We start from the raw sequence: 113,471 nt of genomic DNA, 5'->3' as shown, positions 1-113,471 counted from the left end.
CAGGCGCAGTGCCCCCATTGCGGCGCGCCGGTCGAGTTCGCCTCGGCCGCGTCGGCCAGCGCCGTCTGCAGCTATTGCCGCTCCACGCTGCTGCGTGAGGGCGACGCGCTGCGCCGGATCGGCACCAGCGCCGAGGTCTTCGAGGACTACTCGCCGCTGCAGCTCGGCAGCGCCGGGCGTTATGCCGGCGCGGGCTTCGTGGTCGTCGGCCGGCTGCAGATGTCCTATGCGGACGGCGGCTGGAACGAGTGGCACCTGCTCTTCGACGCCAGCGCCGACCAGCCGCCCCGCAGCGGCTGGCTGGCCGAGGACAACGGCAGCTTCGTCATCAGCTTCGAGGCGCCGCTGGCCGAGCGCGCGCCCGATCCCGCCACGCTGCGCCCGGGCGGACTGCAGATGCTGGCCGGCTCGGCCTGGCAGGTGGCCAGCATCGTCGACGCGACCGTGGCCGCGGCCCAGGGGGAACTGCCCCATCCGCCGCGGCTGGCCAGCAGCTATCCGGTGGTCGACCTGCGCAACACCGCCAACGAGGTCGCCTCGCTCGAGTACAGCGACCCCGCGCGGCCGACCTGGTCGGTCGGCCGCCCGGTCAAGCTCGCCGACCTGCAGCTGACCGGCCTGCGCGCCGAGAGCGGCGCGACGCTGCAGTCCAAGGCCCTGCCCTGCCCGAACTGCGGCGCCGCGCTCGAGCCGCGGCTCGACACCACGCAGTCCATCGTCTGCGGCCAGTGCAAGTCGGTCGTCGACATTTCCAAGGGCGCCGGCGCGGAGCTGGCCGCCTACCGGCAGAACACCGGCGGCGAGCCGCAGATCCCGCTGGGCACGACCGGCCAGCTCGCGATCTCCGGCGGCGCGCCGCAGCCGTGGCAGGTGGTCGGCTACCTGGAGCGCTGCGACCTGCCCGAGTCCGCCGAGGACGAACAGACCTTCTGGCGCGAGTACCTGCTGTTCAACCGCATGGAGGGCTTCGCCTTCCTCGTGGACACCGAGGACGGCTGGAGCCTGGTGCGCCCGATCACCGGCGCGCCGGCCAATGCAGGGGCGAAGTCGGTCAGCCACCAGGGCAAGGACTTCAGGCACAAGTGGACCTACACCGCCAAGGTCACCTACGTGCTGGGCGAGTTCTACTGGCGCGTCAAGCGCGAGGAACGCGCGCTGGTGCGCGACTACGAATGGCGCAACGGCACGCGGCTCGAGTTGCTGAGCAGCGAGCAGACCGGCAACGAGGTCACCTGGAGCCATGGCCGCGCGATCGACGCGGCCGAGGTGCGACGCTTCTTCTCGCTGCCCGAGGACCGCATGCCCGCGCTGCAGCGCGATGTGTCGTCCGGCCTGGACCAGGGCAAGCTGCTGCGCAACATCATCATCGCGATCTTCGTGATCGCGGTGCTGTTCGCGCTGCTGCGCGCCTGCAGCAGCGACGACTGCGACCGCTACAAGGACAGCTACGGCGAAAGCAGCGCCGAGTACCAGCAGTGCAAGCGCAGCAGCCGCGGCAGCGGCGTGGGCTACGTCGGCTCCAGCGGCGGCTCGTATGGCGGCTACAGCAGCGGCGGCGGCGGTCACAAGTAGTCGCCATCGTCCCGCCGCCCCGTCCGCATCCACGCCGACTTCCCCGCGACAATCGCCGGCCCGCGCCACCCCCAGACCTTCACCCCCACCGAACGACCGACCAGGAGAACGAGATGGAAGGATTCGAATGGCTCAAGCCCGCCATCGTGCTGGGCTCCATCCTGTATGCCGTCATCGGCGTGCTGGTGTTCTGGATCAGCTTCGTCATCATCGACAAGCTCACCCCCTACAAGCTGTGGGAGGAGATCGTCGAGCACAAGAACATGGCGCTCGCGGTCGTGGTCGCGGCGATGTGCATCTCCATCGGCCAGATCGTGGCCGCGGCGATCCACGGCTGAACGGGCCATGCCGATGCGTCGATCCGCGCGACTGTCCGCCCACCTGCCGGCTCGCCTGCCCGCTCGCCTCTGCGCCCTCGCCACCCTTTCCGTGTTGGCCCTGACGGCCACGGGCGGCGTCGCACTGGCCCAGACCCAGCCCTACAAGCCGCCGCCGCCCGCGCGGCCCACCGGCATCGCGCCCAAGGGCGACTTCACCAAGGGCCTCGAGGTAGCCCGGCCCGAGCTCGATCCCGGCCAGGCCGCCGGCAGCGAGGGCTCCGACGAGGCCTTCCGCGCCAAGGCCGAGGCCGACGCGATCCGCAAGGCCAACGTCGGCGGCGGCCACGTGCTCGTCAAGCGCGCCGGCTCGCGCCTGATGCTGCCGACCGGCTCCGGCCGGCCCGAGGTCTTCGACAGCGTCTGGCCCAATGCCTCGGGCAACAACGAGGGGGCCTACGAGGATTACCGCTTCGACGGCCTGTCCCCCGACCGCGAGTTCTTCGTCGTCCGCGCCACCTTCTACGAAGGCAGCAATGTCTACTGGGTCTCGCGCAAGGACGGCACGCGCTACACGATGCACGGCGAGGTGCGCCCGTCGCCGGACGGCCGCTTCCTGGTGATGGCCAACGCCTCGGTCGCGCACGACTTCAACGGCATCGTGGTCTGGGAGAACCTCGGCGGGCGGCTGGTCGAGCGTTTCCGCTTCTCGCCGCCGCTGGACGGGATCTCGTTCTACCGCTTCATGCGCTGGAAGGACGGGCGCACGGTGGAACTCGAGCACACCGCCCTGGGCGACGAGATCACCTGCCACGGCGGCACGCAGGAGGCGCTGGCCGTGCTGACCCGCGATGGCGAGCAGTGGGCCGTCAAGGACGTGACGGCGTCGCGCTGCAGGCGCTGACCCGGCAGCCGCATCCCGCCCGCCGAGACCGCTCCGACGGTCGACCTCACGCCACTCTTTCGCTCTCCGCCGTTTCGCTCCCGCGCTTCCGCTCTTGCCCTTCCGCCCGATGACCGCCCGCTCCTCCGCGCGTCCCGACGCCCTGCCCCTCTCCGTCGCGCCTGGCATCGCGCGTCCCATCGTTCTTCGCACGGCGTGGCGCACCGCCCTTCGCCTCGGCCTTCGCATCGCCCTTCGCAAAGTGCCGACCGATCGCCTCGGTCGCTTCCTGATGCTCGGCGTGACCGCCCTCACGCTGTGCGCCGTGATGGCGGGCGAAGCGGCCGCGATCGCACCGCCGCAACCCCCTCGCCCCGCCGTGCCCCAGGGCATCGCGCCGCGCGGTGCGCTCTTCACGGCGGAGACGGCGCCCGAGGCCGCCGCGGGCGCCGATGAGAACTCCGACGAGGCCTTCCGCGCCCGCGCCGAGGCCGAGGTGCTGCGCCGCATCGGCGCCGGGGTGCGGCGCGAGGACCAGCGCCTGTGGCTGCCCATCGCCAAGGGACGGCCGGTCGTCCTGGACAGCCGACGTGCCGATCCGTCCGACCCGGCCTCGCCCGAGGTCGACTTCCGCCTGGACGGCCTCTCGCCGGACCGCGAGTTCTATGTCGTGCGCGCAACGCTCGCCGCCGGCAGCGAACTGCTCTGGATCTCCCGCGCCGACGGCACCCGCTACGCGATGCACGGCAACGTCCATCCGTCGCCGGACGGGCGCCATCTGGTCGTCACCCATGCGTCGCCGGGCACGGAATTCAACGGCGTCGTCATCTGGCGCCGCGAGGAAGGTCGCCTGGTCGAGCGCTACCGCTTCCAGCCCACGCCGGACCAGACGGCCGTCAGCTTCCGCTTCCTGCGCTGGCGAGACGCGGACACCATCGAACTGGCGCAGTTCGCCGAGGTCGACCCCTCGACCTGCGGCCTGGGCACGCTGAGCGCCACCGCCCTGCTGTCCCGCAAGGGCGAGCGCTGGATCCTGCGCAGCGCCAGCGCCCCGCGCTGCGAGCCGTGACCCCGCGAGCGCGGCAGGCTTAACACGTTCTTCAACTCCCGTCGGACAGCCGAATTGCATCCGATGTGACGCTCGGTAATCGAACTTGTAACAGCGCCGAGGGCGGACCTAGGATTTCATCGATCCTTCAATTTCAGGTCCGCTCATGAACCCACAAGCCTCCCGCCAAGACGCCGCCCGCCCCTCGCTGGCCAAGCGCGCGATCGCCTCGACGCTGATCGTCTCCTGCTCCCTGATGGCGCTGCCGATGCACGCCAGCGCCCAGGTCGTGCCCACCGACGCCCTGGTGCAGCAGGACGCGCCCGCCGGCACCGCCGCCGACAGCCGCGTGCGCGTCAATGCCTTCTTCGCCCGCGAGGACGTGCGCCAGGCGATGGTCAAGGAAGGCGTGAACCCGGCCGACGCCCAGTCGCGCGTGGACGCGATGTCCGATGACGAGATCCGCGCGCTGGACGGTCGCATCGCGCAGGCCCCGGCCGGCGGCGACGTGCTGGGCGTGATCTTCGCGGTCTTCGTGATCCTGCTGGTGACCGACATCCTGGGCTTCACCAAGGTCTTCCCGTTCACCCGCTCGATCCGCTGAGGTCCGCATGCGCGTCGTCCGGTCGTCCCGGTCCCTGCTCCCGCTGGCCGCCCCGGCGCTGGCGCTGGCCCTGCTGCTGGGGGGCTGCGCGAGCACGCCGCCGCAGCTGAAGGCGCTGGAAGCGCAGTGGCCCGCGGACCTGCCGGCGCGCGTGGACCTGTCCGCGAAGACGCCCTTCATCGCGCAGGACGACTATGAATGCGGACCGGCCGCGCTCGCGATGCTGCTGCGCACCGCCGGCAAGACCGCGACCGTCGAGCAGCTCAAGCCGCAGGTCTTCCTGCCGGGCCGCAAGGGCTCGCTGCAGACCGAGATGCTGGTGGCCACGCGCCGCCAGGGCCTGCCCGCCTACGTGCTGCCGCCGCGGCTGGACGCGCTGCTGGCCGAACTCGCGGCCGGCCATCCGGTGATCGTGTTCCAGAACCTGTCGCTGGACCTCGCGCCGGTGTGGCATTACGCGGTGGCTGTCGGCTACGACCGCCAGCGCCGCACCGTCCTGCTGCACAGCGGCAAGACCGAGCGGCAGGAGGTCGAACTGCCGGTCTTCGAGCGCACCTGGGCGCGTGGCGACTACTGGGCGATGACGACGCTCCCGCCGGACTTGCTGCCGGCCTCGCTGGATGGCGCGCAGACGGGTGCGGCGCTGGCGGCGCTGGAGCGCCTGAATCCGGCCGCGGCGCGCAAGGGGTACTCGGCCGCGCTCGCGCGCTGGCCCGGCGAGCCGGTGCTGCTGCTGGGCGCCGGCAACACCGCCTACGCCGCCAAGGACCGCCGCACCGCGGCCCGCCATTACGCCCGGCTGACCGACGTGCGCCCCGACCTGCCCGAGGGTTGGAACAACCTGGCGCAGGTGCTGATGGAACAGGGGCAGCGCTACAAGGCCTCGCTGGCGATCGAGCGCGCGGTCGCGCTCGGCGGCCCGCGCCTGGACCAGTACAAGGCGCTGCAGAAGAAGATCACCGCCGGCATGTGAGCCGGGCCGGCCCCGCCTGGCGCCCGGTGCCGCAAGGCATCAAGGCCTCGGGGCCTTGCGGCTGCTTGGGTCCCTGGGGACCTCAGGGCCGGAAGTCGATCGTGCGCTGCGCCGCCTCGAGCGCGGCATCGGCCGCATAACTCCAGGTGTCGAAGCTGCGCTCCAGCTCATGCCAGTAGCCGTTGAGTTCCGGCTGCCCGCCCGCTGCCGGATGCGCGGCGATCACCAGGTAGCGCGCCCGGAATGGCGGCGCCTCGCCGACGACTTCACGGACGAACCAGCGCCCGTTGTGACTCTCGACGCCGCCGACGGCATCGGTATGGTCTGGCTTGGCTGACATGGACGCTCCTTTTCGCGTTGTGGCCGCAACCGCGGCCAGAGGATCGACGGGCCGCGCGTTCAGCGCCTGGGCAAGTTTCCCTCCAAGCGTCGTCCGGCGCCACGCGCGCCGACGATGTTTTACCCCCGCATTACAAGGTCACCCGCCAGGGCGATGTACGAAGCAACTTCCGCACCGCCGGTGTCGGGATTCATTACACCGCCTGACCCCTTCTCGGGGGACAGGCCTTGCAAGTGCTTGAGCCAGCGGGACATCCTGCCCCGTGGCTTGGATGTTGCTTCCCCGAGCCGCTTCCGGCCGCGCGCCGGATGTCGCCCGGCCTCCCGCCCAGGGCCTCCACAAGAAATACCGCCAGAGAGATCCCGATGAAGCGCTCGCCCCTCGTTCCCCGACTTCTTTCCTGCCTTCCCCGCCTCCGTGCCTCCCTCGCTGCCGCCGCGCTGTGCGCCCTCGGCGGGGCCGCGCAGGCCTCGGTGCTGATCCTGGGCGCGACGGGCCAGCCCGGCGGGCTGACCGACGTGCAGTCCAAGATCGCCGCCACCGGCGTGGTCAGCGGCACGGTGGACGTGTTCAACGCCAACACCGGCACGCCCACGCTCGCGCTGCTCAAGAGCTACGACGCGGTCCTGGTGTTCAACGACACCTTCAACAAGCCCTTCGCCAGCGCCACGCAGCTGGGCAACGTGCTGGCGGACTACGTGGATGCCGGCGGCGGTGTCGTCGAGGCCGGCCTGTCCCACGCGACCATCCCGTTCGGCGGGCTCACCGGCCGCTTCGTGACCGGTGGCTACGACGTCTTCAACGCCAACAACAACCAGAACTCGTGCGGCAGCCTGGGCCGGGTCGCGGATCCGCAGAGCCCGCTGATGCGCGACATCGACAGCTTCAGCGGCGGCCTGTCGGCGCTGTGCTACCGCGTCACGCCCAAGGCCGGCGCGAGCGTCGTCGCCTACTGGACCAACGACAAGCCGCTGCTGGGCTATCGCACCGACCACAAGGGCATCGTCGTCGGGCTGAACATGTTCCCGGTCTCGGGCGACGTGCAGGCAGGCCTGTGGGACAGCAGCACCGACGGCGCGCGGCTGATGGCCAACTCGCTGGCCTTCGCCGCGGGCGAGCTGCCGGAGCCGGGCTCGCTGGCGCTGCTGGGCATCGCCGCGGTGGCGGCGGGCGTGGCGGGCCGTCGCCGCGCGCGCCGGGCCTGAGGGATACTTCCGCGCATGTCCACGCCGCCGACCTTCAAGTTCCCCGTTCCGCCTCCCGATCTGGTGATCACCGACGAGGAGCGCGCCGCGCTCTACTTCATCCCGCAATCGCCGGGCGGCATGCCGGTCAGCGAGGAGATGCAGCAGCGGCTGCAGGACAAGGGCCTGGCCACGCCGATCCGCGAGGACGGCCGGCGCTGGCTGACGGAACTCGGCGACCGCGCGCGACTGGGCAAGATCTGACCCCGTGCCGGTGGACACCGGCAGGCCCGGTGCCCGCGCAGGCGCCTGGCGGCTCAGCGCCGGTCGTACTGGGTCTTGCCGAACAGCACCTCGCGGGCCTTGTCGTCGACCAGCGGCCGGCGCTTCTCGGCCAGCACCTCGACGGCGCGCATCACCGCCGGGCGGGCCGCGATCTCGTCGAACCAGCCCTTGAGATGCGGGAAGTCGGCCATCTCCACGCCCTGGTTCTTCGCGCCCCGCAGCCACGGGAAGATCGCCATGTCGGCGATGCCGTAGGCGGGGCCGGCGATGTAGCGGCTGCGCGCCAAGCGGCGGTCGATGACGCCGTACAGCCGCTTGGCCTCGTTGGTGTAGCGGTCGATGGCGTACTCGATCTTCTCGGGCGCGTACATCCGGAAGTGATGGGTCTGGCCCAGCATCGGCCCGACACCGCCCATCTGGAACATCAGCCACTGCAGCGCCTCGTAGCGTCCGCGGGTGTCGGGCGGCAGGAACTGCCCGGTCTTGCCGGCCAGGTACAGCAGGATCGCGCCGGACTCGAACAGCGACATCGGCTGGCCGTCCGGCCCGTCGGGATCGACGATCGCGGGGATCTTGTTGTTGGGGCTGATGGCCAGGAAGCTCGCGTCGAACTGCTCGCCCGCGCCGATGTCCACGGGAATCACCCGGTAAGGCAGCCGGCATTCCTCCAGCATGATGTGGACCTTGTGGCCATTGGGCGTGGGCCATGAATACACTTCGATCATCACGCGTTCTCCCTAGGGGCGCGGGGCCCCGGTCGCCGACACCTCAATGCACGGACACCAGGCCGCTCGCGCATCGTCCCGCCTCATGGTAATCAAACAAATCAAACAGTGGTTGACCGCCCGCGCCAACTCGGCCCGGTGGCGCCCCTTGAGCGAATGGGCCGCTGAACGCGGCGGCCAGTTGCGTCACGCCCGCGACGGCCGCGGCTTCGTGATCGACCTGCCGCGCACCCTGCCCGGCCTGACCCGCATCGAATGGGGGCCCTCGCAACGCAGCTACATCGAGGGCTTCGAGCTGCGCATGAGATGCGAGCTCAAGGTCAATCCCGACATGCAGATGATGCTCATCGAGCGCAAGCTGATGGAGCGCCTGGAGAGCAGCGTCTTCGAGGCCTACACCGACACGCTGCGCACCCGCGTGGACACCGACACGCCGGAGGAGATGCGCTGGCTGGTGATGTTCCCGAAGCAGTCGCAGATCGAGTCCAAGCTCGTGCGACAGCGCTTCGGCGCGGTCGGCATCAATCGCGAGCTGATCATGGCCTGGCTCGACAAGGACCTGTCCGAGCGCCTGGCCCAGGCGACGCAGGACGTGCTCATCGAGGGCCGGCCCTTCGTGCTGCTGAGCCTGCGCGGCAACGTCTATCTGCGCACCGCGATGCCCGAGCCGGCACTGGCCGAGGTCGAGGCCCTGACCCGCGTGCTGGACGCCGCGGCGGGCAGCGCGCTGGCGGTGCACCAGCGCATCGGGGACGGCGGCCCCTGGCCGACGACCACCTCGGTGGCCTGGCACAGCCGGCCGTCCGAAGGCGATTACGGCGCGCCGGTCTGAGCCGCCCTCGCGGCCTGGCCGACGACGGCGGCGCATGCCCCACGGCGGCCCGCGCCGCGCACTTCAGGCGAAGAGATCCGCCGCGCCCGCGACCGCCTCGGTGCAATCGATCAGCCGGCCCTGGCCGGTGATGAAGGCGCAGCGCACCGGCTCGCCGGGCTGCAGCGCCATCACCGCCTCGCGATAGCGCCACAGCTGCTGCAGGTAGTCCGGGTTGCGCTGCGGCGCCGGATTCAGCTTGTAGTCGAGCACCCACCAGGTCCGCGCGCCCGCGGCGTCCTGCCGGCAGACGAGCCGGTCCAGGCGCATGTCGTGCCCGTTCCAGCTCAGCGGCACCTCGTTGCCGTGCCAAGCCAGCGCGTCGCCATCGAAGAAGGCGGCGCAGTCGGCGCTGCCCAGGATCGCCTTCACGCTGCGCTGCAGGCGCTCGTCGCGACGCGCGTCGAGCCCGTACATCTGGGCCGCCGCCGCCATCAGGCGCTCGAGCGCGTGATCGCGCCCTCGCGGGCCGCTGTGCCACTCCAGCACGCGATGCAGCGCCTCGCCGAGCGCGGCGCTTTCGTCGACCTCGTCCGGGCTCTGGCCGACCTCGGCGCCCATCCCATCGACCGCCTCGGCGGGCAGCGGCGCGACGCGCGGCAGCAGCTTCAAGCGGGCCACGGCGGCAACGCCATCGGCATGCGAGGCGACAGCGGCATGCGCGGCATGCGCGGCACGAGCGGCACGAGCGGCATCCTCAGCGTTGGCGGCATCGACATCCACACTCGCGTCGAGCTCCGGCACCGCCAGCGGCGCCGCATGCGGCTGCACCCGCGCCCACCAACTCGCCGATGCGCTCTGGCGCTTGGCCGGCGTGCGGCTCAGCAGCAGCCGATGACGCGCCCGGGTCATGGCGACATAGAGCGCGTTCAGCTCCTCGCGCTGGCGCTGCTCCTTTTCGTCGTCGAGCAGCGCCTGCAGCGACGGCGGCGGTTTCGCCTCCGAGACGATGAAGGCGACGGTCCGCGGCACCGGCTCCTGCACCGGCCATGAGATCGCCAGCGCCATGCTCTCGGCGCGCGCCGGCCCGGCTTCCGCGTCCATCAGGACCACGACCTTGGCCTCCAGGCCCTTGGCGCCATGCACCGTCAGCAGCTGCACCGCGTCGGGCTCGGCGGGCGCGGCCAGCTTCAGCGCGCGGCTCTTCAGCGCGCGCACGAAGCCGTACAAGCCGGCATAGCGCCCGCCGTCGAGCTCCAGCGCCAGCGCCAGCAGCGCCTCCACCGCATGCAGCCGCGCACGGCGCTCGCTGGCCGGGACGGCCGCGGCCAGGCGAGCCATCAGGTCGCCCTCGTCGACGATCGCATCCAGCAGGTCGTGCGGGCTGCGCAGCGCGGCCACCGACGCCCAGCGCGACAGCAGGCCCTGCGCGCGTCGCAGCGGCTCGCTCAGCGACGCCGGCTCGGCCTGCAGCAGGACTTCCCACCAGGAGCGCGTGACCGGCCCGGTCGAGCTGACTGCGGATTCGACACTGTCCGCCGAACCGTTCGGCGGCGCATCGTCCGCCAGCGGCGCTTCATCGGACGCGGGCGTCGACCGGCGCGCTTGCGGCGGCTCCTGGCCGAGCCAATGCGCGGAGCGCGACGCGGCCGCGAGCCACAGCAGGTCGGCCTCGGTGGCGCCGAACAAGGGGCTGCGCAGCGCATGCGCCAGCGACAGCTGATGCCCGCTGGACGCCAGCGCATCCAGCAGCGCGAGCAGGTCCCGCACATCCGGCGCGTCGAGCAGCGCCATGTCCTCCGGCGCCGCATGCGCGATGCCCAGGCCCTTGAGCACCTGCGCCAGCACCCGCAGCCCTTCGCGCTTGCGCGCCAGCACGAACACGTCGCCCGGCTGCACCTGGCCGTCCCTCAGCAACGCCGCGATGCAGGCGGCGATGCGCTGGGCCTCCGCTTCACGGCGATGCAGTTCCGGCTCGCGCCGCGGCTCGGTCAGGCTCGGGCGCCAGGTGTCCGCGTCGCGCGTGGCCGCCGCGGATTCCGCGTCGTCCGCCTCGTCGCCCGCGATGAAGTGGACGCCATCCAGCGGATCGCCGCCGCCCACCTCGGTGGTGTGGGCCCGGAAGCCGGTGTACTGCTGCGCCAGGCTGGCCTGCTCGAACACCGCGTTCACCGCCGCCAGCACCGGCGCCGAGTTGCGCCGCGTGTGGTCGCAGGCCAGCAGCACGCCGTCCAGTCCTTCGCGGACGAAGTCCCGCGCCGCGGCGAAGACGCGCGGTTCGGCGCGTCGGAAGCGGTAGATGCTCTGCTTGGGATCGCCCACGATGAACACCGAGGGCGGACGTTGTCCGCTGGCGCCGCCACCGGCGCCGACATAACCCGACAGCCACGCGTACAGCGCGTGCCACTGCAGCGGGCTGGTGTCCTGGAATTCATCGATCAGCAGGTGTCGCACCTGGCTGTCCAGCCGCTCCTGCACCCAGCCTGACAGCTCGGCGTCGCCGAGCAGCGCCAGCGCGCCGCGCTCGAGGTCGTTCATGTCGACGAGGCCGCGCTCCCGCTTCAGGCGCTCGAAGGCCTCGAGCAGCGTCAGCGCGAGCCCGCACATCTGCTGGTGCCAGGCGCGCGCGTCGGCCTGGTCCAGCGCCAGCTGCAGCCGGGCGAGCCGGTCGCCGAGGTCGAGCAGCAGCGGCGAATCGCCCAACGCCTTGACCAGCGTGCCCTTCTGCGTGAACAGCTCGGCGCGCACCGCGGCGAGCGCGCGGGCTTCAGCCTGCGGCTCGTCCCGGGGCGTCGACAGCGCCATCTCCAGGGCCACTGCCGTGGCCTTCTGCGTCTTGTTGCGCCCCTGCCCCAGCTCGGCGGCGAGCGCCTGCAGCTCGCCGCGCATCGCGGTGAAGGCGTCGATCGGATCGGCGAACGCGGCCAGTTCGGGCACCACCTCGGTCGCCGTCGGCACGCTGTCCATCAGTCGACCGTGCGCCTGCGCCAGGCGCAGCTCGACGCGCTTGTCGAAGGCCGCCATCAGCCAGTCCTGCAGCTTGTTGCGGCCGTGGACCAGGCAGAGCTCGCGATAGACCGCCAGCAGCGATTCGTCCGCCAGCACGGCCGCGTGGAAGCGCTGCCAGAGCTCGGGCATCAGGTCGGTCTCGTCCTCCAGCAGCTGCAGCTCCGGCGACAGCCCCTGCGCGCGCAGCAGCTCCAGCGGCGCGGCGCGCAGCAGCTGGGAGAACCAGGCGTGGAAGGTGCGGATCTCCACCGGCCGCGCTTCCTGCAGCAGGCGCTGCTGCAGCGTCGCCAGCCGCGGAGCGAGCGCCTCGGCCTGGGCCTGCGGCAGGCCGCGCTGGCGCAGCGCGAGCACGCGGCCCGCGTCGTCGCAATGGGCGAATTCATGCAGCCACTCGTTCAGGCGGGCGCGCATCTCGCCGGCCGCCTTGCGGGTGAAGGTGATCGCGACGATGTCCTGCGGCCGGGCGCCGTCCAGCAGCGCGCGCAGGATGCGCGACACCAGCATCCAAGTCTTGCCCGCGCCGGCGCAGGCCTCGACGACGACGCTGCGTGCCGGATCGCAGGCCAGCGCGTAGAAGCGCTCGCGCGCGACCGGCGCGCCGTCGAGGGTGTAAGCGGCCGCGGTGCCGGCGAAGGCGCCGGTCGCGAGGTCGGTCGTCATGTCCGTCGAGCCGGTCACGGCGCGGCTCCTTCCCAATCGTCGCGACGGCACAGGCCACGCATCTCGCAGTAGGCGCAGGCGACGCCCTCGCCCAGCGCGGGCAGCGGATCGCCCGCGTGGATGGCCATCAGGTCGCCGCGCAGGCCGTCCAGCATGACGGCGGCGGTGGTGGCGACGTCCTCGTGCTCGATCGGGGTGATGCCCTTTGAATCGTCCAGGGCCAGGTATTGCGCGCGGAGCGGTGCGTTGGAGCCCGAATGCCCCATCAATACGGCATAAACGGCGAGCTGCGTATCCTCGAGCGGATTCGCGACCTTGTCCTTGAGGCCCTTGACGCTGCCGGTCTTGTAGTCGACGAGCAACTGCCCCTCGGGCGACCCGTCCACCCGGTCGATGCGGCCCAGCAGCGCCAGGTCCTCCAGCGCCGGCTCGATCCCGGCCCACGGACGCACGCGGCGATCGACCTCGCCGCGCTCGAAGCGCTGTCCCTCGGACTCCCGCTCGGCCAGCCAGTCCAGGTAGGCCGGCAGGAAGCGCGCGAAGCTCGCCGAATACGGCAGGAACTCCGCCGGCGCCAGCCCCAGCTCGCGCATCTGGTCCTGCGCCGCGCGCTGCAGCCGCGCGGCGTCGTCGAGCGCCGGGTCGAGTCCCTCTACCCGCTCGGTGTGGAACTGGTGCAGCACCGCATGCAGCCAGGTGCCGTAGTCGCGCTTGTCGGCCTGGACCTCGAGCTCGTTGGCCTCGCGCAGCCCCAGCAGCACGCGGGCGAAGAACTGGTACGGGCACTGGCGCAGCGCCTCCACCGCGCTGGCGCTCAGCGCCGCCGGCAGCCGCCCGCCGGCGCGCGCCGCGGCGCGGTCCGCCGGCGCGGCCTGCACGGCCACCTCGATGCGAGGATCGCGCCACGCCGGCAAGCTCGCTCCCACCGCCCGCAGCGCCAGTTCGAGCCGCTCCAGCAGCGGACTGGCCGCCAGCGGCTCGCTGCCCAGGTGACCGCGGCGCAGCAGCGTCACCGCCGGCGCCCGCAGCAGCTGCGCGAACTGCCAGGCGAGCGCCTGGCGCTTGTCCTCGGCCGTCGGCAGGCCCAGCTGGCGCGCCAGCCCGTCGCCGATCAAGGCCGGGCCGGGCGGCACCGGCCCGAGCGTCGCGGCGTCCGCGCCGGGCAGCACGATGGCGCCGAACGGGCGCAGCATCGTCCGCGCGAGCGGCGTGATCATGACCTGCAGCCCGCCCTCCAGCGGCGGCTTGTACTCGCCCGCCTCGAGCGTCTGCGACACCCAGTCGACGAACTCCGCCGCGCTCAGCTGCGCCTCCCGCAGCACCGCCTCGTGCCCGGATCCCGGCCAGGGCGTCTTGCTCAGCCAGAGCGCATCCAGCACCTGCGGCCCGCCGGCCGGCTGGCGCTTGAGCTGCTCGTCGGCGCCGAGCTGCTGCAGCGTCTGCGTCAGCGCGGCGATCCATTGCTCGAGCGCCTGCGCGCCGCGCAGCTGCAGCGGCGCCAGCGCCTCGCGCGCGGCCGTCCACAGGCGCGCGCTGCCGGCGGGCAGGCGCTCGGCGCGCACCGCCTGCGGCGAGGACCAGCCGCGCTTGCGGCAGTGACCCTCCAGCGCGCTCAGCGACGCGCTGCCGCCGTGTTCCCGCAGCGACGCCGCCAGCGGCGTCTTCAGCCAGGCCAGCCATTCGTCGACCGTCGCCTCGCGCCGCGCCGCGCGCAGCAGCGCCATCAGCTGCGCGGCCGGCGCGGTGGTGGCGAGCGTCCAGCCGGTCTCGTCCTTGATGCCCAGGCCCTGCCGCTCCAGCAGCGCGCGCACCCGGCGCAGTAGCACGCGGTCCTGCGCGATCAGCGCGACCGGCGCGCGCCCGGCCTGCAGGTGGTCCAGCACCGACGCGGCGCTGCACTGCGCGAGGTCCTCGAAGTCCTCGCAGACCGCCTGCTCCAGCCGCCCGACCGGCGCGCCGCCGTCGAAGGCCGTGTCCAGCGGCAGGTCGGCGTTCAGGCGCAGGCAGGGGATGCCGGCCGCCTCGGCGCTCGCCAGCAGCGCCTCGGCCAGCGCATCGGGCCCGCCGCATTGCAGGTGGAGCCAGGCGCTGGGGCGTAGGTGGAAGAGCGCATCGGTCGCCGGCGCGCGGCCGTCGGCGGCCGCCCATTCGAGCGCGACCGCCAGCAGCGCGCGCTCCAGGTGACCGACGCCGCCCTGCTGCGCCAGCGCCAGCCGGCCGTCGTCCCAGAAAGCCGCGCGCCGCGCCGGATCCCGCAGCGTCGCCTCGCGTGCCAGCGCATGCGCGGATTCGACCAGCCGCAGCACCGCCGCGTCGTGGGCCCGCGGGTCCTGCTCGCGCAGCGCCTCGGCCCAGCTCTGGCTTCGCAGCAGCGCGCGCGCGGCCAGGGCGTCGATGGCGGCGTCGCCGGTGATCTGGCGAGCCTGCGGGAGCGGGCTCGGGCCCAGCGCCGAAGCCAGGCTGCGGGTTGTCTCGATGCGCGGCTGCCAGCGCGAGAGTTTCATCCAGGCCAGCCGGGCGGGCTGCAGGTGCTGCGCGAAGGGCAGCAGCAGCACCGCGTCGCGGGCCGCCAGGCCGTTGGCCTCCAGCCACTGCGCGGCGCGGCGCGCGACGCCGTCCCAGATCGCGGCACTGGTGTGGGCGGGCAGCAACGGGAAGTCGACGGTCGCCGTCGCGCGCGGGAGCGACGGCGGCAGGTCCGGAGCGGACGTCGTCCGGGGCATCGGCGGGGGCATCGGCGGGGTCGACTGAGGCGTCAAGGCGGTGGCGGACTCTGGCGAAGGAGGGATTGAGGGGTGGGACGGCGGCATTCCGCGAATCGCGACGATAGCGAAATCCTCGGCACCCGCGCCTTGAGATCCGCCCTGCGCACCGTCATGTGGCTGGAGCGCCTACTCGGGCCGAGGTTTCCGGGCTTGTGTGAGAATCGTCGCTCGCCCTGCAACCCTGGGGCTCCCGAGGCGGCACATATTGTCGCCCGGCCGGCCGCCCATCCCGAGGCATCCGCCCGGCAGGGACATCACGCAAGGACCATCTCCATGAGCAGCGAACAGATCAAACACATCTCCGACGCCTCGTTCGACAGCGACGTCATCCAGTCCGACAAGCCCGTGCTGGTGGACTACTGGGCCGAGTGGTGCGGCCCCTGCAAGATGATCGCCCCCATCCTGGACGAAGTGGCCAAGGACTACGGCGACCGGCTGCAGATCGCCAAGCTCAACGTCGACGACAACCGCGAGGTGCCCGCCAAGTTCGGCATCCGCGGCATCCCGACGCTGATGCTGTTCAAGGGCGGCCAGCTCGCCGCCACCAAGGTCGGCGCCCTGTCCAAGGCCCAGTTGACGTCGTTCCTGGACGCCCACCTATAATCATCCGATCCGCCGGGGCCCATGCGGCTCCGGTGGACAACTTGCCAACACGCCCTCCCGGGCAGCGCGGCGTCCTCGGACGCCGTCGACGTTCCGGGTGAGCGCGTGGACTCGGCGCCCAAGTCTCCACGCATCCTCTCCGTCCGCAGCAACGCGGCAGCGCGTCCCTTGGGCTCGCCGTTGTTTGTGTCCCTGGCCTTGGCAGGCTCTGGACGACAGACCGGGTCAACCCCCCCATGCATCTTTCTGAACTGAAGGCGCTTCACGTCTCCGCCCTGATCAAAATGGGCGAAGAGCTGGAGATCGACAACGTCGCTCGCATGCGCAAGCAGGAGCTGATGTTCGCGATCATGAAAAAGCGCGCCAAGGCCGGCGAACAGGTCTTCGGCGACGGCGTGCTGGAAGTGCTGCCGGACGGCTTCGGCTTCCTGCGCTCGCCCGAGACCAGCTACATGGCGTCCACCGACGACATCTACCTGTCGCCGAGCCAGATCCGCCGCTTCAACCTGCACACCGGCGACATGATCGAAGGCGAGGTCCGCGTCCCCAAGGACGGCGAACGCTACTTCGCGCTGGTGAAGGTGGACCGCGTCAACGGCCTGACGCCGGAGGAGTCCAAGCACAAGATCATGTTCGAGAACTTGACGCCGCTCTTCCCGAAGGAGCAGTTCAAGCTCGAGCGCGACATCCGCGGCGAGGACAACATCACCAGCCGCATCATCGACCTGATCGCCCCGCTCGGTAAGGGCCAGCGCGCGCTGCTCGTCGCGCCGCCCAAGTCGGGCAAGACGATGATGATGCAGCACCTGGCGCACTCGATCGCGGCCAACTATCCCGACGCCCACCTGATGGTGCTGCTGGTGGACGAGCGCCCCGAGGAAGTGACCGAGATGCAGCGCACCGTGCGCGGCGAGGTCATCAGCTCCACCTTCGACGAACCGGCCGCCCGCCACGTGCAGGTCGCCGAGATGGTCATCGAGCGCGCCAAGCGCCTGGTCGAGCTGAGAAAGGACGTGATCATCCTGCTGGACTCGATCACCCGCCTGGCCCGCGCCTACAACAACGTGCTGCCCAGCTCCGGCAAGGTGCTGACCGGCGGCGTGGACGCCAACGCGCTGCAGCGCCCCAAGCGCTTCTTCGGCGCGGCGCGCAACATCGAGGAAGGCGGCTCGCTGACCATCATCGGCACCGCGCTGGTGGACACCGGCTCCAAGATGGACGAGGTGATCTACGAAGAGTTCAAGGGCACCGGCAACTGCGAGATCCACCTGGATCGCCGCATGGCCGAGAAGCGGGTCTACCCGTCGATCCTGCTGAACAAGTCGGGCACGCGCCGCGAGGAACTGCTGCTCAAGCCGGAGATCCTCCAGAAGGCCTGGATCCTGCGCAAGCTGCTCTACCCGATGGACGAGATCGAGGCGATGGAGTTCATCCTCGACAAGATGAAGTCCTCGAAGAACAACCACGACTTCTTCGACATGATGCGCAGAGGCGGCTGATACCGGCCCTGCCAAGGACTTCACGGAAGCCGCCCTCTGGGCGGCTTCCTTCATTTCAGCTATACTCCGCGTTTTTCCGCTGTCGACAAGTGCACTGCAAGGGGCGGTGTGGCTGGCGGCACTGCAGCGAGGTAAGCGAGATGGCCAAAGAAGGCATTCACCCCAACTACCGTGACGTGGTCTTCGTGGACCAGTCCAACGGCGCCCAGTTCATCATCCGCTCGACGGTGGTGACCAAGGAATCGATCAAGCTGGACGACGGCCGCGAACTGCCGCTGGTCAAGCTGGAAACCTCCAGCGAATCGCACCCGTTCTACACCGGCACGCAGAAGAGCGTCGACAGCCTGGGTGGCCGCGTCGAGAAGTTCCGCAACAAGTTTGCGAACCTGCGCAAGAAGGCCTGAGCGCCCTCCCCGACCGGATGCTCTCCGGTCCCCGCGAAGAAGGCAGCCACACCGGCTGCCTTTTTTCATGGCGCCGCGCGGCGTCACGCCTTCCGGCCCGCCGGCGCCGCGTCGCTCCCGCCCGGGACAGCGCGTCGCGGCCCTCGAGCCCTTTACCGTGCGCTGTCAGCAGAGTCGTCCCGAGGGCACCGAAGCTGCGGCATGATGCGCACCGGCATTCACAACGACAACGAGACAGACGCGCATGAATCTGCCCACCCCGGCCGTCGTGGCCGAGCGCAGCACGCACCCGATCCCTCGCTGGGCCCTGCTGCTGCTGTGCGCGGCCTACGTGCTGCCCGGCCTGTTTGGCCGTGACCCGTGGCGCAACGCCGATCTCACCGCCTACGGCTTCATCGCCAGCATCGCGCAGGGTCACGCGCCGTGGCTGCAGCCGGCGATCGCCGGCCTGCCCGCGGATGGCGGCCTGCTGCCCTACTGGGTCGGCGCGCTGGGCATCAAGCTGCTGCCTTTCCTGGAGCCCTCGGTGGCGGCACGCATCCCCTTCGGTCTGATGCTGGCGGCGGTGCTGGCGCTGGCCTGGTACAGCTGCCTGCACCTGGCCCGCACCGAGGCCGCCCAGCCGGTCGCCTTCGCCTTCGGCGGCGAGGCCCATGCGGTTGACTACGCCCGCGCCATGGCCGACGGCTGCCTGCTGGCGCTGATCGCCAGCGTCGGCCTGCTGCGCCTGGGCCACGAGATCACGCCCGAGATCCTCCAACTGCTGGGCATCACCCTCTTCGTCTACAGCCTCGCGGCGCTCCCCTTCCGCAGAGGGAAGGCGCGCGCCGCGATGTTCACCGCGCTGCCGGTGCTCGCGACCAGCGGCGCGCCGGCCGTCGCGCTGGCGCTGTCCATCGGCGCGCTGTGGCTGTGTTACCGCTCGACCTACGAGGACGCCCGCAAGTTCCTGCCGTGGATCCTCGGCGCGATGGCGTTGGCGGCGCTCGTGGCCTGGCCGATGCATGGCTGGGCCTGGCGCGTCAAGGCCAGCGAACGCAGCGTGCTGGACTGGCTGCGCCTGCTGGGCTGGTTCTGCTGGCCGGCCTGGCCGCTGGCGGCCTGGTCGCTGTGGCGCTGGCGCTCGCACCTGATGCGGCGCCACCTGTCCGTGCCGCTGTTGGCCTCGCTGGTACCGCTGCTGACCAGCCTGCTGATGGGCGCCGACGACCGCGCCATGCTGCTCGCGCTGCCGCCGCTGGCGGTGCTGGCGAGCTTCGCGCTGCCGACCTTCCAGCGCAGCGCGAGCGCGCTGCTCGACTGGTTCTCGGTGTTCTTCTTCACCGCCGGCGCGATCTTCCTGTGGCTGTACTACACCGCGCTGCAGGTTGGCTGGCCGGCCAAGTTCCTGGCCAACGTCCGCAAGCTGGCCCAGGGCTATGAGCCGGAATTCAGCCTGCTCACCTTCGTGCTGGCCCTGCTGGGCACCCTGGCCTGGTTGTGGCTGGTGCGCTGGCGCACCGCCCGCCACCGCCACGCGATCTGGAAGAGCCTGGCGCTGCCGGCCGGCGGCGTGGCGCTGGCCTGGTTGCTGGCGATGACCCTGGGCCTGCATCCGCTGAACTACGCGCGCAGCAACAAGCCGCTGGTCGACCGCATCGCGGCGCACGTGCCGAGAGATGTCGACTGCATCGCCGCGCCGAGCCTGCCGACGCATGCGCTGGCCGCGCTGGAGTTCCAGGGCCACTGGCGCGTCGATGCCACCCAGAACCTGGCCGCCACCGCCTGCTCGATCGCGATCTCGGTGCAGGCCGAAGGCACGCCGACGCCGCCGAGCGGCTGGAAGGTCCTGGGCGTCGTCCGCCGCCCGACGGACCGCTTCGCCACCTACCTGGTCATGCAGAAGGACCGCTGAGCCTTCCCGACGCCGCCGCGCCTCAGAGCCCTTCGCCGCCCGCCAGCGCCGCCGGGGCGGCCTCATCCCCCATCGCCGGCGAATCCGCCAACCGGACGCGCGTGGCCGGGAACTTGAGCCGGAAGCTGGAGCCCTTGCCCGGCTCGCTGTCGATGCGCAGTTCCCCGCCATGGCGCTGGACCACGTGCTTGACGATGGACAGTCCCAGCCCGGTGCCGCCGGTATCGCGCGAGCGGCTGCCGTCGACGCGATAGAAGCGCTCCGTGAGCCGCGGCAGGTGCTCGCGCGCGATGCCGGGGCCGTTGTCGATCACCGAGATCTCGCCGCCATGGTCCGGCGTCCAGCGCCATTGCAGCTCGATGCGCCCGCCTTCCGGCGTGTAGCGCACCGCGTTGCTGACCAGGTTGGCGATCGCGCTGAGGATTTCGGTCTCGACGCCCGCCAGCTCGACGCCAGTCTGGCGCTCGCAGACCAGTTCATGCCGCCCGCTGGACAGCGCCTGCGCGTCGGCGCCGACGCGCGCCAGCAGCGGATCCAGCGCGATCCAGTGATCGGCGGCCGGCCGCGGACTGCCCTCGAGCTGCGCCAGCGTCAGCAGGTCACCGACCAGGGTCTGCATCCGCGTCGTCTGCTGCTGCATCAGGTGCAGCACGCGCTTGCGCTCGGCTTCGGTCAGTTGCAGGCTGGCCATGGTCTCGATGAAGCCGGCCAGCACCGTCAGCGGCGTGCGGATCTCATGCGACACGTTGGCGACGAAATCACGCCGCATCGCCTCGTTGCGCTCGCGGTCCGTCACATCCAGCGACAGCACCAGCTTGCGCGACTCCCCGCCGACGCCGTAATCGCGCACCAGCACCTGCAGCGTGGATTTCGCGCGGGTGTTGGTCAGCGTCAGCGGCTGCTGGAAGTTGCCGTTCTGCAGGTAGGAGACGAAGGCGGGATACCGGACCAGGTTGGTGATCCGCTGCAGCTTGTCGCGCTGCGGGTCCAGCGAGAAATGGTCGCCGGCGACGACGTTGCACCATTGGATGTGGTCCTGGCCGTCGAGCAGGATCACGCCATTGGGGGAAGCCTCGATCGCCAGCAGGAACTGCTCGAGCTGCTGGCGCTCGCGGTCGTAGCGGCGCTCCCGGTCGCGCAGGCCGCGTTCGACGCGGTAAGCCATCTCGCCCCACAGGCCGCCAAGCCGGGGCGCATCGTCGTTCTGGTCGCCGCGCAGCCAGGTCACCAGCCGATGCGCCCGCGCCGCGTCCCAGACGGCCATCAGGATGACGGCCGCCGCCGCGGCCAGCGCCGCCGCCAGCTGCGGCATCCGCATCCATTCCCCCAACCAGTAGCCTAGCCCCCCCGCCACGCCGGTGCCCAGCACCAGCATCAGCACCCGCGACAACATCCATGCCATGGACGCGTCCTCAGGCCGACAGGGCGCTGCTCTGCTGGGTCAGTCGGTAGCCGGCGCCGCGCACCGTTTCGATCATGCGGGCGCAGCTGACCTTCTCCAGCGCCTCGCGCAGGCGCTTGACGTGGACGTCGACGGTGCGTTCCTCGATGAACACGTGGTCGCCCCAGACGCGGTCCAGCAACTGCGAGCGGCTATGCACGCGCTCCGGGTGCGTCATGAAGAAGTGCAGCAGGCGGAACTCGGTCGGGCCGAGCTTGACCTCCACGCCCTCGCGGCTGACGCGGCGCGTGCCCGGGTCCAGCACCAGGCCGCCGACCTCGACCGCCGTGTCCAGTGCCTCGGGCGCCTTGCGGCGCAGCACCGCGCGGATGCGGGCCAGCAGCTCGTTGGTGGAGAACGGCTTGGTCAGGTAGTCGTCGGCACCGGCATCCAGGCCGGAGACCTTGTCGACCTCCTCCGCGCGCGCCGTCAGCAGGATGATGGGCAGCTCGCGGGTGCGGGTCGCGCCACGCCATTGGCGCGCCAGCGCCAGGCCGGTCTGGCCCGGCAGCATCCAGTCGAGCACGACCAGATCCGGCAGCACGCGGTCCACTTCCAATTGCGCCTGCTCGGCATTGCCGGCCAGCGTGACCTCATAACCGGCGTGGCGCAGGTTGATGGAGATCAGTTCAGCGATGGCGGATTCGTCCTCGACGACCAGGATGCGACTCATGCGGGGTAACTCCTCTTATTCGGTCCCGCCGGTCCTGGCACCCCGATCGGGGCCGGGCCGCACGGGAGGATCGCGATCGGTGCTCAGCGCACCATGTGCTCGACGGCGTCGGGCGTGTTGTGGCGGACGTCGGTGCCCTTGACCACGTAGATGATGACCTCGGCCAGGTTCTTGGCATGGTCGCCCACGCGCTCGATCGCCTTGGCCACGAAGACCAGGTCGATCGACGACGAGATGGTGCGCGGGTCTTCCATCATGTAGGTGATGAGCTTGCGCATCAGGCCGTCGAACTCCTTGTCGATCTGGTCGTCGGCCTTGAGCACCTCCAGCGCGCGGTCCACGTCCAGCCGCGCGAACGCGTCCAGCGCCTTGCGCAGCTGCGCGGTGGCCAGCTCGGCCTCGTACGACAGGTCCGACATCGGCAGGCGCAGCCGGCTGGACACGCCGGTGTTGATCAGGCGCTGCACGGTGCGGGCGATGCGGGCGGCCTCGTCGCCGACGCGCTCGAGGTTGGCGATCGTCTTGGACACGGCGATCAGCAGGCGCAGGTCGCGCGCCGTCGGCTGGCGGCGGGCGATGATCGTCGACAGGTCGCGATCGATCTCGATCTCCATCGTGTTGACGATCTCTTCCTGCTTGAGGACGTGGCTGGCGATGTCGCCGCTGAAGGTGCCCAGCGCCTCGACGGCCTGCGCGACCTGCGATTCGACCAGGCCGCCCATCTCGAGCACGCGGGTGGAGATGCCGCTGAGTTCGGCGTCGAATTGGGTGGACAGATGCTTGTCAGTCATGGTCTTCGCTCCCCTCTGATTAACCGAAACGACCCGTGATGTAGTCCTCGGTGTCCTTGCGCTTGGGCTTCATGAAGAGCTCCGCGGTCGGTCCGAATTCGATCAGGTCGCCCAGGTACATGTAGGCGGTGTAGTCCGAGCAGCGGGCGGCCTGCTGCATGTTGTGGGTCACGATCGCGACGGTGTAGTCGTGCTTGAGCTCGTGGATCAGCTCCTCGATCTTGCCGGTGGAGATCGGGTCCAGCGCCGAGCAGGGTTCGTCCAGCAGCAGCACTTCCGGCTTGATGGCGATGCCGCGCGCGATGCACAGGCGCTGCTGCTGGCCGCCCGACAGGCCCGAGCCGCTCTGGTTCAGCTTGTCCTTGACCTCGTTCCACAGCGCGGCCTTCTTCAGCGCCCATTCGACGCGCTCGTCCATCTCGACGCGCGACAGCGTCTCGAACAGCCGCACGCCGAAGGCGATGTTGTCGTAGATCGACATCGGGAACGGCGTCGGCTTCTGGAACACCATGCCGACCTTGGCGCGGATCAGCGACACGTCTTCCTTGCTGGTGAGGATGTCCTCGCCGTCCAGCAGGATCTGGCCTTCGGCGCGCTGCTCCGGATAGAGCTCGAACATCCGGTTCAACGTGCGCAGCAGCGTGGACTTGCCGCAGCCCGACGGCCCGATGAAGGCGGTGACCTTGTTCTCGGGGATGTCCAGGTTGATGTTCTTCAGCGCGTGGAAGCTGCCGTAGTAGAAGTTCAGGTTTTTCACCGAGAGCTTCGCCTTCTCGGTCACCGGCATGTCGACTTTGACGTCCATGTTGTTTCTCGATTCGTGGGATTCGTTGATCGTGAGGCGCCGGAGCATGCGGCTCCGGCGGCAGTCAGCCGGTCAATGCTTTTCCTTGAACAGCACGCGGGCCGCGATGTTGAGCAGCAGCACGCCGATGGTGATGATGAAGACGCCGGCCCAGGCGAGCTTCTGCCAGTTCTCGTAGGGGCTCATCGCGAACTTGAAGATGGTCACGGGCAGGCTGGCCATCGGGCTGCCCAGCGAGCTGGTCCAGAACTGGTTGGACAGCGCGGTGAACAGCAGCGGCGCGGTCTCGCCCGAGATGCGGGCCAGCGCCAGCAGCACGCCGGTCACGACGCCGGCGCGCGCCGCTTTCAGCGTCACGGTCAGGATGACCTTCCACTTGGGCGTGCCCAGCGCGTAGGCGGCTTCGCGCAGCGCGTTGGGGATCAGGCTCAGCATGTTCTCGGTGGTGCGGATCACCACCGGGATGACGATCAGCGCCAGCGCCAGGATGCCGGCCAGCGCCGAGAACGACTTCATCCGCGTGACGACGACCGTGTAGATGAACAGGCCCACGACGATCGACGGCGCCGACAGCAGGATGTCGTTGATGAAGCGCACCGAGGCGCCGAGCCAGGTCTTCTGGCCGTACTCCGCGAGGTAGACACCCGCCAGCACGCCGATCGGCGTGCCGACGCAGGTCGCCAGGCCGACCATCAGCAGCGAGCCGTAGATCGCGTTGGCCAGGCCGCCCTCGTCCGCCATCGGCGGCGGCGTCATCTGCGTGAAGGTCGCGATCGTCAGGCCGCCGACGCCCTGGATCAAGGTCTCGAGCAGGATCCAGATCAGCCAGACCAGGCCGAATCCCATCGCGCCCATCGACAGCGTCAGCGCGATCTGGTTGACGCGCTTGCGCTTGTTGTACATCGCCAGGCGCTTGGCGTTGGTGGCGCTCATGAGCGGGCTCCCTCGTTCTTCTTGAGCTTGTTGAGCAGGACCTTGGAGAACGCCAGCACCACGAAGGTGATGAAGAACAGGACCAGGCCCAGGTAGATCAGCGAGGCCTGGTGCAGGCCCGCGCCGGCTTCGGCGAATTCGTTGGCCAGCGCCGAGGTGATGCTGTTGGCGGCCTCGAAGACCGACAGCGAGTTCAGCTGGTTCATGTTGCCGATCACGAAGGTGACCGCCATGGTCTCGCCCAGCGCGCGGCCCAGGCCCAGCATGATGCCGCCCACGACACCGGTCTTGGTGTACGGCAGCACGACCTTCCAGACCACTTCCCAGGTCGTGGAGCCCAGGCCGTAGGCCGACTCCTTGAGCATCGCGGGCGTGACCTCGAAGACGTCACGCATCACCGAGGCGATGAACGGGATGATCATGATGGCCAGGATGATGCCGGCCGAGAGGATGCCGATGCCCACCGGCGGGCCGGACACCAGCGCGCCCAGGTAGGGCACGCCGCCCAGCAGCGACTGCAGCGGCTGCTGCACGTAGGTCGCCAGGATCGGCCCGAACACCAGCAGGCCCCACATGCCGTAGACGATCGACGGCACCGCGGCCAGCAGCTCGATGGCGATGCCCAGTGGGCGGCGCAGCCAGCCCGGCGCGAGCTCGGTCAGGAACAGCGCGATGCCGAAGCTCACCGGCACCGCGATCAGCAGCGCGATCAGCGAGGTCATCAGCGTGCCGTAGATCATCACCAGGCCGCCGAACTTCTCCTGCACCGGGTCCCAGTCCGCGGTGATCAGGAAGTTCAGGCCGAACTGCTTGATCGCGGGCGCGGCCCCGATCAGCAGCGAGCCGATGATGCCGGCCAGCAAGGCCAGCGTGAGCCAGGCCGCGCCGTGCGTCAGCGCCGAGAACACGGTGTCGGCCCAGGGCGCGACGCGTCGGCGCTGCGGCGGACGGCCGTCGGGCTGGGCGCGCTCCTGGCCGCGATCTCGGTCGATGGAATTGGCTGGAAGTATTGCGGCCACGGGGCCTCCGCTGGGAGTGTCTGGAATTCTTGTGCGAAAGCCCGGTGGCCGCGACGCGGGTCACCGGGCTGTGTCGTCAGGCGAGGATCACTTGAAGCTGACAGCCTTGCCCGAACCGTCCTTCACGTGATCGGCCCACTGCTTGCGAACCAGGTCCTTGACGGCGGCCGGCAGCGGCACGTAGTCCAGCTCGTCGGCGGTCTTGTCGCCCTGGGTGTAGGCCCAGTCGAAGAACTTCAGCGCGGCGGCGGCCTGGGCCGGCTTGTCCTGGGCGGCGTGCATCAGGATGAAGGTCGCGCCGGTGATGGGCCAGCTGTCCTTGCCGGCCTGCTCGGTCAGCACCTGGTAGAACGATTCGTTCCACTTGGCACCGGCGGCAGCGGCCTTGAAGGCGTCGTCGCTGGGGCTGACGAAGTTGCCGGCGGCGTTCTTCATCAGCACGTAGGTCATCTTGTTCTGCTTGGCGTAGGCGTACTCGACGTAACCGATCGAGTTCGGCAGGCGGGTCACGAAGGCCGACACGCCTTCGTTGCCCTTGCCGCCAGCGCCGGTGGGCCAGTTCACGGCGGTGCCTTCACCGACCTTGGACTTCCACTCGGCATTGACCTTGGACAGGTAGTTCGTGAACAGGAAGCTGGTGCCCGAGCCGTCGGCGCGGCGAACCACGGCGATGGCGGCGTCCGGCAGCGCCACGCCCGGGTTCAGGGCGGCGATGGCGGGGTCGTTCCACTTGGCAACCTTGCCCAGGTAGATGTCGCCCAGGATCTGGCCGTTGAGCTTGAGCTGACCGGGGTTGATGCCCTTGACGTTGATGACCGGCACGACGCCGCCGATCACGGTCGGGAACTGGACCAGGCCGTCCTTGGCCAGCTGCTCGTCCTTCAGGGGGGCGTCCGACGCGCCGAAGTCGACGGTCTTGGCCTGGATCTGCTTGATGCCGGCGCCAGAACCCACCGACTGATAGTTGATGCGGACGCCAGTGGCCTTGTTGTAGGCGTCAGCCCACTTGGCGTAGACGGGGGCCGGGAAGGAGGCACCCGCGCCGGTCACCTCTTGAGCATGGGCCACGGAGAACATCGCGGCGCAAGCGGCGAACAGCAGGCCAGCACGCAGTTGATTCATGGTCATTCAGTCCTATCGCTTGGTTGGTTGGCGAACGGAGCGGATGCTATGACCTCAATGTGACACATCCGTGACGCCAACCCCGGGTCGGAAAAATCTCGTTACGGAGAGCGCCCCAGAGGAGAAATGGCGTCCGGGCGACCGGGTCGCGGCCATTGTCATATTCGATTCACCCCGCTGTCATCTTCATTCCGAGGCTCGACGGACCGCGCAGAAGACCCTTTCGACGGCGGTGTCGGCGCGTGCTGGGGCGATGAACCGGAAAAAAAGCCGCCGACGCTTTCGCGCCGGCGGCTCTCTTTTTCACGTTCCGTACTGCCCGGAGCGGCGGGTACCGCCCAGGCTTACGAGGCTCAACTGCGGATCGCGTCGGCCAGACGTTCCGCGCAACGCTGCGCCAGCCCGGCATCGCTCGCCTCGACCATGACGCGCAGCAGCGGCTCGGTGCCGGACTTGCGGATCAGCACCCGGCCACGATCGCCCAGTTCGGCCATGACTTCGGCCTCGGTGCGGGCGAGCGCCGGGTTGCTCTTCCAGTCCTGCTGGTCGGCCTGCAGGCGCACATTGATCAAGGTCTGCGGGAACAGGGAGACGCCGTCCAGCAGGTCGACGAGGCGACGGCCGCTGCGGCAGACGGCTTCCAGCACCAGCAGGCTGCTGACGATGCCGTCACCCGTGGTGTGACGGTCCAGCGCCAGCAGGTGACCGGAGCCCTCCCCGCCGAGCTGCCAGCCGCGGGCGGCCAGTTCCTCGAGCACGTACCGGTCGCCCACCTTGGCGCGCACGAACTCGACATCCCGCTGGCGCAGCGCCAGCTCGACCGCCATGTTGGTCATCAGCGTGCCGACAGCGCCCGGGACGCGCTCTCCGCGCGCCAGGCGATCCGCCACCATCACGTACAGCAGCTCGTCGCCGTTGTAGAGACGGCCGTCGCCGTCGACCATCTGCAGGCGGTCGGCATCGCCGTCCAGCGCGATGCCGTAGTCGGCCTGATGCTCCTTGACGGCGGCGACCAGGGCCTCGGGCGCCGTGGCGCCGACCTTGTCATTGATGTTGTAGCCGTCCGGCTTGTTGCCGATGGTGATCACTTCCGCGCCCAGCTCGTGGAACACGGACGGGGCCACCTGGTAGGCGGCGCCGTGCGCGGCGTCGACCACCAGCTTCATGCCACGCAGGCTGAGGTCGCCGCTGAAGCTGGCCTTGCAGAACTCGATGTAGCGGCCCTGTGCATCGTCCAGGCGCCGCGCCCGGCCGAGGCTGGCGGAATCCACCCAGACCGGCGGCTCGTCCAGCACGGCCTCGACATCGAGCTCCCAGGCATCGGGCAGCTTCTCACCCTTGGAGGAAAAGAACTTGATGCCGTTGTCCGCGAAGGGATTGTGGGAGGCCGAGATGACCACGCCCAGATGCTGCCGCAGCGCCCGGGTCAGGTAGGCGACGCCCGGGGTCGGCAGGGGACCGGTCAGGAGGACGTTGACGCCGGCGGAGGCAAAGCCCGCCTCGAGCGCCGACTCGAGCATGTAGCCGGAGATGCGGGTGTCCTTGCCGATCAGGACACTGGGCTTGGCATAGCTGCGCTTGAGCACCCGGCCCACCGCATGGCCCAGCCGCAGCATGAAGTCAGGCGTGATGGGGGTACGGCCAACGGTCCCGCGGATGCCGTCGGTCCCGAAATACTTGCGGCTCATTGAAGCAACCTCCTGAGACTTCCCAATCGTGAATCCGCGGATTGTCGCCGAAGCCGTATCGGGCCCTCCTCGCCCAGGATGGGGGCCCGCAATCGGGGGATGGGGGATGCGGGATGGGGAGGGTGGACCGGGAACGGCGCGGGCCGTTCATCCTTGTGGGGCGCCGAAAGCCTGCCAGACCTTGAGCGCGTCGACCGTGGCGCCGACATCGTGGACGCGCACGATCCGCGCGCCCAGGGCCACCGACGCCAGCGCCGCGCCAATGCTGGCCGGCAGGCGCTCGTCGACGGCCCGCCCCGTCACGGCCCCCAAGGTCGATTTGCGCGACCACCCCACCAGCAGCGGCCGCCCCAGCGACAGCAGCTCGCGCTGCCGGCACTGCAGGCTCAGGTTCTGGTCGACCGTCTTGGCGAATCCGTATCCCGGATCGAGCGTGATCCGCTCGGCCGCGACGCCCTGCGTGATCAGATGCCGCATCCGTTCATCCAGGAACGCCGACACCTCGGTCACGACATCCGCGTAGTCGGTCAGCTGCTGCATGCCGGCGGGCTCGCCCCGCATGTGCATCAGGCAGATGCCGGCGCTGCCATGTTCCGCGAGCAGCGCATCGGCGCCCTCATCCCGCAGCGCCTGCACGTCGTTGATGATGTCGACGCCAAGGTCCAGGGCCCGGCGCATCACCTCGGTCTTGCAGGTGTCGACGGAGACGGGGACGCCGAAATTCAGCGCCGCCCGCATGACCGGCTCCAGGCGACGCCATTCCTCGTCGGCGTCGAGCCGGGGAGCGCCGGGCCGCGTCGATTCGCCGCCCAGGTCCAGGATGTCGACGCCCTCGCCCAGCAGCCGCTCGCAGAAGTCGATCGCCTTGGCCGCCTCGGCATGCTGACCGCCGTCGGAGAACGAATCGGGCGTCACGTTCACGATGCCCATCACCAGCGGGCGCTCCGTCAGGTCGAGATCGAAGCGGGTGGTTTTCCAGATCGAGGCAGCAGTCATGGGCGGCAGGACATCGGGCGCGCGGCGGCACGCTAGATCGCGCTGGGAACTGCCACGCCAAGCGGACAGTATGACGGAAGCTGCGGAGGTGCGGCGCCAACGGCCCGCTAACGGCTCGCTAATGGTCCGTCGTGAACTTCGCCGGGCGGGAAGCAGAAAGGCCGGTCTCTCGACCGGCCTTTCAAAGGGGATCCCCTGGGGAGTTGACTGCCCGACGATCAGGCGGCGGCGGGAGCGCTGCCCGTGCTCACCGCGGGGGTGCCGCCGCTGTCCGACTTGTTGGCCGGCGGCGTCCAGTCCTTGGGCGGACGCGGGGGGCGGTTGTCCATGATGTCGTCGATCTGGTCGGCGTCGATGGTTTCCCATTCGAGCAGCGCCGTCGCCATCGCGTGCATCTTGTCCTTGTGCTCCTCGATCAGGTTGCGAGCGATGGTGTACTGCTCGTCGATGATCTTGCGGATCTCCTGATCGACCTTGCGCATGGTCTCTTCCGACATGTTGGTCGTCTTCGTCACCGAACGGCCGAGGAACACCTCGCCTTCGTTGTCCGCGTAGACCATCGGGCCCAGCTCATCGGTCATGCCGTAGCGGGTCACCATGTCGCGGGCGATCGCCGTGGCGCGCTCGAAGTCGTTGCTGGCGCCGGTCGTCATCTGGTTCATGAAGACCTCTTCCGCGATGCGGCCGCCGAACAGCACCGAGATGGTCGAGAGCATGCGCTCCTTGTCCATGCTGTAGCGGTCGCCTTCCGGCAGCTGCATCGTCACGCCCAGCGCGCGGCCGCGCGGGATCACCGTCACCTTGTGGACCGGATCGGTCTTGGGCAGCAGGCGCGCCACCAGCGCGTGGCCGGCTTCGTGATAGGCGGTGTTCTTGCGCTCTTCCTCGGGCATCACCATGGACTTCCGCTCGGGGCCCATCATGATCTTGTCCTTGGCCTTCTCGAAGTCCTGCATGTCGACCACCCGGCCATTGCGGCGGGCGGCGAACAGCGCGGCTTCGTTCACCAGGTTGGCCAGATCGGCGCCGGAGAAGCCCGGGGTGCCGCGCGCCAGGATGTCGGCGCGGACGTCCTGGCCGACCGGCACCTTGCGCATGTGCACGTTCAGGATCTGCTCGCGGCCGCGGACATCCGGCAGCGTGACGTACACCTGACGGTCGAAGCGGCCCGGACGCAGCAGCGCCGGGTCGAGGATGTCCGGACGGTTGGTCGCGGCCATCACGATGACGCCCAGGTTGGTGTCGAAGCCATCCATCTCGACCAGCATCTGGTTGAGGGTCTGCTCGCGCTCGTCGTTGCCGCCGCCCAGGCCGGCGCCGCGATGGCGACCGACCGCGTCGATTTCGTCGACGAAGATGATGCAGGGCGCGCTCTTCTTGGCCTGCTCGAACATGTCGCGCACACGGGCCGCGCCGACACCGACGAACATCTCGACGAAGTCCGAACCGGAGATCGTGAAGAACGGCACCTTGGCTTCACCGGCGATGGCCTTGGCCAGCAGCGTCTTGCCGGTGCCGGGAGGGCCGACCAGCAGGACGCCACGCGGGATGCGGCCGCCCAGCTTCTGGAATTTCTGCGGGTCCTTCAGGAAGTCGACGAGCTCCTTCACTTCCTCCTTGGCCTCGTCGCAACCGGCGACGTCGGCGAAGGTGGTCGTGTTGTTGGCTTCGTCGAGCATGCGTGCCTTCGATTTGCCGAAGCTGAACGCACCGCCCTTGCCGCCGCCCTGCATCTGGCGCATGAAGTACACCCAGACGGCGATCAGCAGCAGCATCGGACCCCAGCTGAGCAGGATGCTCATCAGGACCGAGGGCTCTTCGCGGGGCTTGGCGTCGAACTTGACGCCGTAGTTGATCAGGTCGCCGACCAGGCCGCGGTCCATGTAGGGCGCGGTGGTGCGAAGCTTGTTGCCGTCACCGGTCGTTGCCTGGATCTCGGTGCCGGCAGGGGTTTCCTGCAGCACCACCTGCTTGATGCGCTTGGCGCGGACTTCTTCAAGGAAGTCCGAGTAACCGATCTGAGTCCCCTGGGTTGCGCTGCGATCGAACTGCTTGAAGACGGTGAACAGCACCAAGGCGATCACCATCCACACAGCCACTTTCGAGAACCACTGATTGTTCACCGCGACTCCTTTGTCATTCCATCACCGCCGACCCATGGAAACAGCCTCGGGCAGCGGACTTTCACGGCATATGGGGCGGATTCTAGGCCAGTCAAGTCCCACGACTTGATTGGCATTCCCACACGCCACGATAGATATTGCCATGCATGCCTCAAGGCAAGCGCCCGAAGCGGCCCCGACTTTGACGCTTGATCGCGGCTTCAGCCGGGGCCGAACTGGCCCGCACGCCCGCTCACCCCTTCTTCAGGCCGATGCCGACCAGGAAGTTTTCCGCGGATTTGTCCCGGGAGGCCTTGGGCTTGGCGGTCTTCACGCGCTTGAACTGCGCCCGGAAGGCGTGCACCAGCTGGTCATAGCCGCTGCCGTGGAAGACCTTGGCAACCAGCGCGCCTTCCGGCTTGAGGTGCTGCTGGGCGAAATCCAGCGCCAGTTCGATCAGGTGTTCCATCCGCGCCGCGTCGGTGCTTTCGATGCCCGACAGGTTGGGCGCCATGTCGGAGACCACCAGGTCCACCTTCGCCCCGGCCAGCGTCGCCTCGAGTTGCGCCAGCACCTCCTGCTCGCGGAAGTCGCCCTGGAGGAACTCCACGCCTTCGATCGGTTCGAAGTCCAGCAGGTCGAGCGCGATGATGCGGCCGTTCAGCGCGCCCACCGCCGCGCCGCCGGCGCCCGCCTCCTTGGGCGCGAAGCGCCGGCGCAGGTACTGGCTCCACGCCCCGGGCGAGGCCCCCAAGTCGACGACCACCTGCCCGGGCCGGATCAACTGGAATTCCTCGTCGATTTCCTTGAGCTTGTAGGCGGCGCGCGACCGGTAGCCCTCTTTCTGGGCCTGTTTCACGTAGGGATCGTTGACATGGTTGTTCAACCACGCCTTGTTCACCTTCTTGCTTTTGGTATCGACTTTCATGGCACGGATCACGGCGGCTTCCGGCGGGATCGCCTGGACGCAGGCCGCACCATATCACCTCGGATACGTATGCCTGGACTGCACGGCGCCCATCAACGCCCGATCTGCCGCTCCAGCCAAGCCTCCAGTGCCCGCGTGACGAACGCGGGTTGTTCGAGATTCGAGATGTGACCCGCGTCGGGCACGATGACCTGCTCGCAGCCGATGAGTTCGGCCATCCGGGTGGTTTCGGCCGGCGGACGGGGGATGTCCAGCGCGCCGCACATCAGCAAGGTGCGGTCCGGATCGAGCGCCGCCAGGCGCGGCAGCGCCTCCGGACGGCCGAAGATCAGCCGGCCCAGCGGCACGATGGCGTTGCGCAGCTGCTCGGTGGAGAAACCCTCAAGCGCGCGCCGGAAGGCCGTCGGCAAGGGTCCGCCCAGGTCGGCGCCACTGCGGAAGAACAGCGGGACCACCGCATCGAGGATGGGCGGTGGGAACCGGCCCAGCGACTCGATCGTGTCCAGCATCTGGAAGTAGCGCGCGCGGGTCGCCTCCGGCTCGGCGCCGAGGTAGGTGTCCATCAGGACCAGCGCGCGGACCCGCTCCGGTTCGCGCAGGGCGAGCTCGGCGCCCCACATGCCGCCGACCGACAGGCCCACCACCGCGCATTCGCGGATGTCCAGCGCGTCCAGCAGCAGCCCGGCCTGCGCGGCGAGGTCGCCCAGCGTGCGCGTGCCCTCGGGCGGGGCATCGGATCGTCCATGCCCCCAGAGGTCCGGCGCGATGACGCGATAGGACCGCGAGAGCGCCTCGATCTGCGGCGCCCACATGGCGGAATCCCACAGGTAGCTGTGTCCGAGCAGAAGCGGGAATCCGGTGCCGCGGTCCTGGAAGTGCAGGGAACGGCCGGCGATGTCGATGACAGGCATGGGTGTACGAAGAAAGATCGGGAGAAGGTCGGCGGAGGTGCCAGGTCTTGCCCAGCACCACGCAAGGCCCGGGCGGAATTGTAGGAAGCGCACCGGAGGCCCCGGAGCGCAGCGTGCGAAGGGCGGTGCGCAGGAACGAAGCCTTTCGCCCTGCCCTGCTCCGTTTCGCACCGGGCGTCGCATCGGGACTCGCCGGTCCTAGATTCGGCGGACAACCACAACTGCGACAGGAGACTTCCGTGTGGAGACGCCCCCTCACCAATTCGCCACCGATCCGTGCCGCGCTGGGATCGGTCCGCGACAACGCCGGCAAGTCCGGCGCCGAGTCCACGTCCACATCCAACCTGCCCAGCGGGGCGCTCGCGGACCTGCCGCAGCGGGGTTCCCGCCCCATCTCGACGGTCATCGACCCCACGCGCACGCGCGAGGCTGACGGAGAGACCAAGATCCTCACGCCCGGCCACGTGCAATTCCAGCCATCGGCCGAGGACCTGCGGCTCAATCCGCGACTGGCGCCCGCGCTGGGGCATTCGCCGCAGTTCGTAGCGGGCCAGCGACCAGACTCCTTCCTCGTGCAGGGTGAATTGAGCGATGGCCGCAAGTTCAAGGTCATGGGCGTGCGCGCGGAGGCGAAGCTCGCCGGCGAGGACAAGCCGCTTCCCATCGGGCCGTCGACGCTGGTGATCGACCACGGCACGATGACGCCACAGCAGTCGAGTCTCTACGAGACCATGCAGGCGCGCACGGTCTTTCCGCGCTATGAGACCAGCGGCCTGGAGGGCAGCAACTGCGTGCATGCCCATGCCGAGAACGTGAGGCAGCTCCTCGACCACGATGTCGGCCCGCTGCCGGCGCACCTGATGCCGCAGGAAATGCAGCCGCTGCTGAAGGACGTCAAGACCGAGCCGGAGCGCTGAGCCGGTGTCGCCGGGGCGGAGGACCGCCCGCAAGCACCACCGCGAAGGACTCAGTCGCCCGGCCGTCGCAGTTCCCGCACGCCGCGTCCCAGCTTCCTGCGCAGCAGGGTGCGAAGGGTCACGCCGTCGGCGTAGCCCACTTCGGCGGCGATGGCCTCCAGATCCTGCCGGCTGGTGCGCAACAGGTGCACGGCGCGCTCCACGCGCAGGTCCTGGAAATACGACAGCGGGGATTTGCCCAGCACGGCTTCGATGCGCCGCTGCAGCGTGCGCTTGCTGGTGTGCATCGCCGCCGCCGCGGCGTCGAGCGAAAACCCTTCCCGCAACCGGCCGCGGGCCCAGCCCTCGAAGCGCTGCACCAGCGGGTCCGCTTGCGCCAGATGCACCGGGATCATGTAAGGCGCCTGCGACGGGCGGGTGTCCACGAGCAGGTAGCGCGCCGTCATGTCGGCCAGCGCGGGACTGCTCTGCCGGACCAGCCACAAGGCCAGCTCCAGATGCCCCATCGCCGCGCCCGCGGTCACCAGCCGGCCGGACGGCACCAGCATCCGCTGCTCGTCGAGCCGCACCCCGGGGTAGCGCTGACGGAACAGCGGGCCCAGCCACCAGGCGGTCGTGGCCTCATGCCCGTCGAGCAATCCGGACTCCGCGAGCAGGAACCCGCCGATGCAGGCAGCGCCGATGCGGGCGCCACCGGCATGCCAGCACCGCAGTTGCTCCGCCGCGTCCTGCGCTTCCCGCCGCTCCAGCGCCTCCTGCAGCGGCTCCGGCATCTTGGTCCCCAAGGCCGGCACCACGATCCAATCGGGCCGCCTGAGCGTCGACACCGCCTTCACCGGCACCCGCAGGCCCAGCGAGGTGCGCACCCTCTTGCGCACGCCGACGACGTGGACCTCGAAGCGCGGTGACGGCATCCGCTGCAGCTCGGCCAGTTCGTTGGCCGTGGCAAAGGTGTCCAGCACGGCGGCCAGGCCGGTATCGAAGACGCCGTCGACGGCAAGCACCGAGATCCTCATGGCGCGAATGATATCGATGTTGTCATTCGCGGCAATACGCCACCACGCGGTGAAAACCTACATTGGCCGCTGTCGGATGTCCGGCATCAACCGAAGAGGTGTCCCACCATGATTCAGTTTGCACTTTTCGCGCGTCTCGAAGCCAGGCCCGGCAAGGAGGCCGAAGTGGCCGAGTTCCTGCGCGCCGGCCTGGCGCTCGCCCTGGACGAGCCATCGACGCCGATCTGGTTCGCGCTGCGGCTGTCCCCCACGAGCTTCGGCATCTTCGACGCGTTCCACGACGAGGCGGGCCGGCAGAACCACCTGGCCGGCCCGATCGCGCAGGCACTGATGGCCCGGGCGGACGAGTTGTTCGCGGTGCCGCCGTCGATCGAATCGATCCAGGTGCTGGGCCTGAAGAACGCCCCGGTCCCGGCCTGATGGACAAGTCCTCCCTCCTCCCCATTCATCCCTGCCGACAAGGAAGTCCATGTCTCCGAATGTCTTGCCCCGCCGGTCGCTGCTCGCGACCTGCGCCGCCGCCCTGGCCTGCGTCGTGTCCCTGCCCGCCACCGCCCGGCCGGCGGCGGCCCCGCCAAGCGACGGATTCTCGCTCTCCAGCCCGGACATCGCGCCGGGCGGCGGGATCGACAACCGGTTCGTCCTGAGCGGCTTCGGCTGCTCGGGCGACAACGTCTCCCCGGCGCTGGAATGGAAGAACGCGCCGGCCGGCACCAAGTCCTTCGTGGTGCAGGTCTACGACCCGGATGCCCCGACGGGCAGCGGCTTCTGGCACTGGACCGTCTACAACATCCCGGCCTCGATCACCCAGTTGCCGCGCGGCGCGGGCAACGCCGCGACCCGCCTGCCAGCCGGCGCCCATGGCGGCGTCAACGACTTTCTCGACACGGGCGTCACCGGCGAGAACGGCAACTACGGCGGCCCCTGTCCGCCGGCGGGAGAGAAGGCGCACCGCTACGTGTTCACCGTCTACGCGTTGGCCGTCGCGGACATCGACGCGGCCGCCGGCGTCCCGAAGACCGGGACCGCGGCCCTGCACGGCTTCGTGCTGAACCGGGGGCTGGGCCGCAAGATGCTCGGGAAGGCCTCGTTCACCGCGCTGTACGGTCGCTGACGCGCCGGCACCGGCCATGCAGAGCTCGAGGACGACCGCCCACCGGCGGCTCGTCCTCGTGGCCATGGCGCCGGCTCAGTCGTTGCCGCCCGCCGGGCTGGAGGACGGCATCACCACCGTCGCGCCGCTGGCATTGGCCGGCGTGCCCATCATGACCTGGAGGCGGCCCGAGTCGGTGCTGACGTTCGGGCCGAGTCGCAGCGTGGAGTCGCGATCGTCCAGCCGCACCAGGTGCGAGCGCACGCCGCTGAACTGCGAGTCGTCGATCGACACGTTGGCCTTGATCGGCTGGCCGCCCAGCGTCACCAGCAGCTGGCCGACGTCCTCGGCGTAGACGCCGCTGAGCTTCACGTTGGCATCGCCGTTGACCTGGATCGCCTTGTCATGCGAGTGCCGGAACGAGGAATTCCTGATCTCGACCTCGGCGGGCCGGTCGTTGGGAATCGACGCCGGGGAGATCCCCGCCAGCTGGGCGTCGTGGGCGCGGTTGCCGGGCCCGTCGATGGTGATCATGTCGTCCGGGCCGCCGTGCACCGCGTGCACGTTGTCGATCTTGGCGTCGCCCAGCAGGTGCACGCCGTCACCCCCCTGGAACTGCACGTTCTTCAGCGTGGCGCCCGGGCCGAGGATGAAGACCGGCTGGTACGTCTCGGCCGAATTGCCGCTCAGCCCCGACCCGGCGGTGAACAACTGGTTCTTGCCGTCGAAGGTCTCGCCCGGGCCGACGACGATGGGCTTGTTCACCACGACCTCGCCGCGATGCGGCGGCAGCACCGAGGTCGCGGGGGTACTGCTGGACACCGGACCCGCGTCGTCGGGCTTGGCGAGAGCGCCGACCGAAGGTGCCGGCGCCGGTGCGGGCGCGAGCAGCGGATCGGGCGTCGCCGGAGCCGGGGCATGGCCGTGATGGTGGTGGTGATGGCCATGAGCTGGCGCTGGAGCGGGCGCGGCACTCGGGCTTGAGCTCGGGCTCGGGCTCGGAACAGGACTTGGACTCGGAGCAGGACTCGGGCTCGAACTCGGGCTCGAAGCAGGACTTGGCTCTGGGGAAGCGGGCGCCGGCGCAGGCGGGACATCACCGAAGGCGCCGAGGCCGGGACTGCCGCTCCCCGCGCCACCGAAGCCGCCGGCGGGCCCAAACGGATTGCCTCCGCCACCGCCTGGCCCGCCACCGGCGGCGAACGGGTTCGCGCCTCCGCCGCCGGGCGCTCCGCCGAGCCCCCCGCCTGCGCCGCCGCCTCCGCCGGGCATGCCCTGCTGCCCTTGCTGCCCCTGCTGCTGGGCCTGCAGCGACTGCAGGAGCTGCTGCACCAGCATCGCGATGATCTGCTGGACCAGCATCGTCATGAGCGGCGCGATGACGTTGGCCGGGGACGCGGGCTGCGGGTCCGCGTAGAGCTGCTGCTGGTACAGCTGCTGCATCGGCGACAGGCGCGGGCCGCTGCCGTTGAGGGAAGAGATCGGATCGATGGCGCTCATGGACGGTTCCTGTGCGAGGACATGGGGATTCACCCCTGACTCTCGGGACCGGACCCGGGCGACGGTCGACAGCCGCCGAACCGCCGTCCGGCGAAGCGAAGACATCGCCTTCCGCGGCGGCATGCGCCCGTCGCGCCGGCGCCCTTCGCGCCCGACGCCAGTCCTTCGCCCCGGCGCGGCTGGCCGTCATGACCGCTCGCCACGATCGGGACGAAGGAGCAGTCCATGTCCTTCACCACTCGAATCGCGCGCCAACTCGGCCTCTCTCGTGTCGCCATCGACACGCCGCTCTCCCAGGAACAGCGCACGCCGCTGCTGCCCAGCACAGCAATCCGCCCGCTGGATGCGCCGCCGGCCCGGCCGCAGCCGGAGTCCGCCACCGCGCCGCGCGCCGCCCTGCCGGCCCGGCCGGTCGAGGCCGGCGACGCCGCCGCGGCCGCCGTGTCGCCGCCCGAGACACCGTCCCGCACCGCACCCACTGGCGCGGTGCTGCTGGACACGATGCGCGTCGACCGGCCCGACCTCGCCCCGCTGATCGCGACGCTGTTCACCCGCGACGGCACGATGCCGGAAGACCTGGCGCGCCTGTCCGGCCAGTTGTCGCGCCTGGACCTGTCCGGCGTGCCGCCCACGCCCGACCTGCCGTCCGCGCCGGTGGTGCTGCTCGCGCAGTCGCTGGCCGCGGCCTGCGATGGCGACGCGCGGCTGGCGCTGGACGCCCTGGACTCGCTGGCCGCGCTCGACGCGGAGGCGGAACTGATCGCGGCCTGGCAGGCGGGTGCGAACCGGACGCCGGCGGGATCACCGCTGCTGTCGGCATCGGCGTCGCCATCGGCCGCGCTGCTTGGCAGTCCCGGTCGGCTCACCGACGTCGGCCGTCGCCGGCGCCAGGACGGGCTGCGCAACAACCGGCTGGGCTGGGGGCCGATGCTGATCGAGCACGCGGCGGCGGACGAGCTCGCCGCCCGGCAGGCCGCGTGGCGGACCTCCTCCGCGCTGGGCGGCACGCCGGCCGGCATGGACGTGCTGATGGCCGTCACCGCGCGACCGGTCGATCCCGCGCGGCGACGCGATTTCGCGCTGCTGCTGAAGGCGTCCGAAGGCGCGCCGCGCGGGCTCGATCACCACGGCGATCCAACGGCGCTGCTGCGTGATCCGGCCACGTTGCGGACGCTCACCGGCGAAGCGGTCTTCTGCGCCGCCGCGCGGATGGCGGGCGACGTGGCAGCCGCGGAGCCGCATCGATGGGCGCTCGCGGCGGTGCGCAACGACCTGCACGAGACCGGTCCCGGCACGCGGTTCGCGGCGCTGGACGCACGGCTGATGAAGATGGGCCGCTGGATCGACCGCGCCGCGCCGCGCAGCGCGCTGCGCCCGCGCAATCCGTTGATCGGCAAGTCGCCGTTCCGCGCGCTGCGGCACGGCGTGCAGGGCGTGGAACGCGGGCCGGCCGCGGCGCGCCATCGCCCGGCGCGCGAGCGGGCCCTGACCGAAGCCGCGAGCGCGCTGCGGGATGGGCTGCTCCGGGTGTCGGCGGGCCGGTCGAGCGGCCCGGCCGCGGTGCCGGCCCACCTGTTGCGCGCCGCGGTGCTGTCGCACTGCCTGGAGGAGGCCAGCCCGTCCTTCGAGCGCGTGGGCTTCGATGCCGACGCGCGCAAGGCGATCGGGGAGCGGCTGGCGCGGCTGATGCTGTCCGAGGCGGCCGCCGCGGATCCGCCGGTGCTGAGCGCCCTCGCCCGCCGCCTGGACGAATTGCCCGACCTCAAGGCGCTGGCCGGCTTGCGACTGGACGCCGCGGCGCTGGCCGACTGGGTGGCCGACGCGCGCTCACAGGGCGCCAGCGGAACGCCTCCGGCGCGTCCGACCGACCTGGCCAACACGGCCGACGCCGGCAACGCCGACGCGACCAGCGCCGCCAACGCAGCGCCGGCGAGCTCCGCGTCCCTGCTCCTCACCGCATCGGCCGCGCTCGCCCGCGCCGAGGACGAGGCCAGCGGCCGCGACACGCGCGTGAAGGCGGTCGACCGCGAGACGCTGCGGACCGCGCTCAAGGACATCGTCGCCAACATCGAGGGCTCCTCGCGGCTGCGCTTGACCGGCGGCGGCATCGCCGGCGTCGGGCTGCGACAGATCACGGCGTCGATCAGCGCGGTGGCGTCGGCGCTGTTCGTGCGCGGACGCGTCGATGCACGCGTCCAGGGCGCGCGGCACGCGGTCTTCGAGATCGCCATGCCGCCCTACGACATGGAGATCGTGCTGGGGACGCAGCGCCAGACCACCGGCCAGGTGGGGCTGGGCGTGAGCGTGGGGCCGGACCTGGGCGCGTTCAAGGTTGGCGGCAACGTCGACGCGCTGCTCTACGGCCAGGACCGGGCCGAGCTGCAGGGACTGTCGCTGCGCCTGCCGCGCGTCGGCCGGCCGGTCCCCGAGCTGCGCGAGGAGTTCTCGCGCCTGGTCGACCGGCTCATCGATCACGGCGCCGGCGGAGCCGCCCACCACCCCGGCGATCCGCCGCTGCTGCGCCAGCTGCTGCAGGAGTTCCCGGAGCTGACCGTCAACCAGATCGGCCAGGCGGGGGATGCGCGTCGGCGGCACGGCCTGGGGGCCGACGTCACCGCGTCGCTGGGCAAGTGGCGGCTCAAGGCGACGGCCAGCGCGGGCGGCTACGTCGAGACGCAACGCGACGTCACCCGCCGCTACGGCGACGCCAGCGGCGCGATGCGCGTCGAGCGCCGCATCGACGGTCACGCCAGCCGGGCCGGCGTGGCGCTGCGGGCCTCGCTGGGCGCGTCGCAGACGGTGGCCGGCTCGGTCGGCGATGCCGGCAAGGCCGACCTCACGATGGGAGCGCTGCAGGCGGGCCTCGGCGCGGAGCGCATCCTGGGCGGTGTCTTCGAGCGACGGGAGGCCGTCTACGAGGACGGTCGCTTGCATCCGCTGTCCTTCGTCGAGACCGAGTACCAGGACCTCGACGCCTTCGCCGAGCAGGTGAAGCCGCAACTCGGCGACTGGGTCGCGGCGGGCGCTGACCGCCAGCGGCTGGAACAGCTGGTGACCGACATCCAGCGCCATGCCAGCCCCAACCACAGCGCCGCGGCGCGGGTGGTGGTCGGCACGGAGATGCGATTGCGCGACGACGCCTACCGCTCCGCGATCGCGCTGTGCGAGCGCCAGCCCGGCGGCCTGCCGGCGGAAGTGGCCGCGCTGGAACGCGAGATCGAATCGCAGTGGCGGGATTCCGCGGCGATGCGGCCGTACTCGATGCGCTCCTACGAGCGCAACATGGCGCAGCGCACGCACGGGCTGGACCTCGTCGTCCAGCTTGGCAGCGTGACCGCGGCCGAGGCCTCGCACATCGACGCGCGAGTCGACGTGCCGGCGCGCTGAGACCGCGCGCCCTCCTTCGAGAGCCTTCGTGCGCGAAGCCCCGGCGCCGGGCCGGGGCGGTTCGATCAGCCGCTGTAGGGCTTGTATTCCCAGGCGCCGACGCCTTGCACGTCGGCCGTCGGGGGCGCGAGCACCTTGTGCGGTGTGTTCTCGATCACCACGTCCGAGGCGATGTTGATCTTCGCGTCCTTGGCATCGCTGCGCACCACGGCCTCGTCGCCGTTGCGGAAGACCGAGTTGCGGATGTCGATGCTGATCGGGAAGTCGTGGCCGCCGTTGGTTCGCACCGCCTTGCCGAAGCCGTCGGCAGTGAAGCCGTCGATCGACAGCGAGCCCGGCGCGTTGATCTGGAAGATCTTGTCGGTGGCCGCGTAGGCGCCGCCGCCGATCACCTTGACGTTGCCGGGGCCCTTCATCGTCATCGCGTCCTCGCCGACGTCCTTCCACCAGACGTCCTTGAGCGTCGCGTCGCCGCGGGTGTGGATGCCATCGCCGCCAGCGACCTGCACGTTCTCCAGCTTCGCGCCGGGCTCGAGGATGAAGACCGGCTTCTGGGTCTCGCTCTGGCCGCCGTCGCCCAGCGACGGGCCGGCCTGGTAGAGCTTGCCCTCGCCGTTGAAGGTCTGGCCGGCCTTGACGACGATGGGCTCGTTCACGATCACCTTGCCGGTCGCCGGCGGGATCTCGGTCGGCTTGCCCGCGCCCGAGGCCGGTGCGGTTCCGGAGGGCGAGGACGGCGAGGACGGGGACGGCGGCGCGGACGGCGCACTTGGTGCCGACGGCGCGGCCGGGCTGGCCGGCGTCGAGGGTGCGCTCGGCGAGGACGGCCGGGACGACGGCACCGGAGGGGTCGAAGGGGCTGGGGAAGTCGACGGCTTGCCCGGTGGCGATGACCAGGGCGAGAAGGGATCGGACTCCGGCGAGGAAGGCATCGATGGGATCGAAGGGATGGACGGGGCCGAGGGCATCGACGAGAACGGCGAGCCGCCGCCCGGTCCACCCGCGCCCGGGCCCATCGACGGTCCGCCCATGCCACCCATGCCGCCCATGCCACCGAATGGCGAGCCGCCACCGCCGCCGCCCGCTCCGCTACCGAAGCCGCCGCCTCCACCCCCGCCGCCACCGCCGAACTGGTTGGCCAGCTGATTGGCGGCGCTGGTGGGCTGCAGGCCGTTCTGCGCGAGCGACTGCAGCAGCGGCAGCAAGGCCTGCAGCAGCTGGAGGATGCTGTTGATCAGCGCGAGCTGGCCGGCCTGCGGGTTGTTGCCCGCGGTGCCCGGGCCCATCGGCCCGGCCGGGCTGGCGGTCGATCCGGGGCCGGCGGCGGTGTCGGGCCAGGGGCTGCCGCCGCCTTGCTGCGGCTGGGCGGCGGCCATGAGGCTGTAGACCAGCATGGCCATCAGCTGCTGGCCGGGCGACCCACCGCTGGCGGGCCCTTGGGGCTGCGCCATGGGCGCGTTGAGGAACTGGCTGTAGAGGTCGAGCGCCGACGGGCGCTGCACGGACGAGGGACGATCGATCGCATCGATGGACATGGCTGCTCCTGGGTAAGGCCGAGATGGCGCGGTGCGCCGCGTGTTATCGATTGGTGAGGGTAGGCATCGCCCTGCGCCCGGCGTGCCCCTGGGCGAAGCGACGTGCCCGGCCGCGAAGCGCCGCGCGGGGCGGACCTCGTTCCCTTCGCGCGTCGGCGCGCCGCTTCGCGATGCGTGCCATGACGGCTCTCGGTCCTTCCTAGATTGCGGTCATCCCAGACTTCAGCGCCGAACCGCCATGACTGCGACGACCGATGCCCTGCCCGCCTCCACCGCGTTCACCGTGGCCCTGGCGGCGATCACGGGCGAGCCGCCCATCGCGGCCGCGACGGCGATCGCGATCCGTCCGGCGCTGGACGGCGACCTCGCGGCCATCACCCGGATCTACAACGAGTCGCTGCCGCCCTTGCCCACGCCGCTGCCAGGCGTCGACGCGCGCGCCGGCGGCCGACCGGTGCTCGGCAGCTGCCTGGCGCAGTTGCCGGTCGACGGCCTCGCGAACTGGATGGCGTCGCATCGCGCCAATGGCCGGCCGCTGTGGGTCGCGCAGGCCGGCGTGGAGGTCGTGGGATGGCTGAGCCTGCTCGGCTTCGCCGACCGGCCCGCCTGCATGCCGGCGGCGGAGGTCGCGATCTACATCGCCAGCGGCTGGCGCGGCTGCGGCGTCGGACGGCGCCTGCTGTCCCACGCGCGGGTCGAGGCGCCGCTGTGGCACATCGACCGCCTGATGGCCTTCATCTGGCACGACAACGCGGCCAGCCTGACGCTGTTCCGCGCGCAGGGCTTCAGCGCCTGGGGGCGCCTGCCGGGCATCGTGTGGGCGGACGCGAAGAGCCGGGACATGGTGATCCTCGGCCAGGTGCTGCAGGCGGGCTGAGGCCGGGCCGGACCGGGCTCTCGCGCTCAGCGCATCCGCTCACGCCGCGGCCGGCGCCGCGAGCTCGCGAGCGTCGCTTGCGTCCGCGTTCATGTCCTGTTCATGCAGCTGCGCGTGCGCGCCGTGAAGATCGACCCGGCCGACAAGGACCGCACCGGGCTTGGCCTGTCGCTGAGCCAGAAGACGATTCCTGAAGTCGACATCAGCTACTTCCTCACGCGCAACAAGAAGCACAGCTTCGGCCTGGCCGCGCAGGCCGGCTTCGACTACATGCTGGACAAGCGCTGGTCGATCAACGTCGACGTGAAGAAGATCCAGATGTCGACGGACGTCCGCTCGGCCGGCGCGTCGGTGGGCAAGTTCAAGATCGATCCGCTGCTGGTGGGCGTGGGCGTGGGCTACCGGTTCTGATCGGCTCCGGTCTCACGGCGCCGCGGGGCCGGGCCTTGCCGGGCGGCCTCGCGGCGGCCCCTTGACCGGCACGCTGTCGCCGTACTCCGCCCACCAGGCCTGCAAGGCCGCCATTGTCGGACCCAGCCCGCGCGCCTTCGGCGTGATCTCGTATTCGACGCGGGGCGGCACCTCGGCATGAACCGTCCGGGAGACCAGCCCGTCCGCTTCAAGCTCTCGCAGTTGAGCGGTCAGCATGTGCTGCGTGATGCCGGGAATGGCCTTGCGGAGTTCGCCGAAACGATGCATGCGCTGGTTGAGCAGCCACATGATCTCCAGTTTCCATTTGCCCGAGAGCAGCGCGAATGCGCGCCGCATCTCCTCGTGCATGTTGACGCCGCTGCGGTCATTGGTCTGCATTTCCATACTGGCCCCGACGAATTCATCCTACTTGCGCGCTTGATGGCTGGCCGACATTCTCCCGGCTCCCGATTCACCCTGGAGAAGCTTTTGACCGCATCCACCGTCTACTGGATCAGCACGGCGCTGTTGTCCCTGCTCTACCTCAGCTCCGCGACGCTCTACCTGCTCAAGACCGCCTGGGTGAGGACCCAGCTGTCCGCGCTCGGTTATCCCGGCTACCTCGTGCCGCTGCTCATCGTGCTGAAGGTGCTGGCGGTCGTGGCCGTCCTGTCGCGCATCAACACGCCATTGAGCGACCTGGCCTATGCCGGCATGTTCTTTCATCTGCTGCTGGCGGCGATCGCGCATGCCGGTGCCGGCAAGCCGAAGGACGCACTGCCGGCCGCGATCGGCCTGATCCTGCTGGTCGCCTCATTCGCCACGCAGAACGTGGCTCGAGAGATTCCTTCTCCCCATGGCGACGTCCAGGCATGGACCCGGGCGGCCTCTCATTGATTCCGGCCCGCGCGCCTCGAATACGATGCGCCGTTCCTCCATCGGCAAAGACAAGCCCATGCGACGCGCCGGCATCACGATCATCTTCACCCTCGCCGCCAACACCCGTGCGGATGCCCTGGACCGCGAACGACGTCGCGGCGCGCAGACCCGGAACTCTCGCGCACAGGGCGGCCGGCCATGACCCCGATCCAGCAATGGCATGCCACCCGCAGCCTGCGCCTGATGCTGCAGACGCTGCGCGACATGATGGTCTCGATGGGGCCGCTGCTGCTGCTCGGCGGCGGGTTGCTGATCGCGGCCTACTGGTGGCTGGACCCGCAGCCGCCGCGCCAAGTGCGGCTGGCCACCGGCCCGGCCGGTAGCGCCTACGCCGGTTTCGGCGAGGGTTATGCGAAGGCGCTGGCGCGCGAGCGCATCCAGGTGGAGCTGATCGCCAGCGAAGGCGCGCAGGACGACCTGGCTCACCTGCGCGCGGGCACGGCCGACGTGGGCTTCGTCCGCGGCGGCATGGCCGATCCGGCGGCCGATACCGAGGCCGGCATCGTCTCGCTGGGCAGTCTGTTCTACGAGCCGATCTGGGTCTTCTATCGCCGTGATCTCGGCATCGCGCGCCGCCAGCCCGGCGGCGAATTGCAGCGCCTGACCCAGCTGCGCGGCCTGCGCGTCAATGTGGACCAGGACGGCAGCGGCGTGCCGCAGATCGTCGAGAAGCTGCTGGCGCTGAATCAGATGACACCGGCCGATCTGAGGCTGTCCAATCTCGCGCCCGACGCCGCCGGCGCGGCGCTGCGCGAGGGCCGGCTGGACGCTGCGGTGCTGATCTCGGCGCCGCAGGCGGGGCTCATCCGCGCGCTGCTGCGCGACCCGGCCATCGGGCTGATGGCCTTCGAGCAGAACGAAGCCTATTCGCGCCACCTGCCCTTCCTGTCCACCGTGACGCTGCCGCGCGGCGTCGTGGACCTGGCGGCCGATCTGCCGCCGCACGACGTGCCGCTGCTAGCCACCACCACCGCGCTGCTGGCGCGCGAGCAGACGCACCCGGCGCTGCGCCAGCTGTTCGCGCAGGCGGCGCTGGGGCAGCACAGCGGGGCGGGCTGGTTCAACGGCGCGCGCGACTTCCCCAACACCCGCACCAGCGAGCTGCCCGTCAGCGCCGAGGGCGACCGCGCGATCAACGGCACGCCGCCGGCGTGGGCGCGCTACCTGCCCTTCTGGGCCGGCAATCTGCTGGAACGCATGTGGCTGGTGGTCGGCGGCCTGCTGGTGCTGATGCTGCCGCTGTCGCGCGTGGTGCCGCCGCTGTACACCTTCCGCGTGCGCTCGCGGGTGTTCCGCTGGTATGCGCGACTGCGCGAGGTGGAGGCGAAGCTGGAAACCGGCACGGGCGAGCGGGAGGCTTTGCTCGATGAGTTGGATGAGCTGGACCGCGTCACGCACCGCATCGCGGTGCCGCTGTCGTATGCGGAAGAGCTTTACGCGCTGCGGAACAACATTTATGCGGTGAGAAAGCGCCTGCTGGCGCAGCGGTCACGGCCGGCAGAGGGGGCGAGTGACTGATTGAGGAGCGGCGCGGCGAGGGGCGGCTTGTCTATCCGTCATTCAGTCAGGTGCTGCGCATGCACCCTGGCATTGAAGTGGAGCGCGCGTCCAATACCGAGAAGGCTTTGAGAAAGGCTCCGTTGGAGTGGGTGGCAGGTTAGCAGCGTTCGCGGTCGGTCGCCGTTGGGCATCGCGTGACCGGACATCAGCGCATACCGGCCTTACGGGTGCCAGCCGGATCAGCCTCCGGCCAACTGGCCTGACGGCAAGAGCGGCCGTTCGATGCTGCTGGCTGCACTCATGCCGTCCGAGCGACCGCTCTTGACGCCTGCGACCGCCTCAGATTGACCCAGGGCCGACCTTCGAGGTGGAGAGTACGAAGGGAAAAAGCTGTCGCTTGCGCGCGCAATGCCTCAAAGCGAGCCGTTGCGCTTCGAATCTGAGCCGTATGCGTCCGGCAAACTCACCTTGAACCGGCGCGCTGAGGCGGTCAGGATGGTGTCCACCAACGCAATGAACTGACCCCGAGAAGTTGGACAGCCAGTGTCTTTGCTTGGGAGAAGTTCTGCAAACTGTGAGCGAATCACTGGTTGAATGGCGCTCCACATCTGCAGACGCGCGACACCGCCTCTGCGCCGACGCGGTGTCGCGCGATTGAGGCCAAACCATCCGTGGATGGCAGTCATTCTTGAATGTTGCCGACCGGCTTGGCGGTGCCGCCAAAGGCAGGCGTCCGCGAGAACACATCGGCAATGAAGTCCATGAACACCGTGGCTCGCGTCGGCAGCAGTCGATTTGCGACGTAGACGATCTGGACAGGGACGGCCGGCGCTGAGTAGCCGGTCAAGATGAACTTCAAGCGCCCGCTCCTCAGCCCTTCGTCAAAGAGCCACGCCGGACCATGGCCGACCCCCAGACCCGCAATGACCGCCGCGCTGACCGCTTCTGGCGAGTTCACCCGGAGCCTGCCGGAAACGGGGATATCGGCGTCCCGAAAGCGCCAGGTGGCCCCCGACGAGAGCAGCGTGTAGATGACGCAGTCGTGGTCCCGGAGGTCGTCGGGCGTTTGCGGCACGCCGCGCCGCGCCAGGTAGCTCTCACTCGCCACGAACACCCGCTCGTAAGACCCGATGCGTCGGGCCCGCAGGGCACTGTCCTCCAACTGGCCAATGCGAATGGCCAGTTCCGTCCCCTCGTCGACGAGGTTGACATAGCGGTCATTGATTTGCAGGTCCAGCGTCAGCTTCGGATAGCGCTCCAGAAAGGTCGGAACGTGCGGCAGCACGAAGGCATGGGCCAGCGCGGTGGGGCAGGCCACCCGCAACAGTCCTGACGGATCGACGTTGCTGCGGAATGACGATTCGGACTCGTCCACCGCATCAAGAATCCGCCGGACGTCCGCGTAGTAGCGCTCCCCCTCCGGCGTGAGGGAGAGCTTGCGCGTCGACCGGTGCAGCAGCCGGGTCTGCAGGTGGTCCTCCAGCGATGCGACGTAGCGGCTCACGTTCGGCTGCCCCAGGCCCAAGTCACGGGCTGCGGCCGTGAAGCTCCCCGTCTCCACGGCGCGCGCGAAGCAGGTCATCAGCAGAAATCGGTCCAAGCGCCCCTCCAATTCATGCTCTGAGTGCATGGACGGTATTCGATTTAGTCATCTTATCGAATTGGAGGCATGGATGCACATTCTCCCCATCGGCCACGGTGGGTGGCCGTCTACAGGAGAACCTCATGTCACGCTTGCAAGGCAAACGTACCCTCATCACCGGCGGCACCAGCGGCATCGGCCTGGAAACTGCCAAGCAGTTTCTGACCGAAGGCGCCCGCGTCATCGTCACCGGCGTCAACCCGGATTCCATCGCCAGGGCCCAGGCCGAACTCGGGCCTGAGGTGCTGGTGCTGCGCGCCGACTCGGCCAGCGTGGCTGCGCAGAAGGCCCTGGCACAGGCCGTCAAGGACCACTATGGCCAGCTGGACGTGGCCTTCCTCAATGCGGGCATCTCGGTCTGGCTGCCGATCGAGGACTGGACGGAAGAGATGTTCGACCGCTCGTTCGACGTCAACGTCAAGGGCCCGTACTTCCTGATCCAGTCGCTGCTGCCGGTGTTCGCCTCCTCGGCCTCGGTCGTCCTGAACACGTCTGTCAGCGCGCACGTCGGCTCGGACCGCTCTTCCGTTTACGCCGCCACCAAGGCAGCGGTGCTGAACATGTCGAAGACGCTGTCGACCGAGCTGCTCGGCCGCGGGGTTCGCATCAACGCGGTCAGCCCGGGGCCCATCGACACGCCGCTGTACGACAAGCTGGGCATCCCCGAGGCCTATCGCGAACAGGTGAACAAGGACATCGCGGCCACCATCCCGCTGGGCCGCTTCGGCACGGCTGAAGAAGTGGCCAAGGCCGTGCTGTACCTGGCCTCCGATGAATCCCGCTGGTCGATCGGCACGGAAATCGTGGTCGACGGCGGCCGCCTGCTCAATCGCTGAGCGCACCAGGTTCCGCGCGCCGAAGGCGCCTGGCGACTCGGGCGAGTCGAAGGCGCCTTCCTGAGCCCTGCCAACACAGATGCCCCTCATGATGCTCACCCTCATCAGCCACCCGCTCTGCCCGTTCGTGCAGCGCGCCGCAATCGTCCTTCTGGAGAAGGGCGTTGCCTTCGAACGCGTCAATGTCGACCTGTCGGCCAAGCCCGATTGGTTCCTCGCGCTGTCGCCCACCGGCAAGGTACCCGTGCTCAAGGTGCCCCAGGCCAATGCCGAAGACGCAGTGCTCTTCGAGAGCGTCGTGATCTGCGAGTACCTGGACGAGACACAGGGCGGCGCGCCGATGTACCCCCACGACGCGCTAACCCGCGCCCGGCACCGCGCCTGGATCGAGTTCGCCACACAGACCTTCGCCGAAGGCTGGCAGTTCCTCCATGCGCGTGACTCGCAGGCTGCCGACGCAAAGCGCGCCAGCTTCCGCGAGCGCCTGGCCAAGCTGGAGGCGGAACTCGCCGCAGGCCCGTACTTCGCCGGCGAGGCGTTCGGCATGGTCGATGCGGTCTACGCACCGCTCTTTCGCTACTTCGAGCTGATCGCCCCGTCGGCGGCGCAGCAAGTCTTCGATGGCCTGCCGCGCATCTCGGCCTGGCGAGAGGCGCTGGCCTCACGAGCCAGCGTGAGGCATGCCGTTGCCGAGGACTACGCCTCCCGCTTCCTGGCGCATCTCCGCCAGCAAAGCGCCCTGTTGGCGGCGGGTTGACCCCCATTTCATGCAACCCAATCGCACTCCAAGGAGTCAAAACCATGAGCAATCAATCGTCCAAGAGCGCGCTGATCCTGATCGAGTACGTCAACGATTGGTTGGCGCCGACCGGCGGCATCAACGGGCAGTTCCAAGACCGCGAGCAGTTCGACAAGGCCGTCGCCAACTCGAAGATCGCGCTCGCAGCGGCCCGCCAGAGAGGCATGGAGGTCATTCATGCGTCGCTCAAGTTCGAGCCGCACTTCAAGGTGCTGGGCGAAGGGAAATACGGTCTGCGCAAGATGATGCGCGACTACGGCTCGTTCCTCGGTGCGCAGGCCGACTTCTTTCCCGGCTTCGAGCCCCAGGACGGCGAGTACGTGATCCGCGAGCGAACGGGCGGCAGCAGCGTGTTTGCTTCGACCACACTGGACAGCTACCTTCGCAACAACCGCATCTTCGACATCTACCTCGCAGGCTTTGCGCTGAGGCAGTGCGTTGAATCTTCGATGCGAAACGCGCATGACCTGGGCTACCACACCAACGTCATCTACGACGCGTCGGCGGCATTTACTCGTGAGCAGCAGACGGCGTTCCTCTCCGAGATTGCGCCCTTCTACGCCAACGCGATCACCACTCAGGGCTTTGTCGCTCAGGCCTGAGCATGAAAGATGCTGGCTGGCGGAAGCTCTGTCCGGTATCCGGTAGTAGCGGTGAACCGGCCACGTGCCGGGAAGGCCATCGAATGACCGGTGATGGCCGATGCCGACGTTCCACGAGTTGGGCACGGCCGACTGACATCAGCCTTCTGCCGTAGCTCACGGTCGCGAGCTGAGCGGCAGCATCGGGTCGGCATGAGCCAGTCGCGTCGCACAGAAGCGGTCGTTCAAGTCGGCATGCGGCGGACGCCACAGTCGAGCGGCCGGTTCCGAGGATGAAGGCGCCCGTCGGGACAGTGGAGTCCTGTGACTGCTATGGGGAGCAGCTGCCCCTCAGGCCTTAGACCACGAACGACTCAGATCAGCCTGAAGCCGCAGTTCTCCACAGCCCAACAGACGGCCGGGCGACCTTACGTCGTGCCGCCGCCGTCAGATCGCGCGGCGGAACACTCGGTTGCCGTAACTCCGACCTTCGATCACGTGGACCGTCTCGCCGATGTCGGCGTAGCCGCGCGCGGCGTAGAAGTCGCGTGCGCGTTGATTGCCGTCCCACGCTGTCAACCACAGCGCGGGCAAACCCGTGGACCTGGCGACGTCCTCCGCCGCGGCCAGCAGACGCTGTCCCACCTTCACACGCTGGAAGGCCGGCTGCACGTACAGACGGACCAGCTCGGCGCCGGCGCTCGTGGTGCCGGGGCATGGCGTAGCGAAGGCATCGACCTCCGCGAATCCGATGAGCGCCGTATCGATCTCCGCAAGCACGAAATGACAGCCCGGGCGATTGATCCGCTCCTGAAAGGCTTCGGACGAGTATTCGCGGAAGACCTCACGGGCGAGATCGGGGCGAATGCCTTGCGTCGCGTACGTGTCGAGAAAGACCTGAATGGCCAGCGCTGCAATGGTCGTGGCGTCTTCCAGCGTCCCTGGCCGCAGGTGGGGCAGTTGGTGCATGCGCGGGAATATAAGGGCGCTCCGACCGACTTGCTGCGGTCACGGCAACGAGGGAAGTCTGCTCAAGGTTGGGGAGCGGACGTGCCAAATGTCTTGAAGCGCAGCTCGTGCTGAAATGCAAACCAGCCGACGCTTGAGAGTCAAGAATGTCGAGGTCGATCGCTTCGGCTGCGATCCGTCGTACCGTTTTTCTCCTTTGTATGCCTCGTTCCCTACAGGTCACCGACACCACCGTCGTTATCCGCCCCGCGACGACGACGATGTGGTTGTGGTTGTTCGTGTTCGCGACCGGCTTGAGCTGGATGTTCTGGAAGTTCACGTTCTACGACACCAGTCCGAAGGCGCTCTTGCTCCTGTTGTTTCCTTTGATGATGTTGTTCGCAGTGCTTGTGAACTTCGTCCAGGCGCGCGCATTCGTCACGACCATCGATCGGGCTCGCAATCTCGTATTGATCGAGCGTCTGCCACGATTCGGTCTCTCGGCGAAGCAGCAGAAATTTGTGCTGTCCGACTTCGCTGCCGTCGAGTCGCATTCGGTTGCGGTCGGTCGCTCGCTGGTGTGCCGGGTGTCCCTGGTCACGCCCGGATTGCGATCGCTGGCGCTGCTGAATGGCAGCGGCGGCTACGGCGCCAAGTCGTTCTGGCACGCGCCGATGCCCGCTGAAACGGAAGAAGCAGCATCTGTACGAGTCGCCGTGGCGAAGGTCTCGGGACTAGCGGACATGGGGTATCGAGGAACGATTGGGCTGAGCGTGGTGGCGTATGAGCCGATCGACGCGTAGGAATGCCGGGCAAAGATGCCCGCTGTCCTCTCTAGCCTGCTGCTGATCCGAAAACTGCTTCGATGCAGAACCACACACCCATTCGCTTAGAGTCCCCCCGGCCCGACACTTCAACAATCACCTCGCATGTCCGTCCCCGACGTCCCCAGCCCCATCGACCTGAGACAGATGGCCGACGCCCGCGAGTGGGCCGATGAAGCGATGGTGAAACGCCCGTGGCGGACGGAATTCTTCGCGGAGTTCGCCGCGCAGCTCGCCGCCGGCGCTGCGCTCCGGGTGCTGGAGCTCGGCTCCGGCCCGGGCTTCCTCGCCAAGTACCTGCTCGATGCGCTCCCGCACATCGCCTACACGGCGCTCGACTTCTCGCCGGCCATGCATGAACTTGCAGCGGAGCGGGTCGGCGCGGCGAGTGCCCGCATCCGCTTCATCGAGAAGAGCTTCCGCGACCCCGCATGGATGGAGGGCCTCGGGCCTTTTGACCACGTGGTCACGAACCAGGCAGTCCATGAGCTGCGCCACAAGCGCCACGCTCGCCCGCTTCACGAGCAGGTTCGAGGGCTGCTGGCACCGCAGGGGCGTTACCTCGTCTGCGATCACTTCGCCGGCCCCGGCGGGATGAAGAACGATCAGCTCTACATGACCGTCGAAGAGCAACGCGTCGCGCTTCAGGACGCCGGCTTCGCTCGAGTCGAACCCGTGCTGCTCAAGCGCGGGCTGATGCTCTACGCGGCGTCCTGAGACGGCAGACTCGCTACTCGGCCTCGCTGTCCGTTGTCGACGGACTACCCAATCCGACAAAGCCCCGCCTCATGCGCCGGCAAGGTCCGCGCGAACCGTCCTGAGGCCTCGCCCAACGGGCGTCGCGCCGGGGCGACTGATGATCGAGGACCGGCGCGGCGGGGTGCGGCTTGTCTTTCCGTCAGACCTTCGGTGCGGCGGTCGGTGCCGCCATGATCGGCAGAACGCGACGGACAACAGCCGTCCGCACACCCGCTGGGCGGTGCCGCCCGATCTACGACCGGTTCCGATCGGCGCGAAGCCGGCAAGGCGGCGGCGAAGGAGGCTGGCAGCCAGTTCGCCAAGGAGGTCGGCGGACAGATCATCAAGGACAGGCTGCCGTGACAGTCATGGCGGCGAGTCTGCGCAGACTCCTCGCGAAATATCGACGTGCGTGTCTTCTTTCTCATCCACCGTGCAAATGGCGGGCGGATGGCAATTCACAGACAGATACATGGATCTTCTCCGGATCGTCACGCTGCGGTGACGACCACCGGCGTGGACTCCTGTTTAATGGGTGCTCCGCATTGATCTGTCGACATGAAACACAAAAGAATCTTCGCAGTGCTTGCGCTGAGTACTGCCACGGTCGCCGCTTTTGGAGAAACCTACTATGTCGCGCCAGATGGAAGCGATACTGCGGCGGGATCTCGCGATGCGCCATGGGCTTCGATGGCGTACGCGCAGATCAGGGCGCAACCCGGGGACACCGTGTATTTTCGTGGCGGCACCTATGCCTATCACAAGGGCACCACTTCGTGCCAGGACGCCTACGACACTGTGAGCGGGATCGATCTCAAGAAGAGTGGCGCCCCGCAGCAGCCGATCCGCTACTGGGCTTATCCCGGCGAAACCCCGGTTTTCGATTTCGAAGGCATTCGGGACAACTGCCGGGTCAAGGGTTTCAACGTGACGGCCGATTGGGTTCATCTGAAAGGGATCGAAGTCACGCATGTCCGGCAGAACAACAACCTGAACCACGAGTCCTGGGGGATCTGGATCCACGGCAGCCACAACATCTTCGAGCGGCTCGACATCCATCACAACATGGGCCCGGGCCTCTTCATCAAGGATGGCGGCGACAACCTCGTCCTGAATACCGACTCGCATCACAACTACGACCCCCTCACCTCCAATGGGGCGGGTCAAAGCGCGGACGGCTTTGGCGCCCACATTTCCGCCAATCATCCCGGGAATATCTTTCGAGGCTGCCGCGCCTGGTTGAATTCGGATGATGGTTTCGACCTCATCAACGCCTACTCCTCGGTGACGATCGAGAACTCCTGGGCGTGGCTGCAGGGCTACGTGCCAGATACCATGAAGCCGGCCCGGTACGGCAATGGCAATGGTTTCAAGGCCGGCGGATATGGAGGCGTCTATGTACCCAACGCGGTGAAGCACACGGTCCGCTTCTCTGTCGCCTTCAACAATCGGGCTTCGGGCTTCTACGCCAACCACCATCCGGTGGCCAATGACTTCTTCAACAACACGAGTTACGGCAACTACGCCGACTTCAATATGCTGGGGATCGATGCGAGCGGCGCGGCGATCAATCTGGGGAACCTGCGCAACAACATCGCCTATACGGGGACCTTGGTGTCGAATGTGTCGGGCGCCAACGACGCCCACAACTCCTGGAATCTGCGCGAGATCATGTCGGATGCCCAGTTCGAAGATGTCTCCACCACGGGATGGGATGCGCCGCGACAAGCTGACGGCAGCCTGCCGCGGCTGAATCATCTGCATCTGACGTCGCACAGCACCTTGATCAACAAGGGCACGGACGTCGGCCTGCCCTACAAGGGGACCGCGCCCGACCTCGGCGCCTTCGAGCGCCATTGATGCCCAACAGCGACCTCCCGCAGGAGGTCCGGACTTGCGAGTCCACAGGTCACGCGCCGGCCGATCAGCTACTCGCGTTCAGCCCGCTTGCGTCGAGCCGCCGGCACGCGCGATGGCGGAGCGAGCGACGCCAGAATTTCCTTCCGGCAAGCGGTCAGGATCTCATCCGCCAACGGCGATTCGTCCGGACAGGCGCGTGACATGACGATCGCGCCCACGACGTGCGCCAGCAGATCAAGCCCTTTTGCGCGGGCCTGCTTGGCATCCGCTGATTCGAGCGTGGTGCCGTCGCGGTTCAGCGCCGCCAGGATGCCTTCAATGCCGTCAGCAAACGCGGCTCGCACCGCATCGGACTGACGCGCCGCATCGCCGCCGAGTGCGGCCATGGTGCACCCCTGCGCTCGATTGCCCCGATGCTCGCGCGATACGTAGGCCTTGACGAAGGCCGCCGCCGACATCCCTTCCGACAGCTCCACGGTCTGCGCGATGCCGCAGGCGGCCGACTCCGCCATCAATTCGGCCTTGGATTGGAACTGCTTGTAGAAGCCGCCATGCGTGAAGCCCGCCGCGGCCATCAAGTCGACAACGCCGACCCCGTCGTAACCCCGCTCCCGAAACAGCGTGGAGGCGGTGCGGACCACATGCTCCCGATTGGCTTGCGCTTGCGCTTTGGTGACCTTCATGGCTCGCTCGTGCGTGGATGCGTGAATGACCGCAACTATAAATAGATGCCGACCATAATCAAATCGTTGACTTTTTGGATGACGAACATCATCATTGAGGTCAGTCGTTTCACCCCCCCCACACCCCTCCCCCGGAGACACCATGTTCACCCGCTCGAGAATCAGGCTAGGCCTCCTTGCGCTTTCCGCTGTGCTGCTGACGGCCTGCGCCGCGGTCGACAGACCTTCCTCAGCCGCGAGCGGCGCCTCCACCGGCGCCATGTCTCAGAAGACAACTTGGCAGAACGTGCCGACGCAGGTCGTCTCCGCGGATGGCGTGGACTTCGCCTACCGCGAGCTCGGCCAGCAGAACGGCGGCACGCCGGTCGTCTTCCTTGCCCACCTGGCCGCCGTGCTCGACAACTGGGATCCCCGCGTGGTGGACGGCATCGCCGCGAAGCATCACGTGGTCGCGTTCGACAACCGCGGGGTGGGTGCCAGCACCGGCTCACCGGCCAACACCATCGAGCAGATGGCGGACGATGCGATCAGCTTCATCAAGGCCAAGGGCTTCAAGCAGGTCGACCTCTTCGGGTTCTCGATGGGCGGGATGATCGCCCAGGAGATCGCGCTGAAGGAGCCGCGGCTCGTCCGCAAGCTGATCCTGACGGGCACTGGTCCGGCGGGCGGTCCCGGCATCAGCGAGGTGGCCGGCGTAGCGAATTACGACCTCCTGCGGGCGACCCTCACGGGTCAGGATCCGAAGCAGTACCTCTTCTTCACCCGCACGCCGAAGGGCATCGAGGCGGGCAAGGCCTTCCTGGCGCGTCTGCAGGAGCGCACCGAGAACCGTGACAAGGGGATCGCCGCGGGTGCGTACGTCGCGCAATTGCAGGCCCTCAGCGCGTGGGGGAAGAAGCCTGCTGCGGACCTGTCGCTGGTCAGGCAACCGGCCCTTGTGGCCAACGGCGACGACGACCGGATGGTGCCGACGATCAACACGTACGACCTGGCCAAGCGTCTGCCCAACAGCGAACTGACCATCTACCCCGACGCCGGCCACGGCGGAATTTTTCAGTACCACGACGACTTCGTGGCCAAGGCCCTGGCGTTCCTCGCCAGATGAGCGCCTGATCGCTCGTTTCGCCACGCATAAGGAAAACCATGAAAGCTTTTGTCCTCGAGCGCTATGGAAAGCGCAGCGCGCTCGTACCGACCGAGATGCCGCAGCCCGCGCTGCGGGACGACGAGGTCTTGATCGAGGTCCATGCGGCCAGCGTGAACTTGCTGGACTCCAAGATCCGGGATGGCGAGTTCAAGTTGATCCTGCCCTATCGCCTGCCGCTGGTGCTCGGACATGACGTCGCGGGCGTGGTGATCAAGACGGGACCGCATGTCCGGCTCTTCAAGCCTGGCGACGAGGTCTACGCGCGCGTGGACGACTTCAGGATCGGCACCTTCGCGCAATTCGTGCCGGTGAAGGAGACGTCTCTCGCCCTCAAGCCCAGGGACCTCTCCATGGAAGAAGCAGCGTCGATTCCGCTGGTGGGATTGACGGCCTGGCAGGCGCTCGTCGAACGGGCTGGCTTGAAGCGCGGGCAGAAGGTCTTCATCCAGGCGGGATCAGGCGGCGTGGGCACCTTCGCGATCCAACTGGCCAAGCATCTCGGAGCGACGGTCGCGACCACGACCGGCACGAGCAACGTCGCCCTCGTGAAGGGGCTGGGCGCCGACGTGGTCATCGACTACAAGAAGCAGGACTTCGACGGCATCCTGCGTGACTACGACGTCGTGCTCAACAGCCAGGATGGCGACACGCTCAAGAAGTCCATTGGCGTGCTCAAGCGCGGCGGACAGGTGATCTCGATCTCCGGTCCACCCGATCCCGAGTTCGGCAAGACGATCGGGGCCCCCGGCTTCGTGCGGCTGATCATGCGTCTGCTGAGCTCGGGCATCCGCCGCAAGGCGACCGGCCAAGGCAAGCGGTTCTCCTTCCTCTTCATGAAGGCAGACGGCGGCCAGTTGCAGGAGATCACGCGGCTCATCGACGCCGGCGCGATCCGGCCGGTGATCGATCGGGTCTTCCCGTTCGAGTCGACCAACGAAGCGCTCGAGTACGTCAAGTCGGGCCGAGCCAAGGGCAAGGTCGTGATCAAGGTCAAGCAGACGCGTTGACGGTTCCAGGGGTTGTCGTGCGACACCCGTCGCACGCAACTCATTCACCCCAGACGGAAACGTCTGGGGTTCTTTTCACAACTGCGCGCCCGAATCGGCGGATGAGTTCGCCGTGTTCAGGGGCCCTACCCGATCCGATAAAGCCCCGCTCCATGCGCCGGCAAGGTCCGCGCGAACCGTCCTGACGCCTCGCCCAGCGGGCGTCGCGCCCACAGGTCACGCACTGGCTGCGCGCCTTCCAGCGCCAGCTCCCGCAACGCGATGCCGACCTCGCGCGCCTTGTCACCGGGATTGAAAAGCGCAAGGTACCGCCCCTTCCCATCCGCCGGCCGCGCTGACCAGATCCGCACGCCGTCCTCGACGAAATGCGGCCGGTTGTCCGAGCTCGCCTGGTCCACGGCCAGCACCTCCGGATTGGTGAGCAGCTGCAGCGTCGCCTCGTCCAGATGGCGCAGATCCCCGCCCATGATCAGCGGCGACCGCGTGATCGCCCACAGCGTCATCAGCGTGCGCTGCTCATCGGGGGTGAACTTCGTATCCCGCTCGCCCAGCGCCAGGCGCCCCAGCGGCAGCATGTCGGGATCCGGCCAGGCGCCCGGCCGGCGCCACGGGTTCCAGTTCTCGAGCCGTGTGAACTGGGCCTCCAGCATCTTCCAGTCGTCCCAGAAGTCGTCCGAGATGCGCCACATCTGCGCGTACTGGCGGACGTGCTCGCCGCGGATCACCGGCGTCTCGCCCGGCGACAGGCTCAGCACCATCGGCCGCTTCGCGCGCACGATCGCGCGATGCACCGCTTCGATCTCGGGCGCATGCGCGTCGTAGGGACGGCTCATGTCGTCCATCTTGATGAAGTCGACGCCCCACGAGGCATAGAGCGCGAAGACGCTGTCGTAATACGCCTGCGCGCCCGGCTTGCGCATGTCCACGCCGTACATGTCGGGATTCCACGAGCAGACGCTCGACGTGTCGGCGATGTCGGCGGCCCGGTACGACGTGCCCAGGATCGGCAGGTTGCGCTTGACCGCGAGCCGCGGAATCCCGCGCATCAGATGGATGCCGAACTTCAAGCCCATCGCGTGGACATCCGCCGCCAGCGGCCCGAAGCCGCGGCCGCCGGCGCTCGACGGAAAGCGGTTCACCGCCGGGATCAGCCGGCCGTTCCCATCCATCGCGGGCTCGGGATTCTCGCTGTACGTGTAGCTCGACGCCGTCGGCTCGTACCACTGGATGTCGATGGTGAAGATGTCGTAGCCGGCAGGCCGCAGCTTGTCCGCCATGATCCGCGCGGTCTCGCGCGCCTGCGCCTCGTTGATGGTGGTGGCGAAGCTGTTCCAGCTGTTCCAGCCCATCGGCGGCGTGGGCGCCAGCACGCGCTGCGCCGACCTTTGCGCGGTGGGCGACGCCTGCGCCTGCAGGGTCGAGGCCGCGGCACCGGCCATTCCCGCCATGCCGGTGCGGATCATTGCGCGACGACTGAGCATTCCTGTCTCCGTGATTCGTTCTTCTGACGCCGTCGCCGCGCCCTCACGCTTGAATCCGCGCCGGGCGGCCGCGACAGCGCGGCGGAAGGTATCACGGGCCATCGAAGCACCGACCTGCGGCTGCGATCACAAGTTGTCGCCGATCGATATCGAGATCGACATCCCGGGTCGCAACCGCCGGTGGCCCCCGGTTGAACCGCTGGTGGCAGGCGCTGCTGAGGCCCCCGGATCGCCGAAGTCATGGGCCAGACGCCCGTGCCTGGCCCACGATCGGCGACGCGGGTCGCTCAGCGCTGCGCCGCTGCCAGCTGATCCTGCGCCTGCGCGTTGACCACCTCCAGACGATTGGTCTTGATCTTCGCGTCGCCGGCGGGAATGTCCTTGGCCGACGAATCGAACCACGGCTTGATGGCCGTGTGGATGCCGATGGCGCCGCCGATGGCCATCGCCACGCGCTGATCGGCCTGCGCGAGCGGCCGCGCCACCGCGGCCGTCACCGTCGAGATCAGGCCGAGCGCCGTCGTCGCCTTGACCATCTCGCCCGCGCGATTCAGCACGCTCGCGCCGATGTTCGACAGCGTATGGCCCGCCACGCTCAACGTGCTGCGCGGTGGCGCGCCCTCGACGGTCGGTTGCGGGTCCATCAGCGGACCAGCCTTGAAGGCCGCGCCGATCGCGTTCAGCGGCGTCGTCACGACGCTCGCGACGGCCGACACGACCTGGCCGGCCTTCGCCGCGGTGGACAACGGCGGCGCCTGCGTCGTGGCCGGGCCGCCGGACTCGATGTCGCCTCCGGCCGTCGATGTCGACGGCGTGGACGTCGACGGCGCCGTCGCGTTCATGTGCTTCGCGAAGAACAGCGGCACCTCGTTGCCCTTCTTCATCAGGTCCTGCAGCGCCTGCGCGCCATCGGTGCGACCCGAGGCCACCAGCTCGCTCAGTTGCGCCGCGTCCGGCACCTTGACCGTCGCCACCGACTGCCGCACGCCCATCACCGCGCCGATGACGCCACCCGCGGTGGCGGACACGCCCAGGCCGAAGCCCACCTGCCCCGCCACGCCCAGCGGCGTGGTGCCGAGCGCTGCCGCCCGTGCGGCGGTGACCGCGTCGAACGCGACCTGCCCCAGCGTGACGTTGCTGTCGCTGCTGATGTTGGTGATCTCGGCCTGCTGGGCCTTCACCGACGCCCGCAGCTGATCCCCGGAGCCGGGCAGCAGCGTGTTCATGTCCTTCACGACCTGGTCGGGAACGACGGCCTTGTCGTCGATCGGCGCGAACTGCCGCGGCATCAGGTTGATCACCGGCGCGACCACGGTCTGGCCCAGCAGGTTGCCGGTGGCGCCGGCGGTGGAGCCCATGAACAGCTGCGTGACGGTCGACACGACCATGGACTTCAGCGACGGCGGACCCGACGGGGCGGCGCCGGGAGCCGCCGCGCTGTTGTCGAAGACGGCGCCGGATTGCGGACGCCCCTGCTCCGCCCGCGCCACGGCATCCCCCGCGGCCAGGCCGGCGTTGCGCCCGACGCCGAAGGCCATCGACGTGCCCGCGACCCCCACCCGCATGATCGAGGTGGCGAGCGGCTGCAGGCGGTCCATCCATTGCGCCGACCCCTGGCCGTACTTGATGGCCTCCTGATGCGCCTTGATCTGGTTGTCGCCAGCCTGCCCGCGGTCCTCGGGCGCCAGCTTGGCCGGATCCAGTTCGGCCCGCAGCGCGTTCTGCAGGGGCTGGCTGGAGACGGGCTTCTGGGAGAACTGCTTCACCGCCTTGACGCCGGTCTTGATCACGGCGCCCACCGTCGACAGCGTCGGCATGACGGCGTCCTTGATCTTCGACCCGGCGGTGTGGGTCACGCTCGTGTTGGCCGCGGCCTCCACGACCTGCGGCAGGCCGACCCGGCCCGCCAGCTGGCTGGCGGCGTCGCCCGCCGATTCCAGGCCGCTCCGGACACGCCGGCGCAGGCCCTGCGGCTGCTGCAGCTCCTCCTGGCGCGGCGGCTCCAGCGGCGTAGTGGGGTTCGAGCTGGTGCTGCCGGTGATCAGTGGCGCCGGACTCTGCGACGCACTCGGGATCTTGCTCATGCTCATGTCATTGCTCCTTCGGCGTGGCGGCGTCCTGCAGCAGCAGCGCCAGCTGGCGGGCGGTGAGCATGTCCTGCACCAGACTTTCCGAGGACGCGGTCTCCGCGTCGACGACGCGATGCAGGGCCAGCATGCCGTCGGGGTCGCTGCCGATGGTCATCCCGTGCACCGCGAGCAGCCCCGGCGCCTGGGCCAGCAGCGCGATCAACGCGGCCGGCGGCATCTCGCCCAAGCGCAGCCCCAGCGTGACGGACACCACCAGCTTGCTCTCCTGCGCCGACGCCAGCGCGACCGGCGACAGCAGCACCGCCTCGCCATCGAGCACCAGGCCGCCGTCGCGCGCCGCCTGCTCCGCCGCGTCGGCGTCCATGCCGAGCGCGCGGGCGGCGGCGCGGGTCAGTCCGTGCACGTGCGCCAGCAGCGGACCGACATGGGCCGGCAAGGCGGCGCTGAGGTCGGAGGTCGGGGTCGAGGTGTCGAGGGGCGAGGTCATGGGTTCATCTCCTGGTGGCTGAATGGCGCATCGCTGGCGCCGCGCGGCGTCGACCGAGGCGTCGGACGGACCCGGGAACCCGCAGGTCGCGGGAAGCCTGGACCGTGCGCCGGGCGGCTGGAATGCTCATCGACGAGGCTAGTGCCGGGATGGGACGCGATGCGGTCCAGGCACGAAGCGGCATGCCGATGCGCGAAGCGCCGCGGACCGCGATGGCACCGGGTCGCCACCCCTTCGGTCCGAAGGGGCCGGCTTCGCATCACCTGCGCGGGCGCGCGGGCGCCTCGCGATGCTTCGGTCACCACGCATAGATGGAGACAACGGCCATGCCGAACCGCCCCCTCACGTCACTGGTCTCGACGCTCGCGCGCGCCGGCACCTCCCTGCTGAATCCGGCCGGCGCGGCCGCGACGGCCGCCGCGAACGCGACGACCACGACCGCGCCGGTCGCGACGCCCGGCAGCCAGTCGTTCTCCGCGCTCGCCACCCGGCCGTCCACCGCGTCGGCGCAGCTCGCACCGCGGCGTGAACTGTCCACCTTGCCACCGGGCGCCGACGTCGCCGGCAGCACGGCGGCGCTGGACGCGCTCGCGCTCAAGGGCGTGATGCGCGATGGCGACGCGTGGCGCATCGCCTGGCGCGAGCTGCAGCAGCTGCCCGCCGGTGAATGGGCGCCGGCGCTGCAGCAGCTGGAGCGGCTCGAGCAGAAGACCGCCCTCGCCTTGCGCGGTTGGGAGGCGCAGGACCAGAAGTCACCGCTGTCGCCCGAACAGCGCGACCACATCGTGGCCTTGCAGGACCTGCTCTGGGGCGTCCGCGATGGGCAGGCGCTGCTCGCCGCCGCGAGCGCCGGGGGACCGATCACGCCGCTGCAGCTGGCGCGGCAATTCGGCCTGAGCCCGGATGCGGCCTCGTACAGCCCCGTGGCGGCAGGCGCCGCGCCGCTGGAACTGCCCGAGCGGATGGCGCTCAGCCTCTACAGCGTCAACAGCCAGGTGCAGATGCTGCGCGAGCCGGTGTTGAGCCGCGCCTTCCACGCGATCAACGCCGCTCTGCGTCATGACCAGCCCGAGATGCAATGGGCGCTGCAGGGCTTGACGCAGCCGCTGCTCAGCGGCCTGGCGCGTCTGCCCGCGGTGCAGGAGCCGGTGATGCGCGGCCTGTGGCTGCCCGGACCGGATGCGCTGGCCGCGGTGGCGGACCGCATGCAGCCGGGCGCCACGATCGACACGAAGGAGATCCTCACCGGCAGCCGCGAGGCGCCTTATCCGGGGCAGGTCGTGTTCACGATGACGCCGCTGGCGGAAGGCACGAAGGCGCGCGACACGTCGGCCTTCAGCTATGCCGAGGAACAGCGCGAGGCGGCGTTCGCGCCCGGCGCGCGCTTCGCGGTCGCGTCCGCGGAGGTGTTCGAGCCGGGGCGCAAGGGCGAGGCGAAGCTGGACCTGTCCGATGCGCTGACCGCGTCCTCCGGCCGGTCCTGGCAGGCGCTGCGGGACCAGCCGCTGCTGAAGGTGGCGCTGCAGGAGCTGCCGCCGGCCGATCGGTCGTGAAGGGGCGGGGCTTTCACTCGAGCGCGGGAGCCGCCCTCACCCCCCCTCTCCCGCAAGCGGGAGAGGGAGTCTCGTGGTCGCGGCCCGAGTTACTCCCTCTCCCGCGGCGCGGGAGAGGGTTGGGGTTGGGGTCTTCGCTGCATCAGCTCCTCGGCCTTGGGCTTCACCACCTCGTTGAACACCTGCTTGCCGGTTTCCTTGACCGCCGCCTTCGCGGCCGTCTTCCCGACCACGCTGGCACTCGCGGTCACCGCCTTGCCCGCCCCGGGCGCGGTCAGCACGCTCAGCGCATTGCTGCCGAAGCTCTTGCCCGCATTGGCCGCGGCCTTCTTCACATCGCCCCCGTCGATCGCCGTGCGACCGACATCCAAGCCACCGGCCACCGCGTTCGACACCATCGAGCCGACCGCCGCCACCTGGCTCACGAGCGGGATCTTCAGCGCCGCGATCGCCCCCAAGGTCGTCGAGCCGATCTTCTCGAAGATCGAAAAACCCTTCATCACCCCCGTCACGACGCGCCGCAACTTGCCGCCCTTCTCCGTGCGCGGATCGGGCTGGTTCCAGCGGCCATCCACCATCTCGCGCACCGCCGCGGGATCGCGCCAGGGAAAGGGCCGCACGGGAGGCTCGATGTCGACCTCGCCATCGGCCGGCCGCTCCGCGCGCCGTTCGACGGCGGGCGGCGCCACCGGCGGCGGCCCCTCGGTGCGATCGACGCGCTCCAGAAACCGGCGCAGGTCGTTGCGCCCGATCCGGCCATCGTCCGAGGAGCGCCAGGCGTTGCTCTTGTGCCCCCGCTCGGCGTTGTCGAGCAGCCCGAACAGCACCGGATCGCCCAGCAGCACCAGCGCCGCCTCGGTGTGCGCGCGCGGCCGCTGCGGGTCCTCGGCGATGCGGCGCAGCTTGTCGCGGTCGAACAGCCGGCCGTCGAAGAAGTCGTCCGCATGGCGCTCGATCGTGCGCACCGCGCGGCGCTCCTCGGGCCGCAGCCGGATGTGGCCGGCCAGCGCGTCGGCCAGCGCGGCGCGCGGGATCGCCTCGTCCTGCGGCCGCCCGGTGATGCATTCCCATTCCTCGGGATGGCTCGCCAGGTAACGCGCCGCGGCGATCACCTGCGGCGGCCGCCGGTCCATCGGCAGCGTGCCGTCGACCAGCTCCCGCAGCGTCTCCAGCGAGGTGGTCTTCGGCAGGTAATCGGAATACTTGTAGAGCTCGCGCGCCGCGTCGTGACGGGTCATCTCCCGCACCGTCCCGCCGCCATCGGACGGCAGGTAGTTGTGGCGGAAGCTCTCCGCGCGGCGGCGGTTGTAGCGGATCAGCTCGGTGGACTCCGCGACCGTGTGCAGGTCGGTCCGGCCGATGCGGCCATCGGTGCGCCCGTTGCTCGCGCTGTCCAGGCCGTCCTTCAGTTCCTCGTCCGACAGCACCGTGCGCAGCGCGCGGCCGAGCTCCGGCGCGGTGCGCGGATCGTCGGCGATGCGCTGCAGGTCCGGGACGGACTTGGGCTTCTCGAACAGTCGTTCGTTGCGTTGCAGCGTGGACACCGCCTGCAGGCGATTCATCGGCACCGGCACGGGATCGGAGAACTCCGGCGCCGGCGCCGGGCTCGGGCCGTCCGGCTCATCGCCGGACCGTCGCAGCGAGAGGGTCACCGCGGCGTCCAGCCGCTGCCGCCACTCCGGCGACAACCCCGGCCCATGCTCCGCCACCGGCTCCGGCACCGCGCCGAAGCTCGGCGGCAAGGGCATGGCGGGCAGTCCCTGGTTCGCGATCGACGGGGGCATGAAGGTCTCCAGAAGCTGACGTCATTGGGGCGGGCGGCCGGGCGCCCGATCGATGCATGGTCCCGGGCCGCGTCATCGCGCTTTCGCGATGGGCCGAAGCGCCGGGCGGGCAGACGAAGCGGCCCGCGCGGCGACCGGGCGTGTTTCGCATCGACGGTCGCGGCTTCGCGCGTTCCCCGCGCTGGTGCCCATTCGCACCGAACCTGGGCGTTTCAACAACAACACCAGGAAGGCCCCCATGTCCTCGGACACCTCGATCACCCGCAGCCCCGCGACCCTGTTGCCGCCCGGCGCCTCCACCAGCTCGCAGCCGTCGACGCCGGAGCCCGCGACCCTCTCCCAGCCCGCGGCGGAGTCCTCGACCTTCACCGGCCTGCGCCGTCGCCGACAGCCCCAGGGGGACATCGAGACCGGCGACCTGCGCGGCGGCGACGGGTCCATCGGCGTGTCCACCGCCGTGGCGCCGCAGCTGAGGTGGCGCCAGGTGCCCTATGGCTCGGAGAAGCACCACCCCCTCACGACCACGATCACGGTGCCCGGTTATCAGGTGAAGAACCACCTGTCAGCGGGCGGGCCGCCCGGCGAGATGCCGCTGGCGCCGAAGTTCCCGTCGCTGGAGGCGGACCGGTTCGATTTCTCCGTGCCCGCCGGACGCGACGCGCAGTTGAAGACCGCGGCGAGCCTGCTGGAGACGCCGGCGCTCGACCGGTGGCTGGGCGCGGGCGCCACCGCGGCGCCGGTCGTCGACGGTCCCTCTGGGTCGGCCGGGGCCGCGCTGCTGAAGATGGCGGGCGACGCGTCCCGGACCGCGGCCGGCGCGGCCGTCGCGGCGGTGCAGTCGGTGGGCCTCTGGGCTCGCGCCACGCCCACGCTGTCCGACATGGCGCCCGCCGAGGCCCGCGCCGCGGCCGCTTCGGGGGCACCGCGCCTCGACACCCGCGTGAATGAGCAGAAGGCCTTGATCGCCTTGGCTGGTGCCCAGTACGCGGCACGCGGCATCGAGGTCGAGGTCGACAAGTCCGTGCTCTGCCTGCAGGCCGCCGCCGAGGACAAGGGCCCCGCCTTGCGCGACTTCGTCGACGGCTTCAAGCCGCTGCTCCATGCGCTGCACGGGTTGCCCGGGGAGGCGTCCGGCCCGCAGCGCGATGCCGCCCGGCAGGCGGTGGACGCCCACAAGGCGATGCTGCCCGCCCTGGATCTGCCGGGGGACGTCGCGCCCTTGCTGGGCCGTGTGCTCGACAAGCTCGACCGCGCCTGGGCGGGAGAGGCCCAGGCGCGGCATCGCCACGCGACGGCCCTGAGCGAGCTCCATGCGCTGCAGGACCGGCAGACCGGCGTGGTGCTCGGGCGGGCCGCCGCCATCGATTCGTCGCTGGGCGAAACGCTGGGATCGGTGGCCGATCGGCTCCGCACACGGCCAACCAAGGAGGACCAGCTGCCGCGCGACACGGCGCTCGAGAACATCTTCAGCGCCAGCGTCGTCGCCTTCGGCCAGCGGGGCGAGACGGGCCAGCTCGCCCTGGACGGCCCGCAGGGACAACAGGCGGCTCAGGCGCTGCAGACGCTCGGAACGCTGGACGTCCGGCGACTCGCCGACGCGGCGGCATCGCCCGAATCGCGCTCGCCCGCGGAGTCCGCCGCCGTCGCGCTGGCACGGGAGGTCGCCGTGCTGCCGCGCGGCATCGAGATGCTGTCCGCGCTGATGGCGCCGCCGGAGCCTGGCGCGCCCAAGCTGGACAAGGAAGCGTCCGCCCGGCGCGACGCCGCCTTGCGCGTGCTGTTCTCGGCCGACGCCACGCTTGATGCGTCAGGCGCTCCGAACGCCACGCCTGGCATTCCCGCGCAGGCGCGCACCGCCGCCGCGGCCGTGCTGCAGACCTCGGACTTCAAGCTCGACGGACTGGATGCCGACCTCCGGCGCGCGTTCAACGCGGTGCGCAACGCCTTCTTCGACGAGGGCCCGGGCAGCTCGCTGCAGAAGGCCGACGACTACCTGAAGGGGCTGACGACCGACATGCTGTCCAGCGTGTCGCGCGAGAACGGCGTGATGGGCGCGCTCGCGCGGGCCCTGCCCATCGGCGGCGCCACGGCGCTGAACCCGTCGGCCGTGGGCTCGGCGACCCGCACGCTGGCGCAGGCCGGCCTGATCACCGGCACCCAGGAGGCGGTCGACGCCATGAGGACCGCCATCGACACGCTGCGCGGCAACGACACGGCGCTGCCGGCGGAACGCGCGCTCAAGACGCTGGCACGGGCGCTGGACGCCGCCGTGCCGGACGGGGCGCCGGAGCGGATCGTCAACGCGGAGATCGCCGAGGTCCGGGTCCCGGAGCGCTTCGGTCTGGATGAACGCACGCTGGCGCAGCATCCGGCGCTGTCCAGGATGTGGGAGAGCTATGCCGCTGGCCAGGTAACGCCCGCGGAAGCGACCCACCAGCTGGCGCGCATCGCCGCCGCCGATCTGACCGAGGCCAAGGAGCCCGTTGCGGCCAAGGCGGTGGGCGCGTTCCGCAAGACGCTGGACCGCGCCGTCGGCTCCGCGATCTGGAACCGCGGCCAGATCGACGACAAGCAGCAGCTGCTGGACGGCCTGATCTCGATCGGCCGGCTGATGTCGCTGCGCGACAAGTTCAAGTTCAGCGGCGGCAACAGCTACGGCTTCGACACCTCCAAGGTGCAGCTGGGCTTGAGCCAGGCCGGCATGCCCGATCCGATGTCCTTGACCCTGCGGCTGGCCGCGGCGGGCAAGTACCAGCACGACCTGGTGATGGAGATCGGCATGACGACGCAGGCCTACTACCTCACCGTCGGCACGCAGAGCACGGTGGGCGCCAAGCTCGGCGGCGGGGTCGGCATGTCGCTGAAGCAGGACTTCGACCTGGTGTCGGCCGGCATGCGCATGGCGGACCTGACCGCCACCGGCAGCTACGAGAACCAGTGGCAGAACGGCCTGCTGGCCCGCGTGCCGCGCGACAAGACGACCGAGGCGACGAACCAGCGCGAGTTCGAGGACATGCTGCGCAGCGCGGTGCTGTGGCAGGAGAAGGGCCATGCCGGTCCCGTCGACGCGATCCTGTCGACCGTCGACGCAGCCTCGCTCAACCTGCTCGGCCAGTACAACCGCGAATCCAAACGGGGCGAGCTCGCGGGCAACGTCCTCAGTCCGCAGCTGGCCATTTCCCGGCCCGTGCCGGGGCAGCCGCAGGAGGCGGCGGCGCCCACCGCGGGCACGGCGGCCGCGCCCGGGCCCGCCGCGGTGCCGGACGACACGGCGCAGGTCGCGCAGGCGCGCGGGGCCTGGCTGCAGGGTCGCAGCCAGGGCGAGGTGCGCCAGACCGTGGCCGAGGAGGCCTCGGGTCATTACCGCTACCAGGAGGTGAAGGCCGGCGTGCGGACCCTGCGGCAGACCGGTGCGGCGGCCAGCCTCAGCGTGCGGCTGAAGGATCTGGGCGATGGCAGGACCGTCAATGCGGGCGACGTGGCCGGCGCCAGCCGGAGCGCGGACCGGGTTGGTGGCGTCGAGGTGACCAAGCGGCTCGTCACGATGGACGGCGTGACGGCGCCGATGCGCAGCCGTCGCGTGAGCGAGTTCCTCGACCTGCCGCGCTTCGAGCAGGCCGCGGAGGGCGACCGGGCGCGCTGGATCAACCACGGCAACACGTACACGAAGTTCCCCAGCGACTTCAAGCCGGCGCCGGAGGACTTCCGCCTCCGGCAGCAGGCGTCGGAGGCCGACTTCAAGCAGTTCTTCCAGGATGCGGCGGTGCTGGACAACCAGTTCAAGCAGTACCTGGTGGTGGACTGCCTGCAGGTGCCGGCCGCGGCGACGGTCGACGGCTACGACGCGAGCATCGCGCTGGCCCGCAAGCTCGGCCAGCACGAGGAAGCGGCGGCGATGCACGCCGAGCGCGAGGCCTTCCTCGCGGACGAGTCGACCTGGCAGCCACGGCGGCTGGTGATCAACAACGTGTTCAACACCGCCAACCAGCCGGGCGTGTCGCTGCTCGGCCTGGAGATGCGCGTGTCCGACAACTCGGAAGGCGCGCACAACGACGTGCTGTTCCCGCGCGGTTGAGGGAGGCGGCCCGCGCAGGCCGCTCGCCCTCACCCCGGCCCTCTCCCGCAAGCGGGAGAGGGAGCAATACCGGCTTCGCGCCCGATCGCATCGCTTCGCCTCGCCCTGCGGCCGCGATGGATCCGGCCTCTAGATTGACCCCTGTCGCAGCGGCCGCGCTGCTCCTGCCTGCGAGGCCCGCCCACCATGTCCGGCGAAAAGACCGAAGAGCCGACAAAGAAGAAGCTCGACGACGCCCGCAAGAAGGGCCAGAGCCCCAAGAGCCAGGACGTCAACGCGGCGCTTGGCCTGGTGGGCCTGCTCATCGTGCTGATCGTGATGGCCGAGTCCACGCTCGACCAGCTCTCCGGCCTCATCATCCGCGCGCTGCGCGAAGGCGTCGTCGCCAAGAGCAACGAGGAACTGCTCGCGCTCACCGTCGACATCGCCCGCTCCGGCTTCCTCGCCACCCTGCCCTTCGTCGCCGTGTCGGTGGCGCTGGGCGTCATCGCGTCCTTCGCGCAGGTCGGCTTCAACCTGTCGTTCGAGCCGCTCAACCTGCAGTTCGACAAGCTCAACCCCGCCGAGGGCGTCAAGAAGCTCTTCTCCGTCCGCTCGATCATCGACTTCCTGAAGATGGTGGCCAAGGCCATCGCGCTCGGCGCGGTGCTCTGGGTCATGATCCGCGGCCTGGTGCCGCTGCTGGTCGGCGCGGCCTACTTCGACGCGGTCGGCGTCGGCGTGCTCGGCTGGAAGGCCCTGATCAAGCTGATCTCCGCCGGCTGCCTCGTCTTCATCATCGTCGGACCGGTCGACTTCGGCCTGCAGCTATGGCTGTTCAAGCGCGACCAGAAGATGTCCAAGGACGAGATCAAGCGCGAGCACAAGGAGAGCGAAGGCGATCCGCAGCTCAAGGGCCAGCGCAAGCAGCTCGCGCACGAGATGGCCACCTCGCCGCCCGAGCAGCGCGTGCCCGGCTCCACTGTCGTCGTCACCAACCCGACCCACTACGCGGTGGCCCTGCGCTACGAGCCCGGCGAGACGCCGCTGCCGGTCATCGTCGCCAAGGGCATGGACGCCGAGGCGCTGCGCATCCGCGCCATCGCCGAGAAGTCCGGCGTGCCCATCGTCGGCAACCCGCCGCTGGCGCGCGCGCTGCACAAGCTGCCGGTCGACGACGCCATCCCCGAGGAACTCTTCGAGGCCGTCGCCGCCGTGCTGCGCTGGGTCGCCTACCTGCACACGCTGACCTCGCCGGCGCCCCTCCCCGCATCCGTCGCATCCGGCGCACCCGGCGCTTCCACCGCGCCCGCCGCCTCCTCCACCGAGCCGCCGCGGCCCGCCGCGCCACCGCCCACTCCCTGATCCCACCCGGAAGGACCCGCCGCCATGGCTGCCCTGCGCCTCAGCCCCACCATGGGCAACGACCTCACGATGGCCGCGCTCATCGTCGCCATCGTGGCGCTGATGATCCTGCCGCTGCCCACGATGCTGATCGACACGCTGCTGGCGATCAACATCGCCGTCAGCGTGCTGCTGCTGATGACCACCCTGTTCATCCCCAACGCGGTGTCGCTGTCCTCGTTCCCGTCGCTGCTGCTGTTCACGACGCTGTTCCGGCTGTCGCTCAACATCGCCTCGACCAAGGCCATCCTGCTGCACGCCGACGCCGGCCACGTGATCGAGAGCTTCGGCAACCTGGTCGTGGGCGGCAACCTGGTGGTGGGCATCGTCGTGTTCATCATCATCACGGTGGTGCAGTTCATCGTGATCTCCAAGGGCTCGGAGCGCGTGGCCGAGGTCGGTGCGCGCTTCACCCTCGACGCGATGCCCGGCAAGCAGATGAGCATCGACGCCGACCTGCGCGCCGGCATCCTCACCGCCGAGGAAGCCAAGCGCAAACGCGCCATGCTGGCGATGGAAAGCCAGATGCACGGCGGCATGGACGGCGCGATGAAGTTCGTCAAGGGCGACGCCATCGCCGGCCTGATCATCACGATGGTCAACATCCTGGCCGGCATCGTGGTCGGCGTGCTGTACCACGGCATGACCGCGGGCGAGGCCTCGACCCGCTTCGCCGTGCTGTCCATCGGCGACGCGATGGTGTCGCAGGTGCCCTCGCTGTTCATCTGCGTGGCCGCCGGCGTGCTGATCACCCGCGTCGCCGACGAGCAGGAGAAGAAGCCGCGTTCGCTGGGCCAGGAGATCGGCGCGCAGCTCTCGCGCAATCCGCGCGCCATCTACCTCGCCGGCGGCCTGACCATGGCCTTCGCGCTGGTGCCGGGTTTCCCGGCGCTGCAGTTCCTCGGCCTGGCGATGGGCCTGGTGGCCATCGCCCACTGGCTGGGCAAGCGCCAGCGCAAGGAGGAAGCCACCGTCCTGTCCAAGCCGATCAGCGCCCTGCAGCGCGAGGGCGGCAAGGGCGACGCGCCCGCGATCCTGCAGCAGCCGCCCCACTTCGCCAAACCGCTGGCAATCCGGATGTCGCGCCCGCTGGGCGAGCTGCTCGAGGCCGACCGCCTCGACGAGGCGCTCGAGTCCGAACGCCACAAGCTGCAGGCCCACCTGGGCCTGCCCTTCCCCGGCGCGGCAATGTGGGTGTCGGCCGACCTGCCGGAGCACCGCTTCGACGTGCTGCTCAACGACGTGCCCGCCAGCCAGCACACGGTGCCCGGCCGGCTGCTGCTGCTGAACGACCCGAGCAGCGCGCTCGCCGGCGCGGCCCAGCGCCATGGGCCGATCCTGCATCACGCCGAGTCGCTGTGGCTGCCGCCCGCCGCGGTGCCCGAAGCGCAGCGCGGCGCGTGCATGGACCTGGAGTCGGTGATCGCGGCGCAGGTCTTCGGCGTGCTGCGCCGCCACGCCCATCTGTTCATGGGCGTGCAGGAGGTGCAGTGGGTCATCGACCGCGTCTCGCCCGAGTACCCGGGCCTCGTCGCCGAGGTGCAGAAGGTGCTGCCGCTGCAGCGCATCGCGGAAGTGCTGCGCCGGCTGCTCGAGGAGCAGGTGCCGATCCGCAACGTGCGCTCGATCTTCGAAAGCCTCATCGCCTGGGGTCCGAAGGAGAAGGACATGCTGCTGCTCACCGAGTACGTGCGCGGCGACCTCGGCCGCTACCTGGCCTTCGAGGCGACCGCAGGTCGCGGCCACCTGTCGGCGGTGCTGCTGGATCCCGCCATCGAGCAGGCGATCCGTCAGTGCATCAAGCCCACGCCGGCCGGCAACTACCTGGCGATGCCGCCGGAGAACGCGATGGCCCTGACCGACCGCATCGCCGAGCTGGCCGGCGCGCCGTCGCAGGGCGTGGCGCTGGTCACCTCGATGGACATCCGCCGCTACGTGCGCAAGATGATCGAGGGCCGGCTCGAGTGGCTGCGCGTCTACTCCTTCCAGGAACTGGGCAGCCTCGTCGAGCTGCGGCCGATCGGTCGCGTGAGCGGCTGAGCGCGCGGACCAGCGGGCCCCATGTCGCGCACCGAGCCCCGCCGTCCCTTGCGGCTGCTGCAACCCGCCGAGGTCGCGGGACGCCCCGCCGCGGCCGCGCAGGCGGCGGCGCAGCAGTCGGCGGACCGGTTCAGACGCACGCTCGGCGCGCCGCGCAGGCAGGAGACGGCCGAAGCCGCCACGCCGGCGTCGTCGAGCGCCTCGACCGCGCCGGACACAAGCGCCGCCTCCACGCCAGGGGCCGGCTCCAAAGCCTCCGCGGACCGTCACGGCGCGCTTGCCCAGCCGGCGGCACCAAGGGCCACCTCGCGCACCGCGGCGATCCTGCATGTGCTGCCGCCGCAGGACGAAGGACAGGCGCCGGAGGCGCTCGATGTCCCCGCCGATGACGACGGACCGGACGTGCCGGCCGCCGCCGCGGACGACTGGCCCGAGCGCATGGCCGCGTCCATCGCCACCCTGTGCGCCCGCGCCGATCCGGCCATCGTGAACTGGACCGTCACGATCCCGATGGATCCGGCCGTGCTGCCCGACACGACGCTGCAGCTGAGCCTTTCGCAGCACTGGCTCGCGCTTCGCTTCTCGACGCAGTCGCCACAGTCGCACCACCTAGTCTGCCGATACCGGCCCCGGCTGCTCGAGCAGCTCGAGCGCCTGCCCCAACTGCCCCATGGCATCGACATCGAAGTCCTATGACGCCTGAGCTGACCGCCACGACGCCGACCAACGCCCCGCCCCCGCGTGGCGCCGTGGCCCGCGCGGAGAGCCTGGCCGGCCGCCTGCCGGCGCTGCGGCCGGCGGCGGCGCGCGCGGCGCGCCTCGGCTTCGACGGCCGCTTCCCACGCTGGCTCACCGAGCGGCTGGGCCTGGCCACGCAGGTGCATGCGGCGCGGCCGCCGACGGAGCTGCTGTCGCTGGACCTGCGCAGCGCGGCCGGCCGCGCCGACGTGGCGCTGGATCCGTCGCAATGGCCCGCGCTGGCGATGGCGGCGGAACTGCCCGATGCCGAGCTGGCCCGCGAGGTCGCCGATGCGCTGCTGGCGCCGCTGGCCGCGCGACTGGCGCCGCTGTTCCCCGGCCTGCGGGTCGGCGCGGTGCGCCGTTATCCGTCGCAGGCGCTCGGCGATGGCGGCCTGCCGGCGCTGAACGTCGGTGCCGGGCAGCTGTCGCTGGCGCGGCTGGATCGCGCGCTGGCGGATCACCTCGATGCGCTGATGCGCGACGGCACGGCCTCGCCGCTGGGACGGCTGGCCGCGCTGCGGGTGCCGATGCGTCTCGCGCTCTTCGAGCGACCGCTGGGCCAGCGCGCGCTGCACGGCCTGACCCCCGGCGACGTGGTGCTGGCCGGCGCCGCGCGTCGCGCCGGACCGCGCTGGCGCGTCACCTTGAAATTCGGACTGGGAATCACGATGCAAGCCACTGCCGACCTCGACCTCGATGCCTCCCGCGCCCACCTCGCGGCCCCGCCCCGCCTCGTCGACGAGGCAGCCGCCGCGCCGCTGGCCATGCCGCCGGCCGAAGGGCTGGAGCATCTGCAGGTGCCGGTGTCCTTCGAGATCGACAGCGCCCGCATCGCGCTGGGCGAGCTGGCCAGCCTCGGCGAAGGCGCCGTCATCGAGCTCGACGTGCCGCTGCCCGAGGCGACGGTGCGCTTGGTCTGCCATGGGCAGACGCTCGGCCTGGGGCAGCTGGTGGCCATCGGCGACCAGCTCGGCGTGCGCATCGTGCGGATGGGCCTGGGCGTGGCGTCCGGCGGCGCCGCGGCCTCCACCGGCCTGACCCCGGGGCTGTCGTCATGATGCCGTTGCCGAGCACCGATCCGGTCTCGCTGTTCCTGGTGCTGGCGGCGATGGCGGTGCTGCCGTTCGCCGCCATGGTGGTGACCTCGTACACCAAGATCGCCGTCGTGCTGGGCCTGCTGCGCAACGCCATCGGCGTGCAGCAGGTGCCGCCCAACATGGTCCTGAACGGCGTGGCGATGATCGTGTCCTGCTACATCATGGCGCCGGTGCTGATGGAGGCCTCGGAGCAGATGCGCGGCGCCTCGACCTCGGCGACGCAGTCCAACGCGCAGCAGCTGCTGGGCGCCGCCGACGCCGCGCGCGAGCCCTTCCGCCGCTTCCTCGACAAGCACGCCGATCCGGCCGAGAAGGCCTTCTTCCTGAAGTCCGCCGCCGCCATCTGGCCCGCCGAGCGCGCCGCCCAGCTCAAGAAGGACGACCTGCTGGTGCTGGCGCCGGCCTTCCTGCTCACCGAGCTCTCGGCGGCTTTCCGCATCGGCTTCCTGCTCTACCTGGCCTTCGTCGTCATCGACCTGGTGATCGCCAACGTGCTGCTGGCGATGGGCCTGTCCCAGGTCACGCCGACCAACGTCGCAATCCCGTTCAAGCTGCTGCTGTTCATCGTGCTGGACGGCTGGCCCAAGCTCATCCACGGGCTGGTGCTGACCTACCGCTGATCTGCCGCTGCCCAGCGCCGATGGCCGCCCCACGGACGTCCCTCGCGTGCCTCGCGCCTCCTGGCGTCCCCGCTCCGGGACGCTCCGACCGGAACCCGCCATGCATTACGAGAACATCATCCGCCTCACCTCCGAAGCCCTCATGATGTGCCTGATGCTGTCGCTGCCCGCGGTGGCGGTGTCGGCCATCGTCGGCCTGCTGATCTCCTTCGTGCAGGCGATCACCTCGCTGCAGGACTCCAGCATCTCGCAGGGCATCAAGCTGCTGGCGGTGACGGTGGTGGTGGCGATCTGCGCGCCCTGGGCCGGCTCGACGCTGCTGCGCTTCTCCGAGAACCTGCTCGCGGCGATGTTCCTATGAGCGCCGGATCGATCCGCCGCCAGTTGGCCGCAGACGCCGCCGCCGCGGCGGCGCGCGTGTCCGAGGCCAAAAGCGCCGCCGTGGCGCACCGCCACAACCTGGATCCGCACGACGCGCTGGCGCAGGCCGGTCATGGGCACCGGGGGCAGTTCCGCGGTTATGTGTTCCGCACGGTCCGCGCGCCCGCGCCGCCGCCGCCCCGCCGCCCGACGCCCTTGCGCCGCCGCCCGCCGTCGCCGCCCGGCACCGGCGCGGCGGGACCGGACCATGAGGAGCACGCCAACGCGCCGCCGTTGCCTTCGATGCCGGGCTTCGCCGCGGCCGAGCAGGCGGAGCGCGCCCCCGGCCTGGACCTGGGACCGCTGACGCGCCATGACGATCCCGGCGAGCGCGAGCAGGACGACCGCCGCGAGGAGGCGCGCCACGACCGGCGCTGGCGCATCGGCGCGCGTTCCGCGCCGTCGTCCGGCGCCAGCGCCGGTGCGTGGCAGTCGGCGTTCGAGGCCCTGGCCGGCGCCAACGCTCGGGCCCTGGCGCCAGCCTCGCCGGACGCGATCGCCGCCGCGTCGCCCGAGTACCGGGCGATGGCGCTCGTCGGCGCCTTGCTCGAACTCGAGGCGGCGGCGGCCGGACGCGGCGCCCCGACGGCTCCCGGCGAGCCGGTGGGTCTGGTCACGCAGTTGGCCGCGCTGCGCCTGGTGGCGGTGCGCGCCTACCTGCAGTCGCGCCCGGAGCCGGGACCGCTGGCGACGCTCGCGCGGGTCAAGCAGGCGCTGCTCGACCAGCGTTCCGAGCCAGGCCCACGGGCCACGGCGCCGGCCAATCCAGCCGCTTCCGCCGATCCTGCCGAGGAAGCGCGCCAGAACCGCCACGCCCTGCTGCCCCTGCTGCTGCTGAACGCGGACCGGCCGCGGACGCCGCTGCAGACCCGCCTGAGCTGCGACCGCATCGAGATGGTCTGCGCGACCTCGATGGCCGCCCCGGCCGCGTGACCCATGAGCCAGGAACGCTTCCAGTCACTGGTGCGCGACCTCTGCCAGCTCATCGAGCTGCCGGACGCCGACGCCGTGCTGCGCCGCGGCACCATCGAGGTCGAGGGCTTCGAGGTCAACCTCGCCAACTTCTCGAACGATCCCGGCGCGATGTACCTCAACTTCCATTACGGCATCGTCACCGCCGGCCGCACGCTGCGCGTGTTCCGGCTGCTGCTGGAAGCCAACCTCAGCGTCTACGCCCAGGACCAGGCGCAGCTGGGCCTGCATGCGGACACCGGCGGCATCGTGCTGATCGTGCGCGTGCCGCTGGGCGACAGCATCGACGCGCCCTGGCTGGCCGAGACCCTGACCCACTACGCCGAGCACGGTCGCTACTGGCGCGACAACATCGCCAATGCGACCGAGGAGATGTTCGCCGGCATCTGCGCCGGCGACTACTTCTGGATCCGCGCCTGAGGCGCGCTCAGAACTCGCCGGGCCAGAGGTGGCGCAGGTAGCCCGGCGGCTGCTCCTGGGGCAGGCCGCGCGCATGCAGCGGCAGCTGGGCGGTGGCGGCGCTGCCGTAGTCCGGCATGGCCCAGGCCAGCGGCTGCTCATGCAGCAGGTCGAGCCGGTAGCCGATGCTGTAGATCGCCTGGATCCGCACCACCGCCCCGGTCGCGCCGCCGCTCAGCTTGCGCCGCAGTCGGTAGACATGCTGCTCCAGCGTGCGCTTGCAGATGTCGGTGCCGCCACCCCAGACCCGCGCGGTCAGGCTGGACGCGCTGACCACGCGCCCGGCGTTGGAGAACAGCACCCAGGCCAGCGCGAACTCGCGTGCGGTCAGGCTGATCTCCTGGTCGTCGCGCCGCACCGCCGACGCGGCCGCATCGAGCGAGTACGGGCCGACCTCCAGCCCCATGCGCCGCAGCTGCTGCGGCCGGCCGACGCGGGCCCGCAGCCGGGTCAGCAGCGGCTCGACCGAGTCCACGTAGTCGGCGTAGTCGGTCGCGCCATGCGCCATCGCGTCGACCATGCCGACAGCGTTGTCCCCACCGACGACCAGGATCGGCACGACACCCCCCAGGCGCAGCTGCAGCATGGCGAGCCAGTCGATCAGACTGGTGTCGGCATCCTCCAGCAGCACCGCCTGCGCCTCCCCGCGCTTGATCGCCTGCAGCAGCGCCGCCGACGACGGCATTGGCCGGAGCTCCACGCCATGCGCCGACAGGTCGCGCACCAAGGCCGCCTGCCGGGCCTTGTTGATGAACAGTCCAACGAGCTTCACTGAATTTCTCCTGTGCCACGACGGTGGAATGTGTCTTCCATTGCAGGCCGGCGTGACGGCTGGGAACGGCTCCCCGTTCCGAAATGACGGCCCATCCCGAAGCCGTCGCCTTGAGCGAAATAGTTCATTTCCTGATCTATCAGGGTTCCAGTTTGGCTCACGTTCAGTTGCGTCTCGATGGCCCTTGTTGTGACAAGAAGCACATCCTGAGGCGGTTCATACAGGGTTCAGGTCAACGCTCTGTAACGTTCACGTCCGGTTCATCTCCTGTTCATTTCCGTCTCATCACCAACTTATCTCCATGAAATCCGCCACCCGCCCCGAACGCCTCCAACGGTGATGCGAATCGGCGCTTCGCGGTCGCGCGGACGGCTTCGCGCCGCGCGCCGGATGATGCCCTCGCGCGGCGCAAGCTCGCCAGCGGCTGTCCCGACGCGGCATGGCCATCCCTTCCCATTCACGGAGGCCCGACCCATGAGCAGCACGCGCGGATGGCGCACCCTCGTCCGGCTGAAGGAGCGCCGGCTGGAACAGCTGGACGCGGCCCTCGATGCCGCCCGGGCCCAGGCGCGCCAGCGGCAACAGCAGCTGGAGGCGCTGACGGCCGAGGCCGACGGCTGTCGCGCGCGCGAGGACGCGCAGCGCGCCAAGCTCGAGGCCCTGGCCGGCACCGCGGCGGGGTTCCGCCCCAGCGACCTGGTGACGCTGCAGCACCTGCTCGAGGAAGCCACGCGCACCACGCTGGCCGCGGCCAAGCGGGTGCAGGACGGCGAGCGGCAGGTCGAGGCGGCGCAGCAGGCCGTCGTGTCCGCCCAGCACGCGCGCCGGCGCGGCGAGCAGCAGCTCGACGGCTGCCGGCAGCGGCTGGAGACCACGCTCCGCACGCAGCAGGCCGAGCAGGACGACCAGCAGGACGAGGAGGCCGAGGAGGCCTCGGTGGCGCGCCTGCTGGCCGCGCGACCCGACCGTCAGCCGGAGGCGGCCTGAGATGGCGGCCCCGGATCCGCTGGGCGGCACCGAGGCGCTCATCCACCTCGGCGAATCGGTCAAGAGCCTGCTGACGCTGCTGGCGCTGTGCAGCCTGCGCGGCTACGTCGCGATGCTGGTGCTGCCGGTCACCAACGACCAGGTGCTGCAGGGCGTGGTGCGCAACGGCCTGGCGCTGACCATCGGCATTTTCATCGCCTGCGGCCAGCCGCTGCAGGTGGTGGACAACCTGTCGACCTTCGCCCTGTGCGTGCTGATCGCCAAGGAGGGCCTGATCGGGCTGCTGCTGGGCTACGCGGTCTCCACCGTGTTCTGGGTGGCCGAGGGCATCGGCGTGCTGATCGACAACCAGGCCGGCTACAACAACGTCCAGCAGACCAATCCGCTCAGCGGCGAGCAGAGCACCCCGGTGGGCAACCTGCTCTCGCAGCTGGCGATCTGCGGCTTCTACCTGCTGGGCGGGCTGCTGGCGCTGGTGGGCCTGCTGTTCGAATCCTTCCAGTGGTGGCCGCTGGACCGCGCGATGCCCGAGTGGTCCAACCTGCTCGAGCGCTTCCTGCAGGCGCAGATCACCGGCTACCTGCAGGCCATGATCAAGATCTGCAGCGCCGTCGTGATGGTGCTGCTGCTGATCGACCTGGGCATCGGCCTGATCTCCAAGACGGCCGACAAGCTCGAGCCCAACAACCTGAGCCAGCCGATCAAGGGCGCGGTGGCGCTGCTGATGCTGGTGCTGCTGGTGGCGGTGTTCTTCGACCAGGTCAAGCCGCAGCTGGCGCTGCACACGATGGCACGCGACCTGGGGGCCTGGTTCCAGTCGGCCCATTGAGGCGCCGCGCGCGGCTGTTGCGTTTCGTATCCCTCCATGCCGCTTCGCCTGCCCGGCGCGCGCCGCCGCCGCGAGGCGGATGCTGTCCCCACCCAAGCTGTCCCTTGGAAGGAGGATCCGTCATGACCTTGGCTTCACCATCGACCGCCCTGCGCGGCGCCGCGGCAACGGCCGCGCACGCGACGCTGACCCCGCACCTGATGCTCGACCCGCCGCTGCCGCGGCGCGGCCGCGACGACACGGCCCAGGGCGGCCTGTTCGACGTCGACGTCGGCACGGTCTGGAAGACCGCCCGCGCGGCCGAAGGCGGCGACACGCTGCTGACCGTGCGCTGCTTCAGCGTCGAAGGCCTGCAGCTGCGACTGGCTCAACTCGTGAACGGCCACGCCGGCGTGCTGTCGCCGTCGCTGGCGATGTTCCTGCGCGGCGGGCTCGACCAGGCCTATGTGGACGCCCTCGCCTATCGCCGGCTGGTCGATGCCGCGCCGCGCGTGCTCGGCGATCTCGGGGCTCATCCGCTGCACGTGGACACGCTGTCGCGGCGGCTGGTGGTCGACACCTCGCGCTGCTTCGTCGCGAAGACCGCGCGCCTGACGGCCGAAGCGATCGCCGGCCTGGCCGCGCTCTCCGAGTCCCCGCAGTGCCTGACCGTGGTGAAGCGCCTGCGCTGCGCGCTCGGCGCGACGGCCTCGGAGGCCGAGGTCGCCCTGGCCACGCGGGCGCTGCTCGAGGCCGCGCGGCGCGTCGCCCGCCATGTGCTCAACGAGCCCGGGCTGGAGCTCGGCGAGACCGCGGAGCCGCTGGCTCGCGAGGTCGGCCCGCGCCTGGTGGCGCGCGCCTTGTTCACCGGCGCCGAGGGCGACACCGGCGCGGTCGCCGCCGCCTTCGCGGCCCGGTGGAAGACCGGCGCGCGGCCCTTGCCCAAGGATTGATTTCCCCGTCCGCGCGCCCGGCCAGGACGCGCACCTCCCCACCCGGCTGCCACGCAGCCATCCCCAGGAGCTCACCATGCCCGAAATTTCCGGCATCAATACCCCGCTGGTCCGACCGTCGGACTTCCAGCCGACACCGCTGAAGCCGTCGGACCTCCAGGCACCGCCCCAGACCCAGGACGCGCCGATCGGCCTGCAGACGCGCGCCTCCGCGGACACCGGCATGGCGCCGCGCGCGAGCATCGGCGAAAAATTCGGGCTGGTGCCGCAGAGCCCCGGCGGCCCCGACGGTCCGAACAAGCCGGGCCCGCACAACGAGAGCTCCAACAGCATCCTGGCCAACGGCGGCAAGGAGTCCACGACGCAGGCCAAGGAGGATGCCAAGACCTCGATGGACAACCTCCGGGAGATCAACGAGATCAACATGAAGTTCCAGATGGACATGGCGCAGCTGCAAATGGTCAAGGGTTTCGTCGAGGCGCAGGCCAAGGCGATCAAGGACATCGGCACGAAGATCGCGCAGGCGGCCGGCTGACGCTGGCGCCTCTTGTCCCTCGCGGCATCCGCCGCTTCCCCGGGCCCGCCCGTCGACAGACGCGCGGGCCTCGTCGCTTTTGCACGCGCGCCGCGCACCGGCAAGCGCTGTTGCGTCCGTTCACGAATGACACGGCAACACCGTGAAACTGTCGGGAAACGAAAAGAGGATTCGTGAGGATTTCGCCGAGGCCTTGTGATCCATCGCGAAGGGGCTCCCTCCTAGCATGAGCGTCATTCCGTTCACGACCCCGATGGAGATTCCATGCTTCTGCTTGCAATGACCTCGCTGCGCGCCGCGCCCCTGCATGGCGAACTGGCCCGCCTGGCGCTGGAGGGCCAGTTGCCCGCCGCGCTGCGGATGGGCGGCGACCACTTCGAGCGCCTGCAGCGCACGCCCGACGCCGCGCCGCAGCGTGCGGCCCTGGGCCAGTTGCTGGGCCGCGCGATGCTCGCCTGCGGCCGCGAGGAGGACGCCGAGGAGCTGTTCCAGCGCCAGCTGCGACATTACGAAGCGATGTCGCGCCACATGGTGCGCTGGTACGGCGCGATGGACCAGGGCGCGATGCTGCTGCACCTGAACAAGCCCGGCCGCGCGATCGACTGCCTGGGCCCCGTCGGCGACGACGCCCGCGCGCCGGTGGCGGCCCGCGTCGAGGCGATGGCCGGCGTCGCGCAGGCGATGCTGCGCGCCGGCGACTGCGGCAGCGCGATGCGCTCGCTGGACGCGGCGCGCAACCTCGCCGCCTCGCTCGGCGACCCGCGCTTCGCGCAGCTCGTGGACTGCATGGCGCTGGAACTGGCGACCCTGCACCGCGAGCGCGGCGGCGACGCGCTCAACGACCACGCGTTGGGCTCGGTCTACCGCGAAGGCGCGTCCGAGGCGCCGGACAACACGCTGATGCATCAGCAGCTCGGCGCGGCCGCGGACGCGGTCCGCAGCTGGTCGCCGCTGGTGGCAGCGCGCATGGATCACCTGCGGCGCATGCTCGCCGCCGACTGCACCGGCCCGGCCGCCGCGGCCCAGGTCGCCCACCAGCTGGCCTGGCTGCGCGACCGCCGCCTGAGCGAGTTCGAGACCCAGGCCCGCATCGAGGGCGCGCTGATGCTGATGGGCCGCGGCGCGTCGCACGCCGCCTCGGAGCTGCTGGCGCCGCTGACCTTCAACGAGCAGCAGATGCACCGCAGCCGTCACGCGCTGGAGCTGCAGTACTGCCAGGCCAAGCTGCACCAGCAGCAGGGCCGCCACCTCGACGCGCTGCGGCTGTACCGCCTGCACACGCAGCAAGCGGTGCAGTCGCTGCGCACCTACGCGGCGGCCGGCCGTGCGCCAGGTTTCCTGCAGCAGGCCAAGGCCGGCGCGGACGCCGGCGATCCGGCCAAGCTGCGGCTGCCGCTGCGTTATCGCCGCGCCTATCAGTTCATGATGGATCACCTGACCGATGAGCATCTGTCGGTGCGCCAGGTCGCCGCGCATGTCGGCGTCACCGAGCGCGCGCTGCAACTGGCCTTCCGCACCCACCTGGGCGTCACGCCGGCGGAGATGATCCGCACCCGCCGCGTCGAGCGCATCCACGGCGACCTGCAGGCCGGCGGCGGCGAGGCCGGCGTGCTCGAGGTGGCCTCCCGCTGGGGCGTGAAGAACCGCTCGACGCTGGTCCACAACTACCGCAGCCGCTTCGACGAGACGCCGACGCAGACGCTGCGCGGCACGACCGAAGACGAAGCCACGGCGACGCGCCTGCACGGCTGAGCGGCGCCCGGGGCCTTCACGGTCCCGGGGCGATCACAGGTCGTTCATGAACGCCTTCGTCCGGTCGAGCTCGGGCCGCACGGCGGCCGGGCTCCAGCCCCGGCGCTCGACGAGCTCGCCGACGACGGCCGCCTCGAGCAGGTCCTGCTTCAGCTGGATCACCAACTGCTCGTCGATCGGCCGCTGGCGCTGGTAGCGCGCGATGAGCTTGCGCTCCTTCGCGCTCAATGGCGTGCCATCGGCGCAGGCCTTGGCCACCCCCTCGCCCTTGGCCTTCAGGTCGGCCTCGCTGTCGCCGTAGAGCGCTTCGAACCGGTTGTTCACCCGGCCCGCCAGCGTGCCGATTTCGTCGCGGATGAACTCGGCGGTCGGCTCCGCGGGCAGCAGCGAGAGGTCGATGCCGTCGACGCAGTAGAGGATGCGCTGCACGCAGCCGGTATCGCAGTAGCCCGCGCTCATGTCGACCATGCTGTCGAGCAGCGAGCGCGTCAGCGCGCCGTGCAACGCCTGCCGCCGTGCCGCGTCGGCCTCGGACTCGTCCGGCGATGCGGGCGCGGCCTGCGACGCGATGTGGTTCCACATCGTCGTCAGCGCCTCGCCGACCGTGGTGTCCAGGCCTTCACCGACCCGCGTGGTGTGCGCGAGGGCCATGTCCAGGCCGAGCGCCGCCTGGCGCCGCCAGTCGGCATCGACGTCCGGCGCCGCTTGAATGGCGGCGCGCACCGCGGCGATGCATTGCGCTTCGGTCAGCCGCTCGGCGGGAAGCCGCTCGCGGATGGCCTGCATGATCAGGTGGCCACGCGCGGTCAGGCCGATGTTGTGCGCATTGGCCAGCCCGGCCTGCGCGACGCGGGCATCGATCAGGCGGTTCACGCCGCCCTCCGGCAGCTTGCCCGCGGCCCAGGACTCGATCTCGGTGCGGGACACCTCCACGCCTTGGAGGTTGAAGGCGCGCTGGCCGGCGGGCGCCTGCGCCAGCAGCGCGGCCGCCCGCTCGGCCAGCGGCCGATATTGCTGCGTGTCCAGGCACTGCTCCACCGCGAGCGACAACCGGAACACGGCGCCCTTGGCGCAATCCGCCGGCGGCGCACGGCCCGCCGCCAGGTCGGCGCGTTCGCGCGCGGCCAACCGCGCGCCCAGCGCGGCATTGGCGACATGGGCCAGGCGGTTGCGCCGGCCCGAGGCATCCGGCTTGTCGGCCCACTGCGCCAGGGTGCTGTCGACGAAGCGCTCGAGCTCGGCCCGCGACAGTCGCTGGCCATGCGGATGCAGCCGCCGATGGGCCTGCTCCGGCGAGGCCGTCAGCCAGCCCACCAGCACGTTGGGATCGGCCCCGGCGTCCTTCAGCAGGAGGCGCAGCAGATCGGCGTTGCCCGTGTTGGCCGCATTGCCCGCGTTGCCCGCGTCGGCGGTGTCGGCCGTACCGGCCGCGACCTCCAGCGGCGTCCTGCCATGGGCGTTGGCCTTGTTCAGGTCGAGCCGGCCGTCGCTGCGCTTGAGCAGCTCGGCCAGCGTGGCCGATGCGAGCGCCTGCCCGCCACGCGGATCGTCGCCCGCGGGCCGGGCGCACAGCTGGGTGAGCAAGGTCTCGCCATTGGCGAAGATCTCGTTGGGATCGATGGTGCGCGCGTTCATCAGCACCCGCAGCGTCTTGATGCGGCGGTCTCGCTGATGGCCCGCGGATGTTTCGGCGATGCGCTCCAGCGCCTGCTGCAGCGGGCCGCGGAGCTGCTCGTCGAGCCGTTCGGTCTCGACCCGGTCGCTGCCCAGCAGCGCGGCCAGCGCCGCATGCTGGTCGTTGGCGATGGCCAGGTCCAGCGGCGTATGGCCGTGGCCATCGGGGCGATTGGCCAGCAGCGGATGCGACGCCAGCAGGGTCACCAATGCCGGCTCGAAACCGCCCTCGGCCGCCATGCGATGCAGGAGATGCGTCCCCTGCGGCCCGTCCAGCGCGTCGACATCGACCCGCCAGTTCTCGAGCAAGGCGCGCGCCGCCTCCAGCTTGCCGGTCTCGATCGCGAGCCGCAGCGGCGATTGCCCCCGGGCATTGGCCGGATTGACCGCCACCCCGGGCGCATCGAGCAGCAGCTCCAGGCACAAGGCGTCGTCGCGCTCGGTGGCGACATGCAAGGCGGTGTCGCCCTGGGCGTCGCGCAGGTCCGGCCGGATCGCCTCGTGCGCCAGCAGCGCGCCGACGATCAGCGCGTTCGAGCGCTCCACCGCCTGGTGCAAGGGCGTCCTGCCCTTGGCATTGGTCGCGTTGACGTCGAGGGTGGACGCGGACAGCAGCAGGAGGACCACGTCGACATCGCCGCCCGCGGCCGCGAGGCCCAGCACGGTCTCGCCCTTGGCATTGCGGTGATTCACCAGGGCCGCTTCGCCGCCGGGGAACAGGCCGCTGTAGTCGAGCAGCACGCGGATCGCATCGACATGCCCGCCGCGCACCGCGGCCCCGAGCAGGTTGTCGCCGTGCGCGTCCTGCGCCACGGCGAGCGCCGGCTCAGCGACGAGCACCTGCTCCAGCCGCGCCATGTCGCCGTGGCGCATGGCCGCGCGCGCCTCGCTGGCGGGCGACCGGACCGGCGGCGGCCGACCGAGCCGCAGCAGGCCGTTCAGCAAGCCGCAGGCCGGCATGCCGCCGGGATCCGAAGAGGACGACGCACTGGACGACGCGCTGGCCGGCCCGCCGGTCGACGCACCGGCCGGCGCCGGTGTCGTCGGCAAGCGCGGCGACGGCGGCAGGCGGTGGATGCCCATCGCCGCTCACTCGCCTTCGTAGAGCTTCAGGATCTTGCGCACGTAGTCCTGCGTCTCGCGATACGGCGGGATGCGATTGCCATATCGCTTCACCGCGCCCTCGCCCGCGTTGTAGGCGGCCAGCACCAGGTCGACGCGTCCGTCGAACATCTCGTTGAGGTCACGCAGGTAACGCGCGCCGACGTCGATGTTGGTGGCCGGGTCGAGCAGGTCCTGCCTGGACGCGACGCCGTAGCGCGCGCCCGTCGCCGGCATGATCTGCATCAGGCCGAGCGCGCCCTTGGGCGAGCGCGCCTGCGTCTGGTAGGCCGACTCCACATGCACCAGCGCGCCCACCAGGCGCGGATCCAGCCCATGCTTGCGACTGGCCTGCTGCACCATGCGCTGCAGGTGCGGCGCGCCGAGCGCCAGGGGCTGCGGGTTGGTCCGCCAGGTCAGCGGCGCGGGCGACGGCCTCGGTCGCGTGAAGGCGAGCGTCGTGAACTCGGTCTCGATGCGTGGCCCCGGCAGGTCGGCGACCTCGAAGGCCGTGCATCGACGCACCGCCGCGCTGAACCGCGCCGACAGGTCCTCCAGCGCGACCCGCTCACTGCCGTCCAGCAACTCGCAGCGATAACGCACGCCGGCGTCCGCGGGGCCGGCGACCATCGCCGCGGCGCACACGGCCGGCCAGAAGGCGGGGCGGAAGGCGGGGCGGAAGGCGGGGCGGAGGGCGGGTCGGAAGGCGCGAGGTCCGGCTGTCATCGCCGGGACTCCATCAGGCCTCGCCGCGCAGCGCGGCCAGTTCCTCGCTCGCCTGCGCCAGCAGCAGCTCGGCCTCGGTCGAGGCCAGCCGGGTGCGGCTCAGCAGCGAAGAGAACTCCGCCATCGCGCCGTCCAGGTCGATCGCGTCGCCGTCGGCGGCAGCGGTGCCGGCACCAGTCGTCGCGTCCTGCGGCTGCGCCATCAGCGCGCCACCGAACAGCAGCGTGTGCACGCGATGCAGCTTCAGCGCGATCTCGCCGGCGCGGCGCAGGCTCTCGTCGTCCTGGCGCGCGGCGCTGACGCGCTTGATCTCCAGCATCAGCGCCTGGAAGCGCTCGACCTGCGTCTGCACGGTCATCTGCACCGTTTGCAGCGAGGCGAAGAAGTCGTTGTATCCGGCGGCGGCCAGCGAGGGGGCAGTCAGCATGGGGGCTCCTGTTGAGGCTTGAAGGAAGGCGCGGGACGCCAGCGCCATGCGCGCGGCCCGGTCCCGTCGCAGTGTCCGCATCGACCGCAGGCCCGGCCGGCGCCGGGCGAAGGCCCGTCCGCGCATGCGAACGCGGGCTGCACCGATCGCAACCGCCCCCCGCCCGCCACCGGTTCGCGGTCACGGACGCCGCTTCGTGTCACCGACCTCTCACCGCCGACCCGCGCCCTAGCCTCCGCATCGTCAACAAGAAGGAGCTGACCATGTCGGTGAATGGTGTCAACGGAGTGGGCGGCCCCAGCCCCTCGACGCCCGGCAGCACGCCGGTGCCGCCCAGCGATGACGGCGGCGGCGACATCACCCAGTCCAAGGCCTTCCAGCAGGTGGTGAGCGGCATCTTCCAGGGCGGCCAGGGCATGATGAAAGACGCGCTGGGCAAGTTCTTCGAGGAAGAAGAGCCCGACGAGGACGACCCCGACGCGGAGCCGCTGTGATGCGGGCGCCCGACTTCCAGCGCCGCGCGCTCGCGGCCTGCGTGGCGATGGCCGTCGCGGGCTCGGGCAGCGCGCCCGCGACGCTGCTGGCGCAGGACGCGCGCGGCGCGGCACCGGCCGCGTCCAACGTGTCCGCGACGTCCGCCGCCTCCGCCGCATCCCCGATGGCGCCCGCTCCGGCGGGCACCTCCGCGGCCAAGCCCCGCACCCGCGCGGCCACCAGCGACCGCCGCCTGGAGCGCCGCTTCGTCTACCGCGCCGAGAGCCGCCGCCTGTCCGACGTGCTGCAGGACTTCGCCGCGAGCCAGGGCGTGCCGGCGGTGGTCGGCGATGGCGTCGACGGGGTGGTCAACGCCAGCTTCGACAGCTCGCCGCAGGTCTTCCTCAGCGCCATCGCCAAGGCCTACGGCCTGATCTGGTACGACGACGGCACCGCGCTGTACTTCTATCCGGCGCGCGCGGTGCAGAGCCGCATGTTCCGGCTCAAGGGCTACAGCCGGCGCGAGGTCACCGAGCTGCTGAACTCGCTGAACCTGGGCGACAAGCGCTACCCGCTGCGTTTCAACGACGCGCAGCGCACGCTGCTGGCCTACGGTCCGCCGCGCCACATCGACCTCATCGCGCAGGCGCTGGACTCGCTGGACCTGGGCGCCGCCGAGGGCAACGAACGCGTCGTGCGTGTCTTCCCCCTGCGCTTCGCGTCCGCCAACGACCGCCTGCTCGGCGAGAGCAACGTGCCCGGCGTCGCCTCCATCCTGCGCAACCTCTATGCCGCCCAGAGCCTGCAGCCCGACACCGTGAGCGGCCAGCCGGCCAATCCGGTCGACCAGAAGATCAAGGCGATGCAGTCGATGTACGGCGCCGGCAAGCTGGTGCCGGAACTGCCCTCCGCCGGGCAAGGCCACGGGCCGGGCGGCGGCGCCGACAAGCCGGGGCAGAGCGCGCGCACGCTCAAGAGCCCCGTCAACTTCGAGGAGGACCAGCCCCGCTTCGAAGCCGACGAGGGCACCAACGCCGTCATCGTGCAGGGCCGCGCGTACCGCATGCGCGAGTACGAGGCGCTGATCCAGCGCCTGGACCAGCGCCCGGTGCTGGTCGAGCTGCAGGCCATGATCATCGACGTCAGCGAGGACAACGCGCGCTCGCTGGGCATCGACTGGTCGGTGCAGGGCAACCGCGGCCAGTTGTCGGTGACCTCGCCCGGTGGCGGTCCGCCGCAGACCGGCGGCGGGCAAGGGATGCTGGGCAACGGCACCTACACCATCGGCACGCTGGTCGCGGATGCCGGCCGGCAGCTGATGCTGCGCATCAACGCGATGCAGGGCGAAGGCAAGGCCCGCGTGGTCTCCAAGCCCTCGGTGCTGGGCGTCGCCAACCGGCCCGCGGTGATGAAGGAGAAGCGCGTGGCCACGGTGCGCGTGGCCGGCAACCTCGATGCGAAGCTCTACCAGATCGAGGCCGGCACCCTGCTCCAGGTCACGCCGCAGGTGGTGTCCAGCGGCGGCGTCAACCAGATCAAGCTCTCGCTCTACATCGAGGACGGCAACTTCGAGGCCACCTCGGTCGACGCGGTGCCGGTGCTCAAGAAGACGGAGATCCGCACCGAGGCCCATGTGCGCGAAGGCGAGAGCCTGCTCATCGGCGGCCTGATGGTCGAGGCCAGCACCGACCAGCAGTCCGGCGTGCCGCTGCTCAAGGACGTGCCGCTGGTCGGCGGCCTGTTCCGATGGAGCGGCAGCCGCGCCACGCGCACCGAGCGCCTGTTCCTGATCACGCCCAAGCTGGTCGGCGGCAACGCCGCGCCCGCCCTGTCGCAGCCCCCGGCCGGCGACGTGGATCCGGGCGCGCCGACCGCGCCGCTGGCCCGTTGAAGCGCCCCGTCCGCAACCCCCGCGCAGGCATTCGCAATCCATGAAACAGCTTCGTGTCCTGACCGGCGTGCATGCGGGGGTCCACCTACCGTTGAGCGCATCGACATACCGCATCGCCGCGGACGAGCAGGCCGACATCCAGCTCGTCGACTGGCACGCGGAACCCCTGGTCCTCGAACTCACGGAGAACGGTCAAGTGCTCGCCCTCGCCTCCCCGCTGAATGGCTCGCTGAACGCCACGCCCGGCGCCGCGCTGAACGCAGCGTCCGGCGCCGCCGTGGACGATGCCACCGGCGCGGGCGCACCGATGGCCGACTTCGAGCCGCGCCGCTTCGGCGACGTGGTGCTCTGCGTCGGTCCCGCGGATGACGCCGCCTGGCCTTCCGACATCGAGCTGATGGAACGGCTGATGCGTCCGGTGCAGGCGGTGGTCGAAGCCGCCGCGCCGGTGGTCGAGGCCGCGGTCACCAGCGGCCGCCGGGTGCTGGCCTGGGGCCTGGTGGCCGCGCTCACGCTGGGCGGCCTGCTGGCCACGGTGATCTCGCGGCATGCGCAGGCCGCGCGCGCCGCGGTCAAGCCCGAGCCGCTGGTGGGCCAGGTGTACCGCGCCATCGCCAGCGCCGCGATCCCGGAGATCACCGTGCGCGCCGCCGGCGAGCGCGTGATCGTCGAGGGCCTGCTGCCCGACGCCGCCGCCGCGCAGACGCTGCGCCAGCTGCTGGACCGTTTCCCGGTCGAGCGCATCGAGCATCGCTACGCCTCGGCCGCCGACATCGCGCAGAGCATCTCCGACGCGCTGGACACGCCCGGCCTGGTGGTGCGCTACCGCGACCGCGGCGTGTTCATCGTGGGCGGCCGCGCCGCGCATCCCGACCGGGTGCGCGACGCCTCCACGCGCGTGGCCGCCGACCTGGCGCCGCTGGTGCGCGGCATCGAAGTGGCCGTCGCCCCCGCGCCGGTCCCCGAGAGCGTGCCGGTGGGGGCGATGCTCGCCACCGACGGCCTGCAGTACGTGCAGACGCGCGATGGCGCCAAGCACCTCTCCCTGATCCCGGAGTCCATCGGCGAGCTGAGCGATCCGCCGACGCCGCCGGCCCGTTGATCCCTTCCGGACTTCCACCCGACCCTCCCCCTTTTCACGGAGCAACTTCGACCATGAACGAGCAACTCGAGCAAACCGTCTTCGGCGACCTGGCCAACCTGGAGAAGTCGCTGGCCGAGGACGCCACCGGCGACCGCGCGCGCGCCATGCTGTCCTACTTCGCCGACGTGGCCAAGAGCAGCGAAGGCCTGCTGCAGACCGCCGCCGCCGCCGAGCGCCAGCTGATCTCCCAGCTGATCGAGGCCTTCAACGCCGCGCAGCGCATCGTGCGCCACATCTGGGAGACGCTGCACAACGCGTCGCTCGCCGTCTGACCCGCGGAGGCCCTCCATGCAACACACCCAAGCCAGCAGCGGCGGCGCGCCGGGCGCGCAGTACCCCGAGGTCTACCGCAACCTGATGGCCATCGGCCTGCTGGGCGCGATCTATCGCGCCAGCGAGGACGCGGCCATCGTGCACGAGGCCGTCGAGATGACCCTCGAGGACCCCACCATGTACGTGATGCACCGCGCCATCGCGGTCGCGATGGGCGGTGACGCGGCCTATGCCAAGGCCTCGCTGGGCCGCCGCATCGAGCAGCAGCCCGACGACGACAACTCCAAGGTGGCGCTGGGCGTCTCGATGATGCTCAGCGGCGACCCCGAGTGGAAGCACTGGCTCAACAACGTGCTGGCCACCAGCACCGACCAGCAGGCCCGCGAAGCCGCCAACGGCGTCCTCGCCTACCTGGCCAGCCTCCGGACCTCCCACTGATTTCCCCGGGAGCGCTGTCCCGGCTCCCTTCTCGAGCAGGCCGCACCTCGCGGCGCACCCCAACGCGGACCTTCCGCATTTCCTCAGGAGCAGACGATGTCAATTCCCAGCACCAGCAGCAGCACCGGCGCGAGCATGGGCAACTCCATGAACATGTTCCAGTCCGGCGCCGCCGGCCTGAGCGCGCAGGGCACCCAGGCCGCCGGCCAGGACGGCTCGGCCATGATGGACCAGATCCAGCAGACGGCTGCGATGCAGATGCAGTTCCAGACGCAGATGGGGATCATCCAGATGATCGTGAAGATGAATGAAGCGCTGGCCAAGCTCTTCAAGGCCATCGGCGAAGCGATCAAGGGTCTCGCGTAAGCACCACCACACCCCTCGCACCCCTTCTCATCCCTCCGAATCCGTTCTCGATTCATTCCTCATTCCCACGGGAGATCTTCATGAGCGTCAATTCCACGCAGCAAACCCAGGTCAACAGCTACAACATGCGCCTCGGCCTGGGCAGCACCGCTTCCTCCGCTGTGTCCAGCCCGCTGGGCAACGTGCCCCTGTCGCTGGATCCGACCCGGCTGGGCAACGTCCTGAGCTCGATCGGCGACGTGCTGGCCGCCGTCTCGCCGCTGCTGATGGCGGGCATGCAGCGCATGCCGATGCTGCCGACCCTGCCGGCCAACGCCTTCGGCGCCTACCCCTTCGCGCAGCAGCCGATGCCCGGCCTGCAGCGCTTGCCGCAGTCCTACGTGCCGGCCATGGGCAACCCCATGATCGGCAATCCCATGATGGGCAACCCGATGATGGGCAACCCGCTCATGGGCAATCCGCTGATGGGCAACCCGGCCCTGGGCCTGCCGATGACCACGCCCTTCGCCCCGGCGATGAACCCGACGCAGGCCAATGCGTTCAGCGCGCTGCAGCAGGTGCTGCAGATGTTCAGCGGCAGCGGTGCCGTGCCCCAGGGTGGCCTGCCCCCGGGCGGCGTCTACAACGGCGCCGGCCTGCCCAACGCCAACCTGCCGAACGCGCCGCAGACCAACGCCTACGGCAGCGCGCCCAACGTGCCGACCACGGCCGCGCCGACCGGTGAGGTCAAGTTCGACGCCGCCGGCAACGTGCAGATGGACAAGGACCGCGCGACCCGCGAGATCGCCCGCAACTTCGACCAGCTGACCGCCGGCAAGGACAACTTCATCACCAAGGATGACCTGAAGGCGATCGCCAACGGCGAGATGCAGCGCTTCCAGGTCTCGGCGAACTACACGCCGGAGCTGCGCGCCGCCGCCAAGTACCTGCTCGACCATCCGGACGACTTCAAGTCGCTGGAGACCGCCGACTCCAAGGCGCAAGGCTTCAAGGGCCACGCCGACGGCAAGATCGGCAAGGGCGACACCACCGCCGCGATGCAGCAGGTCAGCTTCAGCGTGGGCGAGAAGGAAGCGCTGCAGACGCTGGCCAAGTACGGCAACAGCTTCTTCACCTCGGGCGACAAGATGGTCAGCAAGTCCGACCTGGACGCCATCGTGAAGACCGGCAAGATGCCCGACGGCACCGCCGCGCCGCAGGACATGAAGGACGCCGCCAAGCTGATCCTCAGCCAGCCGGAACTCTTCGACAAGATGGACAACGCCTTCAAGGTGCGCGTCAAGCATCGCGGCGACCAGCGCGGCGACGGCCTGGTCAGCGCCGACGACCTGCGTGAAGTGCTCAAGGGCGCCGACACCCAGCCCGGCCCGAGCGGACTGAAGGGCGAGATCTTCGGCAACGTGCGCGCCGATTCGCTTGCCGGCCTGCTGCTGCGCGGCCTGAATGACAACGTGCCGCAACCGTCGCAAGCCTTCAAGGACAACGTCGCGACGACCTTCCAGAACGTGCCGACCTCGGTCCGCCTGTACTGATCGGAACGCTCGCACCAACCGCTTGAAAGGACTCACACCATGAGCTTCTCGATCCCCCCGACCTCCTCGGTCCCGTCGTACGCGGCGCCCCAGTCGCCGCTGGGCTCGGCCCTGTCCAGCACGATGGACATCGCCTCCACGCTGATGCAGTTCAGCACCGGCCTGCTGCAGAACCTGCTGCAGGCGCAGCAGAGCCAGTTCGGCGGCGGCCTGCCCGGCTCGGGCATCCCCGGACTCGGCACGCCGGGTCTTGGCACACCGGGTCTGGGCACGCCCGGACTGGGCGGCCCGCAAGGCGCCGGCCAGGGCCTGCAAGGCATCCTGCAGAGCGTGGTCCAGCTGCTGCAGGCGCTGACCCCGCTGCTGCAGGCGCTGGGCGGCGGCGGCCTGGGCGGCCTGGGCAACGCCAACCCGCTGGCCAGCTCGGTGGCCAACCAACTGGGCGGCGGTCTCGGCGGCGGACTGGGCGGTGGCCTCGGTGGCGGCTTGGGCGGCCTCGGCGGCGGCCTGGGTGGCCTCGGCGGCGGCATCCCCGCCTACCAGCAGCCCTTCGGGCAGCAGCCGTTCGCGGCCTCGCCGTACGCCTCGCCCTACACGCAGTCGTACGCGCAGCAGCCGTTCACCGCGTTCCAGCAGCCGTACGCCGGTGGCGTGGCCTCGCCGTACAACGCGTCCTTCGCGCAGCAGCCGTTCACCAGCCTGAACCAGCCGTTCACCCAGGTGGATGCGCTGAACTGGGCCCAGACCTACGGCGGTCCCAACCTGTCGCAGAGCGAGCTGACCCAGGGCGTGAACCTGTTCAACATCTTCAACGGCCGCACCACCGGCATGTTGTTCTGATGTCCGCGCGGGGGCCGTTCGCGGCCCCCGCCAGGCACGCCGCGTCCTCGCACGCGACGTGCCTGTCCCGAGCGGACATGCGTCCGTTCAGGACAGGCACTTCCCCAGGAGCACACAGATGGATCCGACCTTTCATCGCAAACCCTTCGTCCGCGCCCTCATCGAGATCGTCAGCCTCGGCATCACGCACAAGCGCACCGAGGACGCCGAGACGGTGCTGGTGGCGGTTCGCCAGCTGCGCCCCCACCTGACCGAGCTCGACACCTTCGAGGCCTGGATCGCGATCAGCCGCGGCCACTGGCACGACGCGATCCGCACGCTCAACAACCTCGACGCCAACACGCGCAACTGGAGCCTGGGCCGCGCGCTGATGGCCTTCTGCCAGTTCGCCGTCGGCGATCCGGCCTGGAGCGTCAGCGCCAACGAGGTCATCGAGGGCGACTCCACGCAGGAAGCGCGCAGCCTGGTGCGGCTGCTGCTGGGCAAGGACGTCAATGTCGGCGAGCCCGAGCCCGAGGCCCCGGCCGCCACCAGCTTCGCCGATTACGACCCGCGCTCGCTGCCGCACGCACCGCTGCTGCGCGCCTGAAGCGACGCGCATCCGAAGTCACCCGCAGGAGATCCGCATGACTGTTCCCGCCATCGGCGCCGTGTCCGGCGCCGCCCCGACGCAGGTCCTGGATCGCGCCGCCGCCGCGCCCGATGCGCTCGGCGGCCTGTCCGACCGCTTCCAGCGGCTGATGATGGAGCATCCGGCCGCGCCGGCGCCGCACGGCACCGAGGTCGGCGAGCGCTCGCCGGTCTCGCATTTCATCGAGGCGCAGGAAGGCGTGCTGCGCCAGACCTTCGACAGCGTGCGCGCGTTCTCGCAGGAGGCGCCAGCGATGAATCCCGGCGAACTGGCCTCGCGCCACATCGCGCTGAGTTATCAGCTGTCGATGGTGCAGGTGCAGTTCAACGCCGGCGTCTATGTCGCGCAGAGCAGCAAGAGCGGCCTGCAGACCTTGATGAAGAACCAGTGACGTGTCCCGGCGGCCGGCGCAGTCCGGCCGCGATGAACGGACCCAGGGAGTTCCGACATGCCTTCCACGATCAACGACCGCGCCCCGCGGCCCTGGCGCCTGCTGCTCGGCGCCGTGCTGGCGCTGTGCCTGGCGGCCTGCGACACCGACCTCTACACCAAGCAGACCGAGGCCGACGCCAACCACATGGTGTCGGCGTTGCTGGAAAGCGGCATCACCGCCAGCAAGCAGACGCCCGACAGCGGCAAGACCTGGAGCGTCAAGGTCGACGAGGCCGACGTGGTGCGCGCGCTGGCGGTGCTGCGCGCGCAGGGCCTGCCGCAGGACAAGCACGTCAGCCTGGGCGACATGTTCAAGAAGGAAGGCCTGATCTCCTCGCCAACCGAGGAGCGCGTGCGCTTCATCCACGGCGTCTCGCAGGAGCTCTCCGAGACGCTGAGCCAGATCGACGGCGTGGTCACCGCGCGGGTGCACATCGTGCTGCCCAACAACGACCCGATGGCCCAGGAGGCCAAACCCTCGAGCGCGTCGGTGTTCGTGAAGTACCGGCCGCAGGCCAACCTCACCGCGCTCACGCCGGCGATCAAGAACATGGTCGCGCGCAGCGTCGAGGGCCTGTCCTACGACAACGTCTCGGTGACGCTGGTGGCCGGCGCGATGATCGCGCCGCCGCCACCGCCCGCGCCCGGCGGGATGGGCCTCTGGATCGCGGCGGCGCTGGCGCTGCTCGGCCTGGGCGGCGCCGCCGGGGTCGCATGGAAGAAGCCGGAGTGGCTGCCCGAGCCGCTGGCGCGCCGGCTGCGGCCGGGCACCGTGGCCTCGGCCCGCACCGCAGGCGCCGCCGACGGGCAAGCCAACGCCGCACAGGGCGGCGGCGACCTCGGCGCGAGTGCGGGCTTGAACGGCGGCAGCCCCACCGCGGCGCAGGCTTCCGCGACCTGAGGTCGGCCATGGACGCCGCCCAGACGACACCGGGCCCCATCGTGCCGGCCCCGCACACGACGGTCGATCGGCCGGCCAGGGCCGCCCCGCCCGGATCGCCCGTCTTGCCCGTCTTGCCCGTATCGCCCGTGGACCCCGGCGAACTGGCCCGGCTCGCGCTCGTGTTCCAGCGCCGCCTGGATCGGCTGCCCGACGACATCGACGACGGCTGGGCGGCGCTGAATGCGCTGCGGCCGGCGCTCGACCAGATGCCGGACGGCCCCTCGCGCCGCCGCCTGATGCTCACGCTGTACCGCCGCTGGTGCGGGCCGCTGCCCGACCCGCGCCTGCTCGCGACGCCGGGCGGGCGCCTGGCGCTGCACGGGCGGCTGGGCCTGCTGTCGCGCCTGTGCGCGGTGGCGCTGGCGGGCCGGCCCGGCGTGCTGCGCTGCTGCGTCGAGATCCGCGCGCGGCGGGCGCTCGAAGGCGCGCTCGGCCCGGCGATGGCGGCCCTGCGCGAATCCGCGCGCCAGGGCGCGGTGGTGCCGGCGCAGGTCGCGGCCTGGTCGCCGATCCAGTGGGCCTGCGTCGGCTACGCGGACCTGGCGCTCGCGGGCGCCTGGCCGCATCGCGGCCTGCGGCGCCTGGTGCGCCTCGCGCTGCCGGCGCGATGGCCGGTGCACGACGGCCGCCATCAAGTGCCGGTGCGTCACGCCTGCGCGCTCGAGGGCCTGGCCCGCCTGGACGCGCTTTTCGCGAAGGAACCGACATGATGATCTGGCTGCAGGGCGGCGGCGCGGACCGCCTGGGCGGACTGGGGGCCGAGGACGGCATCCTGCGCGCCGCCGAAGTCGACGGCGCCGCGGAGCTCGACGCGCTGCGCCGCGCGATGGACGAGCAGCGCGATGCGGTGCTGGCGCAGGCGCGCGAAGAGGCCTCGAAGCTGATGACCGATGCGCGCGAGCAGGCGGACCGTCTGCTGGCCGAGGCTCGCACCGAGGCCGAGCAGCTGCGGATCGAGGCCTGCGAGGCCGGCCGGCGCCAGGCCGCGCTGGAATGGCATGAGCGCCAGACGGTGCAGGTGATCGACAACGCGCAGGTGCTGCGCGGCATGCACGAGAAGCTGGCGACCATCGTCACCGGCGCCGTCGAACGCATCGTCCACACCGAGGAGCGGGCGGCGCTGTACCAGCGCGCGCTGCGCAGCGTGCGCAGCTTCGCGCGCGGCGCCAGCACGCTGGCCCTGCGCGTCAGCGCCGATGACCACGCCCACGCACGCGCCGCGCTGGACTCGCTCAAGGCGCTGCAGACGCAAGGGGTTCACATCGAGGTCAGCGTCGACCCGGCGCTGCGGGCCGGCAGCTGCGTGTTCGAGTCGGAGGTCGGCATCCTCGACGCCAGCCTGCAGACGCAGCTCGACGGCCTGCGCGCGGCGATGGACCGCGCGGTGCGCAAGGCGCTGGCGAGCAGCCTGCCGCTGGCCGATGCCGGCGACCACGAAGCCACCGACCACGGCTTCGATGACGGGCGGGACGACGGCGTCGGCGATCGCGGCGCCAGCGATCGCGGCGTCGACGCCCAGGCCCAGGCCCACGCGTCCTTCGGATTCCCGCACACGGATGCGGGCGCGCGGGCCGATACCGATGACGCCGAGGACATCCTTCACGCGCACGACCTCGCCGAACACTGACCAGGAGCGCCGATGAAGGCATTGCAGGGATTCACCGACCTGATGGAGGCCGAGCTGGCCTCGGCCACGATGGTGGGCCGCACCGGCAAGGTCACCGAGGTGATCGGCACGCTGATGCGCGTGAGCGGCCTGGACGCTCGCCTGGGCGAGCTGTGCGAGGTGCTCGATGACGACGGCGCGGTGCTGCAGACGGCCGAGGTGGTGGGCTTCGCCGGCGGGCGCAGCATCCTGTCGCCATTCGGCTCGATCCTGGGCGTGCGCGGCGGCACCCGCGTGGTCGGACTGGGCCAGGTCTTGTCGGTGCCGGTCGGCCAGGCGCTGCTGGGCCGCGTGATCGACAGCCTGGGCCGGCCGATCGACGGCAAGGGCCCGGTGCGCACGACCGAATCGCGTCCGGTGTTCGCGCTGCCGCCCACGCCGATGGAGCGCGAGATGATCGAGCGCCCGCTGCCCACCGGGGTCAAGGTGATCGACGGACTGATCACGCTGGGCGAGGGGCAGCGCATGGGCATCTTCGCGCCGGCCGGCGTCGGCAAGTCCACGCTGATGGGCATGCTGGCGCGCGGCACGCAGTGCGACATCAGCGTCATCGCGCTGATCGGCGAGCGCGGCCGCGAGGTGCGCGAGTTCATCGAGCTCATCATGGGCGAGGCCGGCATGGCGCGCTCGGTGGTGGTGTGCGCGACCTCGGACCGCTCGTCGAGCGAGCGCGCGAAGGCGGCGCACGTGGCCACCGCGGTGGCCGAGTACTACCGCGACCAGGGCCTGAAGGTGCTGCTGATGATGGACTCGCTGACCCGCTTCGCGCGGGCGCAGCGCGAGATCGGCCTGGCGGCGGGCGAGCCGCCGGCGCGGCGCGGTTTTCCGCCGTCGGTGTTCGCCGAGATCCCGCGGCTGCTCGAACGCGCCGGCATGGGCGCGCGCGGCTCGATCACCGCGCTCTACACCGTGCTGTACGAGGACGAGAGCGGCAACGACCCGATCTCGGAGGAAGTGCGAGGCATCCTGGACGGCCACATGATCCTGTCGCGCAAGATCGCCGCGCGGAACCAGTACCCGGCGATCGACGTGCTGGGCAGCCTGTCGCGGGTGATGTCGCAGATCGTGCCCAAGCCGCACCAGGCGGCCGCCGGCCACCTGCGGGCGCTGATGGCCAAGTACGACGAGATCGAGCCGCTGGTGCAGATGGGCGAGTACAAGCCCGGCAACGACGCGCTCGCCGACGAGGCCATGCGCAAGCTGCAGCCGGTGCGCGAGTTCCTGTGCCAGGCCACCGACGACCTCTGGGCCTTCGACCGCACGCTGGGGTCGCTGGGCCAGGTCGTGGCGGGATGAGGACGCCACGCGCGCGCGACGCGCATGGCGCTCCGCGCCCTGCCCCGCCGGCCCTGCGGCCGGGCTGTTTCAACGATCCGGAGTGACCCGATGAATGCCTCCCTTCACCGTCATCACCGCCCTCGCCACCTTCGCGCGTCCCGCCTCGGCTCGCGTTGCGCGCTCGCGATCGCGCTGCTCGCGCTGGGCGTCGGCCTGACCGGCTGCGCCTCGCGCCGCCCGCCGGAGCCGCTGGCCGTCGTCGCGCCGGCGCCGGTCCCCTTGCCGCCGCCGGGCCCGGCGCTCGACGTCAAGGACGGCCACGTCTGGTCGCCGGACATCGCGGCCGTGGCGCGGGAGCTGCAGCAGCTGGCGCTGGACAACGGCCAGGTGGAGGTGATGCGCACGGCCGGCAACCAGGTGCGCGTGCGCATCGACGCGGCCGATGCGGTCGATCGCCGCGATGCGCTGCAGCCGCGCTTCCGGCACTTCGTGGAGCGCGCCGCCGAGGTGCTCGCGCGCTCGCCGGCGGTGCGGGTGCGCGTCGAGGCAGGCGTCCGCGTCAACTCGCCCGCCAATTCCCCGGCGGCCGCGAAGGGTCGCAACCAGGCGCTGGGCTGGGCCCGCGGCACCGAGGCGATACTCGCCAGCCGCGGCATTTCCGCCGACCGGTTGACGTCCGAGGCTCGCGCCGGCGGCGACGCCGAAGCGGCGGGAAGTTTCGACGCCGGCCCGCGGCGCTACATCGAGCTGCTGGCCGCCGACCCGATCGCGCAGTAGCGCAGGTGGGGCCGGCCCGCCGCGCTTGCACCGACCCTTCATCCAGCCTTCATTCATGACCGTCCCCCTGGCCTCCCGCCGCGCCTTCATCCAGGCGTCGATCGCCGCGGCGTCGGCGCCCATGGCGCTGCTCGCTCCCACCGCTCAAGCGCAAACCGGCGCCTGGCCCAGCAAGCCGGTGCGTATCGTCGTGCCTTATGCGCCGGGCGGACTGAGCGACGCCGTCGGGCGCCTGCTGGCCGAGCGGCTGGCGCTGGGCCAGCCGGTGATCGTCGACAACAAGCCGGGCGGCGGCGGCGTCATCGGCATGGGCGTGGTGGCCAAGGCCGCCGCGGATGGCCACACGCTGGCCTTCTCGGCGATCAGCCCGCTGACGCTCAGCCCGCACACGCACCAGGTGCCCTACGACGCGCTGACCGACTTCGCGCCGGTGGCGCGGGTGATGGTGTCGCCGGTGTACCTGCTGGCCACGCCGGCCTTCACCGGCAAGACCTTCGCCGACGCGATCGCCCAGGCGCGCGCGCAGCCGGACCAGGTCACCTTCGCCACCAGCGGCGTCGGCAGCCTGGGCCACCTGATGCTCGAGCAGATCTCGCGCAAGGCGCAGGTCCGCTTCACCCACGTGCCCTACAAGGGCGGCGGACAGATCGCCACCGATGCCGCCGGCGGCCAGTTCCAGCTGTTCACCGCCAATCCCGGCGCGGCGCTGAACGCGCTGGTGGAGCGCGGCAAGCTGCGCGTGCTGGCCGTGGCCGCGCCGGGCCGCATGCCGGGCCTGCCCGACGTGCCGACCGTCGATGAACTGGGCCATCCGGAGGCCAACATGAATTCGGTGTTCGGCGTCTTCGCGCCGGCCCGCACGCCGCCCGAGGTGATCCAGCGCCTGCACGAGGCCATCAACCGCGTGCTGGCCGAGCGCGACGTGCAGGAGCGGCTTCGCCAGCTCGACTACCTCGTGAGTCCGGCGACGATCGCGGCATTCACCGACCAGTTGCGGCGCGAGCACGCCGCCAACGGGCGGCTGCTGAAGGAGAGCGGCATCCGGCTGGAGTGACCGGCGCGTGCAGGCCGGCGCGTGCATGCCGGCGCGCGGAGGGCCCCTCGGGGCCCTCGCTTCATTTCAGCTCCGCCACCTGCAGCGTGCGACGCGGCACATGCGGATGCAGGTGCGACACCACCACCCTGCCCTGCACGAAATCCAGCGAGTAGCTGCTGTGCTGCAGCGGCGTTGCCCGCTCGGTGCGGTCCAGCGCGTTGCTGAAGCCGCGCCCCACCTGGCGGCCGTGGTCGAACACCAGGTCGGTCACGCCGCCCGGCACGCGGGCCACGGCGCTGTCGAACTCGCGGCGGTTGCGTGCCGCGAGCACGGGCCGCAGGTCGGCATGGCCGGACACATGGGCGTGCAGGTCGGCGACCACCTGGGACAACGTCGACAGCGAGTCGTAGCTGCCCACGTGGCCGGTCTCGGGCGCGCGCTCCCGCATGGCTTCGTCGCTGATCCCGACGTGGCGATCGATGGTGCGCTCCCAGGCCAGGTCGCTGATCGCGGCGCGACGCGCCGGCGCTTGATGCAAGGTCTCGCGCAGCTCGCCGATCCGCGCCTCGGTCACCGCCAGCCGCTCGCGCAGTCCGGCCTGGGCGGCACGGACTTCGTCGTGCTCGCGGCTGGCATTCGCCGCCTCCCGCGCCAGCGCCGCGGCGGCCGCCTCGTGCGCTTGCGCGGAGCGACGCAGCTCGGCCTGCGCTTCGCCGATGTCGCGCGCGGTCTGGTCGACGCGGCTGCGCGCCTCGTCCGCCTGGGCGCTGTGGCGGTCCACGTCGCCGCGCAGCCGCATCCTGCGAGCGTCGACATCCGGCGACGAAGATCCGGCCGCCGCCGGGAGCTGCGGAATGGCCGCATCCGGCGCGGCATCGCGCGAGGCAGGCTGCGCTGATTGCGCTGAGGGCGACGACTGCGCGGCGTCCCGCTGCCGGCGCTCGTCGCGAAGGCCGCTGAGCGCCGCGTGTGCGGCGCCGAGCTCGCGCGTCAGCTGCTCACCGCGCTCGACGAGCGCGCTCCGGTCCTTCAATGCGCCGTCCAGCGCGGACCGGGACCGCTGCACGTCGACAGACGCCTCGCGGTACTCCTCGGCGATGGTCGTCATCATCGAGGTCGCCTGCTGGATCGCGCCCACGACGATGCGGCCGCGATGCGCCGGCAGTTCCTGCAGCGGCATCAGGTCGCGGGCCCGCGCGCGGCCTTCGGCCAGCGCCGTCTGCGTCACCCGGCTGCCGCTGCTCAACCTCACGCGGCGCGCCGTCGTGCCATCGGGCAGGCCCGTGGCGGCCGCCGCCATGGCGCAGTACCTCATCTCCTCCGTGAACTGCGCCAGCACATGCCGGCCCACCGCATTCCCCAGGCCTTCTCCCCCTGCGCGCACGGCCGCCATCACGGCGCTCGTGTCGCCACCGAGCAGGTTCCTCAGCAGACTCCCGTTGACGCGATCGGGCCACAAGGTGCTGAACAGGGCCGAGAACGCCGAGAAGCTGTGCGCCGGGTTCTCCAGCAACGGCTCGTCCAGGCGCCGCGCGCCCGCGTCGACGTTGGTGAACATGGCCAGGTAGCGGGCATGCCTCGTGTCCTCGCCTTGGGGCACCTGATCGATGGCGGGAAGCTCGTAGTGCGCCAGGAACGGGTTGAGGTGGGCGGCGGCGGCCTTGTCGATCCGCTGCTCAATGAAACGCGGGTCCAGCAGGGCCTCCGCGAAGTCGGTGTCGCTCTTCAAGGTCGCGCGGGCCTCCGCGACGCGGCGACTGGCCGCCTCCATCTGCGTCTTGAGGCTGTCGCGTTCCCCCTCCAGCCGCTGGATGCGCGCCTGGGCCTCGACCTCCGCGGGGCTGCGGGGATCCGGTTTCGCGGCCGCCGGCGTCGCTTTCGTCGCGCTCGCCGCCTTGGCGCCGCCGCGCCGGCCCGTTCGCGCGCGCGCAGGACGAGCCGGTTGAGCCGGCCGCGGCTCGGCCGCCAGCGTCAGGTTCTCGAGCTGCCGCCGCGCGGACGCCAGCTTGCGCTCGACATCCGCCAGCTCGCTGGTCTCCTTGTCATGCCGGGCCTGCAGCGAGGCCAGTTGGCCTCGCGCGTGCTCGGCGCGCGACTGAAGGCGGCCGACTTCGTCGCTGCGCTCGCTGGCGGCGGGAGCACGCGCGTCGTGACGCCGCTGCTGCAGCTCGGCCAGGCTCGCCTGCAGCGCCGCCCGCTCCGTCTCCAACTTGGAGAGCTCCCCCGCGAGCAACCTCAGCTGGACCGACGGCGACGACGGTGCCAACGGCGCCAACGGCGCACCCGACGAGGGACCTGCCATGGCCGCGGCCTCGGTCGGCATCGACACCGGCAAGGCGGCGCGCCGCTGCACGGCCGAGGGCGCGTTGTCGGCCTCGCCAGCGCCGGACGCGCTGGCCGGCCGTGCCGGTGCCCGATCGAGCCCGGGAAAGTCCCCCGCAGGACGGACCTCGTCGGCGAAGGCCTGCGCGAGCGGCCGGCCAGCGGGCGGTACGGCGGCGCGCGATGGCGCACCTCCCGAGGGGAAACGGATCGGACCGGTCATGGCTCCTTCAATCGAGTTCGTCGACGTTGACGCGGGGCCTGCGCTGCCGCGGCACCGGAATGTCGGCCACCGACGAGGCCGAGCTGGACGGCAGGCGCGGCGAATCCGGATTCAGCGCCAGCTCCAGATCGACGGGCGGGTCCGGCACCGGCGTGGCCCGCACCGCCTCCTGCGCCTGCCACAGGCCCGTGATCGGCGAATCGAGCATCGCGCCCAGCGCCGCGGCCCCGACGTTGCCGATGAACTGCTGCACGGGCGGCGGCAGCTTGCTGTGCGCCATCCCCTGCCCCGCCGCGGTCAGCGCCGAGAAGAGCGTGTTGGTGAGCGAGGCCCGCGCCTGCGCCTGGTCCAGCACGCGGCTGCGGTCCGTGCCGGTGAGCACCGGCGCCCACTCCTGCGTCGCGCCGGGCGTCTGGTTGGCGAAGAGCTGCAGGCGCTGGAACCAGTCCGTCGTCTCGCCCAGCGTGTTGATCAGCGCGCTGATGGCGGCGGTTCCGGCCGCCACACGCCAGGCGTCGCCCATGTTCATGGCGCTGGATTGATCCAGCAGCACCGCGGCCGCCGCACTTCGATCCGGCACCCACGCGCCCTTCAGCGCGTCGCCGAGGAAGTTGTTCACCACGTTCACGCCCGCGTAGGTGGCCACGGCGGAGGCCTGCGCGGCACCGGACATGCCGGCGGCCAGTTCCGGTTGCGGGCCGCCGCCCGCAGGCGCCGGCGGCTTGTTCACCTTGACCATGCTGAAGCTCGCCTGCAGGCCGTCCCGCATCGCGGCGTAGACGCCGACCTTCAGCTCGTTGGTCAGCGGCTGCAGCGCGGCCGCCCGGTCGCCCTGCTGGAACCCGTGATGCATCAGCATCAGGTTGGTGAAGGACGAGGACACCTGCATCACCGTGAACAGCCGCGAGACCTTGAGCGTGTGATCGCGCATCGTCTGCTGCTGTTCGGGCGTCTTCGCCTGCCACTGCTCGGGGGTGAGCGAGTGGTAGGCGCGCGCCGCCTCGTCGGGGTTGCGCCGCTCGCGCAGCTCCCGCACCACCTGCAGCACCACGTTGGTCATGCCGACCGTGGCCTGCAGGCCCATCACGGCCGGGGCCGGCGTGTGCCTCAGCGCGTGGCTCACCGCGCTGGCGAGCATCTCCCGCGCGAAGGTGGGCAGGCCCACCGCGACCGTCTGATGGATGGCGTGTCCCGCCACCACGCCGGCCAGGCGGGCCTCGGGCATCGGCGGAACGACGGACCCCAGCGTGCGCACCGCCTCGCGGCCCGCCACGCCGGCCAGCCGGGTGACTTCGCCGGCGATCGCATTCGCGACGGAGCGCCAGTTGCGCTCCGGTGCGACTGGCCGGGACAGGTTGAAGGTCGGTTCGGCCCGCAGTTGCCGGCCGATGTCGGAAGGAGTGGCCGAGAGCGGGCCGCTCAAGCCGCGCGCTTCCGCCAGGACTTGGAGGCGTCGCGACGACCACTCGCGCGAGTCCGACCGGCTGTGCGAGTCGTCCAGCAACGAGCGACCCGGGCTCGTGCCGACGAGCTCCGGCAGAGGCCGGCGCTCGCGCAGCTCCTCGCCGCTGGAGGACGCCAGCGGCGCGGAGGTTCGCGACGACGGCGCGTTGTGCGGCCGCTCAAGCGTCGGGGCAACGACGCCGGCCGCCGAGCCCGCCGAGCCAGCAGTACCTGCTGTACCTGCTGTACCTGAAGGACCCGCGGTCGCTGTGGCGCCGGGCACGGACGTGCCGGCCTCGGCGGGCAGACGGAACGATTCGATGCGGTTGGATGTCGAAGGGGGGATGGATGCAGGCATGTCGGCTCCCTCCTTCAATGCGCGGCCGCGGTGTCGCGGGACGTCGATGTGGCACGGGCCAGGCGCGCGAAGTCGCGCAACCAAGCGGCGAAGCCGTCGGCGAAATCGGCGGCGCTGCGGCCATCCACGGGGCAGCGCGACATCAGGCGAGCGCGGCCGCGCTCGCGGGCCACGGCGACGCCGGCGAAAACCATCAGCGTCGTGTTGGCCTGCAGCGCGAGCCGCCGGCGCTCGAGCGTGTCGAGCGCTTCGGCGCCGAGGTCCGACACCAGCACCAGCGTGTCGGTCCCGTCCTCGCAGGCCAGGCCGATCGACACGCCGTCCAGCGTGAACGATCCGCTGCGCGCGCCGGCCAGCGCGTCCGCGGCGGGCAGCCCCGCTTGCAGCAAGGCCCCATGCACGCGCACGAGCACGCGCTCGGGGGCTTCCAGGAGCGGCGCGTCGACATCGGCCGCAGCGGCCGCAGCGGCCGTACTGACACCGCGGCGCTGTGCCGCATCCGCAGGCCCCGCGGCAGCTTCAGCCGCTCCGGACATGCCGGCCGTGGCCGCCGTCCCGGCCGTTGCTGCGGTTGCGGCCGTTGCTGCCGCTTCAGCCGCTCCGGCCCTCGCCGTCACGCCCTCGAGCAGCGCCTGCCGCAGCTGCAGCAGCCCGGCCAGTTCAACGGCGAGCAGATCGGGATGCGCGTGCCCGGCGGCGGTGCGCAGGATCAGCACCGCCTCGCCGTCGTCGTTCAATCCGAAGGCCGCGTGGGTGACGACCAGCGCCTGCCCGGTGGCGAGCAGCAGCGCATCGCACCAGGCCGCCTCGTCGACCGCGGCCGGACGCGCGGCGCGCGTGACGGCCAGCCAGGACCCCGTCGGTTCGTCGTGCAGCGGATGCAGCGACAGCGGCTGCCCGGCGAGCTCGATCAGGCCGGTGGCGCCGAAGTGCCGCGCGACTTCGGGGCTGGCGCCGAGCCGCAGCGCGGCCTCGCGGCGCCAGTCGCCGATGACGCCGGTGACGTCGGCGATGACGTCGGCGGGCGTACCGGCTGATACGGTGTCGGCATGAGCGGGGATCGTCCCGTTCGCCGGAGGTGTCGTTGACGCAAGGATGGTCGTCATGGAAGCTCCCTGGCCGAGTTGTTGGGTGATGGGTTCGGCCGGTGATGACGATAGGCACACCGCGATGACGACAGCGAGACGGACGCGAAGCGGTTGGCGTCGAAGCGAATGCGCCGACGCGGTCGACCGGGGGGCCCGACAGGTCCTCAGGCTCAGTCGGCTCAGTGGGCGCGCGTCCCGACCGCCGCTTCCGCCAGCGCCGGCAGCACGTCCTTGAGCTTCTCCCGCGCGCGCACCAGGCGCGCCTTCACCGTGCCCGAGGGGCAGGCCATGATCCGCGCGATCTCCTCGCAGGATTCGCCCTGGCAGTAGGCCAGCTCCACCGTCGTGCGCTGCTCCAGCGACAGGGTGGCGAGCCCGTGACGCACCCAGTCGCGCAGCTCGCGGTCGGGGCCGTCGTCGAAGAACGGCTCCGCCTCGGCGAGTTCCGCCTCCGGCACCGCCGAGGCATTGATCTCCTGCCCGACCTCGCGATCCCGCAGCGCCTTGAGCATGCAGCGATACGCGATGCCATGGGCCCAGGTCGTCACCCGCGAGTCGCCGCGGAAGTTGGCGGCGCTTTTCCAGACCACCCACAGCGCGTCGTTGACCGCCTCTTCCACCACGTGCGGGCGCGAGCAGCAGCGCTGGATGAAGCGCGTCAGGCGCGGCTGGAAGTGGCGGTACAGCTGCTCGAACGCCGCGCGGTCCCCCGCGCCGGCCGCCTGCAGCCAGGCTCCCAGCAGGCCTTCCATGTCCTCGTCCCTCATGGCGCCACCTCGAAGGCCAGGACCTGCGTCACCTGTTGCGGCGAGAAGTTGTCGTCGGCCACCATCACCAGCGTGCGCCGGCCGTCGGGCCGCACCGGTCCCCAGGCCATGCCTTCGAGGTTGTCGATCGGTCCGCGCGCGCCGGCGGCCTGCAGGTCGAGGATCAGCCGCTTGCGCATCGGCACGAGCGCCGCGTCGCGCAGCGAGGCCACGGCCGAGACGTCGGTGGCGCCATCGACGCTGGCCTCGTACAGCCGCACGCGGAACTTGAAGACCCGCTCGGCGACTTCCCGGCCCGAGCGCTCCAGCACCAGCAGCGTGCCTGCCGGCGTGACCAGCACATCGCTGACGCCGTTGTCGGACCGGCGCTGGCCGCCGGTCGGCGCCTCCGGGATCGGCTCGACCGGATAGGCGTACTGCCCCAGCACCCGGCCCTGCCGGTCCAGGTGGGTGAAGCGGGCCAACGCGCCCGCCTCGCGCGTCGGCGGTTCGCCGTCCTCGATCAACGGCGCCTCCATGCTGGCCCACACGGAGCCATCCGCGGCCAGGGCCAAGCCTTCCAGGCTGAGGTTGTCCCGGGCCCCGCGCGGCTCGTCGGGATGCACGCGCAGGCGCTCGGGCAGCGGCAGCTCGCCGGCGAAGCGGCCGTCCCGTTCCGACCAGCGGATGAAGGGCTGCAGGCCGCGCGGGCGGTCGCCCTCGCTGGACCAGAGCGGGCGCCCGGTCCGCGGGTCCAGCCGCAGGGCCTCGGGATCGGGGCTCTCGGGCGGCGGCTCGCCGGGCCGCGTCGGCGCGCGGACATTCGGATAGGGCTGGCCGTCCCGCTGCAACAGCGGGGTGAGACCGGTCACGCGCAGGTCCTCCAAGCCCCGCGCGTTCCAGCGGATCCTGGCGGTGTAGAAGCGCGCGGGTGCGTGCTCCGACCGGTCGTCGCTGAGCAGGTACCAGGTGTCCTCGACGGGGTCGTAGTCGAGGCCGGAAATGCCGCCGAGATGGCGCAGCAGCGGATCGGTCGCCACGCGGGGAATGGTGGTCTCGCCGATGAGCCGCAGGCGCATGGGCGGCTGCGGCCAGGCCGCTGTCCCCGGCGCACCTGCCGACGCTTCTGCCGCAGCACCCGTCGCCGCGTCCACCGCAACGCGTGCCGTCGCACGCGCGTCGACCGTCGAGGTCACCGGCGCGCAGCCGCCCAGCAGGAGCGCGACCGCGGCCACGGCCCCGGCGAGGAACGCCGTGCCGCCAGGGCGGGCCACCGGGGGGCGCTTCACAGTTCCATCCTCACCCACAGCACCACCGTGCGCGGCGCGCCGATGAAGTAGCGCCCGATGCTGGAGGGGCTCGTCATCAACTCGGGCGCGACGCCGGAGAGGTAGTGCTTGTTGGTGATGTTCTCCAGGTTCAGGCCGAGGGTGAGGTGATCCCACTGGTACGACCCACTCGCGCCGAGCAGCGTGTACGCCGGCATGCGCTCGTCGACGCCACTGTTGGCCACGCGCGGGTTGGCGTAGTAGCCGGCCTGGCTGGACACGTGACGGAGATTGGCCCCGAGCCGCCAGGCATCGCCCGGCCGCCAGGTCGCTTCCAGGAACAGGTTGCGCGGCGCGATGCCGACCAGGTCCGCGCCGTCGCGGATGAAGCCCTTGGCTGGATAACCCTGCGCATCGACGTCACCCAGCGCATAGCGCGCCTTCTGGTAGGTGAAGGCGCCATACAGGCGCCAGGCCGCGCCCACGCGCGCGTTGCCGCTCAGCTCGATGCCATCGATGCGACGGCCCTGGTCCACGTTCTCCGACTGCAGCGTGCCGGCGATGTCCGCGGCCACCGTCTCCTTCGAGCGGATCGAGAAACCCTGCACGCTCAGCGCGTAGCCGTCGCCCTTGTGGCGCAGGCCCAGGTCGAAGGCCTTGGCGGTGTCCATGTCCTGCGGCCGCAGCGCCGCCGCCATCGTGGTGGCCGCGCCGCCCTCGAGCGTCGCGTCGGTCATCGTGGCCGCGTTCTTGGCGTAGCCCGCGAACAGCTCGGTGTTCGCGCCCAGCGGCACCAGCGCGCCCAGCTTGGGCAGCACGCCGGAGTTCACCCGCGCCTGGTTGACGAAGTCCAGCTTGCCGGTGCGCGAGTCCTGGATCGGCGCGCGGTAGTCGACCCGGTTGTCGAGGTAGGTCAGGCCGTAGTCCAGCTTGAGCCCGCCATCCAGCAGGCTGCTGCGATTGGCCAGGTAGACCATGGTGGAGCGGTTCTTCCAGTGCTTGTCCTCGCTGATCGCGACCGGCGTGTCGGCAAGGGCCGGCCCCGCGGCCTCGTCGAGGACCGGATACCAGCGCCTCACCTGGCCGCGCTCGTAGCTCTCGTACCAGGCGCCGGCGCGCCAGTCGAGCAGGTCGCCATGCCGCGCGCCCACTTCCACCAGCGCGCCGTTGCGCGAGAGGTCGTAGTCATTGCCGCGGAAGTACAGGCTGCGGGCCGAGCCATCGAGCCCCGGATAGCCGCCGTTGCCCAGGCCCGTCTCCTTGCCGGTCCCGTCCTGCCCATGGTGATAGGCCTTGGCCGAGACCTTCAGGCCGCCCAGCGTGGTGTTCAGGCTGAGGTAGCTCAGCCGGTCCTCACGCGGGTTGCCCTTGAGGCCGCGGTAGTTGCGGTCGACGCCGGGCACGCCGGTCCAGTGGTCGGTGTAGCCGTCCTGCTTGGGATCGGTCTGGAACTGCCTGAGCGTGACGATGTTGCTGGCGCTCGTCTCCTTGCGCTCGTTGAAGCTGGAGTAGAGCTTCAGCGTGGTGTCCTGGCCCAGGCGCCAGGCCAGCTTCAGGTCGGCATGGTCGCGGGTGTCGTGGCCGGCGGGGTCGTCGACGTAGGAGACCTGCCACTGCTGCCGAGACACGCTCAGGTAGGCGGTGAGTCCGGGCGCCAGTTCGCCGCTGTCCACGCGGGCATAGAGCCGGCCGAGCTCGGCGCTGCCCGTGGCGGCTTCCATGCGCAGGCCGAAGGCACGGCCGGGATCCTGGGTCAGGTAATCGATGTGGCCGGCCAGCGCCTGGTGGGAAGGCGCGCCGACGATGCCCGCCGACTGCGACACATCGATCGCCGCCAGGTTGCTGCTGTCGAAGAAGCGCGTGGGCACTGAGCCGCCGCCCAGCGTCGTGCGGCCGTTGGGGATGCCGTCGATCGAGAAGCCGATGCTGTCCTTGCCGAAGCCGCGCATGCTGATCGTGCTCTCGAAGCCGTCGCCACCGAAGGCGTTGGACGAGCCGACCTGGATGCCGGACACGCGCTCCAGCAGCTTGTCGGCCGAGACGCCGGTCGGGTAGTGCTCCAGGTCGGCCGCGGTGATCTTCACGTTGGCGCGCGACTGGCGCAGGCCGATGGATTCGCCGGTCACCGTCACCTGGCCCAGCGACTGCGAGCGGGCGGGCACCGGCGCGGGCGAAGGCGCGGTGTCGCCGGCGGCTTCGCTGGCGGGCCGGGCCGGCGCGGCGGCCTCCTGGGCCAGGACCGGGGCGTGAGCGGCGACGAGCAGGGCCGCCAGGGGCAGCGGTGCGAAGGGGAGGCGGGCGAGAGAGCGCATGGTGGAGGAGCTTTCAGCGGAAGGACCGGGAACGGGGTGGAGGGGTACTGCGCGGATCGGGCCGGATGATCATCCACTGGTACGTACCACGTCAATCTGGTCACAGCATGTTTTCCGCAGAACCTCGGGTTTTCCTTCGGAAGCAACAGCTGTCACAGCCTCGTAAAACGGCCATGCGATGCGGACTGGGATCAACCCTGTTGACCATCTGGTACGTACCATGAGAGCATTGCCGGACATGAGCAAACGACCCGCCGAGGCCTCCGCGCCCCCTCCCCGCTACCGCCAGGTCGCCGACGCGCTGCGCGCCGCCATCGACGACGGCCGCCTCGCCGACAACGAGGCCCTGCCCTCCGAGCGCGAGCTCACCGAGCAGCACCAGGTCAGCCGCGACACCATCCGCAAGGCGGTGCGGCTGCTGGAGGACCATGGGCTGGTCTACAGCGACCACGGCCGCGGCACCTTCGTCGCGCCGGCGCTGGTGCGCCGCATGTCGCGCTACATCGACGGCTTCTCCGAGGACACGCGCCAGCGCGGCGGCCTGCCCAGCCAGCGCATCCTCAACCTCGAGTTCAGCCCGGCCACCATGGCCATCGCCCAGCTGCTGCAGCTCGAGTCCGGCCACCCGCTCACCCGCGTGCGGCGCGTGCGCCTGACCAACGGCGTGCCGGTCGGCCTGCACGACGCCTACTTCCCGCTGCCGCCGGGCGTGAAGCTCGAACTGCAGGAGGTGGAACGCGCCCGTTCGCTGTACCAGCTGCTGATGGAACGCGCCGGCTTCGCGCCGGTGGAAGCGGTGGAGAACCTGTTCGCCGCCAGCGCCGACGCGGAGGAAGCGCGGCTGCTCGGCGTGCCGGAAGGCGCGCCGCTGCTGGTCTGCGAGCGCATCACGCTGTCCGAGCGGCGCGAGCCGATCGAGTACTGCCTGATGAAGTACGTGTCCAGCTACCGGTACAGCGCGCGGATCACGCAGTCCAGCCGGCTCGCCTGAGCGCGCCGGCCGCCCCCTCCCGGCACCGCCGTCGATGCGCCCCGCCCTCCGCTTCCTCCTGCGTCAGCTCCTGTGGCTGCTGGCGGCCGTGGCCGTGCTCTACGCGCTGAAGGCCGCGGGCGAGCGGCTGCTGCCGCGCGCCCAGGCCGGCCATGCGGTGCGCGCCGTGCTCTTCATCAACGGCACGCTGGGCGACAAGTCCTTCTTCGACGGCGCGGCCAAGGGCATGCGTGAAGCGGCGCGGCAGTTGCCGGTCACCATCAAGATCGTGGAGGGCGGCACCGATCCGACGCGCTGGCTGCCGGCCCTGACCGCGCTGGCCGACAGCGGCGACTACGACCTGATCGTCACCGGCACCTACACGATGGCGCCCTATGTCGAGCAGCTGGCGCGGGCCTATCCGGAACGTCGCTTCGTGCTCTACGACGCCGCCGTGGACGCCGGCCGCTGCGCCTGCCGCAACGTGCGCTCGCTGCTGTTCCGCCAGAACGAGGGCGCCTACCTGGCCGGCTGGCTGGCGGCGCGGCTCGACCGGGCCGGCCTGCCAGGCGTCGCGCCCGGTGGCGGCCTGGGGGTGATGGGCGGCATGCAGTTCCCGGTCGTCGACGACTTCATCGTCGGCTTTCGCGCTGGCGCCAAGGCCGCGGATCCGGACCTGCCGGTGGCGACCCAGTACGCCAACTCCTTCTCCGATCCGGCGCTGGGCAAGGAGATCGCCAAGACGCTGTTCGGCCGCGGCGCCGGCATCGTGTTCCATGTCGCGGGCGCCAGCGGCCAGGGCGTCAACGAGGCCGCGCTGGAGAACGGCCGCTACGCCATCGGCGTGGACGTGGACCAGTACGCGCTCTACCGCCCGCGCCAGCCGGCGCTGGCGGCGCGCATCCTCACCTCGGTGGTCAAGAACGTCGACGTCGCGGTGCTGGAGGCGCTGCGTGCGTCCCTGCGGGAGCCCGCGGCGCCGGGCGGCGTCGTGTCGCTGGGCCTGGCGGAGCGCGGCGTGAGCCTCGCGCCCCGCGCCGGCCTGCTGGCGCAATGGCCGCCTGCGCTCTGGCAGGAGCTCGAGCAGGTGCGGGCAGAGATCGTCGCCGGCCAGCGCCGCGTGCCGAGCGCCTTCTCGGCGAGGACGCCCGGATGAGCGCCACGATGAACACGTCGCTGGACACCGCAACGAGCGCTGCGATGGACACCGCGATGAGCGCCTCTTCTGGCACCCCGCCCGGCAGCGCGCCGATCGGCGCCGCCCCGCCCGGACGGCTGTCGCTGCACGGCGTCTCCAAGCGCTACCCGACCGGCACGCTGGCGGTGGACCAGGTCAGCCTGTCCATCGCGCCGGGCGAGGTGCATGCGATCGTCGGCGAGAACGGCGCCGGCAAGTCCACCGTCATGAAGATGCTCTACGGGCTGGAGCAGCCCAGCGCCGGGGAGATCCGCCTGGACGGCGAGCCGGTGCGCTGGCGCACGCCGCGCGAGGCGATCGCCGCCGGCATGGGCCTGGTGCCGCAGCATGTGACGCTGGTGCACTCCTTCACCGTCGCCGAGAACGTCGTGCTCGGCCAGGAGCCGCGCCGCGGTCCGCTGCTCGACACCCGCGTCGCGATCGAGCAGGTCGCCGAGACGGCGCGCCGCTTCGGCCTGCCGCTGGATCCGCGCACGCCGGTGTCGCGGCTCTCGCTGGGCGAGCAGCAGGCGGTGGGGCTGCTCAAGGCGCTGCACCAGGGCGCCCGCATCCTGATGCTGGACGAGCCGACGGCGGTGCTGGCGCCCCAGCAGGCCGCGGCCTTGATGACCGCGCTGCGGCGCTACGCCGACCATGGCCTGGCGGTGATCCTGATCACGCACCGGATCGCGGAGATCCGCGAGGTCTCGGACCGCTTCACCGTGCTGCGCGGCGGCCGCGTGGCCGGCAGCGCCGCGACGCGGGACGTCGGCGAGGCGGAGATCGCCGCGATGGTGGTGGGACGCGCCGTCGCGCCGCGGCGGGCGCGACCGTCGCCGGCGCCGTCGCGCCGTACGCCGGTTCTCAGCATGCGCGCGGTCGCGGCCACGGACGCCGGCGGCCGCCAGACCTTGGAAGACCTGACGCTGGAGATCGCCGGCGGCGAGATCCTCGGCATCGCCGGCGTGGAAGGCAATGGGCAGGGACTGCTCGCCGACGTGCTGGCCGGCCTGGTGCGCGCGGAGCGCGGGCAGGTCTCGGTCGACGGCGTCCCGCTGCGCGGCCAGGGCGACGCCGGCATCCGCGCGGCGCGGGCGGCGGGCGTCGCGGCGCTGCCGGAAGACCGGCTGCACGACGGCGTCGCGCCGGACATGAGCATCACCGAGAACGCGATCGCCAACCGGCATGCCGAGCCACCCGTGGTCCGGCGCGGCGTGCCCGGCTGGTTCGGCGCGCTGGATCTGGGAGGGGCGGCGCGCGAGACCGCCCGCCTGCTGCGCGACTTCGGCGTCGTGGCCGCGTCGCCCGAGGTCCCGATCCGCTCGCTGTCGGGCGGCAACATGCAGAAGGTCGTGCTGGCCCGCGAGATCGCCCTGGCCCCCCGCCTGCTGGTCGCGAGCCAGCCGACGCGCGGCGTCGACATCGGCGCCTGCGAGTCGCTGCACGAGCGCCTGGGCGCGCTGCGGGACAGCGGCGCGGCCGTGCTGCTGATCTCGGCCGACCTGGACGAGCTGCTGGCGCTGTCCGATCGCATCGCGGTGATGTCGCACGGCCGACTGGTCGGGCATTTCGCAGCCGCCGAGGTCGATGCGCGGCGGCTCGGCCTCTACATGACCGGCGTGTGCCACGACCCGGCCGCCCGCGCCGACCTGGACGCGCCCTTCACGCCCGCCGAACGCTC

100 protein-coding genes (2 of these 100 running past the window's edge) are annotated in these 113,471 nt (G+C 70.6%); 63 read left to right on the top strand and 37 right to left on the bottom strand.

The window, feature by feature from the left end; all coding sequences use genetic code 11:
* The 6 genes from BM393_RS23680 to BM393_RS23655 all read left to right on the top strand — a co-directional run.
* Positions 1-1,572, top strand: the 3' portion of a protein-coding gene (locus tag BM393_RS23680; protein ID WP_091733657.1) for a DUF4178 domain-containing protein. It extends 30 nt beyond the left edge of the window; 1,572 of the gene's 1,602 nt are visible here — the last part of the coding sequence; its start codon lies beyond the left edge, outside the window; the stop codon is at positions 1,570-1,572.
* A 113-nt stretch (positions 1,573-1,685) separates the two neighbouring features.
* Complete coding sequence (locus tag BM393_RS23675; protein ID WP_091733655.1) at positions 1,686-1,910, top strand: DUF350 domain-containing protein; 225 nt, start codon at positions 1,686-1,688, stop codon at positions 1,908-1,910.
* A 91-nt stretch (positions 1,911-2,001) separates the two neighbouring features.
* Entirely contained in the window at positions 2,002-2,793 is a 792-nt protein-coding gene (locus BM393_RS23670) for a hypothetical protein (protein ID WP_141225471.1), read from the top strand.
* A 241-nt stretch (positions 2,794-3,034) separates the two neighbouring features.
* Positions 3,035-3,841 carry a hypothetical protein gene (locus tag BM393_RS23665; RefSeq protein WP_175538486.1) on the top strand — a complete coding sequence of 269 codons (807 nt, stop codon included), beginning with the start codon at positions 3,035-3,037 and terminating at the stop codon, positions 3,839-3,841.
* A 145-nt stretch (positions 3,842-3,986) separates the two neighbouring features.
* Positions 3,987-4,424: a PA2779 family protein gene (locus tag BM393_RS23660; RefSeq protein WP_175538485.1), complete on the top strand. Its 438-nt coding sequence runs from the start codon at positions 3,987-3,989 to the stop codon at positions 4,422-4,424.
* 7 nt (positions 4,425-4,431) lie between these two features.
* On the top strand, positions 4,432-5,397 hold the full coding sequence (locus BM393_RS23655) for a PA2778 family cysteine peptidase (protein ID WP_091733649.1): 966 nt from the start codon (positions 4,432-4,434) through the stop codon (positions 5,395-5,397).
* 82 nt (positions 5,398-5,479) lie between these two features.
* On the opposite strand, the gene BM393_RS23650 is transcribed toward BM393_RS23655, so the two are convergent.
* On the bottom strand, positions 5,480-5,737 hold the full coding sequence (locus BM393_RS23650) for a hypothetical protein (RefSeq protein WP_091733647.1): 258 nt from the start codon (positions 5,735-5,737) through the stop codon (positions 5,480-5,482).
* A 365-nt stretch (positions 5,738-6,102) separates the two neighbouring features.
* Here BM393_RS23650 and BM393_RS23645 point away from each other — a divergent pair, with 365 nt between their 5' ends.
* Together BM393_RS23645 and BM393_RS23640 are read left to right on the top strand one after the other, a co-directional pair.
* Positions 6,103-6,942: a PEP-CTERM sorting domain-containing protein gene (locus BM393_RS23645; RefSeq protein WP_175538484.1), complete on the top strand. Its 840-nt coding sequence runs from the start codon at positions 6,103-6,105 to the stop codon at positions 6,940-6,942.
* Positions 6,943-6,957: 15 nt separating this feature from the next.
* Positions 6,958-7,185 (top strand): hypothetical protein, encoded by a 228-nt coding sequence (locus BM393_RS23640; RefSeq protein WP_091733643.1) that lies wholly within the window; start codon positions 6,958-6,960, stop codon positions 7,183-7,185.
* A 53-nt stretch (positions 7,186-7,238) separates the two neighbouring features.
* Here the strand turns inward: BM393_RS23640 and BM393_RS23635 are convergent, their stop codons facing one another.
* Positions 7,239-7,931 (bottom strand): glutathione S-transferase N-terminal domain-containing protein, encoded by a 693-nt coding sequence (locus BM393_RS23635; protein WP_091733641.1) that lies wholly within the window; start codon positions 7,929-7,931, stop codon positions 7,239-7,241.
* 85 nt (positions 7,932-8,016) lie between these two features.
* On the opposite strand from BM393_RS23635, the gene BM393_RS23630 reads away from it, so the two are divergent.
* The gene (locus BM393_RS23630; RefSeq protein ID WP_147242151.1) at positions 8,017-8,763 is read left to right on the top strand and encodes a hypothetical protein; all 747 of its coding nucleotides are present in this window, start codon (positions 8,017-8,019) and stop codon (positions 8,761-8,763) included.
* 63 nt (positions 8,764-8,826) lie between these two features.
* On the opposite strand, the gene BM393_RS23625 is transcribed toward BM393_RS23630, so the two are convergent.
* Positions 8,827-12,429 (bottom strand): exodeoxyribonuclease V subunit beta, encoded by a 3,603-nt coding sequence (locus BM393_RS23625; protein ID WP_091733637.1) that lies wholly within the window; start codon positions 12,427-12,429, stop codon positions 8,827-8,829.
* A complete protein-coding gene (locus tag BM393_RS23620; RefSeq protein ID WP_141225467.1) occupies positions 12,426-15,134 on the bottom strand; it encodes a PD-(D/E)XK nuclease family protein in 2,709 nt (902 codons plus the stop codon). The genes BM393_RS23625 and BM393_RS23620 overlap by 4 nt, the downstream gene beginning before the upstream one ends.
* A 315-nt stretch (positions 15,135-15,449) precedes the next feature.
* On the opposite strand from BM393_RS23620, the gene trxA reads away from it, so the two are divergent.
* The 4 genes from trxA to BM393_RS23600 all read left to right on the top strand — a co-directional run bounded on the left by trxA (position 15,450) and on the right by BM393_RS23600 (position 19,576).
* Positions 15,450-15,779 carry a thioredoxin TrxA gene (gene trxA, locus BM393_RS23615; RefSeq protein ID WP_088383781.1) on the top strand — a complete coding sequence of 110 codons (330 nt, stop codon included), beginning with the start codon at positions 15,450-15,452 and terminating at the stop codon, positions 15,777-15,779.
* Positions 15,780-16,015: 236 nt separating this feature from the next.
* A complete protein-coding gene (rho, locus tag BM393_RS23610; protein WP_091733634.1) occupies positions 16,016-17,278 on the top strand; it encodes a transcription termination factor Rho in 1,263 nt (420 codons plus the stop codon).
* A 140-nt stretch (positions 17,279-17,418) separates the two neighbouring features.
* Positions 17,419-17,682: a type B 50S ribosomal protein L31 gene (locus BM393_RS23605; RefSeq protein WP_091733632.1), complete on the top strand. Its 264-nt coding sequence runs from the start codon at positions 17,419-17,421 to the stop codon at positions 17,680-17,682.
* Positions 17,683-17,926: 244 nt separating this feature from the next.
* On the top strand, positions 17,927-19,576 hold the full coding sequence (locus BM393_RS23600) for a hypothetical protein (protein ID WP_091733630.1): 1,650 nt from the start codon (positions 17,927-17,929) through the stop codon (positions 19,574-19,576).
* A 22-nt stretch (positions 19,577-19,598) separates the two neighbouring features.
* On the opposite strand, the gene phoR is transcribed toward BM393_RS23600, so the two are convergent.
* The 12 genes from phoR to BM393_RS23540 all read right to left on the bottom strand — a co-directional run bounded on the left by phoR (position 19,599) and on the right by BM393_RS23540 (position 32,985).
* Positions 19,599-20,978 carry a phosphate regulon sensor histidine kinase PhoR gene (gene phoR / locus BM393_RS23595; protein WP_091733628.1) on the bottom strand — a complete coding sequence of 460 codons (1,380 nt, stop codon included), beginning with the start codon at positions 20,976-20,978 and terminating at the stop codon, positions 19,599-19,601.
* A gap of 10 nt (positions 20,979-20,988) precedes the next feature.
* Positions 20,989-21,690, bottom strand: a complete 702-nt coding sequence (gene phoB, locus BM393_RS23590; RefSeq protein ID WP_091733626.1) for a phosphate regulon transcriptional regulator PhoB — start codon at positions 21,688-21,690, stop codon at positions 20,989-20,991.
* Between the two features lie 83 nt (positions 21,691-21,773).
* Positions 21,774-22,481 carry a phosphate signaling complex protein PhoU gene (phoU, locus tag BM393_RS23585; protein ID WP_091733624.1) on the bottom strand — a complete coding sequence of 236 codons (708 nt, stop codon included), beginning with the start codon at positions 22,479-22,481 and terminating at the stop codon, positions 21,774-21,776.
* 19 nt (positions 22,482-22,500) lie between these two features.
* Entirely contained in the window at positions 22,501-23,286 is a 786-nt protein-coding gene (pstB, locus tag BM393_RS23580; RefSeq protein ID WP_091733906.1) for a phosphate ABC transporter ATP-binding protein PstB, read from the bottom strand.
* A 72-nt stretch (positions 23,287-23,358) separates the two neighbouring features.
* Positions 23,359-24,219 (bottom strand): phosphate ABC transporter permease PstA, encoded by an 861-nt coding sequence (pstA, locus tag BM393_RS23575; protein ID WP_091733622.1) that lies wholly within the window; start codon positions 24,217-24,219, stop codon positions 23,359-23,361.
* Positions 24,216-25,238, bottom strand: a complete 1,023-nt coding sequence (gene pstC, locus BM393_RS23570; protein WP_404932678.1) for a phosphate ABC transporter permease PstC — start codon at positions 25,236-25,238, stop codon at positions 24,216-24,218. Before pstC ends, pstA begins: the two co-directional genes overlap by 4 nt.
* A gap of 87 nt (positions 25,239-25,325) precedes the next feature.
* Complete coding sequence (gene pstS, locus BM393_RS23565; protein WP_091733902.1) at positions 25,326-26,360, bottom strand: phosphate ABC transporter substrate-binding protein PstS; 1,035 nt, start codon at positions 26,358-26,360, stop codon at positions 25,326-25,328.
* Positions 26,361-26,713: 353 nt separating this feature from the next.
* Positions 26,714-28,048 (bottom strand): phosphoglucosamine mutase, encoded by a 1,335-nt coding sequence (glmM, locus tag BM393_RS23560; protein ID WP_091733620.1) that lies wholly within the window; start codon positions 28,046-28,048, stop codon positions 26,714-26,716.
* 147 nt (positions 28,049-28,195) lie between these two features.
* Positions 28,196-29,044, bottom strand: coding sequence for a dihydropteroate synthase (folP, locus tag BM393_RS23555; protein WP_091733618.1), 849 nt, complete (start codon positions 29,042-29,044; stop codon positions 28,196-28,198).
* A 218-nt stretch (positions 29,045-29,262) separates the two neighbouring features.
* Positions 29,263-31,167, bottom strand: a complete 1,905-nt coding sequence (ftsH, locus tag BM393_RS23550) for an ATP-dependent zinc metalloprotease FtsH (protein WP_091733616.1) — start codon at positions 31,165-31,167, stop codon at positions 29,263-29,265.
* A 232-nt stretch (positions 31,168-31,399) separates the two neighbouring features.
* Positions 31,400-32,074 (bottom strand): RlmE family RNA methyltransferase, encoded by a 675-nt coding sequence (locus BM393_RS23545; RefSeq protein ID WP_091733614.1) that lies wholly within the window; start codon positions 32,072-32,074, stop codon positions 31,400-31,402.
* A 92-nt stretch (positions 32,075-32,166) separates the two neighbouring features.
* Positions 32,167-32,985 carry an alpha/beta fold hydrolase gene (locus BM393_RS23540; RefSeq protein WP_091733612.1) on the bottom strand — a complete coding sequence of 273 codons (819 nt, stop codon included), beginning with the start codon at positions 32,983-32,985 and terminating at the stop codon, positions 32,167-32,169.
* Positions 32,986-33,224: 239 nt separating this feature from the next.
* On the opposite strand from BM393_RS23540, the gene BM393_RS23535 reads away from it, so the two are divergent.
* Entirely contained in the window at positions 33,225-33,902 is a 678-nt protein-coding gene (locus BM393_RS23535) for a hypothetical protein (RefSeq protein WP_091733610.1), read from the top strand.
* A 50-nt stretch (positions 33,903-33,952) separates the two neighbouring features.
* On the opposite strand, the gene BM393_RS23530 is transcribed toward BM393_RS23535, so the two are convergent.
* A complete protein-coding gene (locus tag BM393_RS23530; RefSeq protein WP_091733608.1) occupies positions 33,953-34,918 on the bottom strand; it encodes a GlxA family transcriptional regulator in 966 nt (321 codons plus the stop codon).
* A 108-nt stretch (positions 34,919-35,026) separates the two neighbouring features.
* Here BM393_RS23530 and BM393_RS23525 point away from each other — a divergent pair, with 108 nt between their 5' ends.
* Positions 35,027-35,338 carry a putative quinol monooxygenase gene (locus tag BM393_RS23525; RefSeq protein WP_091733606.1) on the top strand — a complete coding sequence of 104 codons (312 nt, stop codon included), beginning with the start codon at positions 35,027-35,029 and terminating at the stop codon, positions 35,336-35,338.
* Positions 35,339-35,387: 49 nt separating this feature from the next.
* Positions 35,388-36,032, top strand: coding sequence for a YbhB/YbcL family Raf kinase inhibitor-like protein (locus BM393_RS23520; RefSeq protein WP_091733604.1), 645 nt, complete (start codon positions 35,388-35,390; stop codon positions 36,030-36,032).
* 75 nt (positions 36,033-36,107) lie between these two features.
* On the opposite strand, the gene BM393_RS26245 is transcribed toward BM393_RS23520, so the two are convergent.
* On the bottom strand, positions 36,108-37,511 hold the full coding sequence (locus BM393_RS26245) for a pectate lyase (RefSeq protein ID WP_254783580.1): 1,404 nt from the start codon (positions 37,509-37,511) through the stop codon (positions 36,108-36,110).
* Positions 37,512-37,736: 225 nt separating this feature from the next.
* Here BM393_RS26245 and BM393_RS23510 point away from each other — a divergent pair, with 225 nt between their 5' ends.
* Positions 37,737-40,898: a hypothetical protein gene (locus BM393_RS23510; RefSeq protein WP_091733602.1), complete on the top strand. Its 3,162-nt coding sequence runs from the start codon at positions 37,737-37,739 to the stop codon at positions 40,896-40,898.
* 65 nt (positions 40,899-40,963) lie between these two features.
* Here BM393_RS23510 and BM393_RS25885 read toward each other — a convergent pair whose 3' ends face one another.
* On the bottom strand, positions 40,964-42,433 hold the full coding sequence (locus BM393_RS25885; protein WP_091733600.1) for a pectate lyase: 1,470 nt from the start codon (positions 42,431-42,433) through the stop codon (positions 40,964-40,966).
* Between the two features lie 238 nt (positions 42,434-42,671).
* Here BM393_RS25885 and BM393_RS23500 point away from each other — a divergent pair, with 238 nt between their 5' ends.
* Positions 42,672-43,310 carry a GNAT family N-acetyltransferase gene (locus BM393_RS23500; protein ID WP_091733598.1) on the top strand — a complete coding sequence of 213 codons (639 nt, stop codon included), beginning with the start codon at positions 42,672-42,674 and terminating at the stop codon, positions 43,308-43,310.
* Between the two features lie 102 nt (positions 43,311-43,412).
* Positions 43,413-43,721: an OmpW family protein gene (locus tag BM393_RS23495; protein WP_091733596.1), complete on the top strand. Its 309-nt coding sequence runs from the start codon at positions 43,413-43,415 to the stop codon at positions 43,719-43,721.
* Between the two features lie 12 nt (positions 43,722-43,733).
* Here the strand turns inward: BM393_RS23495 and BM393_RS23490 are convergent, their stop codons facing one another.
* Positions 43,734-44,126, bottom strand: coding sequence for a helix-turn-helix domain-containing protein (locus tag BM393_RS23490; protein ID WP_091733594.1), 393 nt, complete (start codon positions 44,124-44,126; stop codon positions 43,734-43,736).
* A gap of 84 nt (positions 44,127-44,210) precedes the next feature.
* On the opposite strand from BM393_RS23490, the gene BM393_RS23485 reads away from it, so the two are divergent.
* Together BM393_RS23485 and BM393_RS23480 are read left to right on the top strand one after the other, a co-directional pair.
* Positions 44,211-44,618: a DoxX family protein gene (locus BM393_RS23485; protein WP_254783579.1), complete on the top strand. Its 408-nt coding sequence runs from the start codon at positions 44,211-44,213 to the stop codon at positions 44,616-44,618.
* A gap of 180 nt (positions 44,619-44,798) precedes the next feature.
* Positions 44,799-46,178: a TAXI family TRAP transporter solute-binding subunit gene (locus tag BM393_RS23480; RefSeq protein ID WP_091733590.1), complete on the top strand. Its 1,380-nt coding sequence runs from the start codon at positions 44,799-44,801 to the stop codon at positions 46,176-46,178.
* Positions 46,179-46,842: 664 nt separating this feature from the next.
* On the opposite strand, the gene BM393_RS23475 is transcribed toward BM393_RS23480, so the two are convergent.
* Complete coding sequence (locus BM393_RS23475) at positions 46,843-47,760, bottom strand: LysR family transcriptional regulator (protein WP_254783578.1); 918 nt, start codon at positions 47,758-47,760, stop codon at positions 46,843-46,845.
* Between the two features lie 125 nt (positions 47,761-47,885).
* Between BM393_RS23475 and BM393_RS23470 the strand changes: the two genes are divergently transcribed.
* The 3 genes from BM393_RS23470 to BM393_RS23460 all read left to right on the top strand — a co-directional run bounded on the left by BM393_RS23470 (position 47,886) and on the right by BM393_RS23460 (position 50,039).
* Complete coding sequence (locus BM393_RS23470; protein ID WP_091733588.1) at positions 47,886-48,638, top strand: SDR family oxidoreductase; 753 nt, start codon at positions 47,886-47,888, stop codon at positions 48,636-48,638.
* A 79-nt stretch (positions 48,639-48,717) separates the two neighbouring features.
* Positions 48,718-49,395, top strand: coding sequence for a glutathione S-transferase family protein (locus BM393_RS23465; RefSeq protein ID WP_091733586.1), 678 nt, complete (start codon positions 48,718-48,720; stop codon positions 49,393-49,395).
* A 44-nt stretch (positions 49,396-49,439) separates the two neighbouring features.
* The gene (locus BM393_RS23460; protein ID WP_091733584.1) at positions 49,440-50,039 is read left to right on the top strand and encodes an isochorismatase family cysteine hydrolase; all 600 of its coding nucleotides are present in this window, start codon (positions 49,440-49,442) and stop codon (positions 50,037-50,039) included.
* Positions 50,040-50,465: 426 nt separating this feature from the next.
* Here BM393_RS23460 and BM393_RS23455 read toward each other — a convergent pair whose 3' ends face one another.
* Positions 50,466-50,987: a GNAT family N-acetyltransferase gene (locus tag BM393_RS23455; RefSeq protein ID WP_091733582.1), complete on the bottom strand. Its 522-nt coding sequence runs from the start codon at positions 50,985-50,987 to the stop codon at positions 50,466-50,468.
* 146 nt (positions 50,988-51,133) lie between these two features.
* Here BM393_RS23455 and BM393_RS23450 point away from each other — a divergent pair, with 146 nt between their 5' ends.
* The 3 genes from BM393_RS23450 (at position 51,134) to BM393_RS23440 (ending at position 54,388) form a co-directional block, all read left to right on the top strand.
* A complete protein-coding gene (locus BM393_RS23450) occupies positions 51,134-51,769 on the top strand; it encodes a hypothetical protein (protein ID WP_091733580.1) in 636 nt (211 codons plus the stop codon).
* Positions 51,770-51,895: 126 nt separating this feature from the next.
* Positions 51,896-52,507 carry a class I SAM-dependent methyltransferase gene (locus tag BM393_RS23445; RefSeq protein ID WP_091733578.1) on the top strand — a complete coding sequence of 204 codons (612 nt, stop codon included), beginning with the start codon at positions 51,896-51,898 and terminating at the stop codon, positions 52,505-52,507.
* Between the two features lie 579 nt (positions 52,508-53,086).
* On the top strand, positions 53,087-54,388 hold the full coding sequence (locus BM393_RS23440) for a right-handed parallel beta-helix repeat-containing protein (protein ID WP_091733576.1): 1,302 nt from the start codon (positions 53,087-53,089) through the stop codon (positions 54,386-54,388).
* A 68-nt stretch (positions 54,389-54,456) separates the two neighbouring features.
* On the opposite strand, the gene BM393_RS23435 is transcribed toward BM393_RS23440, so the two are convergent.
* Entirely contained in the window at positions 54,457-55,071 is a 615-nt protein-coding gene (locus tag BM393_RS23435; RefSeq protein WP_091733574.1) for a TetR/AcrR family transcriptional regulator, read from the bottom strand.
* A gap of 259 nt (positions 55,072-55,330) precedes the next feature.
* On the opposite strand from BM393_RS23435, the gene BM393_RS23430 reads away from it, so the two are divergent.
* Positions 55,331-56,176, top strand: a complete 846-nt coding sequence (locus tag BM393_RS23430) for an alpha/beta fold hydrolase (protein ID WP_147240537.1) — start codon at positions 55,331-55,333, stop codon at positions 56,174-56,176.
* A 38-nt stretch (positions 56,177-56,214) separates the two neighbouring features.
* Positions 56,215-57,225 carry an NADP-dependent oxidoreductase gene (locus BM393_RS23425; protein WP_091733570.1) on the top strand — a complete coding sequence of 337 codons (1,011 nt, stop codon included), beginning with the start codon at positions 56,215-56,217 and terminating at the stop codon, positions 57,223-57,225.
* Positions 57,226-57,350: 125 nt separating this feature from the next.
* Here the strand turns inward: BM393_RS23425 and BM393_RS23420 are convergent, their stop codons facing one another.
* From BM393_RS23420 to BM393_RS23410, 3 genes are all read right to left on the bottom strand, one after another.
* The gene (locus BM393_RS23420; RefSeq protein ID WP_091733568.1) at positions 57,351-58,706 is read right to left on the bottom strand and encodes a glycoside hydrolase family 27 protein; all 1,356 of its coding nucleotides are present in this window, start codon (positions 58,704-58,706) and stop codon (positions 57,351-57,353) included.
* Positions 58,707-58,993: 287 nt separating this feature from the next.
* Positions 58,994-60,796 carry a type III effector protein gene (locus tag BM393_RS23415; protein WP_217648511.1) on the bottom strand — a complete coding sequence of 601 codons (1,803 nt, stop codon included), beginning with the start codon at positions 60,794-60,796 and terminating at the stop codon, positions 58,994-58,996.
* A gap of 1 nt (position 60,797) precedes the next feature.
* Positions 60,798-61,283, bottom strand: coding sequence for a hypothetical protein (locus BM393_RS23410; protein ID WP_091733566.1), 486 nt, complete (start codon positions 61,281-61,283; stop codon positions 60,798-60,800).
* Between the two features lie 326 nt (positions 61,284-61,609).
* Here BM393_RS23410 and BM393_RS25875 point away from each other — a divergent pair, with 326 nt between their 5' ends.
* Entirely contained in the window at positions 61,610-62,836 is a 1,227-nt protein-coding gene (locus tag BM393_RS25875) for a hypothetical protein (protein ID WP_091733564.1), read from the top strand.
* Between the two features lie 89 nt (positions 62,837-62,925).
* Here BM393_RS25875 and BM393_RS23400 read toward each other — a convergent pair whose 3' ends face one another.
* Entirely contained in the window at positions 62,926-64,620 is a 1,695-nt protein-coding gene (locus tag BM393_RS23400; RefSeq protein ID WP_091733562.1) for an HrpF/NolX family T3SS translocon protein, read from the bottom strand.
* Between the two features lie 238 nt (positions 64,621-64,858).
* Between BM393_RS23400 and BM393_RS23395 the strand changes: the two genes are divergently transcribed.
* From BM393_RS23395 to BM393_RS23355, 9 genes are all read left to right on the top strand, one after another.
* Positions 64,859-68,695 carry a hypothetical protein gene (locus BM393_RS23395; RefSeq protein ID WP_091733560.1) on the top strand — a complete coding sequence of 1,279 codons (3,837 nt, stop codon included), beginning with the start codon at positions 64,859-64,861 and terminating at the stop codon, positions 68,693-68,695.
* Between the two features lie 186 nt (positions 68,696-68,881).
* Positions 68,882-70,039 carry a type III secretion system export apparatus subunit SctU gene (sctU, locus tag BM393_RS23390; RefSeq protein WP_091733558.1) on the top strand — a complete coding sequence of 386 codons (1,158 nt, stop codon included), beginning with the start codon at positions 68,882-68,884 and terminating at the stop codon, positions 70,037-70,039.
* A 24-nt stretch (positions 70,040-70,063) separates the two neighbouring features.
* Positions 70,064-72,118, top strand: coding sequence for a type III secretion system export apparatus subunit SctV (gene sctV / locus BM393_RS23385; RefSeq protein ID WP_091733556.1), 2,055 nt, complete (start codon positions 70,064-70,066; stop codon positions 72,116-72,118).
* 21 nt (positions 72,119-72,139) lie between these two features.
* On the top strand, positions 72,140-72,814 hold the full coding sequence (locus BM393_RS23380; RefSeq protein WP_091733554.1) for a type III secretion HpaP family protein: 675 nt from the start codon (positions 72,140-72,142) through the stop codon (positions 72,812-72,814).
* Positions 72,811-73,917 carry a FliM/FliN family flagellar motor switch protein gene (locus BM393_RS23375; protein ID WP_091733552.1) on the top strand — a complete coding sequence of 369 codons (1,107 nt, stop codon included), beginning with the start codon at positions 72,811-72,813 and terminating at the stop codon, positions 73,915-73,917. The genes BM393_RS23380 and BM393_RS23375 overlap by 4 nt, the downstream gene beginning before the upstream one ends.
* Positions 73,918-73,967: 50 nt before the next feature.
* Positions 73,968-74,576, top strand: a complete 609-nt coding sequence (gene sctR, locus BM393_RS23370; RefSeq protein WP_404932682.1) for a type III secretion system export apparatus subunit SctR — start codon at positions 73,968-73,970, stop codon at positions 74,574-74,576.
* Positions 74,577-74,676: 100 nt separating this feature from the next.
* Positions 74,677-74,937 carry a type III secretion system export apparatus subunit SctS gene (gene sctS / locus BM393_RS23365; RefSeq protein ID WP_091733548.1) on the top strand — a complete coding sequence of 87 codons (261 nt, stop codon included), beginning with the start codon at positions 74,677-74,679 and terminating at the stop codon, positions 74,935-74,937.
* Positions 74,934-75,929, top strand: a complete 996-nt coding sequence (locus tag BM393_RS23360) for a hypothetical protein (RefSeq protein WP_091733546.1) — start codon at positions 74,934-74,936, stop codon at positions 75,927-75,929. The genes sctS and BM393_RS23360 overlap by 4 nt, the downstream gene beginning before the upstream one ends.
* A gap of 3 nt (positions 75,930-75,932) precedes the next feature.
* A complete protein-coding gene (locus BM393_RS23355) occupies positions 75,933-76,388 on the top strand; it encodes a CesT family type III secretion system chaperone (RefSeq protein ID WP_091733544.1) in 456 nt (151 codons plus the stop codon).
* A 7-nt stretch (positions 76,389-76,395) separates the two neighbouring features.
* Here the strand turns inward: BM393_RS23355 and BM393_RS23350 are convergent, their stop codons facing one another.
* The gene (locus BM393_RS23350) at positions 76,396-77,199 is read right to left on the bottom strand and encodes a response regulator transcription factor (protein ID WP_091733542.1); all 804 of its coding nucleotides are present in this window, start codon (positions 77,197-77,199) and stop codon (positions 76,396-76,398) included.
* Positions 77,200-77,673: 474 nt separating this feature from the next.
* Between BM393_RS23350 and BM393_RS23345 the strand changes: the two genes are divergently transcribed.
* The 5 genes from BM393_RS23345 (at position 77,674) to BM393_RS23325 (ending at position 82,234) form a co-directional block, all read left to right on the top strand.
* Complete coding sequence (locus BM393_RS23345) at positions 77,674-78,186, top strand: hypothetical protein (RefSeq protein WP_175538481.1); 513 nt, start codon at positions 77,674-77,676, stop codon at positions 78,184-78,186.
* Between the two features lies 1 nt (position 78,187).
* The gene (sctT, locus tag BM393_RS23340; protein WP_217648510.1) at positions 78,188-79,015 is read left to right on the top strand and encodes a type III secretion system export apparatus subunit SctT; all 828 of its coding nucleotides are present in this window, start codon (positions 78,188-78,190) and stop codon (positions 79,013-79,015) included.
* Between the two features lie 122 nt (positions 79,016-79,137).
* The gene (locus BM393_RS23335) at positions 79,138-79,947 is read left to right on the top strand and encodes a hypothetical protein (protein ID WP_091733539.1); all 810 of its coding nucleotides are present in this window, start codon (positions 79,138-79,140) and stop codon (positions 79,945-79,947) included.
* A 76-nt stretch (positions 79,948-80,023) separates the two neighbouring features.
* The gene (locus BM393_RS23330) at positions 80,024-80,482 is read left to right on the top strand and encodes a hypothetical protein (protein ID WP_091733537.1); all 459 of its coding nucleotides are present in this window, start codon (positions 80,024-80,026) and stop codon (positions 80,480-80,482) included.
* Positions 80,483-80,746: 264 nt separating this feature from the next.
* Positions 80,747-82,234, top strand: a complete 1,488-nt coding sequence (locus BM393_RS23325) for a helix-turn-helix transcriptional regulator (RefSeq protein WP_091733535.1) — start codon at positions 80,747-80,749, stop codon at positions 82,232-82,234.
* A gap of 33 nt (positions 82,235-82,267) precedes the next feature.
* On the opposite strand, the gene BM393_RS23320 is transcribed toward BM393_RS23325, so the two are convergent.
* Genes BM393_RS23320 through BM393_RS23310 form a run of 3 tightly spaced genes read right to left on the bottom strand, consistent with a single transcriptional unit; the run spans position 82,268 to position 86,162 of the window.
* Positions 82,268-84,991 carry an ankyrin repeat domain-containing protein gene (locus BM393_RS23320; RefSeq protein WP_091733534.1) on the bottom strand — a complete coding sequence of 908 codons (2,724 nt, stop codon included), beginning with the start codon at positions 84,989-84,991 and terminating at the stop codon, positions 82,268-82,270.
* A gap of 6 nt (positions 84,992-84,997) precedes the next feature.
* Complete coding sequence (locus BM393_RS23315) at positions 84,998-85,735, bottom strand: lytic transglycosylase domain-containing protein (RefSeq protein ID WP_091733532.1); 738 nt, start codon at positions 85,733-85,735, stop codon at positions 84,998-85,000.
* Between the two features lie 13 nt (positions 85,736-85,748).
* The gene (locus BM393_RS23310; RefSeq protein ID WP_091733530.1) at positions 85,749-86,162 is read right to left on the bottom strand and encodes a hypothetical protein; all 414 of its coding nucleotides are present in this window, start codon (positions 86,160-86,162) and stop codon (positions 85,749-85,751) included.
* Positions 86,163-86,425: 263 nt separating this feature from the next.
* Between BM393_RS23310 and BM393_RS23305 the strand changes: the two genes are divergently transcribed.
* The 16 genes from BM393_RS23305 (at position 86,426) to BM393_RS23230 (ending at position 99,901) form a co-directional block, all read left to right on the top strand.
* A complete protein-coding gene (locus BM393_RS23305; RefSeq protein WP_091733528.1) occupies positions 86,426-86,656 on the top strand; it encodes a hypothetical protein in 231 nt (76 codons plus the stop codon).
* Complete coding sequence (gene sctC, locus BM393_RS23300) at positions 86,656-88,527, top strand: type III secretion system outer membrane ring subunit SctC (RefSeq protein ID WP_091733526.1); 1,872 nt, start codon at positions 86,656-86,658, stop codon at positions 88,525-88,527. Before BM393_RS23305 ends, sctC begins: the two co-directional genes overlap by 1 nt.
* Positions 88,528-88,567: 40 nt before the next feature.
* The gene (gene hrpD5, locus BM393_RS23295) at positions 88,568-89,629 is read left to right on the top strand and encodes an HrpD5 family protein (protein ID WP_141225465.1); all 1,062 of its coding nucleotides are present in this window, start codon (positions 88,568-88,570) and stop codon (positions 89,627-89,629) included.
* 53 nt (positions 89,630-89,682) lie between these two features.
* Positions 89,683-89,943, top strand: coding sequence for a hypothetical protein (locus tag BM393_RS23290; RefSeq protein ID WP_091733522.1), 261 nt, complete (start codon positions 89,683-89,685; stop codon positions 89,941-89,943).
* 16 nt (positions 89,944-89,959) lie between these two features.
* The gene (locus BM393_RS23285) at positions 89,960-90,382 is read left to right on the top strand and encodes a hypothetical protein (protein ID WP_091733520.1); all 423 of its coding nucleotides are present in this window, start codon (positions 89,960-89,962) and stop codon (positions 90,380-90,382) included.
* A gap of 96 nt (positions 90,383-90,478) precedes the next feature.
* On the top strand, positions 90,479-90,748 hold the full coding sequence (locus BM393_RS23280) for a hypothetical protein (RefSeq protein WP_091733518.1): 270 nt from the start codon (positions 90,479-90,481) through the stop codon (positions 90,746-90,748).
* Positions 90,749-90,828: 80 nt separating this feature from the next.
* Entirely contained in the window at positions 90,829-92,280 is a 1,452-nt protein-coding gene (locus BM393_RS23275) for an HrpF/NolX family T3SS translocon protein (protein ID WP_091733516.1), read from the top strand.
* Positions 92,281-92,319: 39 nt separating this feature from the next.
* Positions 92,320-93,120, top strand: a complete 801-nt coding sequence (locus BM393_RS26325; protein WP_141225464.1) for a hypothetical protein — start codon at positions 92,320-92,322, stop codon at positions 93,118-93,120.
* A gap of 118 nt (positions 93,121-93,238) precedes the next feature.
* On the top strand, positions 93,239-93,709 hold the full coding sequence (locus BM393_RS23265) for an HrpB1 family type III secretion system apparatus protein (RefSeq protein WP_091733512.1): 471 nt from the start codon (positions 93,239-93,241) through the stop codon (positions 93,707-93,709).
* A gap of 37 nt (positions 93,710-93,746) precedes the next feature.
* Positions 93,747-94,142: a hypothetical protein gene (locus tag BM393_RS23260; RefSeq protein WP_175538480.1), complete on the top strand. Its 396-nt coding sequence runs from the start codon at positions 93,747-93,749 to the stop codon at positions 94,140-94,142.
* 57 nt (positions 94,143-94,199) lie between these two features.
* Entirely contained in the window at positions 94,200-95,084 is an 885-nt protein-coding gene (sctJ, locus tag BM393_RS23255; RefSeq protein ID WP_091733508.1) for a type III secretion system inner membrane ring lipoprotein SctJ, read from the top strand.
* Between the two features lie 113 nt (positions 95,085-95,197).
* On the top strand, positions 95,198-95,836 hold the full coding sequence (locus tag BM393_RS23250; RefSeq protein ID WP_217648509.1) for a type III secretion protein HrpB4: 639 nt from the start codon (positions 95,198-95,200) through the stop codon (positions 95,834-95,836).
* On the top strand, positions 95,833-96,753 hold the full coding sequence (sctL, locus tag BM393_RS23245) for a type III secretion system stator protein SctL (protein ID WP_175538478.1): 921 nt from the start codon (positions 95,833-95,835) through the stop codon (positions 96,751-96,753). The genes BM393_RS23250 and sctL overlap by 4 nt, the downstream gene beginning before the upstream one ends.
* Before the next feature lie 12 nt (positions 96,754-96,765).
* Positions 96,766-98,088 (top strand): type III secretion system ATPase SctN, encoded by a 1,323-nt coding sequence (gene sctN, locus BM393_RS23240; RefSeq protein WP_091733502.1) that lies wholly within the window; start codon positions 96,766-96,768, stop codon positions 98,086-98,088.
* A gap of 90 nt (positions 98,089-98,178) precedes the next feature.
* Positions 98,179-98,847, top strand: coding sequence for a hypothetical protein (locus BM393_RS23235; protein ID WP_091733500.1), 669 nt, complete (start codon positions 98,179-98,181; stop codon positions 98,845-98,847).
* A 55-nt stretch (positions 98,848-98,902) separates the two neighbouring features.
* On the top strand, positions 98,903-99,901 hold the full coding sequence (locus BM393_RS23230) for a tripartite tricarboxylate transporter substrate binding protein (protein WP_091733498.1): 999 nt from the start codon (positions 98,903-98,905) through the stop codon (positions 99,899-99,901).
* A gap of 61 nt (positions 99,902-99,962) precedes the next feature.
* On the opposite strand, the gene BM393_RS23225 is transcribed toward BM393_RS23230, so the two are convergent.
* The 6 genes from BM393_RS23225 to BM393_RS23200 all read right to left on the bottom strand — a co-directional run bounded on the left by BM393_RS23225 (position 99,963) and on the right by BM393_RS23200 (position 109,643).
* Positions 99,963-102,428: a hypothetical protein gene (locus tag BM393_RS23225; protein WP_141225463.1), complete on the bottom strand. Its 2,466-nt coding sequence runs from the start codon at positions 102,426-102,428 to the stop codon at positions 99,963-99,965.
* A gap of 7 nt (positions 102,429-102,435) precedes the next feature.
* Positions 102,436-104,229: a hypothetical protein gene (locus BM393_RS23220; protein WP_141225462.1), complete on the bottom strand. Its 1,794-nt coding sequence runs from the start codon at positions 104,227-104,229 to the stop codon at positions 102,436-102,438.
* Between the two features lie 14 nt (positions 104,230-104,243).
* Entirely contained in the window at positions 104,244-105,335 is a 1,092-nt protein-coding gene (locus BM393_RS23215) for a hypothetical protein (protein WP_091733492.1), read from the bottom strand.
* Positions 105,336-105,496: 161 nt separating this feature from the next.
* Positions 105,497-106,084 carry an RNA polymerase sigma factor gene (locus tag BM393_RS23210; RefSeq protein WP_091733490.1) on the bottom strand — a complete coding sequence of 196 codons (588 nt, stop codon included), beginning with the start codon at positions 106,082-106,084 and terminating at the stop codon, positions 105,497-105,499.
* The gene (locus BM393_RS23205; protein ID WP_091733488.1) at positions 106,081-107,142 is read right to left on the bottom strand and encodes an esterase-like activity of phytase family protein; all 1,062 of its coding nucleotides are present in this window, start codon (positions 107,140-107,142) and stop codon (positions 106,081-106,083) included. The genes BM393_RS23210 and BM393_RS23205 overlap by 4 nt, the downstream gene beginning before the upstream one ends.
* 206 nt (positions 107,143-107,348) lie before the next feature.
* The gene (locus BM393_RS23200) at positions 107,349-109,643 is read right to left on the bottom strand and encodes a TonB-dependent receptor (RefSeq protein ID WP_091733486.1); all 2,295 of its coding nucleotides are present in this window, start codon (positions 109,641-109,643) and stop codon (positions 107,349-107,351) included.
* A gap of 238 nt (positions 109,644-109,881) precedes the next feature.
* Between BM393_RS23200 and BM393_RS23195 the strand changes: the two genes are divergently transcribed.
* The 3 genes in view from BM393_RS23195 to BM393_RS23185 are tightly spaced (at most 34 nt apart) and all read left to right on the top strand, a layout consistent with a single transcriptional unit that may run on beyond the window.
* Complete coding sequence (locus tag BM393_RS23195; RefSeq protein WP_091733484.1) at positions 109,882-110,634, top strand: GntR family transcriptional regulator; 753 nt, start codon at positions 109,882-109,884, stop codon at positions 110,632-110,634.
* A gap of 34 nt (positions 110,635-110,668) precedes the next feature.
* Positions 110,669-111,769: a BMP family protein gene (locus tag BM393_RS23190; RefSeq protein ID WP_091733482.1), complete on the top strand. Its 1,101-nt coding sequence runs from the start codon at positions 110,669-110,671 to the stop codon at positions 111,767-111,769.
* Positions 111,766-113,471, top strand: the 5' portion of a protein-coding gene (locus BM393_RS23185; RefSeq protein WP_217648508.1) for an ABC transporter ATP-binding protein. 64 nt of this gene lie beyond the right edge of the window; only the first 1,706 of its 1,770 coding nucleotides appear in the window; its start codon is at positions 111,766-111,768; the stop codon falls past the right edge of the window. The genes BM393_RS23190 and BM393_RS23185 overlap by 4 nt, the downstream gene beginning before the upstream one ends.

This window comes from Mitsuaria sp. PDC51 (genome assembly GCF_900113225.1).
Classification (GTDB): Bacteria; Pseudomonadota; Gammaproteobacteria; order Burkholderiales; family Burkholderiaceae_C; genus Roseateles.
Note: the sequence above shows the minus strand (reverse complement) of the source record. Positions and strands in the feature narration are given on the sequence as shown.

Excerpts from the sequence above, each read along its gene's own strand:
- BM393_RS23675 (WP_091733655.1), top strand. The coding sequence starts at position 1,686 with ATGGAAGGATTCGAATGGCTCAAGCCCGCCATCGTGCTGGGCTCCATC.
- BM393_RS23660 (WP_175538485.1), top strand. The coding sequence starts at position 3,987 with ATGAACCCACAAGCCTCCCGCCAAGACGCCGCCCGCCCCTCGCTGGCC.
- BM393_RS23655 (WP_091733649.1), top strand. The coding sequence starts at position 4,432 with ATGCGCGTCGTCCGGTCGTCCCGGTCCCTGCTCCCGCTGGCCGCCCCG.
- BM393_RS23650 (WP_091733647.1), bottom strand. The coding sequence starts at position 5,737 with ATGTCAGCCAAGCCAGACCATACCGATGCCGTCGGCGGCGTCGAGAGT.
- BM393_RS23645 (WP_175538484.1), top strand. The coding sequence starts at position 6,103 with ATGAAGCGCTCGCCCCTCGTTCCCCGACTTCTTTCCTGCCTTCCCCGC.
- BM393_RS23640 (WP_091733643.1), top strand. The coding sequence starts at position 6,958 with ATGTCCACGCCGCCGACCTTCAAGTTCCCCGTTCCGCCTCCCGATCTG.
- BM393_RS23635 (WP_091733641.1), bottom strand. The coding sequence starts at position 7,931 with ATGATCGAAGTGTATTCATGGCCCACGCCCAATGGCCACAAGGTCCAC.
- BM393_RS23630 (WP_147242151.1), top strand. The coding sequence starts at position 8,017 with ATGGTAATCAAACAAATCAAACAGTGGTTGACCGCCCGCGCCAACTCG.
- BM393_RS23620 (WP_141225467.1), bottom strand. The coding sequence starts at position 15,134 with ATGCCCCGGACGACGTCCGCTCCGGACCTGCCGCCGTCGCTCCCGCGC.
- trxA (WP_088383781.1), top strand. The coding sequence starts at position 15,450 with ATGAGCAGCGAACAGATCAAACACATCTCCGACGCCTCGTTCGACAGC.
- rho (WP_091733634.1), top strand. The coding sequence starts at position 16,016 with ATGCATCTTTCTGAACTGAAGGCGCTTCACGTCTCCGCCCTGATCAAA.
- BM393_RS23605 (WP_091733632.1), top strand. The coding sequence starts at position 17,419 with ATGGCCAAAGAAGGCATTCACCCCAACTACCGTGACGTGGTCTTCGTG.
- BM393_RS23600 (WP_091733630.1), top strand. The coding sequence starts at position 17,927 with ATGAATCTGCCCACCCCGGCCGTCGTGGCCGAGCGCAGCACGCACCCG.
- phoR (WP_091733628.1), bottom strand. The coding sequence starts at position 20,978 with ATGGCATGGATGTTGTCGCGGGTGCTGATGCTGGTGCTGGGCACCGGC.
- phoB (WP_091733626.1), bottom strand. The coding sequence starts at position 21,690 with ATGAGTCGCATCCTGGTCGTCGAGGACGAATCCGCCATCGCTGAACTG.
- phoU (WP_091733624.1), bottom strand. The coding sequence starts at position 22,481 with ATGACTGACAAGCATCTGTCCACCCAATTCGACGCCGAACTCAGCGGC.
- pstB (WP_091733906.1), bottom strand. The coding sequence starts at position 23,286 with ATGGACGTCAAAGTCGACATGCCGGTGACCGAGAAGGCGAAGCTCTCG.
- pstA (WP_091733622.1), bottom strand. The coding sequence starts at position 24,219 with ATGAGCGCCACCAACGCCAAGCGCCTGGCGATGTACAACAAGCGCAAG.
- pstS (WP_091733902.1), bottom strand. The coding sequence starts at position 26,360 with ATGAATCAACTGCGTGCTGGCCTGCTGTTCGCCGCTTGCGCCGCGATG.
- glmM (WP_091733620.1), bottom strand. The coding sequence starts at position 28,048 with ATGAGCCGCAAGTATTTCGGGACCGACGGCATCCGCGGGACCGTTGGC.
- folP (WP_091733618.1), bottom strand. The coding sequence starts at position 29,044 with ATGACTGCTGCCTCGATCTGGAAAACCACCCGCTTCGATCTCGACCTG.
- BM393_RS23545 (WP_091733614.1), bottom strand. The coding sequence starts at position 32,074 with ATGAAAGTCGATACCAAAAGCAAGAAGGTGAACAAGGCGTGGTTGAAC.
- BM393_RS23540 (WP_091733612.1), bottom strand. The coding sequence starts at position 32,985 with ATGCCTGTCATCGACATCGCCGGCCGTTCCCTGCACTTCCAGGACCGC.
- BM393_RS23530 (WP_091733608.1), bottom strand. The coding sequence starts at position 34,918 with ATGAGGATCTCGGTGCTTGCCGTCGACGGCGTCTTCGATACCGGCCTG.
- BM393_RS23525 (WP_091733606.1), top strand. The coding sequence starts at position 35,027 with ATGATTCAGTTTGCACTTTTCGCGCGTCTCGAAGCCAGGCCCGGCAAG.
- BM393_RS23520 (WP_091733604.1), top strand. The coding sequence starts at position 35,388 with ATGTCTCCGAATGTCTTGCCCCGCCGGTCGCTGCTCGCGACCTGCGCC.
- BM393_RS26245 (WP_254783580.1), bottom strand. The coding sequence starts at position 37,511 with ATGAGCGCCATCGATCCGATCTCTTCCCTCAACGGCAGCGGCCCGCGC.
- BM393_RS23510 (WP_091733602.1), top strand. The coding sequence starts at position 37,737 with ATGTCCTTCACCACTCGAATCGCGCGCCAACTCGGCCTCTCTCGTGTC.
- BM393_RS25885 (WP_091733600.1), bottom strand. The coding sequence starts at position 42,433 with ATGTCCATCGATGCGATCGATCGTCCCTCGTCCGTGCAGCGCCCGTCG.
- BM393_RS23500 (WP_091733598.1), top strand. The coding sequence starts at position 42,672 with ATGACTGCGACGACCGATGCCCTGCCCGCCTCCACCGCGTTCACCGTG.
- BM393_RS23495 (WP_091733596.1), top strand. The coding sequence starts at position 43,413 with ATGCAGCTGCGCGTGCGCGCCGTGAAGATCGACCCGGCCGACAAGGAC.
- BM393_RS23490 (WP_091733594.1), bottom strand. The coding sequence starts at position 44,126 with ATGGAAATGCAGACCAATGACCGCAGCGGCGTCAACATGCACGAGGAG.
- BM393_RS23480 (WP_091733590.1), top strand. The coding sequence starts at position 44,799 with ATGACCCCGATCCAGCAATGGCATGCCACCCGCAGCCTGCGCCTGATG.
- BM393_RS23470 (WP_091733588.1), top strand. The coding sequence starts at position 47,886 with ATGTCACGCTTGCAAGGCAAACGTACCCTCATCACCGGCGGCACCAGC.
- BM393_RS23465 (WP_091733586.1), top strand. The coding sequence starts at position 48,718 with ATGCCCCTCATGATGCTCACCCTCATCAGCCACCCGCTCTGCCCGTTC.
- BM393_RS23460 (WP_091733584.1), top strand. The coding sequence starts at position 49,440 with ATGAGCAATCAATCGTCCAAGAGCGCGCTGATCCTGATCGAGTACGTC.
- BM393_RS23455 (WP_091733582.1), bottom strand. The coding sequence starts at position 50,987 with ATGCACCAACTGCCCCACCTGCGGCCAGGGACGCTGGAAGACGCCACG.
- BM393_RS23450 (WP_091733580.1), top strand. The coding sequence starts at position 51,134 with ATGTCGAGGTCGATCGCTTCGGCTGCGATCCGTCGTACCGTTTTTCTC.
- BM393_RS23445 (WP_091733578.1), top strand. The coding sequence starts at position 51,896 with ATGTCCGTCCCCGACGTCCCCAGCCCCATCGACCTGAGACAGATGGCC.
- BM393_RS23440 (WP_091733576.1), top strand. The coding sequence starts at position 53,087 with ATGAAACACAAAAGAATCTTCGCAGTGCTTGCGCTGAGTACTGCCACG.
- BM393_RS23435 (WP_091733574.1), bottom strand. The coding sequence starts at position 55,071 with ATGAAGGTCACCAAAGCGCAAGCGCAAGCCAATCGGGAGCATGTGGTC.
- BM393_RS23430 (WP_147240537.1), top strand. The coding sequence starts at position 55,331 with ATGTCTCAGAAGACAACTTGGCAGAACGTGCCGACGCAGGTCGTCTCC.
- BM393_RS23425 (WP_091733570.1), top strand. The coding sequence starts at position 56,215 with ATGAAAGCTTTTGTCCTCGAGCGCTATGGAAAGCGCAGCGCGCTCGTA.
- BM393_RS23420 (WP_091733568.1), bottom strand. The coding sequence starts at position 58,706 with ATGCTCAGTCGTCGCGCAATGATCCGCACCGGCATGGCGGGAATGGCC.
- BM393_RS23415 (WP_217648511.1), bottom strand. The coding sequence starts at position 60,796 with ATGAGCATGAGCAAGATCCCGAGTGCGTCGCAGAGTCCGGCGCCACTG.
- BM393_RS23410 (WP_091733566.1), bottom strand. The coding sequence starts at position 61,283 with ATGACCTCGCCCCTCGACACCTCGACCCCGACCTCCGACCTCAGCGCC.
- BM393_RS25875 (WP_091733564.1), top strand. The coding sequence starts at position 61,610 with ATGCCGAACCGCCCCCTCACGTCACTGGTCTCGACGCTCGCGCGCGCC.
- BM393_RS23400 (WP_091733562.1), bottom strand. The coding sequence starts at position 64,620 with ATGCCCCCGTCGATCGCGAACCAGGGACTGCCCGCCATGCCCTTGCCG.
- BM393_RS23395 (WP_091733560.1), top strand. The coding sequence starts at position 64,859 with ATGTCCTCGGACACCTCGATCACCCGCAGCCCCGCGACCCTGTTGCCG.
- sctU (WP_091733558.1), top strand. The coding sequence starts at position 68,882 with ATGTCCGGCGAAAAGACCGAAGAGCCGACAAAGAAGAAGCTCGACGAC.
- sctV (WP_091733556.1), top strand. The coding sequence starts at position 70,064 with ATGGCTGCCCTGCGCCTCAGCCCCACCATGGGCAACGACCTCACGATG.
- BM393_RS23380 (WP_091733554.1), top strand. The coding sequence starts at position 72,140 with ATGTCGCGCACCGAGCCCCGCCGTCCCTTGCGGCTGCTGCAACCCGCC.
- BM393_RS23375 (WP_091733552.1), top strand. The coding sequence starts at position 72,811 with ATGACGCCTGAGCTGACCGCCACGACGCCGACCAACGCCCCGCCCCCG.
- sctR (WP_404932682.1), top strand. The coding sequence starts at position 73,968 with ATGGCGGTGCTGCCGTTCGCCGCCATGGTGGTGACCTCGTACACCAAG.
- sctS (WP_091733548.1), top strand. The coding sequence starts at position 74,677 with ATGCATTACGAGAACATCATCCGCCTCACCTCCGAAGCCCTCATGATG.
- BM393_RS23360 (WP_091733546.1), top strand. The coding sequence starts at position 74,934 with ATGAGCGCCGGATCGATCCGCCGCCAGTTGGCCGCAGACGCCGCCGCC.
- BM393_RS23355 (WP_091733544.1), top strand. The coding sequence starts at position 75,933 with ATGAGCCAGGAACGCTTCCAGTCACTGGTGCGCGACCTCTGCCAGCTC.
- BM393_RS23345 (WP_175538481.1), top strand. The coding sequence starts at position 77,674 with ATGAGCAGCACGCGCGGATGGCGCACCCTCGTCCGGCTGAAGGAGCGC.
- sctT (WP_217648510.1), top strand. The coding sequence starts at position 78,188 with ATGGCGGCCCCGGATCCGCTGGGCGGCACCGAGGCGCTCATCCACCTC.
- BM393_RS23335 (WP_091733539.1), top strand. The coding sequence starts at position 79,138 with ATGACCTTGGCTTCACCATCGACCGCCCTGCGCGGCGCCGCGGCAACG.
- BM393_RS23330 (WP_091733537.1), top strand. The coding sequence starts at position 80,024 with ATGCCCGAAATTTCCGGCATCAATACCCCGCTGGTCCGACCGTCGGAC.
- BM393_RS23325 (WP_091733535.1), top strand. The coding sequence starts at position 80,747 with ATGCTTCTGCTTGCAATGACCTCGCTGCGCGCCGCGCCCCTGCATGGC.
- BM393_RS23320 (WP_091733534.1), bottom strand. The coding sequence starts at position 84,991 with ATGGGCATCCACCGCCTGCCGCCGTCGCCGCGCTTGCCGACGACACCG.
- BM393_RS23315 (WP_091733532.1), bottom strand. The coding sequence starts at position 85,735 with ATGACAGCCGGACCTCGCGCCTTCCGACCCGCCCTCCGCCCCGCCTTC.
- BM393_RS23310 (WP_091733530.1), bottom strand. The coding sequence starts at position 86,162 with ATGCTGACTGCCCCCTCGCTGGCCGCCGCCGGATACAACGACTTCTTC.
- BM393_RS23305 (WP_091733528.1), top strand. The coding sequence starts at position 86,426 with ATGTCGGTGAATGGTGTCAACGGAGTGGGCGGCCCCAGCCCCTCGACG.
- sctC (WP_091733526.1), top strand. The coding sequence starts at position 86,656 with ATGCGGGCGCCCGACTTCCAGCGCCGCGCGCTCGCGGCCTGCGTGGCG.
- hrpD5 (WP_141225465.1), top strand. The coding sequence starts at position 88,568 with ATGAAACAGCTTCGTGTCCTGACCGGCGTGCATGCGGGGGTCCACCTA.
- BM393_RS23290 (WP_091733522.1), top strand. The coding sequence starts at position 89,683 with ATGAACGAGCAACTCGAGCAAACCGTCTTCGGCGACCTGGCCAACCTG.
- BM393_RS23285 (WP_091733520.1), top strand. The coding sequence starts at position 89,960 with ATGCAACACACCCAAGCCAGCAGCGGCGGCGCGCCGGGCGCGCAGTAC.
- BM393_RS23280 (WP_091733518.1), top strand. The coding sequence starts at position 90,479 with ATGTCAATTCCCAGCACCAGCAGCAGCACCGGCGCGAGCATGGGCAAC.
- BM393_RS23275 (WP_091733516.1), top strand. The coding sequence starts at position 90,829 with ATGAGCGTCAATTCCACGCAGCAAACCCAGGTCAACAGCTACAACATG.
- BM393_RS26325 (WP_141225464.1), top strand. The coding sequence starts at position 92,320 with ATGAGCTTCTCGATCCCCCCGACCTCCTCGGTCCCGTCGTACGCGGCG.
- BM393_RS23265 (WP_091733512.1), top strand. The coding sequence starts at position 93,239 with ATGGATCCGACCTTTCATCGCAAACCCTTCGTCCGCGCCCTCATCGAG.
- BM393_RS23260 (WP_175538480.1), top strand. The coding sequence starts at position 93,747 with ATGACTGTTCCCGCCATCGGCGCCGTGTCCGGCGCCGCCCCGACGCAG.
- sctJ (WP_091733508.1), top strand. The coding sequence starts at position 94,200 with ATGCCTTCCACGATCAACGACCGCGCCCCGCGGCCCTGGCGCCTGCTG.
- sctL (WP_175538478.1), top strand. The coding sequence starts at position 95,833 with ATGATGATCTGGCTGCAGGGCGGCGGCGCGGACCGCCTGGGCGGACTG.
- sctN (WP_091733502.1), top strand. The coding sequence starts at position 96,766 with ATGAAGGCATTGCAGGGATTCACCGACCTGATGGAGGCCGAGCTGGCC.
- BM393_RS23235 (WP_091733500.1), top strand. The coding sequence starts at position 98,179 with ATGAATGCCTCCCTTCACCGTCATCACCGCCCTCGCCACCTTCGCGCG.
- BM393_RS23230 (WP_091733498.1), top strand. The coding sequence starts at position 98,903 with ATGACCGTCCCCCTGGCCTCCCGCCGCGCCTTCATCCAGGCGTCGATC.
- BM393_RS23225 (WP_141225463.1), bottom strand. The coding sequence starts at position 102,428 with ATGACCGGTCCGATCCGTTTCCCCTCGGGAGGTGCGCCATCGCGCGCC.
- BM393_RS23220 (WP_141225462.1), bottom strand. The coding sequence starts at position 104,229 with ATGCCTGCATCCATCCCCCCTTCGACATCCAACCGCATCGAATCGTTC.
- BM393_RS23215 (WP_091733492.1), bottom strand. The coding sequence starts at position 105,335 with ATGACGACCATCCTTGCGTCAACGACACCTCCGGCGAACGGGACGATC.
- BM393_RS23210 (WP_091733490.1), bottom strand. The coding sequence starts at position 106,084 with ATGAGGGACGAGGACATGGAAGGCCTGCTGGGAGCCTGGCTGCAGGCG.
- BM393_RS23205 (WP_091733488.1), bottom strand. The coding sequence starts at position 107,142 with ATGCGCCTGCGGCTCATCGGCGAGACCACCATTCCCCGCGTGGCGACC.
- BM393_RS23200 (WP_091733486.1), bottom strand. The coding sequence starts at position 109,643 with ATGCGCTCTCTCGCCCGCCTCCCCTTCGCACCGCTGCCCCTGGCGGCC.
- BM393_RS23195 (WP_091733484.1), top strand. The coding sequence starts at position 109,882 with ATGAGCAAACGACCCGCCGAGGCCTCCGCGCCCCCTCCCCGCTACCGC.
- BM393_RS23190 (WP_091733482.1), top strand. The coding sequence starts at position 110,669 with ATGCGCCCCGCCCTCCGCTTCCTCCTGCGTCAGCTCCTGTGGCTGCTG.